The organism is Arcobacter rhizosphaerae (assembly GCF_049472155.1).
Taxonomy (GTDB): domain Bacteria; phylum Campylobacterota; class Campylobacteria; order Campylobacterales; family Arcobacteraceae; genus Arcobacter_B.
In genome coordinates this window covers 1-115,343 of the sequence record NZ_JBMOVW010000002.1, presented here as the reverse complement: position 1 = coordinate 115,343, position 115,343 = coordinate 1, and the positions used below count along the sequence as shown (strand labels likewise).

Genomic DNA, 115,343 nt, shown 5'->3' with positions numbered 1-115,343 from the left:
ATACTTACAACTTTTAAAGCTGATGAAAAAGAGATATTCAAGATATTTACAGACTTTAGATTGTATGATGATAAAGAAATATTAAATAGAATAGATTGTTCAATAAAGGTATATAAAAACAATGTTAAGAAGTTATAATCAATCAAATTTTACAGTAACAAATATAGTAATAGCAATAACAATCTTGATGTATATAATTCAAGAAAGTATAAATGATGGAAGTTTATTATTTGGTTTAAATATGTATTTTAGAGTTTATGATTTTTGGTGGCAACCTTTAAGCACAATGTTTGCACATGGAGGTATTTTTCATCTTGCTATGAATATGTTTGTACTTTATCAGTTTGGAAGTCTAATCGAGCGTTCAAGGGGAGCTAAAGAGTTTTTACTTTTATATTTTATTTGTGGTATTACTACATCTTTAATCTCTTTTGCGTATATTTATTATTTAGATAATTATGTAAATTTAGTAGGAGCTTCAGGTGCTATTAGTGCAGTATTGGGTTATGTTGCTTATTGGGATAAAACTCAAAGAAGTGGTATTATAACTTGGATTTTACTAATCTCAGTTGCACCACTACTGATAGGTCTTCCTATTGCTTGGTATGCTCATTTTATTGGATTAGCAGTTGGATTTTTATATGCTATGATTAAAAAATAGAAAAAAAGCAATAAAAAAATACTATTTAATTTCTTTTTAAATTATTTTAAAGTAACATAAGCCAAAAAATAAATAGGTTTATTATGTCAAATGAATATAATGTAGTAGAAGAAGGAGTAATAACCTGCGCTTGTGGAGGTAAAGTAACACTAAAATCAAGTGTAGAAAATTATACAATAGGTGGAAAGAAACCACTATATTTGGAAGATTTACTAAATGCCCCAGTAGCCTGCCCAAGAAGTCCTTTATCAAACCCTTGTACAAAAGTAGTTGCCATCTCAACAGCAGGAACACAAACAAATGTATCAGCATCAGGAAAAACATACCTCCTTGATACAATAGGATTTAAAACAGATAAAGGAAGAGCAGTAATCCTAAATAACCCAGGACAAACACAATCTAAAATATCAACTCCCCCCTCTTTAGAAAATCAAGTAATCCAAAAAGAAGAAATAAGCCCAATAAAGCAAAAAGAAGCAAAAAAATTAATAGAAAAAGAAAAATATGCTTTATATTTTTTAAGACAAAGCCAAAATGAATATAAACCTTTAAGACCAACAAGAGCCTTTAGAAAAACAGATGAGAAATATATTACAAAAAATGAACCTTTAGATATAAAAGATAATATTTATGTTCATACCTTTGCATACCTATATGTAAAACAAAATAATAAAATCAAAGAATATAAAATACTAAGTAAAGGCTCTTTTTATAATGAGAGCTTAAAAGATATCTACTTTGAAGATAGTAAAAGCAAAGTAAAATATGATTATATACCAATATATGAAGATACAAAAATAGATATATCATATAGTAATGTTAAATTAGAAGAAGAAAAAGATATAAAAAAACTTCAAAAATTAAGTATAAACCCAAAAGAAGGAAATAAAGAAAAAGCTTTTTATATAAAAGATATAAAAGGAATAGATCAAAGAAGTATAAGTAAAAAAGAGTTAGAAATACAAAAGAAGTTTGTACCAAATAAAGAAGGGAAATTAAAAAGAATAAATGTACTTTGTATAATAGAAGATATCTTAGCAGAAATAGAAGATATGTATGAAGAGTATTATAAGAACTATAAATTAGCTTATGCACATAATCATTCAATAATAGAAGATGTGAAAAAACAAAACTTATATACATATACAATATCAAATATGGTTGATTATTTTTATTTTTCAAAAGATGAAGCACAAAGCTATAAAATGTCAATAAAAAAATTAAAAGATATATATAATAAAATGATATCTTTATTGCTGAGTGATAAAGAACTATTAGATATTTTACTAAAAGATATAGATATTTCAAAAATACTTGAAAAAGATAAAGATAAAGTAGCTCAATCATATTTTCAACAAATTCAATTTTTAAAAAAAGATTTTTTTAATGATAGTTATATGAATAACAATAGTATTTTCTATAGTAAATTAAACTTTAGAACAGCAAATAAATATATGTATCTATCTAATAGTGAAGCAAAAAAAAATAAAAGACATATTTTAAATATGTCAAGAATGGGAATAAAATTATTAGAGTTTAATAGCTCAAATGATGATTATACTCAAATAAAAACTAATGCCTCTTATGTTTTAGCTCATATTTTATTCTCACTAGTTTATAGTGAAGCCTTTGAAGAAGAATTAAAAAGTATAAGTATATATGAAAGATTAAATAGCTTAAGAAATGATTTTCTTATGAAGTTAAGAGGAGTTTCACCTAAACCAAATATTAGTGATGCTTCTATAAAGGATATACGAGAAACAGTTGAAGATCAAACTATATATCATGATATGATAGTAAAAGCTGAAAATTTAAGAGATAAATTTTTAGAAGAGTATGAAAATTTAGATTATATAAAAAGTATAAAATCCTTTGAACAAAAAGGAGAGAAAGTAAGCTTTAAATCAAAGTATATCTATTGTAAAAATCTAAATTATTATAAAAGTAGTATCAAAAAACCAAGTAATTTAATAAAAGAAATTGGTGAAAAGTTAAAAGCATCAGAACTAAAAAAGCTTTTAAAAATATATGAAAATATTGAAAAAACAGATAAATTAAATTATGTAATATCAGCTAAAAATATTATATACTTATTAAGTGCTCCTAGAGTATACCTAGATCAAGAAAGTGATATAAACTCATTTTTTAATGATGAGTTATCACATATATATGAGTTTGTAGTAGATATGACAAAAAAGAAAATAGCTTTAGATGAAAAAGAAAAAGAGACTTTAAGATTTGAATATAAAATATCAGAAGTTTATTCTTCAATGCAAATAAAGTTAATACTAAATGATATAATATTTTCTAACTCAAAGAAAAAAGCACTTAAATTTATAGAAGAGTTTAAAATATCAAAAAATACAGAGATAAGAGAAGATATAAGTTATAAATATATTCATGATCAAGATCAAAATATAAAAACACAACAAAGACAATACTATGAGAGTTTAAAAAATATAGAAGGAATTACTTCTAATATTGATAAAATTTTGGAAAAAATCGAAAATAAATTACCTGAAAGAAGGACTATTTCCCAAAACTCCTTAGTTTATTTAAGTTCAGGATTAAAAACCTATGGAAACTTAATAGCAATAGCAAAAGTAACAGACTATTTATTCTTTGATGATAGTAAAAAGAATATAAAGACTCATATAGGCTTTGTAAATGACTTAACAGCAGTAACAATAAGCTTAGGAAGCTTAGTTAAAAAATATCCAAAAGTCCCAATGAAGGTTTTAGAGAGCTTCTTAAAAACAAATAGTGTAAAACAAATAAGCCTATCAAGTAAAAGACTACTTACTTTTATACAACAAAAAGTAGTAGCAAAAGTAGCAGTAATAACTATAATAATAACAACAGCCTTTGATATAGTAAAACTTTATAAAAGAGAAGATTATGATGCTTTAGTAGTAACAACAGCATTAGCAGGAGTAGGATTAGCACTTCTATTAACAATGCCATTAGTACCAGCAGTAATTTTAGGAGCAATAATATCAATAATAGGTGGATTGATATTAAATGAGATTATAGATAGTGATTTAGATATTTATTTGAAGAAATCTTTATTGTATAAAACAATAGAATTTTCTATTTGGAAAAACTTTAGAGGAATAGAGCAAGAAAAAAAATATCAAGCCCCATATTTATTTGAAATAACAAATGAAAAAAAAGAGCTAAAAGCAATATCAAGTGATGGGTTTAATAATCCAAAAAGATTAGTACAGTTTATAGGAGAGAACTATAAAGGAAATGAGAAATACTTTGATACAAGTTTAAAAAATGAGTTAAGTTTTTTTAAATCTTCATTGTTTGGATATAAGCTAGAAGAAACAGAGTTTAATTCACATCAAAGAGTAAGAACAGTAAGTGGAATGGAAATAAGCTTTTATGTTCAAAGGGCTTTAAAAATTCCAAAAATATTAGCAGATGATAAAGAGTTTAAACTATTCTTTTCTCCTTATGGGGATGAGTATTTGGAAATAAGTAAAACTTTATTAGCACTAACTGATAATATTTTTGACTTCTTCCCAAAAGAAATACCATATATCCACTTAAATCAATTTAGCCATAATATAAAAAAACAAAACCATAAATCATATATAGTAGTAATATCTTCACAAATAGAGTTTAAGTATGAAGTAGAGTTTAAAGACATAGATAAAATAACACCAAATTGTAGAATAGATATAGAAGAACTAAAACAGATAAGTTTTTCTATAAAAGATGAAGAATTATTAAAAGGAAAAATATAATGATAAGAAATATAGTAAAAATAGTTTTAGTAAGTATAAGTGTCTTTATATTTACAGCTTGTGAGCCTATTCAAAAAAAAGAGGAAGTAAAATATAAAGCTTCTTTACCTATGCCAGAAGTAAAAGATGAACATATAAATGAATATTTTAAACTTAGTGAGTTGTCTTCTGCAAAAAAAGACCCAATCCCAGCCACAAAAATAGGGTATGCCTATAGTGAAGAGTTAAAAGATTATGATAAAGCTATAGAATGGTTTAAATACTCAAACTCAATGAAACCAATGGGTGAAAACTCAAACTATATGTGTTATGCCTATCAGATGAAAAAAGAGTATAAAGAAGCTATTAAATGGTGTGAAAATGCTATTGAGCTTGGTAGTGATGAGGCGTTGATAGGTTTAGGGTTTAGTTATTCAAAATTAAAAGATTATGAAAATGCTTTGAAATGGTACTTAAAAGCTTCCGAAAAAAATCATCCTGATTCAATGATTAATTTAGGGACTATTTATACTAAGATAAAAGATAATAAAAATGCAGAAAAATGGTATAAAAAAGCTATAGAAAAAGAAGATTTAGATGCATATCAAGGTATCTCAAAATTTTATTATGATAATCTAAAAGATTATACAAAAGCAAGTGCTTATGCAATAGCTTTAATCAATACAAAATATACAAAAGGTTCAGTATTAAAACTGCTTCAAAAAACTTGGAGAATCCCAAACGAAACAATAAAAAAAGGCTATGAACTACAACTAAACTCACCTGATTTTCCAATAAAATATAGAGGTGATTTAAATTTAGAGTAAAATAGTATTACTTATAATAACTTAAACTTTAGAAGATAATTTATATATTTTTAGCTAGAATTATTCAAATATTAATAAAAGAGTTATTATGAATATAGATATATCTGTTGATAATAGTATTGCTTTTGAGTCTACACAAGTAGAATCAAAAGATAGAAATGAAAAAGAGTTAGAAGAACAAGCATTAAATTTTGCTGATCTTTTAAATAATGGAAAGAAGAGTGAAAATATATCTTATCAAGCTATTGATAACGATGAAAATAATACAGTTACTACTTTTGAAAATCCTGTTGATGGTAAAATGGTAGCTGTATCTTTAGATAATGATATTATTTCTAAGTTAGAAGATTATTTTGGTAAAGATGATATTTATAGAAGTACAGATGGAATTGTAACATTAGATAATAAAGCAGAAAGTTATGTTGCTAGTTGGTTTGAAGATATTGCATATAAGAGAAACTTTTTTGAAGCAGATAAAAATAATGATGGTTTATTGTCTTTAGATGAATACAATCAAACAAAAAATAACTTTGAAGTAAATCTAAGAATTGCTGTAAATAATAGTAGTGATTTATCAGTAGATGTTGATGAAACTATAAGTAAAACATATTTAAACACTAAAGAAGATGATGAGTATACAAGTATGTACAGAAGTGGTAATCGTGCACATTCTATCGCAGATGAATTAAATATGACTTTATCAATCAATAAAGATTTTGATTCAAAAATTGATTTAAATGAAGCATATAGTACAAATGAGAATATAACAAAAGAAGAGCTTCTTTTAGCTCATGTAAACTCTTTGAAAATTGAAGATGTTGTTAGAAACAAAGCTTTAAGTGAAGAAAAAAGTTCTTTGGATTTAGATGATTTATCTTCGCAACTAAATGATGTTTTTTCTTTGATTGTAGCTTTCCTTTTAAATGAAGATGATGAAAAAACAAAGAAAATATTAGAAAAATTAAAAGAGAATAATGGCGATATTTCTACTTTGAGTGATTATGAAAAAGATATAGTTAAAAATGTGCTAAATTTAAAAGAACCAGTTGATAACAAATATGATATTGAAGAACTTGAAAGAGTTATGGATATATTTAAATTTTATGAACTTAAAAGGGATTCTTTAGAAAATTCAATTGAATCAGATATTAATAAAATAGCGAAGTAGTTATTTCATAAAGAATGTAACTACTGTCATTACTGCTAAAACTAAAGCTAATGCTATAAATATATCTTTTAAAGTTACAGTTGGATTTAATATACCACAATAGGGACATTGTCTTTTTTTTGCTTCAATTTCTCTCTTACAGTTTTTACAAGTAGCTATGATATATCCTTTTTTATTGTGATATTATCATAAAGAGTTTTAAAAGAAAGCTTCTATTCAATTATTCTATAAAATTAAAATAAACTTAATTATACAAATAGTTTTTATAAATAATAAAAAATATATTTATTTTATTGTTATAATAAAAATAGTTTTTACTTAATTAAAAAAGGACTATTTATGTTAAATACAACTTTAAAAGTAATATTTATTACTGGTATAACGCTACTGTTTTCAGCATGTGCTCCTAAAAATCCAATCATCGAATCATCATTTGATGTTAACAATGAGTTTGAAGTCTCATCTTTATTTACAAATAGCTCTCAAATAAAATCTATGGCAGTAAATGGTTTATCTCCTATTACAAAAGCAGGGGAGGTTTATTTTTTACATCCTTCAAGAGGTGCTCAAAGTTCTATTCTTATTGACATGAGTAAAGAATGGTTAGGAAAAGAAGATTTTAGAATACAAAAAATTGTATATGAAAATAATGCAACTTTTGATGAGTTACTTACTATCAAGTCTTCTTTATTAAAATTAGAAGTTTTAGCAAATTATATTTTAGATAAAACTGTAGATTTTTATAATAAAAGCTCTTTGGAAAAAAATGAAAAAAATGAAGAAAAAAAAGCCATTTACAAAGAAGAACTTAAACTATTAAATACTCAATTAACAGCACTAAAAAAAGAATATAATGATAATTCTACTAATCTTATAAATCTAATGAAGAAAAAAGATATATTTATTTTCAAATGGAACACAAATAAGGATAACTCTTCAAGTGCAAAAGTTAGCTCTTTAGCTGAGGGAAAATATAAAAATAGTGAATCTAAAAATGGTTATGTCATTTCAACAGGAGTAGAAGTTGAAAAATTAGTACCAAGTCTTTCTTATTTAGATGCTTTTGAATGTAATATTAATACAGATTCAAGAACATCTTGGCATTTTGGAAGAGCTGGTGTAGTAAGTTATTTACTAAAAGTTAAAAAACTAATTTCATTTTCTTCTAAAGAGAATGAGAGGTTAGCAAAACTTGAAGTTAATATTAGTAATATAAATAAGTTTTCAAAAGAGCTTAGAGAAATAGCAAAAATTGATTTAAATTTATCTTCATTAAAACAGTCTTTATTATCTAGTAATAGTCAGTTTAGTAAAGCTACAATTACTACATCTAAACCTATGAAATACAAAGACTTATTAGATGAAAAATCAGAAGGGATAAGCTTGTTTTCTATCATAACAGAAGGTTTTAATATTAGAAAGAATTTTTATCCATTTGGAAAAGATTGTAAAAAGAATGCAAAAAATAAATAGTATTTTTAAAGTAACATTGATATATATCATCAATGTTACTTTATCTTGATTTTTGATAAATGTAAAAATATTTCAATTTGTAATAAAATTAATATAAGTTTTTTATATTAGTTATAATTCTTTTATGTTTATTCACCTAGATTTAGATTGTTTCTTTGTATCAGCTCATAGGACTATTGATAGTAGTTTAGAGCATATTCCAGTTGCAGTTGGGGGACGTAGTAATCTTAATATTTTTTCATCTAAAAAAGAAGTTAGAAAAATCTCATCAAATTCAGGAGCCTTTGTAAGTACAATTCTTACAAATGAAGGGCAAAAAACCTTTAAAGATTATTTTGTTGATGAAAATGGAAAAATAAGAGGTATCATAACTACATCTTCTTATGAAGCAAGAGCTTATGGAGTTAAAACTGCAATGAGTGTAAATGAAGCTCTAAAATTATGCCCCCATTTAAAAATGCTTCCTCCAAACTATCCTTTATATCACGACTTATCTGAAAAGTTAAAAAAACTTCTTATAAAAGAGATACCTTTAGTAGAACAGTTTTCAATAGATGAATTTTTTGGCGATCTTACTGGTTATATAGATTCTAACGAAATTGTTGAGTTTGCATATAATTTAAAAAAGAAAATATATAATGAACTTAAACTTCCCATATCTATAGGAATAGCAAATACTAAGTTTTTATCAAAGCTAATAACTGAATATGCAAAGCCTGATGGCGTTAAATTTGTAGGTGTTGATCATATTTCAAACTTTACTAGAAATATTCCTATTGAAAAGTTTCCAGGAATAGGAAAAGCTTTTCAAAAAAGGCTTAAAGGCTATGGAATAAAAACTCTTGGAGATATTAGAAAAAAAAGAGAATTATTTTACTCTTGGAAAAAACCAGGAATAGATTTATACAATCGTATATGTGGTATACGAGATACAAAGTTAACCCTAGAGAGAGAAAAGAAATCAATAGGAATAGGAAGAAGTTTCGATCCTATTTTTGATAGAATTGAACTTAGAAGAAGAGTTATGATACTTAGTAGGTATTTGTGTTTTTTAGTAAAAAAAGCAAATGTAAATCCCTTGACATATTCAATAAAAATAAAATATGAGTATAAAGTAAAATCGAAAAACTATATTAATGTAAATAGAATATTTAATGAAACAGATTTTAAAGAAGCAATGGCAAATCTATTTTTAGAAAGTGATATACACCCAAAACATGGTGTAATACAGTTAAATATAACTGTATCAAACTTTGCTAAAGTTAATGAATATACATATAATCTTTTTGAATATGAAGGGGATTTAAAAAAAAGAGAACTTACAAATCAAATGCAAAAATTAAGAGCAAAGTTTGGTGTAGATATTATCAAAAGTGCAAGTGAATTAAAAAAAGAATTTTGAGTAAAATAATATTTTTCATTAATATTCAAATGTTATAATAATAAAGAAATAAATAAAAGAGAATTTAATATGGGAATAAAAGAAAAATTAAAAGAGAAATCAAGTAGATTATTAAATATAGCTTCTGAAAACACAACAAAAGCTTTTGATTATCCAAAGATAAAAAGCCAACAAGTTAAAGAAGCTATAAAATTAAAAGTAAGGGAAAAAGCTATTTTAGCTACAAAAGCTAGACTAGTTGAAAATCATAAAAGCTTTGATGACTTTAGTGATGATGAATTAGAAATAATTATTGCAGATGAAGAACGAAAAATTATGGATGACTTAAAAACTAAATCTTTAGTAGTAGCTTTAGCTGCACTTGGATTAAATTTTTTTATATAGGATTATAAATGTTTAAGCAAGTTAAATCTGCATTGTTTTGGTACTATTTGTATAAGTTTAGAAAAAGAGTACTTTTAATCTCTCTTCTTTTAATAGTAGCATTATTCGCAAATGCAATTTATAGCGATATAATTGAATATTTAAAATTGAAAAATAGATTAGAGTTTTTAGAATTAGCACTTTTTGTAAAATGGTTTATAATTCTTTTTAATTTAGTTTTTTCTATTTATTTAATTCTTACTCTTTTTAAAAAACAAGAAAAGCAAAAAGAAGAAATAAAGAAAAAAACAACTAAAAAAAATGAATCAAAAAAGCAAAAAGAAACACTTAGTGAAAGAGAAAAAAGTTTTCTAAAGAGAAAAAAGTTAAAATCAAAAGCAGATTATCTTTTAGAAAAATAATTCATTGTTACTTTTAAATATTTTTGTAGTATGATTGTTAAATAATAAAAAAGTATTACAAGGCACTAGTTTGAATTCTATATTTGATATAACTCTTTTATATGTTGAAGATGAAGAAAGTATAAGAGAAGAGTTATCTTATTTTTTAGAAAAAAGGGTTAAAAAACTTTATGTAGCAAGTGACGGACTTGAAGGTTTACAGTTATATAAAGAAGTTAATCCTGATATAATAATCTCTGATATACGAATGCCAAATTTAAATGGTATTGAAATGTGTGAAGAGATAAAAAAAATAAATGAAAATGCTAGAATTATAATACTTACTGCTTTTAATGATAGTGAAAACTTAACAAATGCTATAAATCTTAATATAGATAGATATCTAATTAAACCTACAAATCTAAAAACTTTACATGATTCTATAAATAAAATATATAGAACAATACTTTTAGAAAGAGAAAATAAAGAAGTTATAAATCTTTTAGAACAATATAAAAAGGTTGTTGATTTAAGTTCTATTGTTTCTAAAACTGATTTAAAAGGTGTTATAACATATACAAATAAAAAGTTTGAAGAAATATCAGGATATTCAAAAGAAGAATTAATTGGAAATAATCATAGTATCGTAAGACATGAAGATGTATCTTCTGAATTATATGAAAATCTTTGGCATACTATTCGTGATAAAAAGCAAACTTGGTTTGGAAAAATAAAAAATAAAAATAAAAATGGTGAAGTTTATTATGTTGATTCGGTTATTGATCCTATATTAAATTCAAAAGGTGAAATAATAGAATATATTGGTATTAGACATGATATTACAGATATTATGAATCCTAAAAAACAATTACTTGATGATATTGAAAATATGAATGAACCCATGCTTATTTTATCAAAAATTGATAACTATAATATATTAAAAGAGTTTTATACTGAAAAAGAAAGAAGTGATTTTGAAGAAGAATTCTCTAAAATATTATTAGTTTCTTTTCCTTCTCATTTAAAGGTAAATAAAGTTTATATTTTAGGTAGTGGACTTTTTGCTTTTTTAAAAAATGAACAGTTTAATAGTGAGCACATGGGAATATATTTAAATAAGCTGCTTAGTAATTTAGCTAAAACAGATGTATTTTTTAAGGGTAATAAATACGAAATAGATTTATTGTTAAGTTTTTCAAGTGAAAAAGAAAACTTATTTGATGATGCTATTACTGGTGTAAGAGAGCTTATAGAAAAAAGAAAAGATAAGTTGATTTTTTCAAATGGTTTACATGAAAAAAAACAAATTGAAGCTAAAGATAAATTAAAAGTTTTAAATTTAATCAAATATGCTCTAAGTAATGAAGAAAATGTATTATCTTTTTATCAACCTATTGTTTGTAATAAAAGTCATAAAATTATTAAATATGAATCTTTATTAAGAATAGTAAATGAAAGAGATGAAATAATATCTCCTTTCTTTTTTATGGAAGAAGCAAAAAAGTCTGGTTATTATCATGATTTAACAAAAAAAGTAATAAAGAATGCTAAAAAAGTTTTGTCTTTAAATAAACAAGTTGAAATTTCTATAAATTTATCTTCTTTTGATATTGAAGATTTAGAAATAAGAGATTTACTTTTTGAGTTAGTTAGTCAGAAATCAAATAAAGGTAGAATTACCTTTGAACTTCTTGAAGATGAGAAGGTAAGAGATTTAAAAACTACTAAAATATTTATTGAACTGATAAAAGCAGTTGGTCATGTAAAGATATCAATTGATGATTTTGGTAGTGGATATTCAAATTATGAAAGATTAAATATCTTTCAACCTGATTTTATAAAAATTGATGGAAGCTTAATAAAAGATATTTTGATTAGTAAATACAATGAGAGTATTGTAAAATCAATTATAATTTTTGCTAGAGAAAACAATATAAAAACTATTGCTGAGTTTGTATCTGATGAGAATATATCAAAAAAAGTGAAAGAATTAGGTGTAGACTTTTCTCAAGGTTATTATTTTGGAAAGCCTGAACCTATTATTTTATAAATTAGAACATTTTTTTATATAATTTTTTAATTTCTTCTATTTTTTGTCTTTCAGGTTTTCTTCTACATGACATATAGCATTGTTCCCCAGCTTCATTTTCGTATGGATAAACTGTAGCAATAACCCAATAATAGTCATTTTCTTTAGTTTTATTTTTTACATATCCTTGCCAGACATTACCTTTTTTTACTGTTTCCCATAGCTCTTTAAATGCATTTTTTGGCATATCAGGATGTCTTACTATATTATGAGATTGTCCTACTAACTCATCAAAATCATATTGGGCTACTTTACAAAATTGTTCATTTGCATAAGTGATAAAGCCTTTTGAATCAGTTTCACTTACCAAAAAAACATTATCATTAAGTACTATTTCTTTTGACATTATTATTTTCCTTTTGATTTCCAATACTTTTCTTTTACTTGATTCAAGGAGTTTATTATTTAATATAATATAACTCCTAATATAACAAATAATTATATACAAATAAGGCTTATATTTAAGTTAATATATAATTATTTTATTATATATTTGAGTTTATTTTAGATTTTCACTTTGGTTATTTTTTTAACCAAAGTGATTGTGTAGGATAAGCAAATTCACAATTATTTTTCTTTGTTAGTTCAGATATTTTTACAATAACATCTTCTTTTACAGTAAGCCATTCTTCCCAATCTGGACTTTTTGAGAAACAATAAACTAATATATTTACAGAAGAAGGTCCAAACTCATCAATATAAACTAAAAGTGTTCTTTTTACTCCTTGTAAATCTTCTCTTTTGATTACTTCAAACTTTCTTGAACTTACAAGTGCATTTTTACTTGTAGCAATACCTGGATGATTACTTAACATTTCAAAAATATCATCTTTTAAGTTTATTATATCTTCCATTTTTGATTCATAAGTTATTCCTATACTCATATTAATTCTTCTACCAATTCTTCTTTTTGACCAGTTTAAAATATGTGTATTCGCAAGTTGTGAGTTTGGAATAGTAATCATGGCATTGTCAAATGTTCTTATTCTTGTTGTTCTCATTCTAATATCAATTACAGTTCCTTCAACATCTCCTGATTTTATCCAATCCCCTTGAGAAAAAGAGTTATCAGTCATGATACTAAGTGAACCAAAGAAGTTTGTAAGTGTATCTTTAGATGCTAATGCAATAGCAATACCCCCGACACCAAGTGAAGCTGCTATTGCTTTTATATCAATACCAAGTTGAGAAAATAAAAATAAAATTACTAAAAGAATTAAAATAACTTTTATAATTCTTAGAATAAAAACAATCATTTCTTTTCTTACATTAGGATACTTTTCTAATAAGTTTTGAGCATAATAGTTAATACTATTATTTAATATTGCATATAGTCCCCAAGTTAATAGTGCCATATAAATAGTATTTATCCAAGGAATTATTTTTTGTATAATTATTGGATCTTTAACTAAAATATAAATAGATATCTGAACAGATAAAATATATAAGGCATAAATTAATGGAGTATTGATTGATTTTTTTAAATAATCTCTAATCTCTTCTGTATCTTCATCATCAATATTCTTTCTTTGTACAAATATTTTTGCTATAAAACTTGCGATTAATGAAATGATTTTTAGATTTAGAAGTCTTATTAGGGCAAATATAAATAATACAACTATAAGTTCACCAATTGAAAATTTGAAATGATATGAAGTCAAGTTTGAGATAAATGATATTCCTTGTATAGAATCAATTTTTTTAACAAAATATTGTAGATTAAATTCATCTACAAAAAAGTTTGTTTTTCTAAAAGTTGAAATATTTTCAAGTAAATATTGAAGTACAAACTCTTGTGTATGTCTTTGATTATAGGCATTTATGTAGTTTTGAGTTAATTGTTCTGAAATATAATTTGAATAATCTTTATGTTCTTCGTAAATAGCCTCATATTTTTCAAGAGATGTTTTTTTCATTTTAGCAATACTGTCTTGTAAAAGTTTTACAAAATATTGTTTCTCTCTAAACTCTCTTTTCCCTTTAATAATATTTTTTAAAGTCTCTTCATAAAGCTTTTTTTCTCTTATATATATCATTTTCAATTCATCTCTAATAACGGCAACATCATTATTTGCTTTTTTATTAATAGCAATCTTATTAGATAGTAAATTTAATTCTTTTTTATATTTTTTGTCATTATCTAATGTTTCTAGGAATGACTCATTATTTATATTTCTAATGATAGAATCAAGAAGTTCATTTTGAAGTTTTATTTGTTTTTGTTCTTCTGATAATGGCTTTTTCTCTTTTTGTGTTTTTTTATCTTTTTTTTCTTCATTTTCAGCAATTTCTTTTTCAATTGTTTTTAATGAGTTGTTATTTATTATTACTTCTGACTTTTTATTTTCTTCTGCGGGGGGTTTAATGAGTTTTACTGGTTCTTGTGTGCTAGTTTGTGCAAACAAAAGCAAAGGAAGTAAAAAGAATAAAAATATATGTTTTTGCATATTGGTCTCCATAGATACTTTTTTAAATTATTATTTTTTGTAAAATGTTAAAATTTATTATAACTAAAACAGTTTTTAAATATATAAACAAGTTTTTAACATATTAGATTGAAATAGAACTTAAACTTATTTAATTATTTATGTTAATTATAAGAATAAAAAAAGAATAATTGTGTAATTTTAAACAGTAATCAAATAAATACTAATTTATTATAACTTTGTTTCGTCCTTGTTTTTTTGCTTGATATAGAGCAATATCAGCATTATCAATAACTTTTGAGATGTTTTCATCACATTTTAAATTCATTTGACAAACACCAAGACTAATAGTTAGTTTTATTTCTTTTGTATTTTCTAGTATGATGATATGTTCTTCTATAATATTTCTTAGTTTTTCTGCAATTTCTTTTGCATCTTTTTTATTTGTATTTGGAAGTAGTATAGCAAACTCTTCTCCTCCAAACCTAGAAACTATATCACTTTTTCTTGTGTTTTTTATTAATAAAGAAGCAATATTCTTGATAACTTCATCACCTACGATATGTCCATAAGTGTCATTTATATTTTTGAAAAAATCAATATCTATCATAATAACACTAATAGGAGAGTTTTGTCTTTTTGCTATTTCTATTAAGTTATGGGAAACTTCATCAAAATATCTTTTGTTATAAAGGTTTGTTAGATAGTCTTTGTTTGCTTCTTCTTTTAATTTTTTATGTACCTCTTCTAACTCTTCGATTACTTTATTTGATAAATTTGTTAATGCATCTAAAACTAAATAGTGTTTGTTCGAAATTATATTTTTTTCAAGCTTTTCATCAATAATTTTCTTTTTACTTTTAGTGTTTATTTTATTTGTTTTTTCTGAAAATGCTAAAATTGTTAAACTTACATTTAGCAAAGAGTTTTTATTATTTTTATGAAAAACTTCCCCATAAGTAAAAAAACCATAAGTTGGAGCTATTGTATTTAAAGGATTTAGTTCTATATCTATTTGAGATTGAAGAAAAGCTTTTCTTGCAGTACAACTATAAGTATAAATAACTTCAGGTTCAAAGTTTTCATATTCTAAAATATTTTTTTTAGTATTATTTAAAATTAAATCTACATTTCCAAAGGCAAATCGAACTTTATCTCCTTCTTCTAAATTTCCTATAGTTATTAATGAACCATCATCAAATTTATTTATAAAAGTTCTACAAACTTGGAAATCACTTTCATCATGTAATTTTAAAAGAGGAAATTCTGTAGCAGAAAAAGGAAGATTATTCCCTATTTTTTCTCCTAAGTATTTTTTGTAAACTTCACTTGCTGGTGTATGGTTTAGTTCATATAAATGATTCTTTTTTGCTTTTGTTACAGTCATTGTATGGCCAATTGGTTGCCAGTTTAATTGATAGTCAGTAAATACATTTAATTTGTCACTATTTAAAGCTACTGCAACAACACCTTTTTTATAGATATTATTTTTGTCAAAAACAAATGTTTCTTTAAAATCACCATTGTCTCCTGCAAGTCCGCCAGCTATTGGAATATTAGAGTTTACAGAGCTAATTCCATCTATGATATCATTTCCATTTGAATCTAAACCATCAATAAACAAAATCATGGCTTTAGTGTTTTCTTTAAAAAGTGTATTTGCTAAACATACTCCTGTTTGAAAATCACTTTCTTCTTTAGCATAAAAGTATTGTGTTGTAGTATGTTCAAAATTTAAAATTGAAATAATAATTTCATTTTCAGTAGTAACACCTTCATAAATTTCTCCTGAAGTTGTTGAGCCTATGTAGTTTAAAGAAGGATATCTTTCTTTCAAAATATTTTGAATCTGAACTATTTCTTTTCTTTTGCAAAGCCCACTAAAAATTTGAACCAAAGATTTGTTTGCATCAATTTGAGATAAATCTAGATTTTTATACATGTCTCCAAGGTTTTTAAATTTAAAGGTAATATTTTTCACACAAAGCCTATACTAATTTATTTATGTTCTCATTATAAGATATTTAATATATAAAATAGCTTTTAATTTATAACTTCTAAAATCACAATCCTTCTTTTTTCCTACAAAAAATAACTATAATTTTATTTATTAAAAAGGAGAAAATATGAACAACACAGCTTTAATAATAGTTGACTTACAAAATGATTATTTTAGTAGTTTTGAAAATGCTAAATATCCATTATTTAAAACAGAAGAGGCTTTAGCTAATGCTTTAAAAATATTAAATAAATTTAGAGAAAAGAATATGAAAATAATTCATATAAGACATGAATCAGTTGGAAAAAATGCTTTGTTTTTTCAAGAGAACACGCAAGGTGCTCAAATTCATTCAGTTTTAAATCCACAAAAGAATGAAGAACAAGTTCTAAAACATAATATAAATTCATTTAAAAGTACAGATTTAAAACAGATATTAGATACATCTAATATCGAAAATGTAATAATCCTAGGAGCAATGTCTCATATATGTATAGATGCAATAACAAGAGCTGCAAGTGACTATGGCTATAATTGTAGTGTTATTCACGATGCTTGTGCTTCAAAAGCAGTTGAGTTTAATGGCATAAAAGTAGAAGCTACATTAGTTCATGCTTCTTTTATGGCTGCACTTGAATTTGGTTATGCAAAGGTAAAAAGTACAAATGAGATATTAGAAGAAATTTAAGGTTTTTAATGGAACTAAACGATTTATCCGTTCTGTATATAATGCATAAACAAAAAAAAGAAGAGAATTTATATTCTCTTCTTTGTGATACAGTAAAAAAAGTATTTTGTGCAAATACAATAATAGAGGCAAAACAAGAATATAAAAAAGAGTCACCTTGTCTAATCATAATAGACAGTAATTTTGATGATTACTCAATAATAGATTTTATGAAAGAAGTTAGAGAAGATGATATAAAAACAGCATTTATAATACTAAGTAAAAGTACTGAAAATAAATATTTTGTAGAACTTATCGAATTGTATATTACAAAATATATATTAAAACCCTATGATAAAAATACAATATTAAAAGCACTAAATAAATGTATGGAAATAATAGAAAGAAGACTTTATAGTAACTTCAAACTAGCAGATAATATCTTCTTTAACTTTCAAACTCAAAGTATTATAAAAGATAATAAATCTTATGTATTAAATAAAAAAGAGAGTTTACTTTTAGACTTATTTATTCAAAATCAAGGAAGAGTTGTAAGCTATGAAGAAATAGAATATCATATTTGGGATAACGAATGTACACAAGCAGCTTTAAAGTCTCTAATTAGAGATCTAAGAAAAAAAACACATAAAAATATGATAAAAAACTATTCAGGAATAGGCTATAAGTTAGAACTTAAAAAAGCATTTAATAAATAAAGTTATAAAAATGGTGCGGTTGGGGGGACTTGAACCCCCACGGCTTGCGCCATACGCCCCTCAAGCGTACGTGTCTACCATTCCACCACAACCGCATTTAGGACGAAATAATACATATTTCTACCATAAATTACACTTAAATTGTACAAGTATTACTTGGTATTGATATTGTAAAAGTTGCTCCATCATTTGTATTTTTTACTTCAAGTGAGCCATTTAGGTAGTTCTCTATTATTTCTTCTTTTATTTAAAAGGTAATGTTAGCAAAAAATAATTTAAAACTAGGATTTTTTCCTAGTTTTATTTTTCTCTAAATTGTTTTTGATGAACAGCTTCAAGTATAGTTTGAGCTAAATCCGATGTATTTTTAGCGATATTGTGTGTTTGTGTAGCCACTGAGGCATTATTTTGTGTTTGTTGATCAAGTTTATTAATTACATCATTGATTTGTTCTATACTAGTTTTTTGCTCTTTTGATGACTCTGAAATATCTACAATAGCTTCTGTTGTTTTATAGATATTTTCATTTAATTTTTGATAACCATTTATCATTTCATCAGCTATTGTTTTACCATTATTTGTTTTCTCAGTTGCTTTTTCTACAATATCTTTGATTTCTTTTGCAGCTTCTGCACTTCTACTTGCCAAGTTTCTTACTTCTTGTGCAACTACTGCAAAGCCTTTTCCAGCTTCACCTGCTGTTGCTGCTTCTACTGCTGCATTTAATGATAATATATTTGTTTGAAAAGCAATTTGATCAATTACTGTAATTGCATCTGCTATAGCTTGTGTTTGTTCATTTATTTGATCCATCGAAACTACTGTTGAGTTAGCTAAATCTTGACCTTTTTTAATTGATTGTGTCAATTCTTCTGAATGTGAAGACATCTGAGTAATTCTTTCAGTATTATTTGCTACTGTACTAGTTATTTCTTCAAGAGCTGCTGCTGTTTCTTCTAGGGAAACAGCTGTTTCATTTGATGATTTATTTAAGATATCTACATTTGTTAAGAGTTTATTTGAACTCTCTTTTAATTGTAATCCATTGTGCTTATTTTCTTGAAGCATTTCATTAATAATCCTACATAGGTTATTTAATCCTTTTGCTACATTACCATTTGCATTTTGTACATCATTTGTAAAGTTTAATTTTGAATACTCTTTTAGTTGTTCTAAAATTAAGTTTATATCACTATTAACATTGTTTTTAATAGTTTCAATCATTTCATTTAATATATCTTTTAGTTCATTTAATGATTTATTATTCGTTGTTACTTCTACTTTTTTATTTAACTTTCCATCTTGTACTAAAGAAACTACTTTTTTTACATTTTCTATTAGTTCTCTATCTTTGTCTAAGTTTTTAGCAACTTCTTGCATTTCTGAGTCGATTAATTTAGCCATATTTCCAAACTCATCATTTGTTTGTATATTTAATTTTGAGATATTTGATTCTTCTGCTTTTAAATATCTAAAGAAAAATTTCAATCCATTTTCTAGTTGTTTTAAAGGAGAAAGGATTTTGATTAATACAAAATATAATATTGCTAGAATTAATACAAGTAATACTAAATATAGAATAATTTCTTTTATCATTCCACTTTCAATTTCTTCAAAAATTGTATTTTTATCAAGTTCAATTACAAAAGTCCAGTCTGTTCGTTTTATTGAATTATAGGCTATTAATTTTTCTGTATTATTCTCATCTTTAATTTCTAAAAATTTTGCATTTTTAGATGGTTTTAATAAAGAGTTAATAGAACTTTTTTTATTTAAGAGTTTTTTATTTTTATGGATTAATATCGTTCCGGTTTTATCTAATAAATAAGCAAAGCCTTCACCTTCTATTGATACATCAAGGATACTTTTTACGATTGTATCTATAAAAATATCAGAACCTACTACACCTATAGTTTTACCATTTTGTACAAGAGGAGTATAAATGGAAATTACTAATTTTTTTGTAGTTATGTCAATATAAGGTTTAGAAACACCAGACTTTTTACTTTTTATAGCATCTTTATACCAAGGTCTTGTTCTTGAGTCAAAATTGTCTTTTTCAATATTTAAAACCTTAGCATTTGATAATACTAATTCTCCTGTATTTTCAAAGCCTAAATATACATCTACAAATTTACCTGCATTTTTAGAAAGATATAATTTTTCTGCAAGCTTTTTTCTTTCAGATTCAGCGTCTATTTTTTCTAACTCTTTAGATAAAGCTTCAATTATATTAATTTTTGATTCTATATAGGTATTAATAAACCTAGAACTATTTTTTGATAAAGCTAGTTCTTCACTTTTTATACTTGAGTAGTGTGTTTTATAGTTATTTATAGTATTGTAAAATCCTAAAATAAAAAAAGATATTACAATACTAAATGACACAACGACTAATATTTTTGTTTTTATGCTAGTTGCTTTCATGATTTGTCCTTTAACCTTTATTTATTATAGTCTTTAAAAGTGTCATTTTAGAGGTATAAAACAAACAATATAACATAAAATTTTAAAAATAATTAGAGATAAATAAATATAATAATTAAAAAGAGTAGATGTTTATATTAGGCATAAAAAAAGGCCAAGAGCAAAAACTCTTGACCTTTCTTAGATATCAGTTCTGTAGTAGACTGATTACCCTAAGAATGGGTTAGCATATAATGCGATCATCGCAATTACTAATGCATAAATAACTTGTGCTTCGATCATCGCTAATGCAATGAACATAGTAGTCATTAATTTTCCACCTAAACCTGGGTTTCTAGCAGTACCAGCGATTGTTGCAGCAGCAGTGTTACCCATACCAATAGCACCACCAAGTGCAGCTAATCCAAGACCAATACCTGCAGCAACTACAGAGTAAGCTTTTAAAGTTTCGTTTGCAACTGCACCATCAGCAGCGAATGCAGCACCAGCGATAGCTAGCATTAAAAGAACGATTTTTTTCATTCTAGATTCCTTAATATTTTTTTGTTTTACAAAGTCCGTTCGGCTTGCGTATCCCTACTTATCACTTTGATTGGCGATATTATATCTTTTGGTATATTAAATAATTATTAAACAAAAAGCTTTAAAATTGAAAGTAAAGTTAAAATTAAGTTATTTAAAAAACTTTTTCAAAGTTAAATATTTGTATATTAGTTTATATAGTTATTTTTAGACAATTAAAAAGGATATATTATGAAAAAGTTTTTTATAGCATTAACCTTAATTCTTTTAGTGATGATAGGTTCTGTTTATGGTATTTTATTTACTAAACCTGGAAATAGTATCATTGCTTCATACATTGAAGATACAGTAAACTCTCAAAATAAAGAAGCAAAATTAAAAGTTAGAGATTTTAGTTTGAGTTTCAATAGTATTGATTTAGATATAACAATTGCAGATAGTTCTTATATCAATATAAATGGAGATTTAGACATCTTTGGGAAGAAAGTAGATTTAAAATATGATATTGATATCAAAGATTTATCTACTTTACAAGCTTTAATAAATCAAAAACTAAATGGTCCGCTACAAATAAAAGGTACATTTAAAGGTGATCAAAAGTTTGCTTTAGTTGATGGAGTATCTACAATAGCAAGTAGTAATACTTCATATAAATTAGAATTAAAAGACTTTGAACCTTCAAATATTAATGTTTTAGTAAAAGACGCAAAGATTGAAGAACTTTTATATTTAGTAAACCAACCCAAATATACAAATGGATTATTAAATATCACTGCAAATATAAAAAATGCAAAACCTGAAAGTTTGGATGGAAATATTGTATCTAGTATAACAAATGCAAAAATCAATAACTCAATTGTAAATAAAAGTTTTGGTCTAAAATTAAAAGATACAATTTCACTAAAGTCAAGAACAAATGCAATTTTAACACCAAACAAAGTAACGGCAAAAGCAACACTTATTAGTTCTTTAGCTACTATTTCTTCAAAAGAGACTATTATTTTATTAGATAAACAAACTGTAAACTCAAAATACAAAGTTGATATTACAAATTTAAATAAATTGGAAGATATCATCGGTATAAAGTTAAACGGAAAGTTTAATACAACAGGTACAGTTTTAGTAGAAAATGAAAATATAAAAATTGATGGACAATCAGATATTTTAGATAGTTTTACTACTTATCTTGCTTCTATAAAAAATTCTAAGGTAGATTTTATAAATGCTGATATAAAAGATGCCAAAATTGATAAATTACTTTATTTTTTAAATCAACCAAAATATGCAACAGGAATTTTAAACTTAAATGCAGAAATAAAAAATGCTGATATAAATAATCTTGATGGCTTAGTAACTACAAAAATTACAAAAGCAAAACTTGTAAACAAAGTAATAAATAAGCAGTTTAATCAAAAACTAAAACAAACAGTAAATTTTAAAGCTGATACAAAAACAAATTTAGAAAAAACAAAAGCAATTACAAATGGTTTAGTAACTTCATCTTTAGCAAACTTAGATATTAAAAATGCAATATTTAATATCAAAGAAGCTTCATTAAATAGTGATTATGTATTAAACATACCAAATTTATCAAATCTTTATGATGTAACACAAACAAAAATGAGAGGAAAAGTTGATTTATCAGGAAAACTTGAATCTAAAAAAGAAAACTTATTAGTTACAGGTACATCAAAACTTTTAGGAGGAGATTTAGACTTTAAATTAGATAACAATGTCTTTAATGCAAATGTAAAGAGTATAGAAATCAAAGAGTTAACTCATTTATTATATTATCCAGAAGTTTTTGATTCGTCTTCTGATTTAGCATTAAACTATAATCTTTTATCAAAAAAAGGAAAGTTAAAAGGAAATCTTATAAAAGGACATTTCTTACCAAATGATTTTTCAAGTTTGATAAATCAATTTGCCAAATTTGATTTAACAAGAGAAATTTATGAAAGTGTTGTAATAAATAGTGATATAAATGATATGGTTTTAAAAACAGTTATCAATATGAAAAGTAAAAATACTCAAATTGATGTAACAAAATCATTGCTTGATTTAAATAAATCTTATGTTAATGCAGACATAAATGCAAAAATTAGAAAATTAGATTTAGACTTCAATGTAAAAGGAAATATGAAAAGTCCAAAAGTAAGACTAAACACAAAAGACTTACTTAAAAACAAAATTGAAGAGAAAATAAATGATAAAGTAGGAGATAAGTTAAAAGAAAAGTTAGGAGATGAGGGTGCAAAAGATCTTCTAAATAATTTTAAAAAGTTATTTTAGATAAAAAAAGAGTAAGAAAATTTACTCTTTTTGTTTTAATTTTTTTGTTAAAGGAAGTGATACCATACTCCAAGCATGGACTCCTCCTCTATACCAAAGAAGTTTTTCTTTGGGATAGCCAATACTCATAAGATGTAAAATACTTTTTGATGATAAAGGACACCAAGCTCCATTACAAAAAAACACAGCAGTTTTTGCATTTGTAAAGTCAAATTTATCATCATCTATTACTTTCACTCCTAAAAGTTTGTAAGCTCTATAAAAATCCTCTTCAAAATCAAAATCATATTTTAAGTCATCATAGTAAATATTTACAGCACTAGGAATAGTAGCAAAATCAAACCAAGCTTTATTTCTTGCATCAACTAAGATATATTTTTCAGGATTTTTACTTGATTTAGAGTAAATAAAGTGCATTAGTTCATTTTCTCCTACATTTTTTATATCTTTATGAATTTGATTATTTTGTATAACACCAGTTGTTGTTATAAATACTTTTTTACAATTTTCATCAATATCTTCTTTTATATATGATTCATTAAAAAAATATGGACTAACACCAATATTTACACAGCTTTCATCAACTTTTCTTTCAATAGTATATTTTTCACTAGTATTGTTTGAGTATTTGTGAGTTACTTCAAAACCACTAAACTGAAGTGCAGTTGGATTTATAGCAAAGGCACTTAAACAAAAAATATTTAATATCAAAAATAGTTTATACATAAGAAATCCTTTTATAATTTATTTAAGTATAGATTTATTAACTTGAATAAATTCTTAATTAAATCTACATTGTTCTGATAATTATTATCATTTTAAGTTTAATAAAAGCTAGTTTTTGTTTTAATTACATTAATGATAATTGATATTAAAATTAAAAAAAGGAACATAATGTTTAAAAGAACGAAATTATTTGCAGCTTCATTATCTGTTGCGGCAGCATTAGCTTTAACAGGTTGTGCAACATCATCATCACAAAGTGCTACACCTACAGAAATGACAAAGGCAAACACAATTTTAGGTGCTTATTCTAATATTGCATTAGCTAACTATAGTGATGCATTAGATGATGCAATAAAATTAAAGTTTAGAATTGATGCTTTTGCAGCAAAACCAAACAAGTATACTTTTGAGCAAGCTAAGAAGGCTTGGTTACTTTCAAGAGAATCTTATGGACAAACTGAAATTTTTAGACTTTCAAATGGTCCAATTGATGCAGAAGAAGGTTGGGTTGCTGACACTTATGGTGCATTAGAAGGACAATTAAACGCTTGGCCTTTAGATGAAAATATGATTGATTATACTATTGATGCAAATGGTAAAAGAACTTCAGGAAATATCATTGATACTGCTGGTGTATTTAATCCAGGTGGAGAAGACGCACAAGCTGTAAATGTTAAGAAAATTACTGTTGATGCTTTAACTGCATTAAATGAAAATGGAGGAGAAGCAAACGTTTCTACTGGATACCATGCAATTGAGTTCTTATTATGGGGACAAGATCAAGATTACTCTAACTTTATCAAAGATTCAGTTACTAAGGGTCCTTTAACTGCTGGTCAAAGAAGTTTAACAGATTTTACAGTTGATAAAAATGCTGATAGAAGAATTGCTTATTTACAAGCAGCTGCAGATAAAATTGTAGCTGATTTAAAAATGGTTAAATCTGCTTGGGAAAAAGAAGTAAATGGTACAGCTGGATTATATCAAGCAGCTTTACAAGGTAAACTTTCAGGTGATAATGCTTCTAAAAATATCTCAAAAGAAGAAGCTTTAAAACAAATTATTGCTGGTATGGGTGTATTTATCAAATCTGAATTAGCAAATGAAAGAATTGCAGTTGCAGTATTAACTCCATCAGAAGAAGATGAACATTCTTGTTTCTCAGATAATACACATAGAGATATTGCTATGAATTACTTAGGATTTAGAAACGCTTTAACTTCTACATACAATGGTAAAAAATTTGGGCCTTCTTTATTAGATGCAGTTGACGCTGATACTAAACAAAGAATTTTAAATAAAATGGCATCAATTGAAGCTAAGATTAACTTAGTAGATGAAATGGCAAAAACTAAACAACATTTTGATTACCAAATTCAACCAGGTAACCCTCAAGCAAAAGTTATTGTAAAACTTAAAAATGAGATGAGAAAACTAGGTGATGAAATGGTAAATGTAGCAAAAGCAAATGGAATTAGCTTAACAACAGATGATGTTACAGATGCAGAAGAGACAAAAATTTAATTTTTCACTTTTACAAAAAGCTATTTTAACAAAAAGCCTTGTAGCAATCTTTGCTACAGGGCTTTTTGCCGTTAATAACGAGGGCAAATATTTCTCAACAGAAAAAAATAAGTCTTTACTTCAAAAACCTATTCAAGGTTTAAGTGATGAGGAATATGATCAATTTATTTTAGGAAGAAGCTTTTTTGTTATACCATGGGTTGAAGCACCAAGTGCTACAACTGCAAGGGATGGTTTAGGACCACTTTTTAATGCAAATACTTGTGTTTCCTGTCATCCAAGAAATGGTAGGGGTAGTTTATACAATAAAAGTATGAAGCCATCAAGATCACTAGTTGCTAGATTATCGATACCTTCAAATAATTCAAAAGAGCATAAAGAGTTTTTAGAAAAACAAGGATTTGTTCCTGAGCCAACTTATGGTTCTCAAATATCAGTTAATGGAATCCACGGAGTGCCTTTTGAAGCTAGAGTTGATATAAAGTTTGAAGAAGTAAAAGTAAAGTTTCCTGATGGGGAAGTAGATACTCTTTTAAAACCTAAATATAAACTTATTGATAAAAATTATGGGAAATTAGCAAAAAATACAGCTGTAACTTATAGAATGGCACCATCTTTAAATGGTTTGGGTTTACTAGAAAAAGTATCAGATGAAGAAATCTTATCAAATGAAGATGAGTTTGATAAAAATGGTGATGGTATTTCTGGTCGTGCAAATATAGTTTATTCTCCACTTACAAAAAAACAAGAGCTTGGAAGATATACTTGGAAAGCAAGTGCTGCTACACTTATTGAGCAAATAGCAGGTGCAGCAAATAATGATATGGGTTTAACAACTTTTTTACATCCAAATGAAAACTGTACTTCTTCTCAAAAACTTTGTAATGAAGCTCCCAAACCAAGAGATAAAGAAGATATCACTGATATGAGATTAGGTGCACTTGATTTTTATATAAAAAATATAAAAGTGTATAAACCTAAAGTTGATGAAGAGTATAATCACGGCTTAAAACTTTTCAAAGCCTTAGATTGTGCTAAATGTCATAAGCCAAGTTTAAAAACAAGAGATGGATTCGCTATTTCGCCTTTTACAGATATGCTTTTACATGATATGGGTGAAGAATTAAGTGATGGTAGAGTTGAGTTTAAAGCTAGCAAAAGAGAGTTTAGAACAGCACCTTTATGGGGATTAGCTCTTCATGAAAAGATAAATAAAAAAACACCAAGACTTTTACATGATGGAAGAGCAAGAAACTTCCAAGAAGCAATACTTTGGCATGGTGGAGAAGCTAATACTTCTAAAAAGAAATATATGAATGCTTCAAAACAAGATAGAGAAAAGTTAATTAAATTTTTAGAGAGGTTATAATGAAAAAACTATTAGTAGGAACAGCACTTTTAGTTTCTAGTGTATTTGCACAAACAAGTTTACACTCGATTTTAGAAAATGTTTCAGTACCAAATGTAAATAAATCTATTGAAGCTGCAAAAAGTTTAAAAAAAGATATGAATAAAGAAAACTTTAAAACTTTAGTAACAAACTGGAAAAAAGTTGAGTCTTTATATTTTGCAGGTGATATTGATGAAAACTATATAGATACACCAAGATATATAGATGTATATCATAATTTAAAAGAAGATTTAAGTGTTCAAATGAAAAGAGCAATTGCATCAGATGATGAACCTAAAGTTGCACTTTTTAAAAACTCATTTAGAACTATAAATGCTTTAGAATATGTACTTTTTAATGATGATACTATCACAAAAAGAGAAAAGCTTTTAGCTGTAAATATCCTAGATACTATTATTTCAAATTTAAATGATATAAAAGATGTATATAAAGAGTATTTAAATGGTAATGCAAAAAGCGAAAAATGGGAAAATTCACTTGTAATAAATACACTTATTTCAAGTTCTTATAAACTAAGAGAGTGGAGAATAGGTGAACCATCAGGTTTTGCTGCAAAATATAAAAATGATCCTAAAAATGAGAGATCAGAGTATTACTTAAGTAAAAACTCATTAAATGCGATAAAAGCAATACTAGTAGCACATGATGAAATCATAGGAGATAAATCTTATGAAAACTTCGCAACAATGGCTAAAAATGCTGGTGCAAAAAAAGCAATACTTGAAGCACAAGAAGCTTTAAATAAGTCATTAAAAGTATTAAAAAACTATAAAAATGATGACTTCACAAATGCAAAAGCTTTATATGAAGCAACAAAAGAACTTCATAATGCTTACTATTTATCTTTAGTGGAAGATTTAGCTGTAACTGCAAAAATTCTTGATGCTGATGGAGATTAAAAGTTGAGCGATTTTTTTGCACTAGAGTATTTTATAAACCCAAATAAAAGAGTTTTTTGGGTTTATATTTTATCTTCTATTTTAATAGCAGGGATATATTTTTATTTTAATAAAAAACAATTAAAAGTAAATCTATCTTCAAAGCTTTGGTTACATCCTAGTGCTAAGCTTGATTATTATTACTTTTTTATTGGTTATTTTATAAAGGTATTTATGTTATTTCCTATAGTAATAAGTGCAAAAACTATCGCTTTATTTATAAACAAACAGCTTTATTTATCATTTGATTTTTATGAAAACACTTTCTTTTCTTATGAGGCTGTTTTACTTATGTATACTATTTGTTTGTTTGTTGTGAGTGATTTCACTAGATATTGGACTCACAGATTTTTACATACTATTCCTTTCTTGTGGGAATTTCACAAGATTCATCACAGCGCAAAGGTATTAACACCTATTACTTTTTATAGGGTTCATCCTATTGAAAATCTACTTTTTGGACTTAGATATTCACTTAGTATTGGATTTGTAACAGGGGTGTTTATATACTTTTTTGGTGCGATGATTGATGTATATGCTATTTTAGGGGTAAATGTATTTGTATTTGCTTTTTCTTTAATAGGTTCTAACTTAAGACATTCTCACGTGGCTTTTTCTTATTCTAAATTTTTGGAGAGATTTTTTATCTCACCTAAACAACACCAAATACACCATAGTAAAAAATATTTTGATAAAAACTATGGAGGATATTTAGCTATTTGGGATTGGGCTTTTGGCACTCTGAGATTTTCTAAAGATGTAAAAGTTTTAAAATTTGGACTTAGACGTGAACAAATGAATCAGTACAATTCAATAGCAAATTTAATAATAGCACCATTTAAAAATTTAGTAGGAGGTAAGAGGTAATGAAATATTTAAAATCATTTGCCTTAACAGCGAGTGTTGCTTTATTGTTTACAGCTTGTGTAAATAATGCTGAGGTTTCAAAAGCTCAAAAGTTAGCAAACTTAAAAGTAAAAGAGGATTTAGGAAGATCACTGTTTTTTGATGTAAATTTATCAAAAAATAGAACTCAATCATGTTCAACTTGTCACAATCCCCAAAAAGGATTTGCAGATGACAGAGACAACACAATAGGTGCAATGGCTTCTCTTGGAGATGATGGAAAGTCATTAGGTGATAGACACGCTCCAAGTGCAGCTTATGCTAAGTTTTCACCAAAATTTCATTTTAATGAAAAGAAGAAAAAATATATAGGTGGTCAGTTTTGGGACGGTAGAGAAGCAACTTTAGCTGGTCAAGCAGGTGGTCCTCCAACAAATCCTATTGAAATGGGAATGCCAAGTAAAAAAGCTGTAGTTGATAGAATCAAAGAAAATCCTTATTATGTTAAAACTTTTAAAGAACTTTATGGAAAAGATATTTTTGCTTCAAATGAAGAAGCATATAAAGCAATGGCAGATGCAATAGAAAAGTTTGAAATGACAGATGAATTTTCACCTTTTGATTCAAAATATGATAGATATTTAAGAGGAGAATATGACTTAACTGTACTAGAAGATTTAGGAAGATCAATCTTCTTCTCAAACAATAACAATTCTTGTGCAACTTGTCACGTACTAAAAGGTGAGGATAAAGCTGGTGAGACGTTTACAAACTATGAATATCATAACATAGGTGTTCCAGTAAATCATAAACTAAGAGCAAGAAATGGTGTAACAGCTATAGATAATGGACTATTAAATAATCCAGCAGTAAATGATGAAAAAGAAAAAGGAAAATATAAAGTTCCAACTTTAAGAAACGTAGCAGTAACAGCTCCATATATGCACAACGGAGTATTTAAAGAGCTTAAAACTGTAGTTGAATTCTATGATAAGTACAATAACCCAAGTAGAAAACTAAACCCAGAAACTGGTAAACCATGGGGTGAACCTGAGGTTAAAGAGACTATCTCACTTGAAGAGCTAAAAGCTAAAAAACAAAGTGATAGAAAAGTAGAAGCTTTAGTTGCTTTTATGAAATTACTTACAGATAAAAAATACGAACACTTACTAGAAAAGTAAAATAAAGCGCGAAATTATTCGCGTTTTATATAAAAATAAAAATATCTCAACAAAAATTATTTTTTCTTTAAAAAATTTTATTTTTTAGAAATAAAACTGCAATTTTTACTAAAAAAAACAATAAAAATATGGTATTATAAACAAAAAGGAAATACTATTTTACGATTTATACTATTATTTTCAATTACTACTTTTTTATTTGCTGAAAATAAGTCTGATTATAAAGCTCAGTTTCTAAAATTAAAAGAAGAAAAAGCAGGTTTAATAAATAGATATAAAATCAGAATAGAAGTTGCACGACTTGATAAACTTCATCAAAGAGCAAAACTACTTTCAAAAACTCTTATTTGCTTAAAAAACTCTAGAAGTAAAAGAGAAATCGTTTTATGCAAGAACGCAGAGCGAAAAAGAATCATGAGCATTATTAGAGGTTAAAACTCTCTTTATTCTTTTATAATAAATTTTAAATACTTACTTAAACTTTTAAGAAATATAAAACCAAAGCCATTATATACTCAATACATAGAAAAATTATGGAGAGATAATATGACTAAAAAAAGAGCATTAATCACAGGTGGAAATAAAGGTATAGGTTTAGCTGTATCAGCTGCACTTCTTGAACTTGATTATGAGATTATAGTTGTTGCTAGAAACTTTGATGATTTTCAGTTAGGTGGTCTACCCAATGTAACTGAAATACAATATGATTTATCAGATATTGAAAATCTACCAGCTTTAGCAAAAGAGGTTGGTGAAATAGATGTTCTTATAAACAATGCTGGTTATATGCAACCAAAATATACTTATGACAATTACCCAAAGGAAGCCAAAGAGCATTTAATGAATGTAGACTTACACGCTCCTGTTGAGCTTATGAATCTTTTTAGTGAGGGTATGAAAAAAAGAAAATTTGGAAGAATAGTAAATACTGCTTCTATTGCAGGACAAATAGGTCACCCTGATGTATGGTATGGTATCGCAAAAGCTGGGCTTATAAATGCTACAAAAATCTATGCAAAACTTCTTGGAAGTGATGGTATTACTGTAAATTGTGTTGCTCCAAGTGCTGCTGAGACTGATATGCAAAATGATAATGATGAAAAAAGAAAAGCAGCTTTTAAAGCAGCTGTTGTTACAAATAGATTTGCCGAACCAGAAGAAGTTGCTAAAGCTATTGTTTGGCTTGCTACTGATTGTCCTGAATATATAAATGGTATTACAATAGATATCAATAACACTTTTTATGCTAGATAATAAACTAGAGATTTCTCTAGTTTATTAAATTTTCACTACTTTTAAAAATTATTTATTTCACTTTATATATGATATTATAGTATTTTCTTTAATTACTTTATTAGAACATTTGTTCTATAATTAGAACAAATGTTCTAAGGAGATTTTTTTGTCATTAAGAAAAAATTTAATAATTCAAGAATCAATTAATCTTTTCAATGAAAAAGGTTGTATAGATACTACTACAAGGCATATTGCATCTAGGCTGGGTATTAGTGTTGGGAGTCTTTATTATTATTTTAAGAACAAAGAAGAGATTATTATTGAGATTTATGAAGAGTTTATGAAAGCTATTTCTTCACAGCTTACTAGTGTAAAAGATGGAGAGGATAAAGCTTTTGATTATTATGCTTTTTTACAACAACAAATGAAAAATGAATTAAGATATAGGTTCTTTAGACTTGAACTAAACAATATATATCAAAAGTATCCAAATGTTAGAGAAGTTTTCAAAGAAAATCATCTAAAAAACAAAGTACAAATAAGAAAAGTTTATGAACATCAAATCAAGTATGGATACTTAAAAACTTTAGATAAAAATGAGTTGGATTTTTTAGTATCGAATACATGGATTATAGTAAGTCAATGGGAAATTTATTGGCTTATAGATGAGTCACAAACTGAGCTTCAAAGAAGAAAAAAGGGAATACTAAATATTTTATATTTTATAAAACCTTATATGACAAAAAAGGGAATAGAACATACAAATTTAGTACATTCAATAGATTATTTAAATAGTGAGGTATAAGGTGAAAAAATTATTTATATTAATGTTTATAGCTTTTAGTACATTTGCTTATTCTAAAGATTATAAATTAAATTTAATACTTGATAGCAAGTCTAAAACCTATCTTGAAGCTATAAAAAAAGAAGCTTCAAAACTCTTTGATAGTGCAGATAGTATCAACTACAATACAAAGATTTGTTTAAAAAATTGTGATAAATATTTCTTTCAAGCAAATACACTTTTTTTGATTAATAGTTTTGATTCAATTTCAAAAGCAAATAGTTCTTATGCTATTACTTACAATTTAATTTCTTCTGTTTATGATGAAAATAGGATTATAAGAACTGCTGCTTTAGGAATATTTGAGTTTTTAAAAGAGAATAAAAGAAAAGTGGTTCATATAAAAAATAAACCTTTACTTTTAGACACGAAAAAAGATAAAAAACTAAAAAGTTTAAATCTTGAAGAGGTGTTACATCTAGCAAGTAACAATAACTTAAAAATAAAAAGAAATGAAAATAGTATTAAACTTAGAGAAATAGGTGTATATGAAACAAAAACACTTTATAGACCTAAGATAGATATTTTTTCAAATTATATTCAAATTGATGAAGATAGAGCAAAAGCAAGTAGAGGCTTAAATGCACAAAAAACTCTTGAAGCTGGAGTCAAACTATCACAGCTTATTTATTCTGATAAGGCTTTAAAAAATATTGAAATAAATCAACTTCTTTATAAATCAACAAAGCAAGAATCAAAAGCTTTAAATGATGAGATTTTATATAAAGCTACTTTAATTTATCTAAATATTATAAAAGCCAAAAAATATAATGAGATCATTAGAATAAAACATGATTTTATAAAAAGAAATCTTATGTTTGCTAAGCAAAGACTGGAGATTGGTGTAAAAGATAGAAGTGATGTTTATAGATGGCAAAGTGAATTAGCAAATGCAAATATAGATTTAGCTAGTTCTAAAAAGCAGTTGGAAAAACTTAAAATAGAGTTAGCAAATCTTCTAAGAGTTAAAAATGAATATGATTTTATAGAGTATGGTTTAAATTCAAAACTATTTAAACTTTTAAATAGTGATGCAATTAAATATCTAAAAGATAAGAGAATCCAAAATACCTTTACAAAAGAGATTGTACATACTCATCCAAGACTAAAACAAATAAAAGAGCTAGTAAGTGCAAAATCTAAACAGCTTAAAATGAATAAAGACTCTTATTTTTTACCTACTTTAGCCTTTGAAGGAACAGCAAAAAAAATAATAGATAGAAATGGTGAAAGTTCAACTTTACCGCAAGGTCTTGATGATGAAGAGTATCAAGCTGTTTTAAATTTAAAGCTTCCTTTATATGAGGGTGGGTTAAAGAAATCTAAAATTCAAAAAAATGAAGTTGAGCTTATTGATTTAAAACTTCAATACAATGAAATAAAAAATCTTATCATAGAAAATGTAAGAAAAAACTATGAGTCTTTAGAGCAATCTTATGAAAAAATAGCTTATTCAAAAGACTCTTTAATTTCATCAAAAAAGAACTTTGAGTTAATAGAAGATAAGTATCAAAAAGGAAAAGAAAATATTATCTCTTTACTTGATGCTCAAAACTCTTATATTGTGTCAAAATTGAATCTAAATATTTCAAATATTGAGTATTTAGTTGATTTAAGTTCTATTTATTTTTTTAGTGGGAAGATTGATATTTTATTAGATGAATTAAAAAAAGAAGAAGTTGAAAGAAAAATACAAATGATTATAAAGGATAAAGGTTGAAAAATCTATTTTTAGCAGTATTTATAATATTAGCTTTTACAGCTTGTGAAGAAAAAGAAACTAAAAGTGAACAAACAGATGTAAAAACAGTATTTGCTACAATCCCAAAAGCAAAGGATTCAAATGAAAACAGAGTTTTAAATGGACTTGCAATATCAAATAATGAAACAAAATTAAGCTTTAAAGTTCAAGGTAATATCTCTTATTTAAAAGTAAAAATTGGAGATGAAGTAAAACAAGGACAATTAATAGCAAAATTAGATTCAAAACCTTATGAGTTAAAAGTATCACAAATAAAGTATGCTTTAAGTGAGGCAAAAGCCAGTTTGATAAATGCAAAAAGTAGTTATGAAAGAGTTAAAAAACTTTATATAAATCAAAATGCAAGTGTAAGTGATATTGATAATGCAAAAGCTGCCTATGATGCAATAAGTGCAAAAGTGAAAAATATTACAAAAGAGTTAGAATATGCAAAACTAAAATTATCTTATACTAAACTATACTCTCCAATGAATGGTTATATTTCACTAAAATATGTACATGAAAATGAAAATGTGGCTATTGGTACTCCTGTTGTTTTAATAGGAGATAAATTAATAGATGAGGTATCTTTACAAGTTCCAGAATCAATAATAAACAAAATAGATCAAAACCATTTAGTAAAAGTAATCTTCCCTTCAATTGATAAAACAAGAGTTTTTACAGCAAAAGTAAAAGAGCTATCAAAATATTCTTCATCAAAAACAAAAACTTATAAAGTAGTAGTAAAACTAAACAATAGTTCAACTTTGATTAAATCAGGAATGTCAGCAGATGTATATTTTGATCTTTCAAATAAAGATGAAAAAAATATATTTTATGTACCCTCAGCTAGTGTGTTAAATGATAAAAATGGATACTACTTATATATCTTAAAAAAACAAGATGATTTTTATGTGGTAAAAAAAGCAGAAGTAAAAGTAGGAGAGTTGAGTTCTGATGGGTTTGAGATAACTAGTGGAATAACAAACAAAGATATAGTTCTAAAAGCTGGTATGAGTGAAGTTTATGAAGATATGAAAGTTAAAATTGCTAATTTAAAAGAGTTAGGACAATAAAATGTCAATTACAAAATTTGCTTTAGAAAAAAGTACTGTAACAATTGTTTTTTCTTTTATGTTATTAGTTTATGGTGTTATTTCATTTTTTGATTTACCAAGAGCTAAAGATCCTGGTTTTATAGTAAGAACAGCTACTGTGGTTACTTATTTTCCTGGTGCAAGTGCAAAAAGAGTTGAACAGTTAGTAACTGATAAACTAGAAAAAACAATTCAAGAAATGCCTGAAATTGATTATATTAGATCAACATCTAAAAATGGTGTATCTATTATATTTGTAAATGTTCTTGAAAAATATAAAAACATGAGAGAAATATGGGATTCTCTTAGAAGAAAAGTTCAAAAAGGTTCACGAGAGTTACCTGAGGGGACAAGTGAACCTATTGTAAATGATGAGTTTGGTGATGTATATGGAAACTTAATATCCGTTACAAGTGATGGTTTAGAGTATAAAGAACTAGAAGATATAGCAAACGACACAAAAGATATGATTTTAAGAATTAGTGAAGTTGCTAAAGTAGAGCTTTTGGGTGAACAACCTCAAAGAGTTTATGTGGAGTTTGATAACACAAAATTAGCAAAACTAAATTTAAGTGCTTCATATTTAAAAAATATTTTAGAACAAAAAAACATAGTTTTATCAGGTGGTAGTATTAAAGTTGATAGTTCAAGAATGCTAATAGAACCTACAGGAAACTATGAAAATATAAAACAAATAGAAAACACAATAATTGTATTGCCAACAAAAGAATATATATATCTAAAAGATATAGCAAATATCAAGTATGAGTATAAAGATCCAAGTAGTTTTATAGTAAGAAAAGGTGGAAAAGAAAGTATTGTTTTAGCTATTTCTATGAAAGATGATGGAGATATTATTAAACTTGGTGAAAAACTTGATGCTTTAATAGTTGATGTTCAAAAGAAACTTCCTTTAGGAGTAAAGCTTGATAAGCTTTTTGATGAACCAAAAATAGTTGAGGGGATTGTAGGGGATTTTGTTGATAATTTACTACAAGCTATGGGACTTGTAATTTTAGTAATGCTTTTTTCTCTTGGTTTAAGAACTGGACTTATAGTTGCAGTTTTAATTCCAATGTCTGTTTTAACATCATTTATTATCATGGGGATTTTTGATATTTGGTTAGATCAGGTATCTTTAGCTGCACTTATTATTTCTCTTGGACTTTTAGTTGATAGTGCTATTGTTATGAGTGAATCTATTATGGTTTTAATGCAAAGAGGAAAAAGTGTATTTGAAGCCTCACTTCAAAGTGCAAATGAGTTAAAAATACCTCTTTTAACTTCTGCATTAACAACATCAGCAGCCTTTTTACCAATATTTTTAGCAAAATCTATGACGGGAGAATATACAAACTCTATTTTTAAAGTAGTAACAATTACCTTACTTTCTTCTTGGGTTTTAGCTCTTACTTTAACACCTGTTTTAAGTAAATATTTTATGAAGAAAAAAGATGTTGAAGAAAAAGAGAGTAGATTTTACTACTATTATAGAAAGTTTTTAAAAGCTATTTTAAAATACAGATATGCAACTATTTTAGTTGTAATACTAGTTTTTGTAGCTTCTTTAAAATTATTAGATATTGTACCTAAGAAATTTTTCCCACCATCAAGTGAACCTAGTTTTACCTTAGAACTTAGACTCCCTGTAGGAACTAATATAGATACTACAAAAGAGGCTGTGGCTAAGATAGAGGAATATATAAACAAAAACTATATTGAAAATAAACAAGTGAAAAGTTTTGTATCTTTTATAGGACAGAGTGCCCCTAGGTTTTGGTTAGCTTATGATCAAGAGTTAGCAAGTGTTGAATACAGTACTATTTTAGTAAATGTAAGAGAGTATAAAAATCTTTATAGTGTAAAAAAAGATGTGGAAGACTTCACAAAAAATAGCTTCCCTGATATGCAAGTTACAGCTAAAGTCTTAGCAAATGGACCTCCTGTTAAAAAACCTATTGAAATTAGGGTAAGTGGAAAAGATATGAATAAACTTTTCAACTTAAGTGCAAAGATAAAACAAGAATTATCACAATATGATGAGGTTAAGACTATTGTTGATGATTGGGGTATTCGAAATAAAAAATTTGTGGTAGATATAGATGAAGCAAAGGCTTTAAAAGAAGGTATTTCAAATCTTGATATTGCTGTTTCTTTACAAAGTGCTTTAAGTGGATTTGAGGTGACAACTTTTAGAAAAAATGACAAATTAATCCCTATAGTTTTAAGATCAAATGAAAATACAAAAGATGATTTAGATAGGCTTCAATCAATTAGTGTTTATTCTCAAAGTAGTGGAAAAAATATTCCTTTATCTCAAGTGGCAAGTTTAAAAGTTGTATTTGAAGAATCAAAAATAATAAGAAGAGATAGATTAAAAACAGTAACAATTGGGGCAAATATAAAACAAGATGCAAACGCACTTGCAGTGTTTGAAAAAATACAACCCTTTATGGACAAAATAGAAAAAGAGTTTCCTTTAGGTTACTATTATGAATTTGGTGGAGAGTATGAAGCTTCTGGAAAAGCAAATAAATCTATTGTAGTAAATCTTCCAATTGCTTTAATGGCAATAATTTTATTAATGGTTGCACAGTTCAATTCTATTAGAAAACCTATAATTATACTTTTAACTATTCCTTTTGGAATAATAGGTGTTTCAATAGGACTTTATATAACAGGTTCATATTTTGGGTTTATGACACTTCTTGGAATCATATCTTTAAGTGGGATAGTTATTAATAATGCCATTGTTTTACTTGAAAGAATTAAACTTGAATATGAAAATGGTTTAGAACTTTATGATGCAATTATAGAAGCAGGAGTTAGTAGATTTAGACCAATTATTCTAACAACAATAACCACAATCTTTGGGCTTGTACCTTTATGGTACAGTGGTGGTGAGATGTGGCAGCCTATGGCTATATCAATTATTTTTGGTTTAATGTTCTCAACTGTATTAACTTTAGGTTTAGTTCCAGTTTTATACTCAATTTTTTATAAAGTAAAAAGGCAAAAAAATGCTAAATAAACTTTGGTTTAAAGTTCTTGTAGGCATGGTTTTAGGTGTCATTGTAGGTTTACTTTTATCTCCTAATGCCTTTGCTTTAGTTCCTAGTAATGTAGCATTTATAATAGCTCCATGGGTAGCATTAGCAGGAAATATTTTCCTAGCTTTAATTAAAATGGTTGTTATTCCACTTGTAATGAGTTCTATTATTTTAGGAATAACAAGTGCAAATAATACTGACACCCTAAAAAGTTTAGGTTTAAAAATTGCTCCTTATTTTGTATTTACAACTATTGTTGCTGTAAGTTTAGGTTTATTTGTAGCTTTATATATAAATCCAGGGCAGTATGTATCAAAAGATATTTTAAATACGATTAATACAAGTACGGTTGTTATAAAAGAAGTAAATCCTATTTCAAACACATCTATTCCTGATATGATTGTAGGCTTAATTCCTATAAATGTAAGTCAAGCTGAACTTGATGGAAATATTTTATTTTTTGTGATATTAGCTATTTTCGTAGGTGTTGCTTTGATGAATATGGAAGATGAAGACTCAAAACCTTTAAAGGATTTAGCAAAGTCTTTTCAGTCTTTTTCTATGACAGTTGTTAGTTGGGCTATGAAACTTGCTCCTTATGCTGTATTTGGCCTTTTATGTAGTATTACAATCAAGATTGGATTTGATGCAATCTCTTCAATGTCAATGTATGTATTGACAGTTTTAGTGGGATTATTTACTTTACTTTGTTTTTATATACTAGTCGTCTTTATTGCTGCAAAAATAAAACCTTTGGAGTTTTTAAGTAAAATACGTGAAGTTCAACTTCTTGCTTTTTCAACTTCATCATCTGCTGCTGTTATGCCTTTATCAATGAAAACAGCAGAAGAAAAACTAAATATACCAACTCCTATTTCAAAGTTTGTAATACCTTTAGGTGCAACAATAAATATGGATGGTACAGCTATTTATCAAGTAATAGCAGCTATTTTTTTAACTCAATTATTTGGAATAGAGTTAAGTATAATAGAAATGGCTGTATTAGCTCTAACAACAGTAGCAGCTTCTATTGGAGCTCCAAGTACGCCAGGTGTTGGAATTGTTATTTTAGCTTCAATTCTTCAAAGTTTAGGAGTTCCTGTTGAGGGAGTTGCCCTTATTTTAGGAGTTGATAGAATTCTTGATATGTGTAGAACGACTATAAATGTAACAGGGGATTTAACAGCTTCAATTGTTATGAAAAAGCTAGTAAATATTACTAGTTCAAAAGCAGAAATCGCAAAAGAAATAAATGCTTTAAAATAGGCATTGATTTAAGAAGTAAAGTTTTTACTTCTTAAAATAAGTTCTGATAAAGTAAAAGTATTAAGCTTTTTAGTTTCGTGTTTGAATGTCTTGTCTTTTTTTAAATATCTTTATATTATTTAAAATTTTAACAGCAATTAGTGTTAAAATTGTTCCTATTAAAAGAGAGATACTTAAATGTTCTTTTAGAAAAATAACACTAAATAAAATAGCAAAAAGTGGTACTAAAAAGATGAAAGAACTAACTTCATTTGTTCCTAATTTTTCAATTCCTATAAAATATACTGTTGTAGAAAATGTTGTAGAAATAACAGCAAGTCCTAAAATATTTAACCAAAAAATCTCATCATAACTACTATAGTTTAACTCTAAAGAATCTGTAAAAAATATCACTACCATTATTGATGTAATGATATACATATATAAAGTAAAAACCATAGGTGAGGTTTTTGTGATTTTTGAACTAGTAATAGTTAAAGCAGGCCATAAAATAGATGCCCCTAAAAAATACATATTTTGAATAGTAAATATTTGCTCACTTGAAAATGACCATACATTAAGCATTGTCATAACCCCAATTGCACCTATGGCTAAAGCAAAATAGTCTTTTTTTATTATCTTTTTTTTAAAAAATAAAGCCATAATAATAAAAGTATTAATAGGTATTAAAGTAGTAACTAAAGCACCACCAAGTGATGCAGTACCAAATTTTGTTCCAAGAAAATAGCATTTCATATATGCAATCATAATTATTGAGGCTAAAACTGCTAATGCTAAGCTTCTTTTGTTTATATAAAAGTATTTTCTTGTAAAAACAAGAATAGGAATTAAAGTAACTATTGTAAAAAAATTTCTTAAAAAAATAAGTTCGTATTCATTTATATAAGAGCTTAATACTTTTGCATTTACCCACGAAGCTCCCCATCCTGCCATAGCAAGAAACATCAAAAAGTAGAATAAGTTTTTGTTTGTTGTTGTCATAGTATAATCTTTAAAAATAAATTTTTAAAAGTATAATTGAAAATAATATCTTTTTATAGAATAAAATTGCTATTTTGCTTTAATGCCTTTGGTGTATAACCAAAGTATTTTTTAAAATTTCTAGTAAAATGTGATTGGTCATTGAATCCAACTTCAATACTAGCTTGGCTAATAGGAATCCCTTTTTGTATTAAATTATTAGCTTTATTAAGTCTTTGATTGATTATAAAAGCATGAGGTGTTAAGCCAAACTCTTTTTTAAATAGTCTTAGAAAATGAAACTTACTAAGATTTACATTTGTGGCAAGATTATCAAGAGTAAATTCACTATCTATACTATCTTTTATATACTCATAAGTATTTTTTACTATTTTTTTATCTTCAAAAATTTTATCATACTCTTTTGTATAAATAGTGTTTGAAAGTATTAATTCACTCAAAGCTTCAATAAGTAAGGACTCAATTAATATCTCATCTTCTTTTGAAAAATAAGCTGTAAAAAAATCATGAAGTTTCATAAATAAAAGTCTATTTTCAACTATATGTCTTTCAAAAAAAGGAGTTCTTTTTTCATCAAATATTTGGGCATATAAATTTGAAATAAGCTCTATTGTTGGATAAAAGTTTGCATGGCTCCATTGTTTTGATGTTCCTGAATGAACTTCTCCGGGGTTATTTATTCTTATTGAATATTCATAAGAATCATAAGATTGATTGGCATTAAAAGATTTTAAAACACCTTTATATGTAAGTCCAATTGTATAAGTATCATGGTAGTGTTTTGTAAAATTATCATTTGATTTTTTAACATTTTCAAAAAGTATATTGTTTAGTAAATTAGACATTTTGTATTATATTATAATTTTTTATTTAAAAATTAAAAAAATTGTCATAATTTATACAAAAGAGAAAAGCTTAAGCTTTTTCTCTTTTGATAGTAAGAAGTAATACTACTCCAATTACAGCAGCAACAAATGAAGCAGCAAATACTCCAAGTTTAACAGCAGCAATTGTTCCTTCATCTAAGTAAGCTAGGTGAGTAATAAAAATTGACATTGTAAATCCAATACCGGCTATAAATCCTACTGCTAGAATTTCTTTCCATAAAATAGTATCAGGTTTTTTAACAATTTTAAGTTTATGAGCTAAATAAGTAAGACCTAAAATACCTACAGGTTTACCAATAACTAAACCACAAACTACACCTAATACAATCATTAAGTTTGCACTTACTGTACTAAAGTCAATTAAAACACCTGCATTAGAAAATGCAAATAAAGGCATAATAAAAAATGCCGAAAGACCATGTAAGTTATGCTCTAATCTTACAAGTGGGTTTTGAACTTTATCATATCCAAATGCAATATTTTCTAAAGAATCAATTTGATGATGATTTAAAACAGGTACAGGATCCATGTGCTTTTCAAACTCATCTACAGAGTGTCTTGTTTCATTAATAAATTTTTTTTCATCAATTTTAGATCTAATAGGAATAGCAAAGGCTAATAATACACCTGCAATTGTAGCGTGAATACCAATAGCATGAATATAAACCCAAAGACCAATACCTAAAATTAAATAAGGAACTAAACTTGTAACACCTCTTTTATTTAAAATCCAAATAATTGCATAAATAATACCAGCATGTAGAAAGTATTGACTTTGAATATCACTTGTATAAACTGTTGCTACTACTAAAACAGCACCTAAGTCATCTACAACAGCAAGAGCAACTAAAAATAGTTTAAGCGCAGGATTAACTCTTGTTCCTAAAAGCATTAAAATACCAAGTGCAAAAGCAATATCCGTAGCCATCGGTACTCCAAATCCTAAAGGATTGTCTGGATTAAATCCTACATAAATTAATGCAGGTATTACCATACCACCAATAGCAGCAACTATTGGAAATGAAGCCTTACTAACACTTGATAGTTCACCTATTAACATTTCTCTTTTTATTTCTAGTCCAACCATAAGAAAGAATAATGCCATTAAACCATCATCAATCCAATAAGTAAGTGTCATCGAGATAGATAAATCTCCTAGGTTAATACCAAGAGGTAAATGCCATAAGTCGTAATATTCTTGTCCCCAACTTGAGTTTGCTACAATAACTGCTGCTACTGTTGCTATGAAAAGTATAATACCACTTAGAGCTTCTTTATTTATAAATCTCTCAATAGTAATTAATTGTTTAATCATATAGTTTCCTTTTTTATTTTAAGCAATTTGGACAAATGCCTTTGATTATTATATTATCAACTTGATAACCTTCTAAATTAAAATTTAGTTTTTCATGAATACATTGTATTTTAGAGCAATTATTACATATAAAGTGAGAGTGTTTAGTTTTTGATATTTCAAAGTATCTTTTTTTATCATTTGATTCAAAAGAATTCAAAATATTCTCTTCTTCAAACTTTGTAATATTTCTGTAAAATGTTGCCTTATCCATTGAAAGTTTATCCTTGATATCCTCATAAGACAAAGGTTTGTCTGCATTTACTAAGATTTCTAAAATAGCCTTTCTAGCTGTTGTCAGTTTAATGTTTTTTTCATCTGTTAATTTTTCTATGTTCATAAAAATATTATAGCAATATTAATTTAAAAGTAGTTTACTAAAATAATACTTTACGACTAAGTTGCATTAAAGTTTTACTATATTATTATTCCAATAATGCAACCCAATTGCAAAAGAAAGAAAAAATTATTAAGGAATTTTTATGAAGAAAATACTAGCTTTTTTATTAGTTATTAGTTTTAGTTTATATGCAAAAGAGCTTACAGTAAGTATTTTACCTCAAAAATACTTTGTAGAAAAAATCGCAAAAGATAAGTTTGAAGTAAATGTTATGGTTAAGCCAGGTTTTTCTCCTGCTACTTATGAACCTAAAACTTCACAAATGAGAAGTTTATCAGCTTCAAAAGCATATTTTTCTATTGGTGTACCTTTTGAAAAAATATGGCTAGAAAAGTTTGAAAGTGCAAATAAAAATATGCTTTTAGTTGATACTTCAAAAGGAATTAAAAAGATTGAAATGCAAGCTCATGAACATCATGATGAAGATGAACATGAAGGGCACGCAAAACATGAAGATGAACATGATGAACATAAAAACCATGAACACCACGATCATGATCATGCAAAACATGATGAACATGACCATGAAGAACATAATCATGCAAAACATGATGAGCATGATGATCATGAAGAACACGGACATAAACATACAGGCTTAGATCCTCATGTTTGGTTAGACCCTATGTTAGTGAAAGTTCAAGCAAAAAATATTTATGAAGCATTAGTAAAAATTGATGCAAAAAATAAAGATTTTTACTTAGCAAATTATAAAGCTTTTGTAAAAGAGCTTGAAGCTTTAAATACTAAACTTGAAAATATTCTTAAACCTTATGAAGATAAAGCATTTATGGTATTTCACCCATCTTGGGGATATTTTGCTAAAAGATATGATTTAGAACAAATATCAATAGAAGTTCAAGGTAAAGAACCAAAGCCAGCTCAATTAGTAGAACTTGTAGATGAAGCAAAAAAACATAATATTAAAATTGTTTTTGTAGCTCCTCAATTTTCTCAAAAAGGTGCGAAAGTTATTTCTCAAAGTATTAATGGAAATACAAGTGTAATAGATCCTTTATCTTATGAATGGGATAAAAATCTTTTAAAAGTGGCAAATGAAATAGCAAAAACATATAAATGATACGTTATTTAATATTATTATTTTTACTTAAGAGCATCCTCTTTGGATGTTCTTTGTGTTCCGTTTATTCTCCTAAAACTCATGTAAGTACAAGTGTAAAAGCTGACAAAAAATATATCAAAAGTGCTAAAGTTAAATGGGTATTTGCAAAAGAGTTTACAAAAGAACTCTTAAACCTCTATGATACAAATTTAGATGCCTCTTTTGATAAAAAAGAGCTTGAAGTTATTCAAGATGCTCTTTTAGCTTATATTGAACCTAAAAACTACTTAACTCATCTAACTTACAGTACAAAAATTGAAGAAGTTTCAAGACCTTTAAATGTAAAAAAATACAAATTTGATTTTAAAAGAGGCATTTTAAGTTTTGAGTATGAGTTTGATTTAAATTATGAAATTAAACATAATCATAAACTATATATTGAAGTTTATGATGATGCAAGCTATTTTATCATGTTGATAGATGAAAAAAGACAGTTGTTTAGTATCCCTTATAAAATCAAAAAAGATTTAGATTATAATAGTGTGACGTATACTATAAATGCACCATCTTTAGCTAAAAATGATGAGAAAACACAAACACACGAAGAGCCTTTAAAAAGTGCAAGTGAAGTAAGAAAAAAAGAAAAGAACTTAATTGAGCAATCTTTAGAAGAAAACAAGGTACAAAAAGAAGAGACTATTTTAGAAAACTTTGTAAAAAAAGTGAAGTATTATTTAGTTGAAATAGAAAAGGGCGAGGATAAATGGGCTTTAGTCTTTTTACTTTTTGTTTCATTTGTTTATGGAGTTATTCATGCTATGGGACCAGGACATGGTAAAGCATTAGCTTTTTCTTATTTTAGTGCTCAAAAAAGTTCATATTTTCAAGCTTTTTTAATTTCTTTAGCAACAGCATTTATTCATATAGTAGGAGCTTTGGTTTTAGTAGTAATCTCAATTTTTATACTTCAAAGTGTTTTAAATAGTTTCCTAGATGATTCTATTAAGTATATTACACAAACAAGTGCTGTTTTGATTATGCTATTATCTATTTATATTCTATACAGAAAATTAAAGAAAAAATCTTGTGCTTGTAGTGCTTGTTGTAGTGTTGAGGAAAATAAACCTATTTTCTCAACAACAGGAAATGTAAATTTTGTTGAAAAAAATGAGAATAAAATACATTTTGATAGTTCAAGAAAAAAAGAAGATTTAATCTTTGTCTTAACAGCAGGGCTTATTCCTTGCCCTGGTACAGTTGTACTTTTTGTATATGCCTTTATTTTAAAAACATATTTTTCAGTAATACTTGCTAGTATTGCTATTTCTTTAGGAATGGGACTTGTGATATTTGCTTCATCATTTTTAGGGGTGTCTTTAAATAAAGTATCAGCTAAATCTACTAAAATAGTAAATATTGTTGAGGTTTTAGCTCCTATTATAATGTTTGTTTTAGGACTTTTACTTCTTTTAAATGCAGATATTTTATAAGGAAATAAAATGGATATTATCTCAAGTTTGAGAAAATATCTTCCAAGATTTAAAAAAGTTTTAGAACTTGGAAGTAAAAAAGGTGATGACTTGGGACTACTTCATTCGTACTATGAAGTAGTAGCAAGTGAAGATGAAAAAGTAAAAACTAGATTCTTAAAAGATGAATTTATTGATATAAGAGTTATTTTAATAGATAAAGTTACAGTTGATACACACAAGAAGTTCGATGCTATTTTTTCAAGAAATACTTTAGATAATCTATCTCTTGTTCAACTCAATGATTCTTTAAAAAATCAAAAAAATATTTTAAATAAAGAAGGTCTAATCTTTCATATTTTAGACAAAAATAAGATTGAAAAAAATGAAGTTTTAACTTTATTAAATGAGAACTATGAGCTTTTAGAAGAGGGTAGTTTTGATAATAACTTCTTTTTTATAGCAAAACTTTCTTGATTATAATCAATGTATTGTTTCTTTTCTCAAGATAAAATTATGATATTAAATTAAAAGGTTTTATTATGGAAAAAGTAAATATTTATGATGATATTGTATACGGTGAAGAGAAAGTAAAAGTATCTCCTATTTTAGAAACAGAATTTTCAAAAGAGATACGAATAGTTTTTAAAAAAGATCAAATTATGAAAGATCATAAAACAGCTTATCCTATTACAGTTGAAATTTTTGAGGGTTCAATTGATTTTGGAGTTGGTGAAAAGGTTTATAATCTTGTAAAAGGCGATATCGTAAGTTTAGAAGCCAGTATTGTACATAATCTTAAAGCAAATGAAGACTCAATAGTAAGACTTACTTTGTCAAAAAGTGATTCAATAAATAGAGTAAAAGGTGTTTTAAAGCTATAAACTAGAGTTAAAACTCTAGTTTTTTAAACTCATTTATAATCTCATCTATTGGCTCAATTCCAACAGATATTCTTAATAAATCTATAGGAAGTCCTATCTCATCTAAGAACTTATTTCCTTCTTTTGATTGGATTAAATCCCAATGAGCTAAATAAGTATAAGGCATAAGAAGTGTAAACTCAGTACCCAAGCTAGGTCCTTTGGCAAAGTTTAGTTTGTCATATACTTCTTTAAATGCTCTATTAAAAGTAACAGAGATAATACCTGTAAGGCTATTATCATCTCTCATTGTTTGAGAATAGTTATCTTTGTTTTCTTCATTTAAACAGTAAAAAACTTTATCTATGTAAGAACACTCTTCAAAGTAAGAAGCTAAGGCTTTTGTGTTTGCACTTACTTTTTTTACTCTGCTTTTATAATCTTTTATTTGTAGTGCTAATCTTTGTTTGTCTTTTATGTAAACTGGGTCACAATGTTTGAAGAATTCTGTTGTCATCTGTGATAGATTATTTCTTTTATTTAAAATAATTGCACCCATTAAAACATCAGCATTTCCACATGCAAACTTAGTAAGTGATTCTACAAAAATATCTGCATAATCTTCTAAGTTTAGATTATAAGGTGTTGCAAAAGTTGTATCTATAACTAAAGGAATATTATACTCATCACATATCTTTCTTAATCTTTTAATATCTACTGTTTTTAAAAGAGGGTTTGTCGGAACTTCTGTAATAATAGCACTTACTTTAAAACCTTCTGTTTTTAAATACTCTTCAAGTAAATCAAGATTTAAAATATCTGGAAATACTTTTGATTCTTGATAGTGATGATTTACAATATTCATAGTATCTAAATAAAGCCAACCAAACTGTACTAAAACAGTTCGTCCATTGTGAGCTTGAATAGAGTTGATACCTCTTACTACTGAATAAATAGCATTCATTCCAGATGGTGCTAAGCATACTTTATCTTTTGGTTGATTATAAGCATTAGCTAGAGTATCTATGATAATGTCATGGGCTTTTGATTCTTCTTCAAGCTCTTCTTCATGAATACTATCTATTAATCCTAAATCAAAAAGATATTTTTCCGCAAGTCTTGAAGAAAGGTTGCAACCCACATGTTGAATATAACTTAAAACTCTTTGTAGTTGACAAGTGTTTTTTTGAACTAAGATAACACCAAAAGCTTCATCAACTTCAAGTTTATTGTTTATATAGTATTTATCACTTACTAACTTCACTGCTTTTTGTGAACTAAGTACTACTACTTCATAGTCATCACTTACTTTATATTTTTCTTTGATATAAAGTCCAAGCTGTTTTAGGTAAGGGTGAAGTACAAATCTTGGATAACCACTTTTTATAGTTTCAATAATTTCAGGAGTTTGTAGCTCATAATCAATCACATCTTGTAAGTATGGCATCGATACTGATACTGCATGTACATTTTTTACAGGAAGTGTTTCTCCTGTTGGGATGTGATTAAAATAGTTTTTGCTCATTTATTACCTTCTTACTTTACTGCCTGTTTTATATCTTCGATTAAATCTTCTACATTTTCTAAACCAATAGAAAATCTTACTGTTCCCTCAGCTATTCCAATAGCCTCTAACTCTTCTTTAGAAAAAGATGCATGAGAAATCTTAGCAGGAATTTCTACTCTTGAATCTGGGCTTCCAAATGAACACTTTTCACCATAAATCTTAGTGTTTTCTATAAACTTTTCAGCTAGTTCAAGTGACTCAAAGTCTGCACAGAATAGTCCTGGAATATAATCCATTTGCTCTTTTGCTAGCTTGTGTTGTGGATGTGATTCTAATGCTGGGTGAGTAACTTTAGTGATATACTCTTGCTCTTCTAAGAACTTAGCAATAATTATAGAGTTTTTCTCATGCTCTTTCATTCTAACTTTTAGCGTTGGAATACCAAGTGTGATTAGATAAACATCCATTGGGTTTTGAGATCTTCCACCTGCATTTGCATAATAGTGAACTTCATCGCTTAACTCTTTTGTTGCTGCAACAATAGCACCTGCAACTACTGCTCCATGACCTGAGATATATTTAGTTGTTGAGAAAAGAGAAAAATCAGCTCCAAGCTCAATAGGTCTCTGAGAGATAAATGTAGCAAGTGAGTTATCAACTGCAAATAAAGCATTGTACTTGTGTGCTAAGTTAGCAACTTCTTTTAAATCAATGATTTTAAGACCTGGGTTTGTAGGACTCTCACATAAAACTAAATCAATAGGGTTGTTTTTTAGAATCTCTTCCATACTATCTAACTCTAAAAAGTTCGCAAAGTGAACTGTAACATTGTACTTTTCTTTAAATACTTTAAGAAGTCTAAATGTTCCGCCATAACAGTCAGCTTCTACTAAAATATGTGAGTTTGCTTTTAGAGTTGTTTCAAATAAAAGTGCAACAGAAGCAATACCTGTGTGTGTACATACACATCCAGCACCACCTTCTACGTGGACGAAAAGATTTTCTAACATCTCTCTTGTTGGGTTGTCACTTCTTGTATAGTCATAAATTTTATCACCATCTTGCTTTTTTAAATCAAATGTTCCTGTGTTATAAATAGGAAAGTGAGAAGCACCAGCTTGTTCAGCAAATGGTGCAAATTTTGCGATATGGCTTAATGATGTTTCAACATGTTTCTTCATAAAAATCCTAATACTTTTTAGGGATTATATCGAAGTTTTACTAAGAGAAAAAATTAAGTAATTTTTATTATAAAAAATACTTATATTATAAAAGAGGCAAAGCCTCTTTTATTTATTCAAAGTATTCTTTTACAGTTTCTTCAAGTTCTTTTACACTTAAAACACCTGATTGTCTCCCAACTTCCATACCATCTTCGAGATATACAAGTGTAGGAACTCCAAAGGCTTTAAATCTTTTTGTTAGTTCTTTTTGTTTTGAAACGTCTACTTTATAGATGTAGATATCTTTTGGTTTAGTACTTGTAGCATATTTTGTCATGTTCTTCTCTAGAACCTTACAAGAACCTCACCAGATTGCGTGAAAATCAACTATTACGTTTTTACCAGCTATTTTCTCATCAAAATTTTCATTTGTTAGTTCTTCAAATGCAAATAAAGATGTAGTTAGAAAAAACAGCATAACTAGTACTATCTTTTTCATAAGTTACCTTTTTTTTATTTTTTTTAGTATATTTTTTTTTCGTTTAGTTTATGTTAAGTAAAATAGGATAAATTTTATCTTGTTTTATAGTTTCTTTTGATAGTGTGAATAAAATAAATATAAACAATTATGAAAGAGAATAATATGAAATTAGATGAATTAAAAGTAAATATTGATTATTTTGAATTTGATGAAAGCTTATATCAAAAACTAAATGCAACACCTGTTTTAAAACCTAAGCTTGTATCTTACAACAAACAAGCCTGTGATTTAATAGGTTTAGATTATGAAGAGTGTGAGAGGCAAGAGTTTTTAGATTTTATGAATGGGAAAAAAATTTTAAAAGGCTCAATTCCTTACTCTATGGTTTATGCCGGTCATCAGTTTGGCTACTTTGTGCCACAACTAGGTGATGGAAGAGCTATAAATCTTGGAAGTATAAATAACTGGCATTTACAAACAAAAGGTTCAGGTCTTACAAAATACTCAAGACATGCAGATGGAAGAGCAGTACTTAGATCATCAATAAGAGAGTATATTATGAGTGAAGCTATGCATGCTTTAGGAATACCTACTACAAGAGCTTTAGCTATCATAGATTCAGAATCTTTTGCACATAGAGAGTGGGAGAGTGAGTCTTGCTCTATTGTTATGAGGCTTTCTCCTTCTTGGATAAGAATAGGAACTTTTGAGTTTTTTGCAAGGACAAATGATGCTAAAGCAAATGTAACTCAACTTGCTGATTATGTGATAAATCAGTCATATCCTCATCTGAAAAATGAAGAGAATAAATATCAAAAAATGTTTTATGAATTAGTTGATAGAAGTAGTGAACTTCTTGCTTATTGGCAGGCTTATGGCTTTATGCATGGAGTTATGAACACTGACAATTTTTCAATGGCAGGTCTTACAATTGATTATGGGCCTTTTGCTTTTATGGATTATTTTGAAAAAAACTGTATTTGTAATCACACAGATAGTGAAGGGCGATACTCTTATGACAATCAACCTTATGTAGCAAGATGGAATTTGATGGTTTTAGCAAATGCAATGGGCTCTATTATAGATGAAGAAAAAGCAGTAGAGTATTTACACTCTTTTTTACCACAACATGAAAATGTATATTTAAATCTTATGAACAAAAGATTAGGATTAGATGGTTCTAAAACTAGTGATAATAATGCTTCTTTAGTAAAAGAGTTATTAGGAAGTTTAGAAAGCTCACAAATGGATTACAATGTCTTCTTTTATAGATTAAGTAAGCTTGATAATTTTGATAATTTAAGTAGTATTACGGATATATCTATTTTTAGAGAACCTTTATTAAATTGGTTTGAGTCTTATAAAAAAGTATGTGAAAATGAAAATAGTAGTTTTGAGAAAAGACAAAATATTATGAAAAAAGTAAATCCAAAATATATTATCAAAAACTATATGCTTCAAGAAGCTATAGAAAAAGCCCATGAGGAAGACTATAGTTTAGTAAATGATTTACTAAAAATTGCTCAAAATCCTTTTGATGAACATAAAGAGTTTGAACGATATTCAAATCCTACACCTATTGAGTATGGAAATTTACAACTTAGTTGTTCTTCTTAGTGTAAAAGAAAGCATAAGCTTTCTTTTATTTATATGGTAGAGTAAATTCAATATTTACATCAGAAAAAGATTTATTTTGATGAAATCCTGCACATTTTTTAGCAAACTGCATAAATGAATCTTTCATTTTATAATCTAAAATTTCAATAGTTCCTTTTGCGATAATAGAGTTATCTTTTATTTCATATTTCATAGGTACTTTGTTTGTTACTTCATTCATAGTTAAATTTAATGTTAACATTTGTTTTTGTGTATCAACATCAGAAATTGAACCCTCAATAGTTTGTGCTGTAGCTAATGAAAATAAAGTACTTGTGATATTTTTATCTCTAAAAGGGTTTTTAGAGTCAAAAGAAGCTGTTTTAATTTTAACGTTTGCACTTTTTAAAAAAGATGATAATTCATCTGCTTTTTTAATATTTAAAGAAATATCTTTAAAAGAACCAGATACAGGGGCTTTTTTCTCTGTTTTAAAACCTGTCCATTTTACTTGTAAATCTCCATTTTGTTCATAAGCATAAGAGCTTGTAAGTAAACCAATACTAAGTAAACTTGAAATAACAAATTTTTTCATCTAAAATCCTTTATTGTTTAATAATCATAGTTTATTATATGGGATTTATGTTTAAAGTATTTATATTTTTAGAGTTAAATAATTTTAATTTTTATATAAGTAAAAAGATAGTGTTGAGTAACACTATCTTTTAGTAATAGTTAGTTTAAATTTTATCTTCAGCTTTGTCCACTACGTCTTCTGCTTTATCTGCTACATCTTCTGCTTTATCTTTTACTTCTTCTGTCACATCTTCAATTTTATCTTCTGTTGTATCATTTTGCATACAACCTTGTAATGTGAAAACTGTCAGTCCTAGAACTAGTAATAAATTTATAATTTTTTTCATTTTAGATACTCCTTTAGATTTTATTATTTAATTTTAATTAGGGTTTTTTCCCTCTTAATGCGTTAGAAACTGCTGAAACAACTAATAATATTATAAAAATAAAGAATAATATTTTAGCAATTTCTGCTGCAGCACCTGCTATACCTGTAAATCCTAAAACCCCAGCAATAAGCGCTAGAATTAAAAATGTTAAAGACCATGATAACATGAATACTCCTTTTATGATTTATAGATAAAACAATTATATAAAAATAAAATATGAGTTAGCTGTATTAAATTATTAAATTTATAAATTTTTTATAAATCTAATAATTTTATATTTTTATCTTGAGTGATATTTTAATCAATAATGATATTTCTTCCTAGTGATTTAGCTTGATAAAGTTTTTTATCTGCTTGTTGCATGATTGATTCAATAGTATCATATTGCGTAGGTTTTATAGATATTACTCCTGCTGAAATGGTTAGATATGCTGATACTTCACTATTTATATTATCAATTTTTAATGCTTTGATTTCCTTACTTATAAGCTGTGCTAAATTTGTTGCAGTGTGAGCATCTTCATTTGTAATTATGATAGTAAACTCTTCTCCTCCAATTCTAAATACAAAGTCATTTGGACGCTTACATACCTTTTTAAGACATTGTGCTACTTTTATAAGAGCTTCGTCTCCTTTTCCATGTCCATAAGTATCATTTAACTTTTTAAAGTAATCTATATCAAAAAGTATTACACTAAAAATATTTTTATTTCTTTTTGATTTTTGTAACTCTCTTTGAAATAGCTCTTCAAAAAATCTTCTATTATAAAGATTTGTTAATTGATCAGTAATTGACAATCTCTCTAACTCTTTATTTATTTTTTGAAGTTCTCTTTGGGCTTCAATTCTAGCTTTTCTTTCTCTTATTAGTTTTATTGCTTTTGAAGAGATATTGTCATACATTGATAATATTGCATCAATTAATACTCTCATAGAACCACCCATTTGATTATCAGAAATTAATTGAGCTTCATCGATTTGTTTTCCATCTTTAATAGAATGAATAATATAAGCAAGTCTTTTATCTTCATCAATTATATGAAATGCTAACCATCTAATTAAAAACATAAGTATTTCTTCTATTGTTTCATGTAAAGTTTTGTCTTTATTTTTTTCTCTTATTTCTAGGACTTTTGGAAGAAACGAGTTATGACTTTTTTTATGAAAGTTAATAAGAACATTGTCTTTTAAATGTTTTTCCCAAACTGCTTCTTCACTTTTAAAGTGATAGTCTGCATATTTAGCTAATTCATTAAAAGTCTCTTCAATTTCAAAAGTTTTATCTTGTGTTAAACTATTAGCAAGTTTATTTAGTAGTTTAATTAATGTTTTATGTTCTTCATCAACTTGTTTTATACCTGTTTCAAAATTTTTATTCCAAGGAAATATAACTATCGCTTCAAATTTATTTTCTTCTTTCAATCTCAATTACCTTCAATATTGTTACTTATATTATAACACACTATTATTATTTATCTAATAAAAAAATAGTTTTTATTAACTGACCAAGGGTCAATGATTAAAAAGTTTTTAAGTTTTCTTCTAATATACTACAAAAAACATTGACTGACGGTCGGTCAATGATAAAGGAGTAAAGTGAGTCCAAGAAAAGTAAATAAAGAAGAAAAAAGAAGAGAAGTTGCTCTTGCTTGTTCTGATTTAATACATGATGTTGGCATGAAAAGTATTACAGTAGCCCAAGTTGCAAAAACAGCAGGAATTGGAAAAGGTACTGTTTATGAATATTTTGAAAATAAAGATGACATCATTTTTGAGATTATAAATATTCATATTGAACAGTATCATAATGAATTTAAAGAAAGTATCAAGACTGTTAAAAATACTAGAGATAAAATTGCACATTTTTTTAAGTTTGCTTTAGATGATAGTGAAGAAAATATGAAACATTTCAATGGATATAAAGAGTTTCTATCTATTGTTTTATCAGATGATAATAGTTCTATGAAAGAGTTTAATTGTGATACTCATGATTTTTTTAAAAAACAATTAGTACAAATTTTAGAAGATGGTGTGAAAATAGGTGATTTAAAACCAGAAGCTATTGATTTAGCAGAAAGTTTACTTATTTTTGAAAAAGGTTTAGTATTGATGAAAATGAGTCAAAATAACCATGATGTAAAAAGAAAATTTGAAAACTTTTTAGACATTATATTTAAATTGATAGAAATTAAAAAATAAGTAAAAAAATAAGGAAAAATAATGATAAAAAAGATATTAGTTACAGCTTTTTTAGGTATGGGTCTTTTATTTGCTAAAGGACCATCATTAGTTGAGACAACAACTTTAGAAAAAGGTGAAGTAAATCCTTTACAAGAGTTTGTTGGTACTCTAAAATTTGATAATGAATCTATGCTAGCTGCACAAAACTCAGGACTTGTAAAAAAAGTAAATTTTGAGGTTGGAGATAAAGTATCAAAAGGAAAGGTTTTAGTTCAAATTGATGATGATTTATTAACAGCACAAATTAATGCAGCAAAAGCAAATTTAAATATTGCTAAAAATGAACAAAAAAATTCATCAAAAGATTATAATAGATATAAGAAACTTTTAGAGTCAAAATCAATTACTCAAAAAGAGTATGATGATTCTCTTTTAAAATCAAATTCTTCAAAAAGTAACGTAAAAGCTTTAGAATCAAAACTAAAAGAACTTACTATTCAAAGCCAAAAGAAAAGAATTAAAGCACCATTTTCAGGTGTTGTAGTTGAAAAAAGTGTAAATTTAGGTGAATGGGTATCAGCAGGAAGTAAAATTGCTAAAATAGTTGATACTTCTAAGGCTGAAATTACATTTAATATTCCATTAGAAATTGTAGATGGTCTTAGAATGGGTGATATGTATGATATTAAAATTGGGAAAAAAGTTGTAAAAGCAAAGCTTTCATCTGTTATTCCAAATGGAGATAAATTAACTAGAACATTCCCTGTTAAATTTAAAGCAAATGTTGAAAATATTTTTGTTTTTGATGGACAAGAAGCAAAAGTTAGTCTTTCTAAAGATGCAATAAAACAAGCACTTGTTTTACCAAGAGATGCTGTAATTAAAAGATTTGGTCAAAATGTAGTATTTGCAGTAGATGAAAAAAATATAGCTATGATGATTCCTGTAAAAGTAGTAGGTTTTTTATCTAGTAAAGTAGCTATTGAAGGACAAGGACTAAAAGAAGGAATGCAAATTGTGGTAAAAGGAAATGAAAGAGTTTTCCCTAAATCACCAGTAAAAATTATAAACAAAGATAAATAGGAATAATCAATGGATTTAATCAAATTTTCCATAAAAAACCCAGTTACTATAATAGTATCAGTACTTATTGTAGTAATTTTTGGTTTTTTATCACTTAGTAAACTTCCTTATCAATTAACACCAACAGTTACTAAACCTGAAATTAAAGTAACTACTAGTTGGGGTGGAGCTACTCCTTATGAGATTGAGCGAGAAATAATTGAAGAGCAAGAAGAAGCATTAAAAAGTTTAAATAACTTAATAGAGTATGAATCATCTTCAAAAGATAATTATGGTGAAATTACTTTAACTTTTAAACTTGGAACAGATATTAGAGCAGCATTACAAGATGTATCAAATAAATTAAATGAAGTAAGTTCATATCCAAGTGCAGCAGATGAACCTGTAATTGAAACTGCAAGTGCTAGTCCAGTTATTTGGATGATGTTACAAACACTTGAAGGTAATGATAGACATGTAGATGAATATAAAACGTTCTTTGATAATGAAATAGAACCAGCTATAAAAAGAGTTGAGGGTGTTTCAGGAACTATGGGCGGTGGTGGCCGTGAGCAAGAAATGCAAATTGAGTTTGATGTAAACAAATTAGCTTCTTATGGTCTTACTATGCAACAAGTTATTAATACTATAGAAAATGAAAATGTTGATGTTTCAGCAGGTATTCAAAATTTAGATAGAAGATCATATAGAATTAGAACAGTACATAAATTCTCAACACCTGAAGATATAGAAAATGTAATTCTTATTTCAAATAGAGAACAAAGAGTAAGAGTTGCTGATGTAGCAAAGGTAAACTTTGGTTATGAAACTGCTAGTACTGTTGCTATGTTCTTAGGTAAAGATGGTATTTTCTTAGGTGTTCAACCAAATAGTGAAGCAAATATTGTAAAACTAACAAATGATGTTGAAAAAGTTGTAAATGAATTAAATGCAGGTGTTTTAAAAGAAAAACAGTTAAAAATTCATTGGTTATATGATCAAAGACCTTATATTGTAGGTTCTGTTGATTTAGTACAACAAAATATTATGATAGGTGCAATACTTGCAGTTATTATTTTAATTACATTCTTAAGAAGTGTATCTCCAACAGCTGTTGTAGCAGTAGCAATTCCAATATCAGTTATTGGTACATTTATTATACTTCAAGCAATGGGAAGAAGTTTAAATACTATTTCTTTAGCAGGTATTTCTTTTGCTGTTGGTATGTTAGTAGATGCTGCTATTGTTGTTTTAGAAAATATTGATAGACATAGAAAAAATGGTGCAAGTATTAGTGAAGCAGCATATAAGGGTGCTAGTGAAGTTTGGGGTGCATTAATTGCCTCAGCATCTACAACTATTGCTGTATTCTTACCTATTATTTTCTTAGAAGATGAAGCAGGTCAATTATTTAAAGATATTGCTATTGCTGTTACATCAGCTGTATCATTCTCATTATTTGTTTCAATTGCAGTAATTCCAATGTTATGGAAAAAGTTTGCAGCAATTTCTAAAAAAGAACCAAAAAATGCAGGTGCAGTAGCAAAATTTGGAGAAAAGCTAGTTGATTTTATTATGTCAATTGTAAATATTTCTTTAAAAAATTTATTTACAAAAATAGTTACTATTTTATCATTAGCTACTTTCTCAGTTGGGGCTATATATGTTTTATTTCCTAAATTGGATTATTTACCACAAGGTAATAAAAACTTGATTTTCAATATTTTGATTGCACCTCCTGGCTTATCATATCAAGAAAGATATGATATGGGAGCATATTTAATGAAAAGAATTGAACCTCATGTAAACCAAGAAGTAGATGGAGTACCTGGATTAAATAGAGCCTTTTTTGTATCTTTTGGTGATTTCAATTTATTTGGTGGAACATCAATGGTTGAGGATAGAGCAAAAGATTTAATACCAATGTTTAGACCAATTGTAAACTCAATGCCATCAGTATTTGGTGTATCTTTACAATCAGGAGTATTTGAAAATGGTATTGGTGAGGGTAATACGGTAAACATTGATATTAGTGGTGAAAGTATTGAAGATATTGCTACAGTTGGAGGACAATTATTTGGTGCTACTATGCAAGCTATTGAAGGTAGTCAAGTAAGACCAGTTCCATCAGTTGAGCTTTTATATCCAGAAGTTAGAATCAAACCTAACCAAGATGCCCTAAAAGCTTTAGGTATGAGTTCTCGTGATTTAGGTGTAGCTGTTGATGTACTTATGAGTGGTAGACAAGTAGGTGATTTTGAACAAGATGGTAAAAAGAAAATTGATTTAGTTTTAAAAGCTGATGATAAGTTTATTCAAACACCACAAGATATTATGGGTTCTCAAATAGCTTTACCAAATGGATCTTTAGTTCCTATTTCTTCTCTTGCTTCTTATGAGTCTACAACTGGTATTTCAGAAATTAGACACTTAGATGGGAAAAGAACAATTACACTACAAGTTACACCACCTCCTGGTATGACTATTGATGAAGCTATGAAAAGTATTGGTGGAATGTTAGCTGGTATGAAAGAAAAAGGAATGATTTCATCAGATGTAGAAATAAATCTTTCAGGTACAGCAGATAAATTAACTGAAACAATTGGTTTATTACTTGGTAACTTTTTATTAGCATTAGTTATTGTATACTTATTAATGTCAGCATTATTTGGTAACTTTATATATCCAATAGTAATTATGTTTACAGTTCCTTTAGCAACAGCTGGTGGTTTTATTGGGCTTGCCTTAACAAATGCTTTTATTGCACCACAGCCACTTGATATTTTAACTATGCTAGGATTTATTATTTTAGTTGGTATTGTTGTTAATAATGCAATTTTAATTGTTCACCAAAGTATTAATTATATTAATAATCATGGAATGGAACATAAAAAAGCAGTTATTGAAGCTACAAGAACAAGGGTAAGACCTATTTATATGAGTTCATTAACTTCTATTTTTGGTATGTTACCATTGGTTTTAGTTCCAGGTCCTGGTTCAGAATTTTATAGAGGTTTAGGATCTGTTATTACAGGTGGTTTAGCATTCTCTACAATTTTTACGATTTTTGTAACTCCTGCACTTTTAATGTTCTTCATTAAATTAGAGCAAGTAGTAAGAAGTAAAAATAAACCAGTTGATGTAAGTAAAGCATAAAGGATAAGTATATGAAAAATATTAAAAACAAGTTATTAAAATTATCTTTAGTAGCATCTATTTTTGTAGGTGAAGCATTTGCTTTAAATTTAGATGAGGCTGTAAATCTTGCCCTTAAAAATAATCATGAGCTAAAAGCAAAAGCTTATGATTATAAACAAAGTATTCAAAATATACAGCTTTCAAATGCAAACTATTTACCAAAACTTGATTTATCTTATGATTATAATAAAAGAAATGAAGTAATAGGTTCTCAAAATAAAGAAGATGCTACATTTAGTGCAGCTATTTCTTATAATCTATTTAATGGTTTAAAAGATATATCAAATAAACAAGCTTCAAAATTTTTATCAAAATCTTCAAGTTATTCACTAAATGCTTTGAAGCATGATATTATATTAGAAACTAAAAAAGCATATATTAATTATCTTGATAAATTGAATGCTTTAAAAACTTATGAAAGTGAATATAAACTTTTTAACAATCAGTTTAATGATGCAAAAAATAAATATGACCAAGGATTATTGGCAAGAAATGACTTTTTACAAGTTCAAGTAAATATGTCAGGTGCAAAGCAAAATGTAGTAAAAGCAAAATCAGATCTTAGAGTTGCGAAACTTCAATTATCAAATATTTTGGGAGGAGTTGATTTATCAAATGAGTTTATAGAAAACTTAGAACCTAAAACAATCTCTTCTTCTATACATAAAGAAGAATTATTAGAAAAAAGAAGTGAAATTGAAGCTTTAAAAATGAGTCTTGAAGCCTTAAAAAAACAAAAAAAATCTCAAAAAGGCTCTTATCTTCCAAAACTAGATGCAAAGCTATCACATAATAGATTTTATGAAGATTTAGGTTTTAATGAAATTGATGGAAATGATAATCAAAATGTAGCAACATTAAGTGCCACTTGGAATTTATATGAAGGTGGTTCTACACAAACGCAATTAGCTATTTTTAATACACAAATATCAAAGTTAAAAACACAAATACAAAAAACACAGCTTGATATAAATTTGCAGTATGAAAATGCAAAATCAGCCTTAGAAGTTGCTAGTGAAAACTTTGAGACAGCAACTTTAGCATTAAAACAGGCAAAAGAAAACTATTCAATTGTAAACAATAGATTTAAAGAAGGTGTTTCAACTTCTACAGATTTAACAGATGCGAACTTTTTATTAACTTCTGCAAAACAAAAATATAATAGAGCGTATTTTGATAAGTATCTATCAATAGCAACGCTTGATAGAATTTTTGAAGTAAAATAGTTCTATGCAAAACTTAGTAAAAAAAGAGTTTCAATTATTTATTTTGATAACTCTTTCTTTACTATTTTTAAGTCTAAACTCTATTTTATGTAAAATAGCTTTAGTAAATAGTTTTATTGATCCTTATTCTTTTACTTTTTTCCGAGTTCTTTCTGCTTTTTTAACACTTCTTTTTTTGATTAAATTTAATCAAAATAAAAAACTAAAACAAAACAAAATAGATTTTAAGAGTAATTGGTTGAGTGCTTTTATGCTTTTTTTATATGCAATTGGTTTTTCTTATTCATATTTGAGTTTAGAAGCAGGATTTGGAACATTACTTTTATTTACAGTTGTACAGATAACTATGCTATTTAGCTCTATTTTTTTTAAAGAAAAGATAAGTTTAAATAAAATCTTAGGTTTAGTGCTTGCATTTATAGGTTTGATTTATCTTTTATATCCTTCACAAGATTTTAAAATATCGTATTTTCATTTATTTTTGATGTGTCTTTCTGGTTTTGCTTGGGGAGTTTATTCTGTTTTTGGAAAAAAATCTAAAAATGCCTTATTTAGTACTTATGACAATTTCTTTAAAGCTTTTATTTTTACGTTTATTTTTTTTATATTTGTTAGTGTTCATAGTTTGAATATTTCTTTAAATGGCCTTTTATTAAGTTTTATTTCTGGAAGTATTACTTCTGCAATTGGTTATGTTCTTTGGTATAAAGTTTTACCTAAAATTACTATTATTACAGCTAGTATACTACAACTTTTAGTACCTATTTTAGCTATATTGATTAGTGTAATATTTTTAGATGAAATATTTACTACAAATCTTTTAGTTGCGACAATATTAGTATCTTTAGGAGTAATTATTTCTATTGTTAAAAGAAAAACTAATCAAAATATCTAAAATCTTTGTCTTCACTTCCATCTTTTTTTCTGTTTTTAAATTTCCACATTGTTTTAAAATATTTAAAGCTTTGAAAAGAAAGAAATAAAGCTAATATAAACATAAGTATATAAAAAATAATAAATAATAATTCCATTTTTAATCCTTATCTTTCTTCATTGGAAATACCTTTGAAAGAATCAGTCCATTTAAGTTCAGATGGTACACTTTTAGAAGGTCTTGAATCTGTTTTTGAACTAGGTTCTCTTAATTTATTTTGAGAAAAAGAAAAACTACCACTAGGTTGTTTTAGAATAACTAGAAAAAAAACTAATATTACTAGTGCTACAAGTATTTTAAATATTTTTCCTGATAAATCATCTTCTTTTTCTTTTTTTTCTGACATTTTTATTCCTACTATTTTTATATTTTTATTTTTGCATATAATTAGTTAAGATTATATTATTATATATGTAAATAAACTGTCAAGATATATTACATTTTAAAATTTACAGTTTTTTTGTATACTTTTTTTAATCACAAGTAGCATGGACTTTCCTAAGAAAAGAGTGCAATTTCAACATTATTTAATGTGATTAAAATATTCTCCAATATTTTAAGATGAGATATATTAGAGTTTTAAAGCAATTAATATTCAAACCCAAGTCAATTATTGAATAATTAAGCTTTTAAAATCCCTTTAAACACAGTTTATTTAACTAAATCAAAAACCTAAATATCTCATCTTTATTTCTTTTATTTTTGTTATTGTCAAGAAAATGTCAATAAATCTTATGTAAGTATCTTTACATTTTAACACTATAATTTGACAATCTATAAATATAAATAAATATTAGGAGTTTAGATGAAATTATATGCACCATGGGAAAAGGCTTTTAAAAAAGTATCAACTCCCTTTGAAGAGTTTTTACATGCTCAAACTACTACAGGTTTAATTTTAATCGTAATGACAATATTAGCTTTAGTTTTAGCAAATAGTCCACTTTCTGAAATGTATTCTCATTTTTTTCATACATATATTGATTTCAATGTTGGTTCATGGAAACTTTCTCATTCTCTTCATCATTGGATAAATGATGGACTTATGGCAATATTCTTTTTTTTAATTGGTTTAGAAATAAAAAGAGAGATCACAGCAGGAGAGTTATCAAATATTAAAGTAGCTCTTTTACCTATTTTAGCTGCAATAGGTGGTATGCTTTTCCCTGCACTTATTTATATTAGTTTAAATTACGGAACAGTAGGAGCATCAGGTTGGGGGATTCCTATGGCAACTGATATTGCTTTTGCTATTAGTGCTTTAGTTTTATTAGGAAAAAGAGTTCCAACAGCACTGGTGACTTTTTTAGTAGCACTTGCTATAGTAGATGATTTGGGAGCTGTTTTAGTTATAGCTATATTTTATACAGAAACAATCAATATGCTTCCTCTTAGTTTAGCAGGAACAATGTTTTTAATAATGATATTATTTAATAGATTTGGTATTCATGCTATATTACCTTACTTTGTTATTGGTTTATTTATGTGGTTTTTTATGCTAGAGTCAGGAGTTCATGCAACAATTGCAGGAGTTCTTGCAGCACTTGCTATTCCATCTACTCCTAAAAGAGCTCCTAAAAGTTTTACTTTAGATACAAAACATTTATTAGATAAATATGATGAATACTCAGTTAAAGAAAATCATACTATGCATGAAGAACAGAAAAAAATACTTACTAATATAAAAGATAAGATTGATGAGGTTGGAACTCCAGCTGCTCGTTTAGAGCATTCACTTCATTTACCTGTTGCTTTATTGATTATTCCAATATTTGCTTTAGCAAATGCTGGTATAAAAATTGATTTTGCATCAATTGGAACTACTATTTTAGAACCTGTATCCCTTGGAATTATATTAGGATTAGTTTTAGGAAAAGTCATTGGAATATTTGGTGTTTCATGGATAGCTATCAAATTAAAAATAGCACAACTTCCTAAAGATAGCTCAATGAGTCAAGTATTTGGAGTATCTTTTTTAGCTGGTATTGGTTTTACAATGTCTATATTTGTAGCTGATTTAGCTTTTATTGGAAATCCTGAACTTATATTTCAAGCAAAAATTGGAATTTTAAGTGCTTCTTTATTTTCAGGTTTATTTGGATATTTTTGGTTAAAATCAATATCAAAAAAGAGTAAATATTAAAATAGTGTAATAAATGACAAAGGCATAAAATGAAAAATAAAAATGTTCTTTTGATTGAAGATAATCTTGAACTACAAAAACTTATAAGTGATTTTTTAAAGGATTATAAGTATATGTGTAGTGTTTATTCTCAACCCTTAGAAGCCTTAGAAGAGTTTGAAAAGAATCATTTTAATTATTCTATAATTATTTTAGATTTAGGTCTTCCAAGAATGGATGGTTTTGACCTTTTTAAAAAACTAAAAGCTATTAAAAATATCCCTATTATTATCTCAACTGCAAGAGATGATATAGGAAATAAAATTTATGGGTTTGAGTTAGGAGCTGATGATTATTTATCAAAACCTTATGAACCAAGAGAGTTGGTTTTACGAATAGATGCAACACTTAAAAGATACAATGATAGTGATGAATTAAAGATTAATGATTTATTTATTGATTTAGATAAAAAAAGTGTGTTTTTACAAAATCATCAAATTGAGTTTACTAAAATAGAAACAGAAATATTCTTTATGTTTATAAATAATTTAAATAAAGTAGTTTCAAGGGAAGATATTATAAATCAAACTTCTTTAAAAGAAGATACTAAAAATAGAACTATTGATATGCACATAAGTAATATACGTTTTAAAATAAATGATGATTCAAAAGAAGCTAGATATATAAAATCAGTATGGGGAATAGGGTACAAGTTTTGTGATGACAATTAGACAAAGACTTTTTATTTCATTTTCATTAATTTTACTAATTATTATATCTATTATAGGAGTATTTTTTTACACTACTTTTAATTTGAGTGAAATACATAAAACTCAAATACATAGATATGATCAAATAAGAAGAGTAGAAAAATTAAAAGAATACAATAACTCTTTTTCATGGGTTGTTTTAGATATTATTACTGATTATGAAAAAAAAGATGTAGTTCAAGAACGTCTAAATAAATCAAATAAACTTTTTGAAGCTTTGCTTTCACAAAAAAAAGAGATTATAAATAATGCAGAAATAAAAAAAGAAAAAGAAAATCTTCAACAATTATTTGAATACTTTAAAAAAATACAAATACTTATAAATCATGATTTATACAAAATAGTACAAAAAAGTAAAAGTCAAAATGATTTTATGCTGTTTAATAAAAACTTTGAAAATATAAATTTAAAAATTCATAAGCTTTTGGAAGAGGAAATTGCTTATCTTCAAACAAAACTTGATGAAACAGAAGAAAATACAAATCAGTTTATTGATACTATAAAACTTGAATTAGTAATACTTCTTTTAATAGCTTTTCTTTTATCTTTTGTTATTTCATCAAAGATAACAAAAGAGATAAAAGATATGCTTGATAAATTAAATAAAGGAGTTTTACAGCTTTTTAAAGATGATGAGAATAGTATAAAAGTTGATATTGGTAAAGATAATGAATTAAGTGAAATAACAAATAATTTAAATTCATATCTTGAAAAACAAGCAGATATAATACATTCAAGAGAAGAACTGTTAAGAAATATAAGCCATGAATTAAAAACTCCCATTGCCAAAGCAAAGTTTTTACTTGAGAACTTAAAACACGATAAAGATAATATACAAATTGAAAATATAAATAATGTTTTCATAGATATGGAAGAACTTATAAGTAAACTTTTACAAAGAGAAAAACTTAACTTCGCAAAAATAAATCCCTCAAAGTTTAAAATTAGTTCTTTAATTTTAGAGGCTTTATCAAAACTTTCAATTGATGATGAATCAAAGATTTTTCTTGATATAAAAGATGATTTTGATATAGAAGGTGATAAATACTATTTAACTATAGCACTTAAAAATTTAATAGATAATGCAATGAAATATGCAAATACTTACCCCATAAAGATTAAATCTTTTGATAATAAAATTCAAATTCAAAATACTGCTGATAAACTTTCAAGTAGTCTTATTTATTATATTCAACCCTTTACAAGAGAACTTAATCAACAAGTAGGACATGGTCTTGGCTTAAATATTGTAAATAAAATCATTGAAATACATGATTTTACTTTAGGTTATAAGTATGAAAATTCACAAAATGTTTTTTTTATAGATTTTAAAAGCAAATAATATGTCAAGAAAATGTAAAGAAATACTACATTTTATACTTGACACATATTTTATATAATTTTATTAACAGCAGAAAAAAAGATTTTAAAAGGATATAAAATGGAATTTCTAAGAAACTTAATACTATTAGTTATAGTGTCATTTGCGGCTATAGGTTTAATTAGCGCAAGCTTTTAGGAAAAGGTAAATTAAAAACTACCTAAGTGTCATAGGTAGTTTTACTTTGTGCTTAAATATTTAACGGTCTCAATAATAAACTCCCTAAGCTTACTATTAAAAATCCACCTATTATTTCAAGTATAAAACTTTTATTTTCAAAAAAATTATTTGCTTTTTTATTTAAGATAATAGATAAAATACCAACTATTGAAATAGTAAGACCCATTCCAATACTCATAGCAATAGCAGCTAAAATACCTAATAAATATTTTTTTAATACAATACAAAATAAAACTATAGTCATAACTCCAGGACAAGGAACAATTCCTGTACTAATGGCAATACTATACTTGTTTTTATTTTTTTCTATATTTTTTTCTTTTTGTTTTCTTGAAAAATATGAAGATAAAATTATATAAAAACCTATACTTATTATCATAAATGCACTTATTTTCATTGTGATTTTTGAGTAGTAATCAAAGTTTTGTTTAAACATTGACTCTAAAATAAAATATATTCCAAAAGTTAAAACTAATGCAGAAATTGCATGAACTATTGATATTAAATATCCTAAAATAAAAGCTTGACTATATTTATTTTTTGTAGTCGAAAAGTAAAATGCAACTAATGTTTTTCCATGACCTGGTCCTGCTGCGTGTATTAATCCATATAAAAAAGCAATACTTAAAACTATAATTGAGCTTGTTAAGGTATTTTCATCATTTATGTTTCTTATTGTTTCTGAAATAAAGCTATTTATTTTATATTGATATTGTATTAATTCTTTTAAAAAGCTATCATAAAGTTGCATTTAATCCACTCCAAATACAGATTTTTTTATTTTTTCACTTTTATTTTTATTTAAACCTATTGTTTTTATATACTTTTTTTCTATAATCATTCCTACAAATAAATCTTTATCAAAAAATTCAATCTTTAAATTTTTAAGTGTTTTAATATTTTCAATATTAAAGCTATAAATTAAACGATTTTTTTCTATTGAAGCTTTAAAGTTTTTTGGTTTTATATTTATATTCTTTTTTTCTAAGTAAATACTCATATAATAATTTTGTTTTTCTAATGAACTAAAATAGTTTTCGAAAATATATTTATTTTCATTTTTATCAAATTTACCATTTGCATCTTTATCTAGCTCCATAATCAACATCATCGATGTCATTTCATCAATAATCCATTTTATATTAAAGTTATCTATAGTTTCTTTTTTTATATTTATTGTTGGTTTAACTTCGATAAATGTATGAGGATGACTAAAAGCTTCATTTGTAAGAAATATAAAAAAGCATATTCTAAGTATCAAGTTCATAGGATCTAAAAAAACATGACTTAGCACCTGTATGACAAGCAGATTTTCCAACTTGTTCTACAATAGCTAATATAGTATCATAATCACAGTCAACTTTTAAATCTATAAGTTTTTGGATATGCCCGCTACTTTCACCTTTTTTCCATATTCTATTTTTACTTCTTGAAAAATAATGAACTATCTTTGTTTGATTTGTTAAATCTAAAGCTTCTTGATTCATATATCCAAGCATAAGAACTTCATTTGTTCCAAACTCTTGAGTTATAACTGGAACAAGACCATTTGATTTTTTAAAATCTATTTTCATAAAATTCCTTTTGCGACTAAGTTGCATTTTGGTATAGTATCAAAGTAATTTTAAATGCAACTTAGTTGCATAAAATAAAAGGATTAATTTCTATGGAAAAATTTATAATAAATCAAGCTTTAGATATGCATTTGCATTTAAGAGATGATGATATGTTAAAACTGGTGGCACCTATGACTTCAAATAGTTTTTGTGGAGCACTTATAATGCCAAATATTTTACCTCCTATTACTACAAAAAAAGATTTACTATCTTATAAAAAAAGAATCAAAGAAGCCTGTAAAGATGATAAATTTGAACCTTTTATGACTGTTTTTTTTCAAGTAGATTATTCTTATGAGTTTTTAGAAGATATAAAAGATGAAATAATTGCAGTTAAGTTATACCCTTTTGGAGTAACTACAAATTCACAAACAGGTGTGTCTTCAATGGATGTTGAGGTTTTAAGACCTACTTTGGAATCAATGTCTAAACTAGGTATTCCTTTATGTGTTCATGGAGAAACAAAAGGTTTTGTTATGGATAGGGAAAAAGAGTTTTTACCTATTTATGAGTCATTGGCTATTAATTTCCCTAAATTAAAAATTATAATGGAACATATTTCCTCAAAAGAGTCTATATCTTTGCTTGAAAAATATGATAATTTATATGCAACAATCACAGTACATCATTTAATGCTTACTTTAGATGATGTAGCAGGTGGAATGTTAAACCCTCATATTTTTTGTAAACCAATTGTAAAAAGACCAGAAGATAGAGAAGCCTTATTGAAATTAGCTCTTAATGCACATCCAAAAGTAATGTTTGGTTCAGATTCAGCTCCTCATCAAAAAAACACAAAAGAGTGCCATCATGGAGCTGCAGGGATTTTTAGTTCACCAATTTTGCTTCAAGTTTTAACACAGCTTTTTGAAAAAAATGGAAAAATTGATAATTTAAATGCTTTTATAAGTTTAAATGCACAAAAAATTTATGATTTAAAGCCCCTTGGTAAAGAAGTGGTATTGGTAAAAAAAGATTTTACAGTTCCTAAGGAATATTCTTACAGAAATGAAAAAGTAGTGCCTTTATTTGAAGGGCAAACCTTATCTTGGAGTATTGATAAAATTATTCAAGAAAAAACTGAATAAAAGGAGAAAAAGATGATAAAAAATTCTAAGGTTATACTTGAGCAATGGATTCAAGCTGTAAATGAAAAAAGTGTTAAAAATTTAGAAAACTTATATGATAAAAATGCTGTTTTAATTCCTACATTTTCAAATAGAGTATTAGATACAGAAGAAAAAATTCAAGACTATTTTATGAAGCTTGGAAGTAGAGAGGGTTTAAGTGTTACTTTACATGAAAAAACACTAAGAGTTCAAGAAGTAAGTGATTTTATCTCAATAATAAGTGGTATTTACAATTGGCGTTTTATTATTGATGATGAACTACTTAATTTTGAAGCAAGGTTTTCTTATGTTATTGATATTTCTAAAGAGAATCCAATTTTACATCATCATTCATCACAAATCCCTCGAATGTTGTAATAGTAAGTATTGATTTATTTTCTTGGAGTATAATACTTTTATTAATATTCAGGAGTAGAAATGGATTATAAAAAGTTTGCAGATTTTTCCCCTTGTGATTATGCAGGGCCTTTAAAAAGGGAGAGTTTTATGGATTCTGGAATGAAGGAATTATGGGTAGGTATTCCAAGAGTTTCAGGGCCTGCTTTTACAGTAGAAATGGTAGCAGGTGAAAATCTAGCTTTACATAGAGCAATATATGAAGCACCAGTTGGAGCTATCATTGTAGCTCAATCAAATACAGTTGATTATTCAGTAATAGGTGGAAATGTTACAGCCATTGCACAAAAAAGAGGAATCGCAGGTTTTGTAATTGATGGTACAGTAAGAGATATTGGTGAAATAAAAGAACTTAAAATGCCAATGTTTGGAAGAGGTGTACTACCAATGCCTGGAGGTAAAAAAAATGCAGTACCTGTAAATGTTCCTATTACTGCTGGTGGTATTGCTGTTAATCCTGGAGATGTTATTGTCGCTGATGAAGAGGGTATTGCTGTAATTCCTAAAGATAAAGCAGAAGAAATTTATGCTCAAACAAAGTTAAATGTTGAAAAAGAAAGAGCTATGAGTTTTGAACAGTGGGCTGCTAATCATAAAGAGAAAATAGACTCTTTTTATAAATAATACAAAAAACTACCTCAAAAAAGGTAGTTTTTCTCTTTTCTTCTAAGTCTCTTAAAATACTATTTTATGAAATATTTACATAAGTTTAAGTAAACTTTTAACTTTGTTTGTGAAACAATCACTAAATGTAGTTAAAAAGGAAACAGATGAATTCTGTAGTTATTGCCGTTATGGTCATGGTTTTACTCTCGCTTGTTAGAGTAAATATTGTTATTGCTTTAATTATTGGAGCAATTGTTGGAGGTTTAAGTGCTGGCTTAGACTTAAATGAAACTATAAAAGCTTTTAATGCTGGTCTTGGTGATGGAGCTACTATTGCACTTAGCTATACTATGTTAGGTACTTTTGCTGTAGCTATTTCTAAATCAGGTATTACAGATTTATTATCAAATATGATTATAAAAAAAGTAGGTAATAGCACTTCTTCAATGCAGTTTATTTATATAAAATATTTAATGCTTACATTGATTTTATTAGCAGCTATTTCTTCTCAAAATCTTATCCCTGTACATATCGCATTTATTCCTATTTTAATACCACCATTACTTCATTCTATGTCTAAGTTAGAGTTAGATAGAAGAATTGTTGCTTGTGTTATAACTTTTGGTTTAGTAGGAACTTACATGTTATTGCCTGTAGGTTTTGGTGGGATATTTTTAAATGAAATTTTATTAAAAAACTTACTTGATAGTGGTATAGAAGCTTCAAGGGCTCAACTTCCTATTGCTATGTCTATTCCTGTATTTGGTATGTTTATAGGACTTCTTGTAGCCATATTTTTTTCATACAGAAAAAAAAGAGTTTATGATGTGAGTAAAATATTAGAAACTGAATCACAGAAAAAAGAAGTAAATAATTTTTATGTATTAATAGCTCTTGTTTCTGTAGTTTTAGCTTTGGGTTTACAGTTATATACAAACTCTATTATTTTAGGTTCATTAGCAGGTTTTATCATCTTTATCGTTGCTGGTGTAATCAAAGCAAATCAAACACAAAACTTTTTTGAAAAAGGTTTAAAAATGATGGGTATGATAGGTTTTATTATGATAGCTGCAAATGGTTTTGCTAATGTAATGAATGAAACAGGTGGTGTTCAAACTTTAGTTTCATCTATTTCAAGTTTAATTGGAGATAATAAATCTTTAGCTGTATTCTTAATGTTAATTGTTGGTTTATTTATTACTATGGGAATTGGTTCATCCTTTTCAACGATTCCAATTATTGCTACTATTTATGCACCTTTATGTATGCAACTTGATTTATCTGTAATGGCAACAATAACTATTATAGGTACAGCAGCAGCTTTAGGAGATGCAGGAAGCCCAGCTTCTGATAGTACCCTTGGCCCTACCTCTGGATTAAATGTAGATGGTCAACATGATCATATATGGGATTCAGTTGTTCCAACTTTTATTCACTATAATATACCATTGGTTTTATTTGGATGGTTTGCGGCTGTTTATGTTTTTTAAAAAGCTAAATTAGTCTATTTTTTCGCAAGGTTTACTAAATAAGTAACCTTGTGAATAGTCTATTCCTAAACTATTTATAACTTCTTGAATTTCGCGTGTGTAGACATATTCTGCAATACAAGAGATATTTCCACCTTTAGCAAAACTAGATAAGGCTTTTGTGATTTCATAGCTTTTTTTATTTGTATCAATGTCTTTTATATATTTAGCATCAATTTTAATAGAATCTATATCTAAATCAATAAGTCTTTCAAAATTAGAATACTCTCTTCCAAAATCGTCAATTGCTAATTTTATTCCTAATTCTTTAATTGCTTTTAATTGTTTTATATGATTTTTTTTACCTGTTGAACTTACTCCTTCAAGTATTTCTAATGTTAATCTATATGGTTTAATATTATGAATTAATAAAGCGCTTTTTAAATAGCTAATAAGATAGTTTTTACTTAAATCTTCTTCTGTAATATTGATTGAGAACATATAACTATTTTTACTCATATATTCAAAGCTTTTATCTATGATTATTTTTGTTATGTCAGGAAGTAACCCCGATAGTTTTGCTGCTTCTAAAAATTCACTAGGGCTTATTATTTTACTCTCTTTTTTTATTCTTACTAGGACTTCATATTTTGTAATAACATTTTTTTTATTGTCATGTATTCCTTGATAAAATGGAATTATACTATTTTTATCTATTGCCTCTCTTATTAAGTTTGTAGCATTAATGAAACTTTGTGTTGTTTCATAGTTAATTTGAGTGTTTTTTTCTAAAATATAAGATCTATTTTTACCTAATTCTTTTGCTTTTCTAAGAGATAATGATGAATTTCTTAAAAGATTTTTATTATCATAGACTGCACCAATGCAAAAAGTTAAATTGATTTTTATTTCTTTTATATTGATTGAATTAGAGAAAAAATACTCTTTGATTTCTTTAATTTTTTCTTTTATATCTATTTTTTCTTCATATAATAATGCAAACTCATCAGAATTAAATCTAAATGTATTATCAGAAGCAAATTTTTCTTTGAGAATTTTAGCTAATTTTTTTAGAAGTTTATCTCCTATAGTAAAACCATAAGCAGTGTTTATATAGTTGAAGTTATTTATATTTAATAAAAGTAGTGTTCTAAATTTTTTATCATAAATTAATTTTTCAAAATAAGACTTATTTTTTAGTGAAGTTAGATTGTCATAGTAAGCTAAATATTTAGATTTTTCTTCATTTTCTTGATTTTTTAAAATAATACTTACAATAGAAGAACTTATTTCTAGTAGTTTTTTATGAAAAATACTTGGAGCTCTTTTTTCAAAAGATGTTAAAGCAAAAGAACCAATAGCTTTTCTATTTTCATTTCTTATTGGCATAGACCAACAAGAACATAAAGAAAAATTTGATACTAACTCTTTTAAATCTTCCCATCTTTTATCTGTTTTTACATCTTTTACAAATACTGCTTCATTTGTAAAAACAGCTGTTCCACAAGAACCTGCATTAGGCCCTGGTTTTAGAAAATTTAGCTCTTTTTGTGCTTCTTTAGGAATTGAAGGGGCTGCTAAAACATTCATATATTCTTTATTCTCATCTATCATCATAATTGAAGCTACAGAATTTGGTAAAAGTGTTTCAGCTAAAATACAAAGCATATCTAAGATTGTTTGTGTCTCTTTTTGTTCAGCAATCATATTTAATATTTCATGTTGTATTGTTAAAATATTATCATATTCTTTTGGACTAATTATTACTTCATTTTCTAAAAAAGTTGAATTTATATTTTTATTTTTCATATATATGCTTTTTATTATTTTATAAGATTAATATTATATAGATAAAATTATTAAAAAAAGGTTTTAGTTAGCAAAATATCGTAAAATAGGTAGTTGAAAACTAAAAAAGAAAAATAAAATTAATATTTAAATATTATTAATAATTTTTCTCTTTTAAGTTAAATTATTATTTAATCCCTCAAAAATAGTTTTTGAACTTTTATATTACAGCTCCTGAAGCTTCCATTATTTCTCTTCCTTCTTCACTCATCAAATCTTTAGACCAAGGAGGGTTAAATGTAAGATTAACTTTAACTTCATCAACTTCATCAACTGCAAGTGTTACATATTTTGTTTGTTCTACTAAACTCTCAGCTACTGGACAAGCTGGACTTGTAAGAGTCATAAGGACGTTACAGTATAAATAATTTCCTTTCATCTCAAAACCGATATCATATATTAATCCTAAATCATAAATATTTACAGGAATTTCAGGATCAAATACACTTTTTAGATTATTTATAATTTTCTTTTCTATTTCTTCTTTATTGTCTAATAATGACATGATTTTTCCTTCATGCGTTTTGCGCAAACTCTTTTATTTTTTTTATCATTCCTATTACTCCACTTTGTCTATTTGGGGTAATAACTTCAGCTAATTTTAGTTCATGTACAATATCCATATCAACTTCTTTTAATTCTTCAACAGTAGAATTTGAAAAAATTTGTAAAATCATATAAACTAAACCTTTTACTATTATTGCATCACTTGTTCCATAAAAATATAGCTTTCCATCTTTTTGTTCACAAATAAGCCAAACTTGTGATGTACAGCCATGTACTAAATTTGCTGGAACTTTGTGTTTTTCATCTAAGGGTTCTAGCTTTTTTCCTAAATCAATAATATATTCATATTTTTGTAATTCATCTTCAAAAAAGTCTAAATCTTCTTTTATTTCTTCAACTCTAGCTTCTATATTACTCATTTTATATCCTCTTATTTCAACATACTTATAGCTTTTTTAAGAGCAGTTATTAAGGCATCTACATCCTTATAATCATTGTAAAATGCAAGTGAAACCCTAATAGTTCCTTTTATTCCTAGTTGCTTCATAATCGGTTGAGCACAATGATGTCCAACTCTTAATGCTATTTTCATTTTATCTACTAAAATACCAATATCATCATGAATTAAACCTTTAATATTAAAGCTTCTACTTCCAATAGAGTCTTTTATATCATTATAAAATTCAATATCTGGAATTTTTCTAAGTTCTTCATCTAAGTAGTGATATACATCTTTTTCAATTGCTTCAATATTTTCATATCCAACATGATTTAGATATTCAAGTGCTTCTGCAAAACCTATAATTCCCGCAATATTTTGTGTTCCTGCCTCAAATTTATAAGGAGAGTCAAGTAGTGTTGATTTTTCAAAGTCAACTTGATCAATAGTTGCACCACCTGTTTGATAAGGTTTTAAATCCTTTAGATATTTCTCTTTTACATAAATAGCTCCAACACCTGTTGGTCCAAAAGTTTTATGGGCAGAAATAGCAAAAAAATCAGCATCTATATCTTGTAAATCTATTTTAGTATGAGCTAAACTTTGAGCTCCATCTATCATAACAACAGCTTCATATTTGTGTGCTAATTCACAAATAGCTTTTATATTATGGATTTTTCCAAAGGCATTTGAAATATGAGTAACTGACACAAAAGCATTTGGATTGTTTTTAAGTAACTCTTCAAAATGAGCAAAATCAAAACTAAGATTTTCATCACATCTTACAACTTCTAAACCATTTCCTAAAGTTCTTCCTTGTATATGCCAAGGTACTATATTTGAGTGGTGTTCTAGTGAAGAGATTATTACAGTTTTAAAATCTTTCGCAAAAGACTCTGCAATAAAGTTTATTGATTCACTTACACCTTTTGTAAAAATAAGCTCTTCATTTTTAGAAGCATTTATAAACTCTTTTAGAACTTTTCTTGCATTTTCAAATTTTTGTGTTGCTTTATTTGCATGACCAAAATTACTTCTATGAGTATTTGAACAGTAATGTTCATAATACTCAATTTGAGAGTTTACAACTTCTTTTGGTTTTTGAGTTGTAGCTGCATTATCTAAATATATAATATCTGAGTTTTTAAAATATGGAAAATCTTTTTTAAACATATTTAGTCCTTTCATAAGAATCGATAAACTCTTTTATTAGTTCATCGCTGATATTATCATATATTTGACCCTCAAAAGCGTTTAAAAGCATATCATAAGCTTTTTCTTTTTTTATACCTCTTGACTGTAAATATAAAAGCTGCTCTTTATCAAGTGTACCTGTTGTTGCTCCATGACTTGCTTCAAGTTCATCTATTAAAATTTCAAGATGAGGCTGAGCAAAAATCGTTGCATCATTTGATAATAAAATAGTATTTGAATTTTGGAAAGCTTTAGAGTATAAAGCCTCTTTATTTACTATTGATTTTGCTTTAAATACAGCTTTTGCTTTATCTTTTAGTGAATGTTTATAGTTTATATCACTAGTTGAACTCTCATTATTATGAATAGTTTTGATCAGGTTTGCTGTATTTGAACTATCTTTTGATTTTACTAAACCATTTAAGTTATACTCAATATTTTTATTGTCAATACTGTTTTCATAACTATTTACTATTAAGCCAGTTCCAAGTTCAAAATTTGATACTTTGCATTTTGAGTTTTCTTCTTGTTTAAATATTGCATTAAATAAAAAGCTATTTTGTTCATTTATATCTTGAATTTTGGCGTATTCAAAATCAGTATTTTCTTCTATATTAAATTCTCTATTTACACTATAAGCACTATTTTGAGAACTATTTGTAAATACTTCAATAAGAGAAGCTTTTGCACCTTTTTTTACTTCTATTTTTATAGAATTTGTATAAAAAGTTTCATCCTCTTTTATCTTATGAACTAAACAAATAGGTTCTGGTATATTTGAGTTTATAGTTAAAATTATTTGCTTTTTCTCAAAGTTTTTTGTGATTTCAAATAGTGGATTCTCATAATTGTTTGTATCTTCTTTTAATTCTAATCCAACTATATCCAATTCATAACTTTTTATATTTTTAAAATCATAAGAAAAAAGAGCTTGTAAGTCTACTTTTCTAAACTCTTCATCATATTTTGAAGGAAGATTAATATTTTCTAAATCACTTATTCTCATCTTTTATTCCTATTCCCTCAAAACCTTTTTCATCAAGTTCTAAGGCTAGATTATAATCTCCAGTTTTTACAATTTTCCCATCATTTAAAATATGTACATAATCAGGTTTGATTAACTCTAAAAGTCTATCATAATGAGTAATCATAAGAACTGATTTTTTACCATCTAACATACCGTTTATTACATTTGCTACTGTTTTTATAGCATCTACATCTAATCCTGAATCTATTTCATCAAGCATAATTAAATCAGGGTTTAGTAATAATAGTTGAATTAATTCATTTCTTTTTTTCTCACCACCACTAAATCCATCATTTAAATCTCTTTGAAGAAGTTTTCTATCAAGATTATATTTTGCAGTTTCTTTTTTCACGTGTTTTAGAAATTCCATAGCATCGATTTCATCTTGACCTTCATAAGCTCTTTTTTCATTGATTGCTGTTTTTAAAAAGTAGCTATTATTTACTCCTGGAACTTCAACTGGGTTTTGAAAACTCATAAAAATACCTTCATTAGCTCGTTCACTAACATCTAAATCAAGTAGGTCTTTTTTCTTATAAGTTATTGTCCCACCTGTTACCTCACAGTCATAGTGAGCACTTAAAGTTTTCACAAGTGTTGATTTTCCTGCACCATTTACACCCATAAGTGCGTGAATCTCTCCCTCTTTGATTTCTAAATCAAGACCTTTTAAAATCTCTTTTTCATTAATATTTACTTTTAAATCTTTTATACTTAACATTATATATTTCCTTAAAAATGTTTTTTCTTTTATTCTTAGGTCTTGGATATATTATCCAACACTTCCCTCAAGTGATATATTTAACAGCTCTTTTGCTTCAGCTGCAAACTCCATAGGTAGCTCTTTTAAGACTTCTTTACAGAAACCATTAACTATCATAGATACTGCATTTTCAGGATTAATTCCTCTTTGTTCTATGTAGAATAGTTGCTCATCTGAAATTTTTGAAGTTGTTGCTTCATGCTCAATTTTTGCAGTCATGTTTTTAACTTCATGATATGGATATGTATGTGCATTACAGGCATTTCCAATAAGAAGTGAATCACACTCTGAAATATTTCTTGCATTGTGGGCATTTTTACCAACTCTAACTAGTCCTCTATAGGCATTTATTCCTTGCATTGCTGAGATACCTTTTGAGATAATAGTTGATTTAGTGTTTTTACCTAAATGTATCATCTTTGTACCAGTGTCAGCTTGTTGGGCTTTTGATGAAATAGCTACTGAGTAAAACTCACCAACACTATTATCACCTTTTAAAACACATGAAGGGTATTTCCATGTTAAACTTGAACCTGTTTCAACTTGTGTCCAAGAGATTTTTGAGTTTTCACCTTTACATAAACCTCTTTTTGTTACAAAATTTAAAATACCACCTTTACCTTGCTCATCACCTGGGTACCAGTTTTGAATAGTCGAATATTTTATTTGTGCATTATCTAAAGTAACTAATTCAACAACTGCAGCATGAAGTTGTCTTTCATCTCTTGTAGGAGCTGAACATCCTTCATTATATGATACATAACTTCCTTCATCACAGATGATTAAAGTTCTCTCAAATTGTCCTGTATCTAAGGCATTTATTCTAAAGTATGTTGATAATTCCATAGGACATCTTGTATTTGGTGGAATATAAACAAAACTTCCATCTGTAAATACAGCAGAGTTTAAACAGGCAAAATAGTTATCACCAACTGGAACAACAGAAGCTAAGTATTTTTCTAAAAGTTCTGGATATTTATTTGCAGCTTCTGAGATTGAACAGAAAATGATTCCTAATTTTTCTAACTCTTCTTGATAAGTTGTTTTAACTGATACTGAATCAAATACAGCATCAACTGCAACACCTGCAAGTTGCTTTTGCTCTTCTAGGGGAATACCTAGTTTCTCATAAGTTTTTAAAATTTCAGGATCAACTTCATCTAGTGAACCTAAAGGTTTTTTGGGTGCAGAATAATATGCAATGTCTTGATAATCTATTGTAGGATATTTTAAATTTGCCCAATTAGGCTCTTCCATATTTTTCCACTTTTCATAGGCTTTTAATCTAAAATCTAAAAGCCATTGGGGCTCATCTTTTTTTGCTGAAATGGCTTTAATAACATTTTCATTTAAGCCCTTAGGAAATGTATCACTTTCTACTAAAGTTTCAAATCCTAGTTTATAATCACTATTAATAACATCATGTATCTGTTGATTTTGACTCATAACAGACTCCAATTTTTAAGATTTTTATATAGGACAAAATTTGTCTTAATTAGAATATAACAGTAAAATAATTAAAGTGAACTTAAATAGGACAAATAAAGTCCTATTTAAAATATTTGATACTTTTTTACTATTTATTTTGTAGTTAAAATTGAATTTATAATAACTTAAAGTTTCATCGTGAACTAATCAATTTTATTAAAAAGGGAGTTAGATAATTATCACTTAAAAAAGAAATTAACATCTCTTTTTTTGAACCAGTATTTAAATAGATCATTGTATTTGAAATATCAAAACCTGGATCATTTAGTCTAAGACGCATTTTTGCACTCTTAAGAGAGGGTTTTCTTCTTAACTTTTTTTCTTGACCTTCTAATAATAAAATTAAATTTTCTAATTTTTCTATCTTTTGTTTTTGATTTTCCATGCTGAAACTTTCAATATGATTAAACCTATTATCATCGTAATTAAAGCTGTTAAAAAATAAGCAGGTATTTCACCCCAATAAATTGCTATACTTGCTTTAATTCCTAATAATAAGAAGATTATTGTAGTGAAAAATATTAAAACAGCTAAAAAAAATAAGATTAAACCTTTTAGTGTTTCACTAAAAGATAATTTTATTTCCTCAACTTGTGCTTCAATTAGCTCTACTACAGATATTATAAATTCTGAAATTGTTACTTTTGACATTATCTCTTAAGTAACCAAGCAGCTATAAATCCAACTCCAAATGTAATAGCAACACTTTTTAGTGGATCTTTTTTAATTCTTTTTTCAACTTCATCAACTTCTTCAAGTCCTTTAGTTTTTAAGCTCTCAACTTTTTTAGTTAATTCTTCTATTGATAATTCATCTAGTAGTTTTGATTTTTCTCTATCAATATTTGAACTAGCTATTTCTTTCATTGTTTCAGTTAAACTTTTTAAGTCTGACTTTAAGTCATTTATTTCTTCTTTTAGTTTTGTAACTTCTTGTGCTGTTGCCATATCTAATCCTTTTCTTTAAAATTATTTTTTAGAGATTAACAATCTACTAGTGTTTATTATAACCGAAAAATATATTAAATAAAAATAAAACTAGAGATTGTTGTTAAGATTTAAACTATTTGATTTTATTTTCTAAAGTTTTAGTATAAAAAGAAATAGGATAAGTTAAAATTAGATAACCAATTGCCAAAGGTATGTAACTTTCTAAAGTAGAATAGGTTATAGCATCAACTTCTTGAGCATTCATAGTAAATTCAGATATTGCTATTATTGATAATAATGATGAATCTTTTATGATAGAAGCAAATTGTCCTGTTAGTGCAGGAAGCATTCTTTTAAAAGCTTGTGGGAAAATTATATATCTATACATTTGATAGTTTGTCATTCCTAAACTTAGGCTTGTTTCAAATTGTTCTTTTTCAATAGATTGTAAGGCAGCTCTAATTATTTCACATACATAAGCACCTGAAAAAATAGCAAGTATAAATGTTCCTACAATATACCTATTTTCAAAACCTAAATTATTAGCAAATACATAAAAGAAAATTAGTATCTGAACTAAAAGAGGAGTACCTCTAATAATTTCAATATAAAACCTTGCGAAAAATCTTAAAATAATTATTTTTGAGTTTTGAGCATAAGCAAAAAATAATCCAATCACAAAACTTAATAGTAATGCAAAAAATGAAATTATAATTGTCATTATAAAACCATTTATAAATTTTTGCTTGTATTCATATACATGAGGCCAATTAAAATCATAAGAGATATTTGAAAACATCAAATAAACAGGTGTGATAATCAATAATGCTAAAAAAGTTAAGTTAAAAAGATAAACCAATTTTGAAAGTGGTTTATCTTTTTTATAACTTAATTCATTAATAAATAAGTCTTTTAATTTGATAGGACAGTCCTAAAAGAAAAATGGAATATTAAGTTCATCAAAAGTAGCTTTTGCTTCTTTTAAGTGTTTGTTTGCAAATTTATCAAAAGTACCATCTTCTTTTGCTTTTTTAATAAACTCATTAACTTTTTCTTTTAAAGGATCATTTTGTCTTAAAGCAACACCCCAGTATTCAAAGTTTTTTTGGAAAGGTTTTAATAATGCTACAGTTGTATCTTTATGTTGTACATGATTTTTATAAATAGTTAACTGATCATATAAAAAACCATCAGCTTTTCCTTGTACTACTTCAAGTACACAAGCATTTTCTTTATCAAAAACTAAAATCTCTGCATTTTTAAGATTTTTAGAAGCATAAACATGACCTGTTGAACCTTTTTTTACAGCTATTTTTTTACCTTCAATATTTAGTTCATCAATTGAACTTACCCCTGATTCTTTATTTGCTAAAATAGCTAAAGATGATTGTGCATAAGGAATTGAAAAGTCAATTGATTTTTTTCTTTCATCTGTGATAGTCATTGAAGAAATAATTAAATCAATTTTACCTGTTTTAAGTGATGGGATTAATCCAGCCCATGCTGTATTTTCAATAACTACTTCTTTTCCTAAGTATTCACCTAATTTTTTAGCAAAATCTACAGATACACCTTTTGGGTTTCCATCAATATCACTCATTTCAAAAGGTGGATATGCTAGTTCCATACCAACTTTTAATACTTCTTTTTTATTCTCATTAGTCATTTCATTTTGATTTTTATCATCACAAGCTGTAAATAACACAGCAACAAATAGCGTAATTATTAGTAATAATTTATTTTTCATATTTTTCCTTGGATAATTTTTTTTTAATTATCTCTACTCTTTACTTAACATTTCTTTATTTGTAGTTGTAGAATTTATTAAGATTACAATATAATATACGCGATTTTTTTAGAAAAGAAACTAATAATATAGTATTTATTACAGTTTTTTGTTACAAAATGGAATAAAATTTCTCATAATCTTTTAATTAAGACAAATTTTATCCGATTTAGATTAGAATACAAAAAATTAATTACAAATATAAAAAATAATTATAATTAACAATGATAATTGTTATCATAAAGAATAGGAAAATTAAATATGATGGAAGTTTATTTAGACAATAATGCAACAACAATGGTTGACCCAAAAGTTTTTGAAGAAATGAAACCATTTTTTTGTGAAAAGTATGGGAATCCAAACTCATTACATAGATTTGGAGCGGGAACTCATCCTAAGATGGTTGAAGCATTAAATTATTTATATGAAGGTATTAATGCAGCAGATGAAGATGATATTGTTATTATGTCAAATGCAACTGAAAGTATAAATACTGTTATTAAAGGTATCTGGGTAGATAAAATTTTAAATGGTGATAAAAAACATATAATTACTTCAGAAGTAGAACACCCAGCAGTTACTGCTACATGTAAATTTTTAGAGTCTCAAGGCGTAGCTGTTACTTATTTACCTGTAAATGAACAAGGTATATTAGAAGCAAATTCTGTAAAAGATTATATTAAAGATGATACTGCATTAGTTTCTATTATGTGGGCAAATAATGAAACAGGTAAAATTTTCCCTATAAAAGAGATTGGTGAAATATGTAAAGAAGCAGGTGTTCCTTTCCATACAGATGCAACTCAAGCAATAGGAAAAGTGAAAGTTGATGTTCAAGATGCAAATGTTGATTATTTAACTTTTTCTGCACATAAATTCCATGGACCAAAAGGTGTTGGTGGTTTATATGTTAAAAAAGGTTATGCTTTAACTCCTTTATTACATGGAGGAGAACAAATGGGTGGTTATAGAGCTGGTACTGTTGATGTTGCATCAATGGTAGGTATGGGACTTGCTATGCATTTAGCAACTAATCCAATGGCTTTAGCTTATGAAGAAAATCATGTAAGAAAATTAAGAGATAAATTAGAAGATGCAATTTTAGAAATTCCTGAAACTATTGTAATTGGTGGAAAAGATAATAGAACTCCAAATACAACACTTATTTCAATCAGAGGTGTTGAGGGTGAATCAATGTTATGGGATTTAAATCAAAATGGTGTTGGTGCCTCTACAGGAAGTGCTTGTGCAAGTGAAGACTTAGAAGCAAACCCAGTTATGAATGCTTTTGGTAGTGATAGTGAATTAGCTCATACAGGTGTTAGATTATCTTTAAGTAGATTTAATACAGAAGAGCAAATAGATTATGCAATAAATGTTATTAAAAATGCAGTTGAGAGATTAAGAGGATTATCTAGTTCTTATGCTTATGCACCAGAATCTCATAACTCAGGTTTATAATAGATACAAACAAATATAAAAAAGAATTTAAAAAGGATAATAAATGGCTAAAAATGATTTAATTAGCGGTTCAATTTGGGACGAGTACTCAAATGAAGTAGTAAATAGAATGAATAATCCACAACATCAAGGTGAGATTACAGAAGAGAGAGCAAAAGAATTAGGTGCAAAATTAATTATTGCTGATTTTGGTGCTGAATCATGTGGTGACGCAGTAAGATTATATTGGGCAGTTGATGAATCAAATGATAAAATTTTAGAATCTAAATTTAAATCTTTTGGTTGTGGTACTGCAATTGCATCTTCTGATGTTATGGCTGAATTATGTGTTGGAAAGACTGTAGATGAAGCTGTAAAAATTACTAATATTGATGTTGAGCATGCACTAAGAGATAATCCAGATACACCTGCTGTTCCACCTCAAAAAATGCACTGTTCTGTAATGGCTTATGATGTTATCAAAAAAGCTGCTGGAGAGTACAAAGGTGTTGATATGGAATCTTTTGAGGAAGAGGAAATTGTATGTGAATGTGCTAGAGTTACTTTAGCTACAATCAAAGAAGTTATTAGATTAAATGATTTAAAAACTGTTGAAGAAATCACTGATTATACAAAAGCAGGAGCTTTCTGTAAATCATGTATTAAGCCTGGTGGGCATGAAGAAAAAGATGTATATTTAGTTGATATCTTAAAAGACACTAGAGCTGCGATGGAAGAAGAAAAATTAAAATCTGCTGCTGATGCAAGTGCATCTGGTTCTTTATCATTTGATAAAATGACTTTAGTTCAAAGAATTAAAGCAATTGATTCATTATTAGATGAAGAGATTAGACCTATGCTTGCTATGGATGGTGGAAATATGGAAATTATTGATATTAAAGAAAATTTACCTCATTATGATTTATATATCAGATACTTAGGTGCTTGTTCTGGATGTGCTTCTGGAAGTACTGGAACATTATATGCAATTGAATCTGTATTACAACAAAAAATTGATGAAAACTTAAGAGTTTTACCAATTTAATTTTATATAAATACAAACAACTATTTAAAAGGTCTATGTTTTTACATAGGCCTTTTTTTATTTACTTAACCTTATAATGTTATAATATATTTAAATAAATAAGGAGTATATAATGACAGCACAAGATAAAGAATTAGAACAATTACATGATACAATAGTTGATGATGTACAATCACTTGTTTCAAAATATATGTCTATTGTTGGATGGGATGTTCCTGAAAATGATGAAGATGAAGCACAAAGAAAAATATTAAATATTGTAAAAGAAGCAATTAAAGATATAGAAAATAAAAACTCATAATATCACTTATGTTATAATACGCCAAAACAAGCTTATTATAATATAGGGATATAAATGTCAAATCAAAATAATCAAATATTAAAAAACACAAATGCACAAATTTTAGATGAGTTTAATGCATCTATTATGTTCGATAAAGAACTATATTCACAAGATATAAGAGGAAGTATTGCTCATTCACAAATGCTTTTTGAGCAAGGGGTTCTTACAAAAGAAGAGCAAGAAGCTATTGAAAATGGTTTGCTTCAAGTAAAAGAAGAAATAGAATCAGGAAAGTTTGAATTTACATTAGCTACTGAAGATATTCACATGGCAGTTGAATCAAGACTTACTGAAATTATTGGTGAACCTGGGAAGAAACTTCATACTGCAAGAAGTAGAAATGACCAAGTAGCAACTGATTTTAGACTTTATGTACAAGAAAAATCATTAAGTATTAAAGAACAGTTAAAAACTTTAGTTGAAGTTTTTGTAGATGTTGCTTCAAAACATACTGAAACTTTAATTCCTGGTATGACTCACTTACAACATGCTCAACCTCTTAACTTTGCTTATCATTTATTAGCTTATGCAAATATGTTTAAAAGAGATTTACAAAGATTTGAAAGTTCTTATGAAAGAAATAACTATTCTCCTCTTGGAAGTGCAGCATTAGCTGGAACGCCACATAATATAGATAGAAATTCAACTAGTACAAAACTTGGATTTACTGCGCCAACTACTCATGCTATGGATACTGTATCAGATAGAGATTTTGCTTTAGAGATTTTATTTAATATTTCAACTTCAATGATGCATATTTCAAGAATTTCAGAAGAGCTAATTACTTGGTCTTCTTATGAGTTCCAATTTGTAAGAATGTCTGATGAGTATGCTACTACTTCATCTATTATGCCTCAAAAGAAAAATCCAGATGTACCTGAGTTATTAAGAGGTAAAACAGGTAGAGTATATGGAAACTTAATATCACTTCTTACAGTAATGAAAGGTTTACCTTTAGCTTATAACAAAGACACACAAGAAGATAAAGAGGGTGTATTTGATTCTGTTAAGACTATAGAAATCTCACTAAAGATTTTAACAGAAGTTATTAAAACTATGATAGTAAATGTGGATAAAATGGAAAATGCTTGTAAAGTAGGGCACTTAAGTGCAACTGATTTAGCTGATTATTTAGTACAAAAACAAAATATGCCATTTAGAACAGCTTATTATATTACAAAAGATGTTGTGGCAAAAGCTAATTCTTTAAATAAAGATATTAGTGAATTAACTATTGATGAAATTAGACAAGCAAATGAAGAGTTAAAAAATATAGATGAAGAAATAATTATGTTTCTTGATTTAAGAAACTCAATGAATGCAAGAACATCATTAGGTGGAACATCAACACATCAAACAAAATATCAAATTGATGAGTTTAAAAAGTGGTTAGCTTCTAAATAGAAGCTAATTTAAATTTAGTAAAAGATGAGTTAAAAACTCATCTTTTCTTATAAGAATTTTTTAGTCATTTCATATAGAGATTGGATATCAGTTTTACCAACGAAACCATCAACACCAATTCTACTCATTTTACCTTTTACAGCATCTGTTGTCATTGATGAATTTACAATAACAGGAATATGCTCATATTTACTATTATTTTTTATAAATGAAGCAACTTGATATCCATCAGTTCCTGGCATTTCAATATCAGTAATTACCATACCAATTTTATCAGGAGTTAACTCTTCTATTCTTTTAAGAAGTTGAGTCCCATCAGTATAAACTTCAAATCTAACACCAGTTCTTTTAAAGAATTTATTTAAAACTTCTCTAGCAACACCTGAATCCTCAGCTGCTAAGATAAGTTTTTGACTATCAAGCTTATCTTCTACATATTTTTTAACATCATCTTCACCATCATCAGTCCAACCTACATCTCTTAATAATTGTTCTGCATTAAAGACTGTACAAAGTTCATCTTTGTCATCAACTTTTACATAAGTTGTATATGTTATTCTTGCATTAGTTTCTTCTGAGTGTCTTAGTTGATCTGTAGTCTTTTCTACAATGTCAAGCATATCTTTTACTAAGAAACCAATTTTTTTATGATTAAACTCACAATAAATAATAAGTTTATATTCACTCATATCTAAAGGTTTTAATCCTAACCATACATCAAGATTGATTAATGTTACAGGTTCTCCTCTAATTGTTGCAATACCTGCTATTACATCACTTTCTTTTGGTGTATCATTAATAGTAACTTCATCTTTAATAATGAAGGCTTTTACTTTTGCTATGTTTATTGCATAAATATTATTATGACCAGTGTAAAAAACAGCTAATTGTTGAACATTTCTTAAATGACCTTGAGTCATTTGTTCAACACTACCACTAATACCACTCATGAGAATCCTTTTTTTGTTATACTACTTTATTATATATCTTTTATTCTTTAAGTAACTTTAAGTTATTTTTTCATTTTTCTAAGTATCTTTTGAACTGCTACAGAAGCCATCATTAGACCAAATGAACCCGTAACTGCTTCAAAACTTCCCTTTTCAATACAATTTGGGTTTTCTGATGAAAAAATTACTTTAAACTTTCTTTTAAAGCCTTCTTTTTTCAACTGTGTTCTAATTTTTTTTATAAATGGATCATTAAATGTATCCCAAATTGATTTATATTCAATTTTACTTGGATCAAGTCTTTTTGCACTACCACTTGTTGTAATTACTTTTGTATAATATCGTTTGATTAGATGAACTTTTGGAGTTACATCATCGATTGCATCTAATATGTAATCATACGATGAAAAATCAAAGTTGTCAATCCATTCAGGTGTTATTTTTGCATGAATTGCTGTAACTTCTGGATATTTTTCTTTTAAAGCTTCCACTTTAACTCTTCCAATATTTCCATGACTACCCATCTGTCTATTCATATTTGATTCTTCATAAGTATCAAAATCAACAATTGTAATATTTTTTATTCCTGTATTATATAAGGCATCTAAAGCAAAACTACCTACTCCACCAACACCTAATAAGATTAGTTTTACATCTTTAAATTTGTCAAATTTGTCTTGACCAAAAAGTTTTATGGTTCTATCATACTGCATATAATCTACTCTTTTAAAATTTTTTGCTATTATATCATAAATTAATTTATGGAGATGTTGATGGAAAAAGAACCTATGACAAATGCAGGATATGAAAAAATTACTGGGGAATTAGATTTCTTAAAATCTAAAGAAAGACCTCATACTGTAATTGAACTAGATGAAGCTAGACAATTAGGGGATTTAAAAGAGAATGCAGAATACCATGCAGCAAAAGATAAATTAGCATTAATAGATGCTCAAATTGCAGAATTAGGTGCAGTAATTTCTAAAGCAGTGATTATTGATCCTTCAACACTTCCTCATGATAAGGTAAGTTTTGGTTCAACTGTTAAGTTAGTTGATGTTGATACAGATGAAGAGTTTACTTATGCAATTGTAGGTGGAGTTGAGTCAAGTGCAGAAAAAGGTTTAATTTCTTTTAATTCGCCTTTAGCAAAACAACTTTTAGGAAAAGAAGAGGGTGATGAAGTTGTTGCTACTTTACCAGGGGCTACAAGAACTTTTGAAATATTAGATGTATATTATAAGGAGTTTAATTTATAATGAATGTAGCAGTTATTGGAGCTAGTGGTTATACAGGTTTAGAATTAGTAAAAATTTTAATAAACCATCCAAAATTTAATATAACATATATAGCAAATTCTACAGGTGAAGAAAATATTCAAGAATTACATCCTTGTTTAAAAGATGTAATTGATATTGAAGTAAGTAAAGCTAATGCAAAAGAAGTATCAAGAGTAGCTGATTTAGCATTTTTGGCATTACCTCATAAAACATCAATGTTTTTTGCAAAAGAGTTATTAGACCTAGGTGTAAAAGTTGTAGATTTATCAGCTGATTATAGACTTGACTTAGAAACTTATGAAAAACATTATTGTCCTCATGAGGATAAAGAACATATAAAAGATTCAGTATATGGCTTACCAGAATATTATGCAAAAGAATTAAAAGATTCAAACTTAGTAGCTAATCCTGGATGTTATCCAACTGCATCTCTTTTAGCACTTTTACCTTTTGTGGATTATATAGAAGAGGGAACTCCTATTTTTATTGATGCAAAATCAGGAGTAAGTGGGGCTGGTAAGAAACTTAGTGAAATCGCACATTTTGCTAATTTAAATGAAAATCATCATGCTTACAATCCTTTTAAGCATAGACACATGCCAGAAATTGAAGAAAAAGTTAAAAAAGTAAAAGGAAAAGATTTTCAAATTAACTTTGTACCTCATTTAATCCCTGTAACAAGAGGTATGTTAGTTTCTGTTTACGCAACACTAAAAGAAGAAGTTGATGTAAAAGAGATTTTAAATCAAGCATATAAAAATAGTGAATTTGTAAGAGTAAGAAATAATCCTGTTGATTTAAAATCTACAGCAGGAACAAACTTTTGTGATATTTTTGTAGAGAGTAATAAAAGAGCTTTATTTATAAACTCTTCAATAGATAATTTACTTAGAGGTGCTTCATCTCAAGCTGTAGTAAATGCAAATATTATGTGTGGCTTTGAAGAAGGTGAGGGTATTCCAAAAATCGCTTATGTACCATAATATACAATTAGAAGAATCAGCTATTTTTGTAGCTGATTCTCATTATAATAAAAAAAATACTCAATTTCTTTTATTTTTAAAAAAACTAGAAAAACAAGAAATACAAACAAAACAACTTTTTTTAATGGGTGATAATTTTGATTTTATTTCAGGTGAAAGTAAATATTTCATTAGACAAAATCAAGAATTGATTGATATTTTAAATAAACTATCAAATAAAATACAAATAGTATATTTAGAAGGGAATCATGACTATAATCTTTCAAAACTTTTTCCAAATATTTTAGTTGTAAAAAGAGAAGAACAACCTTTGATAATAAATTATAAAGAACAAAGTGTTGCTTTATCTCATGGTGATAACTTTATAAATTGGCAGTATGATTTATATTGTAAAATAATAAGAAATACTTTTTTATTGAAATTTTTAAACTTAATTGATTTTAATAATTTTATATCAAAAAAAATAGATGAAGCACTTCTTGAAAAAAATATATGCCATAAAATTAATGATTTTAAAACTTTGGTGAAGAAAAGAGTAGACAATTATAATGCTAATATAGTTATTGAAGGACATTATCATCAGGGTAAAACTTATAAGTTAGATAATAAATTTTATGTAAATATACCTTCTTTGTGTTGTGATAATATGTATACAGTTTTTTCAAAAGAAGAGTTTAATGGAGTAACTTTATGAAATTAATATTTTTTGTTTTTTTATGTTTCATTTTACTTTTAATTATTATTGTTTTATATTTGATTTTCTCTAGGAAAACAAATACAGTAAAAAAAGAAGAAATAATTAATGTAGAAAAAAAACAAAAAGAAAAAATAAAAATATCAGAGTTGCCAATCCCTTCTAAAATAGAGAGTTTTAGTAGTGCAACTTTACTTAAAGCTTCAACAAAAATATTTGATATTTTTAAAGCTATTGATTATGCAAATAGATCAGAACATAGTTTAAATAAAATTGAGTGGCACTCTTGGCAAGTATCTATACTTCTGCAATTGTTAAAAACAAATTACAATTTAAATGTTGAAGTTTCAAAAAACAACTTTCATCCTTTTTTGTATCGAATGAATAAAGAAGAGTTTTTGAGGCAAGTAGATGAAATACTTGAAAAATATGTATGTGAAGTAAATATAAAAAGAACTAAAGACGAACTTTGTAAAGATATGCTTCTTTCAGGTAGGGAAGTATCTATACTTTTTTTTCTTATCTTAAATAAAAAGAGTTTATTAAAATAGTTAAAAAAGCTTCAATTCGATATAATCGCCTATGGCAAAATTTAAAGTTCAATCAGAATACTCTCCAGCAGGAGATCAACCAAAAGCAATAGAGGCCTTAAGTAAAAGTATCCAAGATGGAAACCAATATAACACACTATTAGGTGTAACAGGTAGTGGTAAAACTTATACTATGGCAAAGGTAATTGAGAAGACTCAAAAACCAACTCTTATTATGACTCATAATAAAACTTTAGCAGCACAGTTATACTCTGAATTTAAGCAGTTTTTCCCAAACAATCATGTTGAATATTTTATCTCTTACTATGATTATTATCAACCAGAAGCATATATTCCTAGAACTGATTTATTTATTGAGAAAGACAGTTCGATTAATGCAGAGTTAGAAAGACTAAGACTTAGTGCAACAGCTTCACTTTTATCTTTTGATGATGTTATTGTAATCGCGTCTGTATCAGCAAACTATGGTCTTGGTAATCCAGAAGAGTATAAATCTATGGTTCAAAGAATTGAAGTAGGTTTTGAATATTCTCAACGAGAGTTTCTACTAAAACTTGTGGAAATGGGTTATAAAAGAAATGATAAGTTTTTTGATAGAGCGGATTTTAGAGTAAATGGAGATGTTATTGATATTTTCCCTGCTTACTTTGAAGATGAGTTTATTAGAGTTGAGTTTTTTGGTGATGAAGTAGAATCAATTACAAAACATGAATATTTAACAAATAATAAAACAAAAGAGTTAAATGAAGCAATAATTTATTCTGTAAATCCATTTGTTGTATCAAATGATAAATTAGCAACAGCAGTTAAACAAATAGAAGAAGAGTTAGATGAAAGACTAACTAACCTAAAAGCAAATGATAAATTAGTTGAATATCAAAGATTAAAACAAAGAGTTGAGTTTGATTTAGAGATGATTGAAGGTACTGGTATGTGTAAGGGAATTGAAAACTATGCAAGACATCTTACAGGTCAAAAGCCAGGAGAAACACCATACTCACTTATGAACTATTTTGAATCTATGCACGAAGAATTTTTACTTATAGTTGATGAGTCACATGTATCACTTCCACAGTTTAGAGGAATGCATGCAGCAGATAGAAGTAGAAAAGAAGTATTAGTTGAATATGGATTTAGACTTCCAAGTGCACTTGATAATAGACCTTTAAAATTTGATGAGTTTATTAATAGAAAAGCTTCATATCTTTTTGTATCAGCAACTCCAAATGAGTTAGAAATAGAAAAAAGTGCTGTAGTAGCAGAACAGATTATTAGACCTACAGGACTTCTTGATCCAAAAATTGAGATTATGGATAGTGAACATCAAGTTGAAAAACTTTACGATGAGGTTAAAAGAGTAATTGAAAAAGATGAAAGAGTTCTTATTACAGTTTTAACTAAAAAAATGGCAGAAGAGTTAGCCTCTTATTATTCTGACTTAGGAATCAAAGTAAAATATATGCACTCTGAGATTGATGCAATTGAGAGAAATCAGATTATTAGAGAGTTAAGACTAGGTGAATTTGATGTGTTAATTGGTATTAACTTACTTAGAGAAGGGCTTGATATTCCTGAAACTTCTTTAGTAGCTATTTTAGATGCAGATAAAGAAGGTTTCTTAAGAAGTAGAACCTCTCTTATTCAAACAATAGGAAGAGCTGCAAGAAATCAAAACGGTAGAGTAATATTATTTGCTAAAAAAATTACAGATTCTATGCAATATGCAATTGATGAAACAGCTAGAAGAAGAGAACTTCAAGAAGCACATAATAAAAAACATGGTATCACTCCAAAATCAACTAAAAGAAGATTAGATGAAAATTTAAAACTTGAAGAGTACGATGACTTGGCATGGAAAAAAGAAAAAATGGAAAAAATGCCAGCAGCTGAGAGAAAGAAAATCTTAATTGAGCTAAATAAACAAATGAAAAAAGCTGCAAAAGATTTAAACTTTGAAGAAGCTATTAGATTAAGAGATGAAATTGATAAGGTTAAGAAGATATAGATATAATTAGCTAAACAATAAATAGAGATTAAAATGAAAAAAGATTATCCTACAAATGAAAAACAATGGTTAAAATATTTGACTATTGATAATTATTATACAGTTTTTCAAATTGAACATAGAAAGAAAATTATTACTGAAACGGGATGTGATTTTGACTCTATATTAGAATCAGTAAATAAATATAGGCAAAGAAATAAATTGCCTATATTTAATTTTGAAGAAAAGAACTTTTTTATTACAGACACATTTAAACTTAGAAAAAATATTGATATTATTAAAGAATTTTGGAAAAGTCTTGAGTATAATTTTCAGAGTAAATTTTCCCTTGAACTTTTAAAAGAAACACTAGTTGAAGAAGGATATTATTCTTCAACAATTGAAGGTGCTCACAGTACAATTAAAAGAGCAAAAACTTTAGCAAAAGGGAAATCAGAACCAAAAGATAAAAGTGAGTTTATGGTTTTTAATAATTTTAAAGCTTTAATTGAACTTGAAGATATCAAAGATGAAATCACAAATGAATTAATTTTCAAAGTTCATAAAACAACTGTTGAAAATACATTAGATGATGATTATAATATTGGAGAATATCGAACTGAACCAAATGAAATAATTAATCAAAGTGGGAAAGTAATATTTCAACCAATTGCTGATATAAAAAAAATGAATCTAATGATAGAGGAATTACTTGAGTTTTTAAAAGATGATGAATTTTCAAGACCTATTGAAAAAATATACAAATCTATTGCATTTCATTTTCTTTTTGCATATATTCATCCTTTTGATGATGGAAATGGAAGAACTGTAAGAATTCTATTTACATATTTACTTAAGTATTATGGTTATGATATGTTTTATTATATCTCTCTATCTGAAATAATAAATAGAAGAAAAGCAAAAGATTATTATCAAGCATTTATTGATGTTGAAAGAAGTAACATGTTAGATAAAAATTCATTTGATATGACTTATTTTTTTTATTATTTAACTGAGGTAATGATTGAGGGATTAAGAATTTTAAAACATAGAATTAATACCCATTTAAGAGAAGATATTGTTAAGAATTTAGCAAAAACAAATAATATTGATTTAACACCAAGACAACAGAAGATAATAAAGATTTTGTCAAATAAAGATAATACATTTATTATCACAACAAAAGAATTGTCAGAAAAACTCAAAGTAGCACAAAGAACGATTCAAAGAGATTTAAAACTTCTAATTGATTTTGATTTAATAGAAAGAGTTAAAGCTCCCAAAAATAAGAAACAAAACTATTTTAGAATAAATGTTGATTTATAGAAGGAAAATATGAAAAAAGCAACAAAAAAAGATATAGAGATTATAAAAGAAGCATTTGTTGAGAAATACTCAGATGCAGTTACAGAGTTAAATTACAGAAATGATTACGAGTTATTGATAGCTATTATTTTATCAGCTCAATGTACTGATAAAAGAGTAAATATTATAACACCAGCACTTTTTGAAAAGTATCCAAGTGTAAAAGAGCTTGCCGTAGCAAATTTAGAGGATGTAAAAGAGTTATTAAAGTCATGTTCATTTTTTAATAATAAATCGAAAAATATTATCAAAATGGCTCAAAGTGTACTAGAGGATTTTGATGGAGAAATTCCACATAATCAAAGGGAACTTATGAAACTTGCAGGTGTTGGAAATAAAACTGCAAATGTATTTATGATTGAGTTTGAAGGAGCTAACCTTATGGCTGTTGATACTCATGTATTTAGAGTTTCTCATAGATTAGGTCTATCTGATGCTAAAAATGTTGATCAAACAGAAGCTGATTTAGTAAAAAGATTAAAAGGGGATGATTTACATATTTTCCATCAAGCTATGGTTCTATTTGGAAGATATATTTGTAAAGCAGTAAAGCCAGACTGTGATAACTGTCTTTTCCCTCATGTATGTAAGACAAAGTCATCTTTTAAACCACAATAACTTTAAAATAGGTAGATAGTCTTATCTACCTATTTTAATCTACATTCTTCTTTGAAATTTTTAAAGACATATTCATCTTCAATTAATTGAGCTTCAACATTTTTTGCTTCACAAACTAAATCTTTTCCATTTTTGTTTATTATATAAATAAAATCATAAATTTGTTTACTACTACTTAAAACTTCTAAACTAGTTTGATTAATAGAAAGTTTTTCTATTTTTATACCTTTTTCATCTAAGTAGTTTGCTTTAAAGGCATTTGGGAGTTTATTTTCTTCTAAGTGATTTAAATACACTGCACCTGTTATAAGTAAAATAACTATACTTGTAAAACTAATTAATTCTTTTTTTGTAAATGTTTTTTTTATCTTATAAACTACATAAATTATTAATGCAATAATAAGTAATGAAAATATTAAAATTTGCATTTTTATCCTTTTTTTGAATGAAGCTTATTTTTAAAAGCATCTCTTGATAAATATTTTGAATTTGTAGGTTTTTGTATAAACTCATCTTCTAAAACTGCTTGTTGTTTTATAGCTTTTTTTTCTTGTATTTTATTTAAAATATTTTTTTCGTCTATACTAATATTTTTTATTAGACCACTTTTTAGATTTTTCAGTATTACTAAAAGTGTTTCGACATTTTGCTTATCAACATCAAGTGTAATTTTACTCAATACCTATCCTTTTTTCTTTGGATTATAACAAAGTTTCACCAAACTTAACATTTATTTAACTAATAATTAATATTAAATTAACACCTATATAGGATAATTTTCGAAAATATTTATCAAGGAAAAATATGAAAAAGATTACTACAATTTCACTTTTATGCGCTGCGAGCATTTTAAGTGCAAATGATATTATAAAACTTGAAAAAATTGAAGTTCAAGAAAAAGTAAATACTAAAATAGTAAAAGATGTAAGTAATAATCAAATTAAAAGTGCTGACTTAGCTGAATCGCTGATGAAAAATGTTCCTTCAATTTCAATTGTTAGAAGAAGTGGTATAGCAAATGATATCATTTTAAGAGGTCAAAAAAAAGATAATATTAATATTTTAATTGATAATGCGAAAATATATGGTGCATGTCCAAATAGAATGGACCCACCAACTTCTCATGTATTATCAAACAATATAGAAAGTGTAGAAGTAATTGAAGGCCCTTATGATGTGGAAAATTTTGGTACTTTAAGTGGAAAGGTAAAAGTAAATACAAAACAACCAACAAAAGAATTTAAAGGTGAAATCAATGCAGGTTTAGGAAGTTTTGGATATCAAAAACTAAGTGCTAGTGTAAGTGGAGGAAATGATAAGTTTAAAGTATTAGTATCAGCCTCAACAGAAAAGAGTGATCAATATGAAGATGGAAATGGAAATGACTTTTTAGAACAGCAAAAAGCTCATGGTGTGCCAATGTCTAATCAATACTCAAAAAGTGATTTAGAAGCTTATGAAAAAAAGACAATTTTAACAAAACTTATTTTTAATATAGATGATAGTAGTGAGATAAAACTATCTTATAATGCAAACAGAAGTGATAATGTTTTATATCCGAATACACCAATGGATGCAGATTATGATGACTCAAATATTTATACTTTAGAGTATACAAAAAGAGATTTAGGAAAATATTCAAAAGAGCTAAATTTTGATTATTATTACTCAAATGTTGATCATCCTATGAGTGTAAGAGAAAGAAATAATGCTATGATGATGAAAAATATTACAAATCACATGAAAAGCTCAATTAAGGGACTTAAACTTAAAAACAATATGATGTTTTCTAATACTTTATATACTTTTGGTTTAGATGCAAGTCAAAGAAACTGGAAAGGTAGAAAATTTAAAAGTGATTTATCTATGGATACAGTTAGTTTAGCTTCAACTGATACTACAAATAAAGCTTTTTTTGTAAAAGTTGAAAAAACTTATGGTAAATTTGATTTAGAGTTTGGTTCAAGATATGACTATACAGATATTGATAATATTTCAATAGACAATGATAAAAAATATACTTCTTTAAATGCAAATATATTTACTACATATACAGCAGATGAAAATACAAAATATTTTGCAGGAGTAGGGAAGGCTTCAAGAGTTCCTGATTCAAGGGAATTATATTATTCAGGTAGTGGAAACAAAGATTTAGAACAAACAAAAAACTATGAAATTGATCTAGGTTTTGAAAAAACAATAGGAAGCTTTAATATTAGAACAAAAGCTTTTTATTCAAAACTTGAAGATTATATCTATAATACTGGAACTTTTACAAATATAGATGCCAAAATATATGGTTTAGATATAAGTGGTTTTTACTATCTAAATGATGAATTCTCATTTGACTATGGAATTGCATATCAAAAGGGGAAAAAAGATGGAGATTATGCTGATAAAGATTTAGCTGAAATTGCACCTTTAAAAGGAAATTTTGCTATTAACTATGAAAAAGGTGATGCAAAATTTACTACTGAAATTATAGCTGTTGATAGTTGGGATAGTTTTGATTCAGATAATGGAGAGCAAGAGTTAGGTGGATATACTGTAGTAAATACAAAATATAGTAATAAGATTACTAAAAATATTGGATTTACACTTGGAATTGATAATATTTTTGATAAAACTTATACATCAACAAATACTTATAATGATATTAAATATATAGGAAATGGAAATACTGAATTATTAAATGACCCAGGAAGATATTTCTACGCAAATTTAAAATATAGCTTTTAATAGCTATATTTTAATCAAAATCAATTCTAACTTGAGTTTGGCCAGTTGTTCCAAACTCATGATCTATTTTTTTAGCTATTTCCTTAAAGTCTATACCTTGTACAGTTTTTAAACTCTTAAATATTTGTTTTTTTCCATTTATAAGCTCTTTGGATTTTATTCCATGTGAGATTGATAAACTAGCTTCTATAAAAGCTGAAAGTTTATCACATTGTTTTAAAGCTATTCCATCAATAGTATTATATTTATCACTATTATATTTTGAGGTATCTTCTACAATCTCAATTTTGTCTATATATATTTTATTTAAAAACTCTTCTTTCTGTCCATCATAAAGTCCTAGGATATAAGAAAATTCATCATGTAAAGTTGCAGGTATGAAAGGAAGAATATCATCTTCGATTTTTTGTATTTCATATTCAGCAATAATATCAGATAGATTATCAACTGAGTATTTAACAGGTGTGATAATATCTCTTGTTAGAGCTTCTGGTAAGTCGTGAAACAGTGAAGTGAAGAAATTATTTTGAAGTCTTTTATCACAGGCATTTATATCTATTGAGAAAAAGTAACTAAAAACTGCAACTGTTAACATGTGTCCTAGTACTGATGTTTCAGGAACTCTTGGGGTTTGAGCCCATCTTTTTTGAAATCTTAATCTACCACTTAAATCAACTATTTTTGCTAATTTTTTATTTAAAGCAATTTTTCTAACACCTATTAGTTCATAATAATCCTCAATCTCTTCTTCTACACTTTTTTTAACATCTTCAATATCAGATAAGAAAGCTGAGGTTTGATAAACAATAGAAAATTCCCATTTTGTTGCTAGATAAGAAGCTGCTTTTAGTATAAACCTTTCTTTTTTATACATATTTGGAGTTTTTAAATACTCTTCAAATTTTTGAAGAAAATTTCCATTATCTATATCTTTTAAAGAAGGGCTTAACTTTGAGATTACCCATTTATTGATTTCATCAGCTTTTTTTTGTAAAGCTTTTCTAAATACATCAGGTCTAATATCAGTTACAACAACTCTTCTTAGAAATTCAAATATACCAGCTTCTATTAAATGTGTAAAGTTTACATCTTTTTCTAATTTTGCTATGAAGTAAGCAATGATGAACTTATGAGCTTGTTTGTCAAGCTCTACAAGTTCAACCATTCTTGGATAGTCATTCCATCTTTGGATTGAAGCAGATGAAAATATATCATCAATAATTTTTGGATTTATCACTTTTTATCCTTTGGGTCTTTTTTATCATCTCCAAAAAACATCATTTTTTTCCCTAGTAGCATTAAGGCTACAACAGCAAACATCATTAAATATACTTGCCAAGGCTCTCTCATGAAAAATCCTTTTTTATTTTAGTTTTATACTCTACAAGAACCCATTTTCCCTAAAGCATTTATTTTTGCAACTCTTCCTTCGTGTCTTCCACCTTCAAAAGAAGAATTATTCCAAGCATCAACTATAGCTTCAACCATTCCATATCCAGAAACTCGCTCACCCAAACAAATTACATTTGCATCATTATGTTCTCTAGCCATTTGAGCTGAATATTCATTGTGACAAAGTGCAGCTCTAATACCATCAAATTTATTTGCAGCCATACTCATACCAATACCAGAACCACAGATTAAAATACCTTTGCTTCCTTCATTATCTAATACATTTTCACATACTTTTGCCGCAAAATCAGGATAATCAACTCTATCTTTACTATTTGGTCCTAAGTCAACTACTTCATGGCCTCTTTTTTCAAATAACTCTTTTACGTAAGCTTTAATATCAATACCTGCATGATCAGCCCCAATAAAATATTTCATTAATAAATTCCTTCTTTATGTTCTATTTTAAAATTTTTCTTGTCCATTTCTTCTTCTAATGTTTCTACAGACTTAAACATTCTATCCCATCTAATTTTATAATCATCATCCCATGAGAAGTAAATAAACCATGGTTTCCCCACTATATATTTATAAGGAACTGTTCCCCAAAATCTTGAATCATTAGAATGATCTCTATTATCTCCCATCATAAATGTTTCATCTTCTGGAATTTTTACAGGCATCATATTAAATAGTTTACTTGGATGTAAACCATTATTTACAACATTTGGATCATTATGAATTCCTGGATGCTCTTTTTTGTATGGATTTATAACCCAAAGTTTATTATCATACTCTATAATATTTTCTTTTGGATAATTTGCTTTTACGTACTCATCCCCTTCTTTAGGATGAAGGTAAAGGTTTTTATTTTTAATAAAAATAATATCTCCACCAGTAGCAACTGCTCTTTTTACATAATGTATCTTTTCATTTTTTGGATATCTAAATACTACAATATCACCTCTTTTGGGTCTATCTCCTTCTATTAAATGCCCATTGTCATTAAAATCAGGAAGTACTTTTACTTCAAGCCAAGGAATCCTTGGTGTTGCTATCCCATAAGAAAATTTCTTTACAAAAAGCATATCCCCGATTAATAAAGTATTTTTCATAGAACCACTTGGAATTACAAAAGCTTGTGCCACGAAAAAAATAATTGTTAGTACTATTACAATAGTACCAGTCCATGAAGAGGACCAGTCATATAATTTTCTAAACATTTTTACCTTCTCTTTTATCTCTTAATTTTGCAGCTTTAAGAGTATTTTTAAGTAGCATACCAATTGTCATAGGTCCAACTCCTCCTGGAACAGGTGTAATAAATGAACATTTATCTTTACAATCTTCAAAATCAGCATCCCCAGTTAATTTACCTGTATCAAGTCTGTTAATCCCAACATCAATTACAACAGCACCATCTTTTAACATATTACCTTTAAGTAAGTGTGGAACACCAACTGCTATGATTACTATGTCAGCAGCTTTTGTATGAGCACTCAAGTCTTTTGTTCTTGAGTTACAAACAGTTACAGTTGCTTTTGCATTTGTAAGTAATGATGCCATTGGTTTACCAACAATATCAGATGAACCAATAACAACACAATTTTTACCACTTAATTCAATATTATGTTCCTCAAACATTCTCATCACACCAAAAGGAGTTGCTGGTAAAAATGAATCTAAATTAGAAACCATTCTTCCTACATTGTATGGGTGAAAACCATCTACGTCTTTTAGTGGATTAATAGCTTCTAAAACTGTAGTAGTATCAATATGTTTAGGTAATGGTAATTGAACTAAAATACCATCAAGTTTTGGATCATTATTCATTTTTTCGATTAATTCTAATAACTCTTCTTGAGTTGTAGTCGATGGTTTTGTATGTACCTCTGAGTAAATTCCAGCAGCTTCACAAGCTTTGTGTTTGCTATTTACATAAGTTGCACTTGCAGCATCATCTCCTACTAAAACTACTGCTAATCCTGGAGTAATTGATTCTTTATTTTTAAGTTCTTCAACTTCAACTCTTACTTCTTCTTTTATTTTTGCAGATAACGCTTTCCCGTCTATTAATGTCATGGAGCTTAACCCTTATTTATATTGTTAATTTAAACAGATATATTATCTAAAAATCGATTACAAAAAGTTAAACTTAAAATAGAGTAAAACTTAAACAAACTTAAAGTTACTTTCAGGTAAAATCGCGCTTCAAAATTAAAAAAAAGGATAGTTATGTTAGAGGGTATCGTAAGAGATAGTATGACAAAACAAGCAACAAAAACTTTAAGAAGAGATGGTTTCTTAATTGCAAACATTTACGGAAAAGGTTTAGAGAATATTTCAGCTGCATTCAAAAGAAATGATTTTATTAGATTTATGAAAAATAAAGATAGTTTAGCATTTGATGTAAAAGTTGGAGATAAAGAATTAAAAGTAGTAGTTCAAGAGTACCAAAGATGTCCAATCACTTCTGATTTATTACACGTTGATTTAATGGTAGCACAAGCAGGTGTAAGAGCATCTTACAAAGTTCCTGTAGTAGCAACTGGTCTTGCAAAAGGTATCAAAAATAAAGGTCTTTTAATGGTTCACACTAAAAGAGTTCCTGTTAAATGTGCATTTGAAAACTTACCAGAAAACTTCACTCTAGATGTAACTGACTTAGATGTTGGGAACAACATCTTAATTAGAGATTTAGAAATGCCAGAAAATGTTGATTGTTACTTAGATCCAAGAGTTCCAGTTGTTGGTGTAATTAAAGCTAAGTAATTTTAGACTTATGAACTTAATAGTTGGTCTTGGAAATATTGGTGAAAAATACCAATTAACACGACATAATGTAGGATTTTTAGTTATCGATGAGATAACTAAAAACCTTACAACTGCAAATATAAATAAAGCAAACTTTCACTCAACACTTTTAAAATCAGGCTACAGCCTATATTCAAAACCTACAACTTATATGAACAACTCAGGATTAGCAGTTCATGCCATAAAAGAGTATTATAAAATTGAATTAGAAGATATAATTGTTATTCATGATGATTTAGATTTACCATTTGGAGCTGTAAAGTTCAAAATTGGTGGAGGTCATGGGGGACATAATGGTCTAAGATCACTTGATTCTCATATTGGAAAAGATTATATAAGAATAAGAATAGGTATTGGAAAGCCTGCAAATAAAAGCGAAGTTGTAAATTATGTATTAGATAACTTTTCAAAAGAAGAATTAAATAAACTACAAGATATAATACCTCATACTATTAAAGCGATTGAAGCACTTAAAAGTGGGGAAGACATCGCTCAAGTAAAATCTAAATTTACATTGAAATAAAATGAGCATATTAACTAAATATATTTTAAAAAAATACTTACTAAATTTTATTATTGTTTTAATCTCCCTAGAACTTTTTTTCGTAGGAATAGATTTTTTACAAAATTTTAAAAGTTTACCTAATTCAGCAAACTTACAACTTTTATATCTTTTATATAATGCTTTTTTTACTTTAACATTAGCATTACCTTTATCTATTATTTTTGGATGGATAATTACCTTGGTTTTATTTATAAAAAATAATGAACTTGTTGCTTTTAATGCTGTAGGAAGTACTAGAAGTAAAATATATATGCCTGTAGTAATAATATCGATTTCATTGATATCATTATTAGTTTTGCTTCAAGCAACACCTTTAGCATACTCTTATGATCAAAAAAGAAAAATCTCTAATGGAGATTATTTCACTAATACAAAAGCAGATATTTTTTTAAAATATAATGATAATTATGTATATTTCAAAAAATTATTACCTTTGGAAAAAAAAGCTGAAAATATCCATATTTATAAAGTAAAAGACAATGATATTACTCAAACAATTATTGCTAAAAATGCTTATTTTCAAAATGATAGATGGTATATAGTAGATGCAAAAGTAATAACAAAACCTTCAAATTTGGAAAAAGCCAATGCAAAGCTAGAAGTAAAATACGAAAAGTTTTTACACACTCTTGATGGATTTAGACCAAAAATTTTGGATAATGTATATGAATCAAAATCTAATTTTTCTATTTTCGATGCAGCTTCAGCTTTAATATTATTAACAAATCAAGGAATTAATACGGATAAAATTAGAGGAGCTTTATATAATCAAATAGTTGTACCATTTTTTGTTATTCCTTTGATTCTGTTGACATTTGCTTTTGCTTCTTTAAATAGTAGATTTTTTAATATGGGAAAATTTGTTTCTTTTAGTGTTTTTGGAACACTTATAGTTTGGGGTATATTTTTTATGCTTTATAAGTTTACAAATGGTGGTATTTTAATTCCAGAAGTGTCTATTTTACTTCCAATGGTAATTTGGGTACTATTATCACTTTATATTTATAATAGAAAAATAAATTCCTAAAGGTAATACTTAAATGAAATCACATGCAAAAGCTTATGGTGTAGTTCCTTATCTAGTTGAAAATAATGATATTAAGATTTTATTATGTAAATCAGTAATGAGTAGAGATAAATGGGGTTGCCTAAAGGGAATGAAGTTAAAAGATGAAACTGCTTTTTCTTGTGCCAAAAGAGAGTTTTTAGAAGAGAGTTCTATTGATATTGAAATAGGCTTATTTGAAGATTATTTTGAACAAATTAATCTAGAAAAAGATATAGGAATTTGGTTAGTAAATGCTAATAATATAGAAGATTTAGATGAGAAATTTAATGATTATGTTTTAAAAAGTAATTATTTATCTTGGGAGAATTCAAAAGTAAAGTTTTTTTCATTGGATGATTTACCTCCTATAAAGAAAAAACAATCAAAACTTATAAATGAGATTAAGGATTTTTTAGAAAATAAGAATCTATTCCATTAGCAATACCTTTTGCTAATAACTTTTGGTATTGAGTACTATATAATCTTTTACTTTCAATAGGATGAGACATATATCCTAACTCTATTAAAATAGAAGGCATTTGAGCTCCTACAAGAACCCAAAATGGTCCTTCTCTTACTCCTGAGTCATTTACACCTTTATATTTTGTTTTAACTGATTGTAAAAGCCCTGCTTGTACATCAATAGCTAGTTTATGTGAAGCTGTAATTCTTGGTCTGTTTAATGATTCTAAAAATGCAGCTTTTGTTGAGTTACTCATTTTTCTTACATCAACACTATTTTCTTTTGCAGCAACTCTTTTTGCTCTTTCATTTCTAGCAGGGCTTAAGAAAAATGTTTCAATTCCAGATATTCTATGGGCTTTACTTTTTGGAACTGAGTTTGCATGAATTGAGATAAAAATATCTGCATTTTTTTTATTTGCTAAAATTGTTCTATTTCTTACTTTTATAAAACTATCATTATGCCTTGTTAAATAAACTTTATAACCTCTTTTTTTTAGCATATAGTATAATTGTTTTGAAACTTTTAACGTAACAACTTTTTCATACCTTTTATTTGGTCCTACAGCTCCTACATCTTGTTTTCCATGTCCAGGGTCTATTACTACTACTTTATCTTTGAAAATGTTATATAGACTGTTTTGTGAAGTTTTTGATGTAGTAGGTAGATTAAGTATTTTTATTACTAATTCTTTTTTATTAACTATGTAAATAAGTTTTAAATCTTTTTTATTGCTAAGTCTAAGTCTTAGGTTATTTGAACTAGTTTGGCCTACTGCAATTTTATCTATACCATTTATTTTAAGTTTTATTGGTTTTGCATATTTAAATTTACCTTTGATATCAAAGACTTCTTGAACTAATCCATTACTTTTATATGTCACATATTTAACATCTTTTTTTGATATATTTTTATTAAATTCAACAATTATTTTATTTTCTTGAGTATACAAAGTTCTTATGTTATTCTTTTTATCAATAAACTTATTATCAATTATAGGTGAAGGTTTACTTATAGAAATTGTTTTTTTCTTTTGTATTTTTAAATCATCAATAGTTATAATGATTTGTTTTTTATCTACTAAATATGAAGTTTTAAGATTTTTTTTATTTGCTATTACTATTCTTAAGGTATATGGTTTAAACTGTCCTACTACAATTTTATCAACACCTTTTATAGAGATTTTGGTCTCTTTTGCAAAAGGAAAATTGCCTTTTAAATCATATACATCTTTAGTTAAATCTTTGCTTTTTAACTCAAAAAATCTTAAAACATCATCTTTACTTACATTATTTGAGTAGTTAATTACTATATTGTTTTCTAATGTATATATAGACTCAATTTTATTTTTTGTTGATGTTTGAAAGAAATTTGTTTTTTTTGTTTCTGTAATTTTTTTCCCAAGAGATTTATCTTGTCTTTTTAATAAAATCTCAAGTTTTTTCTTATCAGGAGTTGTATCTTTATTTAATTTTTTCCCTAAAATAATAAGTTTTCTTAAGGAATTTATTTTTTGTTCATTGTCTTTTTTTAGAACTGCTTTTAGGTAGCTCATTTTAGATGAATGATATTCATCTTTTAAGCTATCACTAAAAGCATTTAAAGAAAATGTTATTAGTAAAAGGTTAAGAATAAAAAATTTTTTAAAAATTTTTATTCTCCTTTTGTTAATTTTTCCATTAGTTCTTTAACACTAATAATTTTGTTGATTCTATAACCATTTGCACCAGTGAAAAATAAACCTGTATCAGTATCTCCATTGTATGCTGCACTAAGTCTATCTGCAATACAATATCCTACTGCTTTAGCTTCAACTCCTCTATTACAAGGAGCTACACAGTTTGAAATACATTGTACTTTTGGTGCAGTGTTATTTTCCATAGAAAATTGTAAATTAGTTCTAACTGATCTTGCTGGTAATCCAACAGGTGACTTACCTAATTTAATATCTTCTTCTTTTGCATTTAAAAGAACATTTTTAAGATTTGCATGTGCATCACATTCATAAGTTCCAATAAATCTTGTGGCCATTTGTACACCTGTACAACCTAAAGCTTGGAATTTTTCAATATCTTTTTTATCCCAAATTCCACCAGCTGCAATAATTGGAATATCTTTACCCCAGTTTTTTGATTCTTCAATAACAGGTCCAACTATATTTTCTAATTGAAATTCTTCTTTAAAACAATCTTCATATTTAAATCCTTGATGACCTCCACTAAGTGGACCCTCAACGATTATTGCATCTGGAACTCTATTATATTTTTGCCATTTTTTACAAATTAGTTTTAATGCTCTTGCACTAGATACAATTGGTACCAATGCTACATCTGGATAATCTTGAGTAAATTGAGGCATGTTTGTAGGAAGCCCCGCTCCTGTAATTATGATGTTAATACCTGCTTCACAAGCATCTTTTACCATTCTTCCATAATCATTACAAGCATGTAAAATATTACATGCTAAAGGTGCGTCTCCACAGATTTTTCTTGCATTTTCTACAATTTCAAAAAATGCATCTCTTGAATAAAAATTTGCAGCATCTTTAGGCTTATCTTTTCTCATTACTACTTGTACATTTTCACTTTTATGTCTATAGTATCCTGTACCTACAGAAGAGATAACTCCTAATCCGCCTTCTTTACTTACATTTCCAGCTAATTGATCCCAACTTATTCCTACACCCATTCCTCCTTGGATGATTGGATGTTTTATTTCATATTTTCCTATTTTCAAAATTAGCCCTTATTTATTTTATTAATATCTTAGCGAAATTCTTTTTACCTTTTTGTAAAATATACTCACCTTTTTCTAAATTTAGTTTATCATCTGTTACTTTTTGTTGGTCAATTTTAACTGCACCAGCTTTAATATCTCTTCTTGCTTGAGAAGTAGAATTTACAAGATTAGCATCAACTAGGACTTGACAAATCCAAGAATTTTCTTCAAATGTGTATTCTTCTATTTCAGTTGGGATGTCTTTTTTGGCAAATACTTTTTTGAATTCTTCTTTTGCTTGCTCACCTGAACCAATTCCATGGTATCTATCAACAATTTCAACTGCAAGCATATCTTTTGCATCTTTTGGATGAACAGTTTTTTCATCAACTGCTTTTTTTAATTCTTCAATTTCTTTTAATGATTTAGAAGATAATAATTCAAAATATCTCCACATTAACTCATCTGAAATTGATAAAACTTTTCCAAACATATCAAATGCTTCATCTGTAACACCAATATAGTTACCTAAAGATTTAGACATTTTTTGAACCCCATCTAAACCTTCTAAAATTGGCATCATAAGTACAGCTTGTTGTTTTTTACAGTTATAAGCTTTTTGTAAAGTTCTTCCCATTAATAAGTTAAATTTCTGATCAGTTCCACCCATTTCAATATCAGTATCCATAGCAACTGAGTCATATCCTTGTAATAATGGGTATGTAAATTCACTTACAGCAATTGGAGTTTTTGCAGCATATCTGTTTGCAAAATCATCTCTTTCAAGCATTCTTGCTACTGTTAAGTTAGAAGCTAAACCTATAAGTCCTGCTGTTCCTAGTTCATTTAACCATTTTGAATTAAACATTACTTTTGTTTTTTTTGGATCTAAAATTTTAAATACTTGTTCTTTATATGTTTCTGCATTTTTAAGTACTTGTTCATTACTTAAAACTTTTCTAGTTTCACTTTTTCCTGTTGGATCACCAATACTAGCAGTGAAATCTCCAATTAAAAATTGAATAATTCCACCAAATTTTTGGAAAGTTGCCATTTTTTGAATTAAAACTGTATGCCCTAAATGTAAATCAGGTGCTGTTGGATCAAATCCAGCCTTTACATTAAAGTTTTCACCTGTTTCAAAATATCTTCTAATAAGTTTTTCAATTCTTTCTAAATCTATTATTTCAGCAGTTCCTCTTTTGATTTCTGCTAATGCTTCTTTAATTTTTTGTTCCATTAACTTATTTCCTTCACTTAATTTTTATATGCATCTTTTTTTGAAAAAAATTCTATTACTTTTACTTTTTTTTCTATAATTTTTTTAACTTCGTCTATATTTGATTTATTAATTTCAAATTCAATATCACAATATTGTCTATATGAGTGTTTTTGTCTACCATAATCTACAGATAATATATAACCTTCATATTGACTCATATATGTTAACAATCTAGCTAATTCACCTTTAGTATTTGGAAGACTTACTAGCATTTTATATTGATATAGTGTATCTCTTGTCCATTTACAAAATAACATTTGGTGTTTTTGTTTGATTTTTTCGTATGCTTTATCACACATTTTATGGTGAAGTATTGCTTCATTACCATTTCTAAAGGCTACTATGTCATCACCAAATTTTGGATGACAACAGTGGTCAAATGATACAGAATTAATACTAAAATTTGAATATACTAAGACATTATCAAATTTAAATTCTTTTACTTTACTAGTTAAAATCTTAAATCTAGTTACTAAACCTTTATCTTTTACTATGCTTTTTTCAACTGTTTGTTTTACATATTTAAAGTACTCAGGAATTTCTGGAACTTTATATGGGGCTTCAAAAGGGTATTTTTTCGAAACTTCATTGTGATATCTTGAAAAAATAGTATCAATTATATTTTTACCTGACATTTCATCAATTTCTCTTTTTCTATGTGCACATAAAAATTTGATTTGTTTTTTTGCTCTTGATGTTTTAACCATATCATACCAAGTACATCTAGGAATCTCTTTATCTCCTATTTCTATTGTTACAATATCTGTACTTTTTAACTCTGTAAGAAGAGGCTTTTTAATTTTATTTATATAACAAGCAATAGCTTTTTTACCAATATCACTGTGAATAGCAAAAGCAAAGTCATAAGCAGTTGAACCAATTGGTAGATTAAATGTCTCACCTTTTGGAGAGTAAACTACCATATCTTCATCATGAAGATCATTTTTTGTATCTTGATAAAACTCTTCAATATTATCATTTGAAAATTCTAAAGATTTTAGCCAGTTTAAATTTGTAGTATTCTTTTCACCTGATTTATATTTCCAGTGTGCTGCAATACCAAATTCTGCAATTTTATTCATTTCAAATGATCTTATTTGAATCTCATAAATTTTTGAATTTGAAAACACTGTTGTATGTATAGTTTGGTAACCATTCTCTTTTGGTGTTGCTACATAGTCTTTAAATCTTGAAATTAAAGGCTTAAATTCTAAATGAATAAAACCTAAGGCTTTATAACATGCAATATCATCTTCTACTAAAATTCTAATAGCAAATAAATCAAGTACTTCATCTATTGAAATACCTTTTCTTTGCATTTTTAAATAAATAGAATAATGATGTTTAACTCTACTATAAATTTTAAATTTTTCTGGATCAAAGCCATTTTTTTCTAAAAGCTTAGTTGTTGTAGCAATAAAATTATTAAAATTTAATTGCATTGCATGTTGTTGTTCTTGTAAAAACTTATCAATTTGTTTATATTCATTTGGATAAATATAATAAAAAGCTAAATCTTCAAGAGTATTTTTTAAAGTAGAAATACCAAGCCTATTAGCAATAGGTACATAAACAACTAAAGTCTCTTCTGCGATTCTTTTTTGTTTATTCGCTGGAAGTGCTGATAGAGTTAGCATATTATGTAATCTATCACAAAGTTTTACAACTAAAACTCTAACATCATCAATAGATGCAATAAGCATTTTTCTAAATGTTAGTGCAGAAGAGATTAATTTAGAGTCATTTTTACTATTTGAAGATATAAATTCACTTTCTCTAATTTCAACAATTTTTGTTAAACCATCAACCATGTGGGCAATATCACTACCCCATTGTTCTGTAACATAATCTAATGAAAAATTTGTATCTTCTACTACATCATGAAGTAGGGCTGTTGCTATAATAGCTTCATCTTGGGAAAAGTGAGCAGTAATACAAGCAACAAGAATTGGATGCACACAATAAGGTTCACCGCTTTTTCTAAACTGACCTTCATGAGCTTCTATGATAAAATTGATTAAATCGTGTAGTTTAGGGGAAAGATTTGTTTGGTTATTAAGTTCTGCTAAAGCATCTTCAACAGTATTAATATTTTGAATTTTTGTAATAAATGGATCCATGATCACCAACTAAAGTTATAAAAGCTTTAAGCTTTTATAACTATGCTTCTTCTACAAAACCATCAATTTTTAATAAACCATTTGCAATTTCATCAATTGCAATATCAGTATATTTCATATTTTGAGTATTTTGTTCTAATAGTGGTTTTGCACCTTTACTTAATTCATCAGCTCTTTGCCCAACAGCAATAGCTAAGATATATCTATCATTATTTACTTGCTTTAAGGCTTTTGTCATTCTTTCTTCTAATCTCATCATTAAAAATCCTTTTTTATTTCTATTTTACAATTGAGCATTTACTATAATCACCTTTGATGATATTTAGTAAATTACTTTTTTCATTCATATTTGCTACAACAATTGGAAGGTTGTTATCTTTAGCAAGTGCAATTGCTGTATCGTCCATAACTTTAATATGATCTTCTAATGCTTTGTCATAACTGATTGTATCAAGTTTTACTGCGTCATCATATTTCATAGGGTCTTTATTATATACTCCATCAACTTTAGTAGCTTTGATTAGCATAGATGCACCAATCTCAGTAGCTCTTAAAGTTGCAGCTGTATCAGTTGTAAAATATGGATTTCCAGTTCCAGCACTAAAAATTACAACTCTTCCTTTTTCTAAATGTCTCATTGCTTTTCTTACAATAAATGGTTCTGCTATTTGTTCCATTTTAATTGCTGTTTGTAATCTTGCACTTAAACCTTTATATTCTAAAGCTTCTTGCATCGCAACGCCATTAATTACTGTTCCCATCATACCCATATAATCAGCACTAGTTCTTTTAATAACACCATCAGCAGCAGCTGTTACACCTCTAATGATATTACCACCACCAATAACAATACCAACTTCAATACCATTATCAACTAGTTCTTTGATTTCATTTGCAATATAGTCTAAAATCTTAGTATCTATACCGTAACCTTCATCTCCTGCTAATGCTTCTCCAGAAAATTTTACAAGTACTCTTTTATTCATCTATGTTCCTTTACAATTTTGCGATTATATCTAAGTTTTAATTAATATTTGATTAACATTGCTTTTAACTTAAAGCCCATTCATAAAAAGGAAGTACATTTATCTTAAATTTTTTATGTTTAATTATCTCTGTATTTGAAATAGTTATAATAAAAAGTTCTTTTATATTATTTTCACTCATATTTTTATAAATTTTTTTTAAAGTGGCATTCATTAAAAATGTATTAAAAAATGGAATAGCAACAATTGCATGACTCTTATTTTTTAAATAAAAGTCTATAGAATCTAAGTAATAGATTTCTTTGTTTTTATGTATTAGTTCCAAAAAAATCATATTTGTAAACTCATTTTTAAACTTTTTTGTATGACTTATAACATTTAAAAAACTATGATTATAAGAGTATATTTTCTTAGTAGCTTTTTCTTGGTTATATTTAGATAGAAAATAAACTATATTTTCACTCTCTAGTTTTTTACAAGTATCATAAAATTTATCTTTAGAGATTTTTATTTTTGATTTAAGGGTAGTAAATAGTTGATATAAAGATTTCTTTTCATCAATGTTTTCAAATAAAATATTTAATATTCTAAAATGTGTATCATCTTTTGCTTGTAGTTTTATAATTTCTTGAAGTCTTTGGGCTTTTCTATGTTCTTCAAAGTTTGATATTTCTGGTAAATTTCCATATTTTAAGAAATTGTTAAAACTTTGAGTAGTATTTTGATATTTTTTATCATGGAGCAAATACTCTTCAAAATCTAAAGGGAATACAGTAATATATCTAAAACCTTTAAGTTTTTTATCTATATTAGAACTTATTATTATACTTTCACAATAAGGAATATCAAAGCTAAAGTCAAAATTTTCAATTACTAAGACTTTAATCTTTTTCTCTCTTAAAAATTCATCTAAAAATATTTTTATTTCTTCTTTATCATTTCTTGGATCATAAAAGTCTATATAAATATATTCTTGTGTTTTAAAGTTGGATAAATAGTCATATATTAAAAAACTTTTTCCTACTTTAGGAGCACCTTTTATTATAGTTTTAGGGTGTGTAACTCTGATTTTTCTCTCTATGAAATTAATTTTTGAAAAATTAATCTCATAGCAAGCTTCTAATGTTTTCATTTATTTTTTATTAGATTTATAGCTTCTTTAATTGCATTTATATAACTTTTTGTATTTAGTTTTTGGTTTTTATATGCAATATTAAAAGCTGTTCCATGATCAACAGAAGTTCTAATAATCGGAAGATTTAGGCTTACGTTTATACTTTCATCAAAATATAAAGCTTTAAGAGGTGCTAAGCCTTGATCATGATACATTGCTACATAATAAGTATAGTTTTTTCTTGACATTGGTGAAAATGCTGTGTCTGGAACTAAAGGACCTTTAAAGATGTTTTCTTTTAATTCTTTATTTGCAGTTTTAATAGCCTTAAAAATTTGAACTTCTTCTTCCCCTAAAACACCATTGTCACTTGCGTGGGGATTTAATCCTAAAACACCAATATTTTTAGCTTTTGTATTTTTGTGGAAGTCTAGTAGAAATTTTAATAAATCTTTTTCTTCTACTTTTTTAGCAACTTTTCTTAAAGGAATATGTTCTGTAAAAAGTCCTACAAACATTTTTTTACATCCAAGCATCATTATTGCATTTTTTCCAAAATAGTCTCTTAGAACTTCTGTATGACCTTTATATTTTATATCTGCTTTATTCCATGATTCTTTATTAATAGGTAAGGTACAAACTGCATCTACTTTTTTCTCATCAGCTAATTTAATAGCTTGCATAAATGAATCAAAAGAGTATTTCCCTGCTTTTCTTGTAACTACCCCTGGTCTAATTTCATGTTCGCCTTTTACTTTAATAGTAGTAAAATCATTAGGAATATTAAGTTTTAATTCTTTTGTAGCACTTTTTAGCATTTTTTCACTAATACAATATATTGGTTTACAAAGTTTTGAAATTTTTTCATGACTTCTTAATGCAATTTCGATCCCAATACCGTTTAAATCACCAATACTTACAGCTATTTTAGGTTTCATAATTATCCCTATTTAATTAAGTTTTTCATTTCTATTATTGCGTCTTTTAAACCTGTAAAAACAGATCTGGCAATAATACTTTGGCCAATATTTAACTCTTTAATACCTTTTATTTCAGAAATTAAAGTTACATTTTGATAATTTAAGCCATGACCTGCTGCTACTTTTAAGTCATTTTTTTCTGCAAATTTTACAGCTTTTTTAATTTCTTTTATTGATAAAGAAAGTTTTTGTTTTAGTTCTTCTTTACTAAGTTCTAATTGTTTTATACTATGGTGTGTTGTTGATAAGTTAGTATTTAACATTGCATAGATATTGGCAAACGAACCTGTGTGCAGTTCTATCCATTCTACTTCAAGTTTTTTTGATAATTCAATGGCTTCTTTTGTTGGATCAATAAAAAGTGAAACTTCTATTTCATTTTTATGAAGTTTTTTTATTGCTCTTTCAAGTTTTTTATATGAACCTTTTAAATCAAGCCCACCCTCAGTTGTAACTTCTTCTCTTTTTTCTGGAACTAGTGTTGCACGTGCAGGTTTTAACTTGCATATAATATCAATAATATCTTCATCAATTGCACACTCTAAGTTTACAGGTAAGGCTGATTGTTCACAAATTACTTTTGCATCATTATCATGAATATGTCTTCTATCTTCTCTTAGATGAATTGTGATTTGATCTGCACCACTTAGTTTACATATACTTACAGCATCTAATGGGTTTGGGTCGTTGATTTTTCTAGCTTCTCTTAAAACAGCAATATGATCTATATTTACACCAAGTAACAAAATAGGTCCTTTAATAATGGATTAATTTCAATGATGAAATCATATCCAATATTAAATAAAGAAGAGAATAAAAATTAGTTTTTTAAGATAAGTCTTTTAACGTAGCAATATTTGCAGCAAGTTTATTATGAACTTCTAAATATTCATCTTCTGGTTTACTATCTGCAACTACACCTGCACCTGCTTGAAAAATTACTTTATCATCTGTAATCATAGTTGTTCTAATAGTAATACAACTATCCATATTTCCATTGAAACCAAAATAACCAATACTTCCTGAATAGAAGTTTCTTTTAATTCCTTCAAATTGTGCTATTAATTCCATAGCTCTAATTTTAGGCGCTCCTGTCATAGTTCCAGCAGTAAAAGTTGCCATAAATAAATCAAACATATCATATTTATCATCTATTATTGCTTCTACATCTGATACTATATGCATTACATGTGAGTATTTTTCAATTCTCATTAAATCAGTAACTTTAACAGTTCCAGCTTTTGCCACTCTTCCCACATCATTTCTTCCTAAGTCAACAAGCATTAGATGTTCTGCATTTTCTTTTACATCATTTTTAAGCTCATTTTCCATTTCAATGTCTTTTTCTAAAGTTTTACCTCTTTTTCTTGTACCAGCAATTGGTCTTAACAATAAATGACCATCTACTAATTTTACCATTACTTCTGGTGAACTTCCTGCTATACAAAAGTTTTCATATTCTAAAAAAACTAAATATGGACTAGGGTTTTTACTTCTAAGAGATCTATAGAAACTTAGATTGTCTACTTTTGCTTTTTGAATAAATCTATTTGACATAAGAATTTGAAATACATCACCTGATCTAATCATTTCTTTTGATTTTGCTACCATTTCAAAAAACTGTTCTTTAGTGAAATTAAATTTTCCTTCATCTAAAATTTCAGCTTTCTTTGGTGCTTCATAATTATATGGAGTATAAAGCTCTTGTTCAATTTTATCAAGTTCACTTTTTTGAGAGTCAATAGAAGTTAACATTATTAGTTTAGATGTTTTATGGGAAAAACCTAGAATTATATTTGGTCGTATTAAGTCTAAATCGGGAATATTTAGTTGATCTTCTAAAGAATTCATAGAGTTTTTAAGAGTAGGTTCAAACTCTTTGCCTATATCATATCCAATATTTCCAATAAATCCATCTACAAAACCAATACCAAGTTCTAGTGCTTTTTGTTTATAAAACTCTTTATCAAAGTTTTTATAATAGTTTTGTAAAAATTTTAAAGGATTAGAATCAACTTCTTTGATATTTCCTTCTTCATTTTTAAAATAGCAAATTCCATTTTCATACCAAACACGTTCTCTTGCTCCTATTACTATGAAAGAATAGTTCCCATCACTAGAGTTGATAGTACTTTCAAAAAGAAATGTAACTTCTTTTTGATATAGGGCTTTTACCTTTTCATATATTGAAACAGGTGTAAATTGGTCTAAAAATAGTTCTTTACTATAAAAATTCATTAATTGTCCAGTTTAAAATTTAAGAACATAAGCACCGCTTAGGTTCAGTTTTTTCTTAATATCTTCTACATTTTGTTTTGCCGTTGCTCTTGATGAATAAGGTCCAATAAGTACTTTGTTATACATTTTTCCTTTTACATCAACTTTATATATTTTATATTTTAGATTTGCACTTCTAATTTTATTTATATAATTAGCACTTGGTGTTTTACTAAATGCTCCAATTTGCACAAAGTAACCTTTTGGTGCTGCATTTGATGAACTTTGGATTAAGTCTTTAACGCTTTTTTTAGGTTTTACTTCTACTTTTGGTTCTTCTTTTTTTACAACTTTTTTAACAACTTCTTTTTTTTGTTCTACTTCTTTTTTCTTTTGCTCTTTAATTTTAGCAATTGTTGCATCTAAGTCACTCTCAGCTATTGAAGGTTTATTTTTAGGTTTTTCTTCTTCAATTACGCTTTGTTTTATTTCATTTAACTTCTCTTCTGAAATAATTTCTTCGTCTTCATTGCTTTTTTTAACTCTATCATTCATTATTTTTTGAAAATTTTCTTCTATGTTTTCTTCTTCATTTGATTGTGAAAACTCAGTTTCATTTTGATTTGAAGTAAAAGGATCCTCTTTTGGACTATCTGTTAAAAGGCGAATTACAATGATAGTTAATAAAAATACTACAACTAAAACTAATCCTAAAATTAGATATTTTTTCTTGTTCTCTTCATTTGTTCTTGAAGATTGAAGCATGATATTATCCAATTCTTGTTCTGTTGGGTCTTCATTATTTCTTTGAGCTTTTGGAGGAACATTATTATTTAAATTAGTAGAAGCTCCTATATGACTTTCTACTTCTTCTAATTCATTTAATTTCTGTTCTAACTCTTCTCTTTCTTGATGTACTTGGATTTTTTTTAAAAAATCATCGCCTTTAATTTCCATAATTGATCCTTATTTATCAAAATTTAGTAAGTAGACTGATTATAAATAACAAACTTGTTAGCTAAATCTTTTAATTCAGCTTTAACAGTAGCTTGAAGATCAGTATTTTCAATATCATCTAATACATCAGCAATTTTATTTGCTATATATTCAAACTCTTGCTCTTTCATTCCTCTTGCTGTTAATGCTGGTGATCCAATTCTAACCCCTGATGTTACAAATGGTGATCTTGTCTCACCTGGTACTGTATTTTTATTTACAGTGATACCTGCATTTTGTAATGCTGCATCTGCATCTTTACCTGAAAAGTCTTTATTTAAAAATGATACTAATACTAAGTGATTATCTGTTCCACCTGATACAATATCATATCCTCTTGAAACTAATACTTCTCCAAGCTTAGCTGCATTTGCTTTTACTTGCTTAGCATAGTCTTTCCACTCTGGAGCTAAAATCTCTTTAAATGCTACTGCTTTTGCAGCCATTACATGAACTAAAGGTCCACCTTGTAATCCTGGGAAGATTGCTGAATTAATTTTCTTAGCAATATCTTCATCATTTGTCATAATCATACCACCTCTTGGACCTCTTAAAGTCTTGTGAGTTGTAGTAGTAACTACATCTGCATAAGGGAATGGTGATTGATGTTCATTTGCTGCAACAAGTCCTGCAATGTGAGCAATATCAGCAAATAAAATAGCTCCAACTGCATCTGCAATTTCTCTAAACTTAGCAAAATCAATCTCTCTTGCGTAAGCTGATGCTCCACAAACAATGATTTTTGGTTGAGTAATCTTAGCAATTTCCATTACTTTATCATAGTTAATTCTTCCATCTAATTCTACTCCGTAGTAGAATGCTTGGTAGTTTTTACCAGAGAATGAAGGTTTAGAACCATGAGTTAAGTGCCCACCATGAGATAAGTCCATACCTAAGATTTTATCACCTGCTTTTAATAATGCTGCATATACTGCACCATTTGCTTGTGAACCTGAGTGAGGTTGAACATTTGCATAGTTACATCCAAAAATTTCACAAGCTCTATCAATAGCTAATTGTTCAGCTTTATCTGCGAATTCACATCCACCATAATATCTTTTGTATGGATAACCTTCTGCATATTTATTAGTAAATACAGAACCCATTGCTTCCATAACTGCTGGTGAAGTAAAGTTTTCACTAGCAATCATTTCTAAGTGTGTTGTTTGTCTTTCTAACTCTTGCTCAACGATATCAAATATCTCTTTATCTGCTGTCTCTAAGTTTGCGCTTGATATGTAGCTCAT

110 protein-coding genes, 1 tRNA gene and 1 pseudogene (1 of these 112 running past the window's edge) are annotated in these 115,343 nt (G+C 27.0%); 57 read left to right on the top strand and 55 right to left on the bottom strand.

Annotated elements, in window-relative coordinates:
• From ACH5BH_RS03610 to ACH5BH_RS03565, 10 genes are all read left to right on the top strand, one after another.
• Nucleotides 1-138, top strand: the final stretch of a protein-coding gene (locus ACH5BH_RS03610) for a hypothetical protein (protein WP_423297487.1). The gene continues 435 nt to the left of window position 1, outside the view; the window shows 138 of its 573 coding nt (coding positions 436-573); the start codon falls outside the window, past its left edge; it ends in the stop codon at nucleotides 136-138.
• Entirely contained in the window at nucleotides 122-661 is a 540-nt protein-coding gene (locus ACH5BH_RS03605; protein WP_423297486.1) for a rhomboid family intramembrane serine protease, read from the top strand. The genes ACH5BH_RS03610 and ACH5BH_RS03605 overlap by 17 nt, the downstream gene beginning before the upstream one ends.
• 83 nt (nucleotides 662-744) lie before the next feature.
• Nucleotides 745-4,416, top strand: coding sequence for a hypothetical protein (locus ACH5BH_RS03600; protein ID WP_423297485.1), 3,672 nt, complete (start codon nucleotides 745-747; stop codon nucleotides 4,414-4,416).
• Nucleotides 4,416-5,222 carry a tetratricopeptide repeat protein gene (locus ACH5BH_RS03595; protein ID WP_423297484.1) on the top strand — a complete coding sequence of 269 codons (807 nt, stop codon included), beginning with the start codon at nucleotides 4,416-4,418 and terminating at the stop codon, nucleotides 5,220-5,222. Before ACH5BH_RS03600 ends, ACH5BH_RS03595 begins: the two co-directional genes overlap by 1 nt.
• Nucleotides 5,223-5,310: 88 nt before the next feature.
• Nucleotides 5,311-6,390 (top strand): hypothetical protein, encoded by a 1,080-nt coding sequence (locus ACH5BH_RS03590; RefSeq protein WP_423297483.1) that lies wholly within the window; start codon nucleotides 5,311-5,313, stop codon nucleotides 6,388-6,390.
• 339 nt (nucleotides 6,391-6,729) lie between these two features.
• Nucleotides 6,730-7,863 carry a hypothetical protein gene (locus ACH5BH_RS03585; RefSeq protein ID WP_404306462.1) on the top strand — a complete coding sequence of 378 codons (1,134 nt, stop codon included), beginning with the start codon at nucleotides 6,730-6,732 and terminating at the stop codon, nucleotides 7,861-7,863.
• 124 nt (nucleotides 7,864-7,987) lie between these two features.
• The gene (locus ACH5BH_RS03580) at nucleotides 7,988-9,265 is read left to right on the top strand and encodes a Y-family DNA polymerase (protein WP_404306460.1); all 1,278 of its coding nucleotides are present in this window, start codon (nucleotides 7,988-7,990) and stop codon (nucleotides 9,263-9,265) included.
• Nucleotides 9,266-9,334: 69 nt separating this feature from the next.
• Entirely contained in the window at nucleotides 9,335-9,649 is a 315-nt protein-coding gene (locus ACH5BH_RS03575) for a hypothetical protein (protein WP_423297482.1), read from the top strand.
• Between the two features lie 8 nt (nucleotides 9,650-9,657).
• Entirely contained in the window at nucleotides 9,658-10,050 is a 393-nt protein-coding gene (locus tag ACH5BH_RS03570; RefSeq protein ID WP_423297481.1) for a hypothetical protein, read from the top strand.
• Nucleotides 10,051-10,120: 70 nt separating this feature from the next.
• The gene (locus ACH5BH_RS03565; RefSeq protein WP_423297480.1) at nucleotides 10,121-12,079 is read left to right on the top strand and encodes an EAL domain-containing protein; all 1,959 of its coding nucleotides are present in this window, start codon (nucleotides 10,121-10,123) and stop codon (nucleotides 12,077-12,079) included.
• Nucleotide 12,080: 1 nt separating this feature from the next.
• Here ACH5BH_RS03565 and ACH5BH_RS03560 read toward each other — a convergent pair whose 3' ends face one another.
• From ACH5BH_RS03560 to ACH5BH_RS03550, 3 genes are all read right to left on the bottom strand, one after another.
• Complete coding sequence (locus tag ACH5BH_RS03560) at nucleotides 12,081-12,464, bottom strand: PAS domain-containing protein (RefSeq protein WP_423297479.1); 384 nt, start codon at nucleotides 12,462-12,464, stop codon at nucleotides 12,081-12,083.
• A 175-nt stretch (nucleotides 12,465-12,639) separates the two neighbouring features.
• The gene (locus tag ACH5BH_RS03555; RefSeq protein ID WP_423297478.1) at nucleotides 12,640-14,565 is read right to left on the bottom strand and encodes a mechanosensitive ion channel family protein; all 1,926 of its coding nucleotides are present in this window, start codon (nucleotides 14,563-14,565) and stop codon (nucleotides 12,640-12,642) included.
• 202 nt (nucleotides 14,566-14,767) lie between these two features.
• On the bottom strand, nucleotides 14,768-16,525 hold the full coding sequence (locus tag ACH5BH_RS03550; protein WP_423297477.1) for a sensor domain-containing diguanylate cyclase: 1,758 nt from the start codon (nucleotides 16,523-16,525) through the stop codon (nucleotides 14,768-14,770).
• Between the two features lie 145 nt (nucleotides 16,526-16,670).
• On the opposite strand from ACH5BH_RS03550, the gene ACH5BH_RS03545 reads away from it, so the two are divergent.
• Together ACH5BH_RS03545 and ACH5BH_RS03540 are read left to right on the top strand one after the other, a co-directional pair.
• Nucleotides 16,671-17,231, top strand: coding sequence for a cysteine hydrolase family protein (locus ACH5BH_RS03545; protein WP_423297476.1), 561 nt, complete (start codon nucleotides 16,671-16,673; stop codon nucleotides 17,229-17,231).
• 8 nt (nucleotides 17,232-17,239) lie between these two features.
• A complete protein-coding gene (locus ACH5BH_RS03540; protein WP_423297475.1) occupies nucleotides 17,240-17,926 on the top strand; it encodes a response regulator transcription factor in 687 nt (228 codons plus the stop codon).
• An 11-nt stretch (nucleotides 17,927-17,937) separates the two neighbouring features.
• Here the strand turns inward: ACH5BH_RS03540 and ACH5BH_RS03535 are convergent.
• The 3 genes from ACH5BH_RS03535 to ACH5BH_RS03525 all read right to left on the bottom strand — a co-directional run bounded on the left by ACH5BH_RS03535 (nucleotide 17,938) and on the right by ACH5BH_RS03525 (nucleotide 20,875).
• Nucleotides 17,938-18,021: transfer RNA gene (locus ACH5BH_RS03535), tRNA-Leu, on the bottom strand.
• 205 nt (nucleotides 18,022-18,226) lie between these two features.
• Nucleotides 18,227-20,353, bottom strand: a complete 2,127-nt coding sequence (locus tag ACH5BH_RS03530; RefSeq protein WP_423297474.1) for a methyl-accepting chemotaxis protein — start codon at nucleotides 20,351-20,353, stop codon at nucleotides 18,227-18,229.
• Nucleotides 20,354-20,560: 207 nt separating this feature from the next.
• Nucleotides 20,561-20,875: a F0F1 ATP synthase subunit C gene (locus ACH5BH_RS03525; RefSeq protein ID WP_079579822.1), complete on the bottom strand. Its 315-nt coding sequence runs from the start codon at nucleotides 20,873-20,875 to the stop codon at nucleotides 20,561-20,563.
• 231 nt (nucleotides 20,876-21,106) lie between these two features.
• Here ACH5BH_RS03525 and ACH5BH_RS03520 point away from each other — a divergent pair, with 231 nt between their 5' ends.
• Nucleotides 21,107-23,167 carry a hypothetical protein gene (locus tag ACH5BH_RS03520; RefSeq protein ID WP_423297473.1) on the top strand — a complete coding sequence of 687 codons (2,061 nt, stop codon included), beginning with the start codon at nucleotides 21,107-21,109 and terminating at the stop codon, nucleotides 23,165-23,167.
• Between the two features lie 21 nt (nucleotides 23,168-23,188).
• Here ACH5BH_RS03520 and ACH5BH_RS03515 read toward each other — a convergent pair whose 3' ends face one another.
• On the bottom strand, nucleotides 23,189-23,893 hold the full coding sequence (locus tag ACH5BH_RS03515; RefSeq protein ID WP_404306435.1) for a rhodanese-like domain-containing protein: 705 nt from the start codon (nucleotides 23,891-23,893) through the stop codon (nucleotides 23,189-23,191).
• Nucleotides 23,894-24,061: 168 nt separating this feature from the next.
• On the opposite strand from ACH5BH_RS03515, the gene ACH5BH_RS03510 reads away from it, so the two are divergent.
• The 11 genes from ACH5BH_RS03510 to ACH5BH_RS03460 all read left to right on the top strand — a co-directional run bounded on the left by ACH5BH_RS03510 (nucleotide 24,062) and on the right by ACH5BH_RS03460 (nucleotide 39,027).
• Nucleotides 24,062-25,417 carry an imelysin family protein gene (locus tag ACH5BH_RS03510; RefSeq protein WP_404306433.1) on the top strand — a complete coding sequence of 452 codons (1,356 nt, stop codon included), beginning with the start codon at nucleotides 24,062-24,064 and terminating at the stop codon, nucleotides 25,415-25,417.
• Nucleotides 25,395-26,786 (top strand): di-heme oxidoreductase family protein, encoded by a 1,392-nt coding sequence (locus ACH5BH_RS03505; protein WP_423297472.1) that lies wholly within the window; start codon nucleotides 25,395-25,397, stop codon nucleotides 26,784-26,786. The genes ACH5BH_RS03510 and ACH5BH_RS03505 overlap by 23 nt, the downstream gene beginning before the upstream one ends.
• The gene (locus ACH5BH_RS03500; protein WP_423297471.1) at nucleotides 26,786-27,727 is read left to right on the top strand and encodes an imelysin family protein; all 942 of its coding nucleotides are present in this window, start codon (nucleotides 26,786-26,788) and stop codon (nucleotides 27,725-27,727) included. Before ACH5BH_RS03505 ends, ACH5BH_RS03500 begins: the two co-directional genes overlap by 1 nt.
• Before the next feature lie 3 nt (nucleotides 27,728-27,730).
• Nucleotides 27,731-28,633: a sterol desaturase family protein gene (locus tag ACH5BH_RS03495; RefSeq protein WP_423297470.1), complete on the top strand. Its 903-nt coding sequence runs from the start codon at nucleotides 27,731-27,733 to the stop codon at nucleotides 28,631-28,633.
• Nucleotides 28,633-29,793 (top strand): cytochrome-c peroxidase, encoded by a 1,161-nt coding sequence (locus ACH5BH_RS03490; protein WP_423297469.1) that lies wholly within the window; start codon nucleotides 28,633-28,635, stop codon nucleotides 29,791-29,793. The genes ACH5BH_RS03495 and ACH5BH_RS03490 overlap by 1 nt, the downstream gene beginning before the upstream one ends.
• Before the next feature lie 546 nt (nucleotides 29,794-30,339).
• Nucleotides 30,340-31,047, top strand: coding sequence for an SDR family NAD(P)-dependent oxidoreductase (locus ACH5BH_RS03485; RefSeq protein WP_404306423.1), 708 nt, complete (start codon nucleotides 30,340-30,342; stop codon nucleotides 31,045-31,047).
• A 148-nt stretch (nucleotides 31,048-31,195) separates the two neighbouring features.
• Nucleotides 31,196-31,834 (top strand): TetR/AcrR family transcriptional regulator, encoded by a 639-nt coding sequence (locus ACH5BH_RS03480; protein WP_423297468.1) that lies wholly within the window; start codon nucleotides 31,196-31,198, stop codon nucleotides 31,832-31,834.
• 1 nt (nucleotide 31,835) lies between these two features.
• On the top strand, nucleotides 31,836-33,593 hold the full coding sequence (locus tag ACH5BH_RS03475; protein WP_423297467.1) for a TolC family protein: 1,758 nt from the start codon (nucleotides 31,836-31,838) through the stop codon (nucleotides 33,591-33,593).
• Entirely contained in the window at nucleotides 33,590-34,690 is a 1,101-nt protein-coding gene (locus ACH5BH_RS03470; protein WP_404306417.1) for an efflux RND transporter periplasmic adaptor subunit, read from the top strand. Before ACH5BH_RS03475 ends, ACH5BH_RS03470 begins: the two co-directional genes overlap by 4 nt.
• A 1-nt stretch (nucleotide 34,691) precedes the next feature.
• Nucleotides 34,692-37,742 carry an efflux RND transporter permease subunit gene (locus tag ACH5BH_RS03465; protein ID WP_423297466.1) on the top strand — a complete coding sequence of 1,017 codons (3,051 nt, stop codon included), beginning with the start codon at nucleotides 34,692-34,694 and terminating at the stop codon, nucleotides 37,740-37,742.
• Nucleotides 37,732-39,027 carry a dicarboxylate/amino acid:cation symporter gene (locus ACH5BH_RS03460; RefSeq protein ID WP_404306414.1) on the top strand — a complete coding sequence of 432 codons (1,296 nt, stop codon included), beginning with the start codon at nucleotides 37,732-37,734 and terminating at the stop codon, nucleotides 39,025-39,027. The genes ACH5BH_RS03465 and ACH5BH_RS03460 overlap by 11 nt, the downstream gene beginning before the upstream one ends.
• 69 nt (nucleotides 39,028-39,096) lie before the next feature.
• Here the strand turns inward: ACH5BH_RS03460 and ACH5BH_RS03455 are convergent, their stop codons facing one another.
• The 4 genes from ACH5BH_RS03455 to ACH5BH_RS03440 all read right to left on the bottom strand — a co-directional run bounded on the left by ACH5BH_RS03455 (nucleotide 39,097) and on the right by ACH5BH_RS03440 (nucleotide 42,589).
• Nucleotides 39,097-40,008, bottom strand: coding sequence for a DMT family transporter (locus ACH5BH_RS03455; protein ID WP_423297465.1), 912 nt, complete (start codon nucleotides 40,006-40,008; stop codon nucleotides 39,097-39,099).
• 53 nt (nucleotides 40,009-40,061) lie between these two features.
• Nucleotides 40,062-40,853: an AraC family transcriptional regulator gene (locus ACH5BH_RS03450; protein WP_423297464.1), complete on the bottom strand. Its 792-nt coding sequence runs from the start codon at nucleotides 40,851-40,853 to the stop codon at nucleotides 40,062-40,064.
• Nucleotides 40,854-40,923: 70 nt separating this feature from the next.
• Nucleotides 40,924-42,210 carry a Na+/H+ antiporter NhaA gene (gene nhaA, locus ACH5BH_RS03445; protein WP_423297463.1) on the bottom strand — a complete coding sequence of 429 codons (1,287 nt, stop codon included), beginning with the start codon at nucleotides 42,208-42,210 and terminating at the stop codon, nucleotides 40,924-40,926.
• A 13-nt stretch (nucleotides 42,211-42,223) separates the two neighbouring features.
• Nucleotides 42,224-42,589: a Fur family transcriptional regulator gene (locus ACH5BH_RS03440; RefSeq protein WP_423297462.1), complete on the bottom strand. Its 366-nt coding sequence runs from the start codon at nucleotides 42,587-42,589 to the stop codon at nucleotides 42,224-42,226.
• 142 nt (nucleotides 42,590-42,731) lie between these two features.
• Between ACH5BH_RS03440 and ACH5BH_RS03435 the strand changes: the two genes are divergently transcribed.
• The 4 genes from ACH5BH_RS03435 to ACH5BH_RS03420 all read left to right on the top strand — a co-directional run bounded on the left by ACH5BH_RS03435 (nucleotide 42,732) and on the right by ACH5BH_RS03420 (nucleotide 46,062).
• On the top strand, nucleotides 42,732-43,727 hold the full coding sequence (locus ACH5BH_RS03435; protein ID WP_423297461.1) for a metal ABC transporter solute-binding protein, Zn/Mn family: 996 nt from the start codon (nucleotides 42,732-42,734) through the stop codon (nucleotides 43,725-43,727).
• Between the two features lie 53 nt (nucleotides 43,728-43,780).
• Entirely contained in the window at nucleotides 43,781-45,199 is a 1,419-nt protein-coding gene (locus tag ACH5BH_RS03430; RefSeq protein WP_423297460.1) for a HoxN/HupN/NixA family nickel/cobalt transporter, read from the top strand.
• A 9-nt stretch (nucleotides 45,200-45,208) separates the two neighbouring features.
• Nucleotides 45,209-45,655, top strand: coding sequence for a hypothetical protein (locus ACH5BH_RS03425; RefSeq protein WP_423297459.1), 447 nt, complete (start codon nucleotides 45,209-45,211; stop codon nucleotides 45,653-45,655).
• A 65-nt stretch (nucleotides 45,656-45,720) separates the two neighbouring features.
• Nucleotides 45,721-46,062, top strand: coding sequence for a cupin domain-containing protein (locus ACH5BH_RS03420; protein ID WP_423297457.1), 342 nt, complete (start codon nucleotides 45,721-45,723; stop codon nucleotides 46,060-46,062).
• A gap of 7 nt (nucleotides 46,063-46,069) precedes the next feature.
• On the opposite strand, the gene ACH5BH_RS03415 is transcribed toward ACH5BH_RS03420, so the two are convergent.
• From ACH5BH_RS03415 to ACH5BH_RS03400, 4 genes and pseudogenes are all read right to left on the bottom strand, one after another.
• Nucleotides 46,070-47,566, bottom strand: coding sequence for a PLP-dependent transferase (locus ACH5BH_RS03415; RefSeq protein WP_423297456.1), 1,497 nt, complete (start codon nucleotides 47,564-47,566; stop codon nucleotides 46,070-46,072).
• Between the two features lie 11 nt (nucleotides 47,567-47,577).
• Nucleotides 47,578-48,729 (bottom strand): trans-sulfuration enzyme family protein, encoded by a 1,152-nt coding sequence (locus ACH5BH_RS03410; RefSeq protein ID WP_423297455.1) that lies wholly within the window; start codon nucleotides 48,727-48,729, stop codon nucleotides 47,578-47,580.
• Nucleotides 48,730-48,841: 112 nt separating this feature from the next.
• Nucleotides 48,842-49,063: pseudogene (locus ACH5BH_RS03405) on the bottom strand (thioredoxin family protein); the annotation flags it as partial.
• 12 nt (nucleotides 49,064-49,075) lie between these two features.
• Complete coding sequence (locus ACH5BH_RS03400; protein ID WP_404306378.1) at nucleotides 49,076-49,210, bottom strand: thioredoxin domain-containing protein; 135 nt, start codon at nucleotides 49,208-49,210, stop codon at nucleotides 49,076-49,078.
• A 144-nt stretch (nucleotides 49,211-49,354) separates the two neighbouring features.
• Between ACH5BH_RS03400 and ACH5BH_RS03395 the strand changes: the two genes are divergently transcribed.
• Nucleotides 49,355-50,809, top strand: a complete 1,455-nt coding sequence (locus tag ACH5BH_RS03395) for a protein adenylyltransferase SelO (RefSeq protein ID WP_423297454.1) — start codon at nucleotides 49,355-49,357, stop codon at nucleotides 50,807-50,809.
• A gap of 25 nt (nucleotides 50,810-50,834) precedes the next feature.
• Here ACH5BH_RS03395 and ACH5BH_RS03390 read toward each other — a convergent pair whose 3' ends face one another.
• The 3 genes from ACH5BH_RS03390 to ACH5BH_RS03380 form a co-directional block, all read right to left on the bottom strand.
• Nucleotides 50,835-51,383 carry a YceI family protein gene (locus ACH5BH_RS03390; protein WP_423297453.1) on the bottom strand — a complete coding sequence of 183 codons (549 nt, stop codon included), beginning with the start codon at nucleotides 51,381-51,383 and terminating at the stop codon, nucleotides 50,835-50,837.
• A gap of 365 nt (nucleotides 51,384-51,748) precedes the next feature.
• On the bottom strand, nucleotides 51,749-51,919 hold the full coding sequence (locus ACH5BH_RS03385) for a DUF1328 domain-containing protein (protein ID WP_404306373.1): 171 nt from the start codon (nucleotides 51,917-51,919) through the stop codon (nucleotides 51,749-51,751).
• A gap of 131 nt (nucleotides 51,920-52,050) precedes the next feature.
• On the bottom strand, nucleotides 52,051-53,175 hold the full coding sequence (locus ACH5BH_RS03380) for a GGDEF domain-containing protein (RefSeq protein WP_423297452.1): 1,125 nt from the start codon (nucleotides 53,173-53,175) through the stop codon (nucleotides 52,051-52,053).
• Between the two features lie 174 nt (nucleotides 53,176-53,349).
• Here ACH5BH_RS03380 and ACH5BH_RS03375 point away from each other — a divergent pair, with 174 nt between their 5' ends.
• From ACH5BH_RS03375 to ACH5BH_RS03355, 5 genes are read left to right on the top strand one after another with little or no spacing between them, the layout of a single operon-like run.
• On the top strand, nucleotides 53,350-53,952 hold the full coding sequence (locus tag ACH5BH_RS03375; protein ID WP_404306369.1) for a TetR/AcrR family transcriptional regulator: 603 nt from the start codon (nucleotides 53,350-53,352) through the stop codon (nucleotides 53,950-53,952).
• Between the two features lie 21 nt (nucleotides 53,953-53,973).
• The gene (locus tag ACH5BH_RS03370) at nucleotides 53,974-55,017 is read left to right on the top strand and encodes an efflux RND transporter periplasmic adaptor subunit (protein WP_423297451.1); all 1,044 of its coding nucleotides are present in this window, start codon (nucleotides 53,974-53,976) and stop codon (nucleotides 55,015-55,017) included.
• A 9-nt stretch (nucleotides 55,018-55,026) separates the two neighbouring features.
• Complete coding sequence (locus tag ACH5BH_RS03365; RefSeq protein ID WP_423297450.1) at nucleotides 55,027-58,152, top strand: efflux RND transporter permease subunit; 3,126 nt, start codon at nucleotides 55,027-55,029, stop codon at nucleotides 58,150-58,152.
• 11 nt (nucleotides 58,153-58,163) lie between these two features.
• Entirely contained in the window at nucleotides 58,164-59,420 is a 1,257-nt protein-coding gene (locus ACH5BH_RS03360; RefSeq protein ID WP_404306363.1) for a TolC family protein, read from the top strand.
• A 4-nt stretch (nucleotides 59,421-59,424) separates the two neighbouring features.
• Entirely contained in the window at nucleotides 59,425-60,315 is an 891-nt protein-coding gene (locus tag ACH5BH_RS03355; protein WP_423297449.1) for a DMT family transporter, read from the top strand.
• Here the strand turns inward: ACH5BH_RS03355 and ACH5BH_RS03350 are convergent.
• Nucleotides 60,299-60,451 (bottom strand): hypothetical protein, encoded by a 153-nt coding sequence (locus tag ACH5BH_RS03350; protein ID WP_404306359.1) that lies wholly within the window; start codon nucleotides 60,449-60,451, stop codon nucleotides 60,299-60,301. The genes ACH5BH_RS03355 and ACH5BH_RS03350 overlap by 17 nt on opposite strands.
• A gap of 9 nt (nucleotides 60,452-60,460) precedes the next feature.
• Nucleotides 60,461-60,700: a hypothetical protein gene (locus tag ACH5BH_RS03345; RefSeq protein WP_423297448.1), complete on the bottom strand. Its 240-nt coding sequence runs from the start codon at nucleotides 60,698-60,700 to the stop codon at nucleotides 60,461-60,463.
• A gap of 459 nt (nucleotides 60,701-61,159) precedes the next feature.
• Between ACH5BH_RS03345 and nhaA (ACH5BH_RS03340) the strand changes: the two genes are divergently transcribed.
• The 3 genes from nhaA (ACH5BH_RS03340) to ACH5BH_RS03330 are packed head-to-tail and all read left to right on the top strand — an operon-like array spanning nucleotide 61,160 to nucleotide 64,588.
• Complete coding sequence (nhaA, locus tag ACH5BH_RS03340; protein ID WP_423297447.1) at nucleotides 61,160-62,497, top strand: Na+/H+ antiporter NhaA; 1,338 nt, start codon at nucleotides 61,160-61,162, stop codon at nucleotides 62,495-62,497.
• Between the two features lie 29 nt (nucleotides 62,498-62,526).
• A complete protein-coding gene (locus ACH5BH_RS03335; protein ID WP_423297446.1) occupies nucleotides 62,527-63,207 on the top strand; it encodes a response regulator transcription factor in 681 nt (226 codons plus the stop codon).
• Nucleotides 63,197-64,588 carry an ATP-binding protein gene (locus tag ACH5BH_RS03330; RefSeq protein WP_423297445.1) on the top strand — a complete coding sequence of 464 codons (1,392 nt, stop codon included), beginning with the start codon at nucleotides 63,197-63,199 and terminating at the stop codon, nucleotides 64,586-64,588. The genes ACH5BH_RS03335 and ACH5BH_RS03330 overlap by 11 nt, the downstream gene beginning before the upstream one ends.
• Before the next feature lie 229 nt (nucleotides 64,589-64,817).
• On the opposite strand, the gene ACH5BH_RS03325 is transcribed toward ACH5BH_RS03330, so the two are convergent.
• From ACH5BH_RS03325 to hisI, 3 genes are read right to left on the bottom strand one after another with little or no spacing between them, the layout of a single operon-like run.
• Entirely contained in the window at nucleotides 64,818-65,558 is a 741-nt protein-coding gene (locus ACH5BH_RS03325) for a nickel/cobalt transporter (RefSeq protein ID WP_423297444.1), read from the bottom strand.
• Nucleotides 65,559-66,074 (bottom strand): DUF1007 family protein, encoded by a 516-nt coding sequence (locus ACH5BH_RS03320; protein WP_423297443.1) that lies wholly within the window; start codon nucleotides 66,072-66,074, stop codon nucleotides 65,559-65,561.
• Nucleotides 66,058-66,381, bottom strand: a complete 324-nt coding sequence (gene hisI, locus ACH5BH_RS03315; RefSeq protein ID WP_423297442.1) for a phosphoribosyl-AMP cyclohydrolase — start codon at nucleotides 66,379-66,381, stop codon at nucleotides 66,058-66,060. The genes ACH5BH_RS03320 and hisI overlap by 17 nt, the downstream gene beginning before the upstream one ends.
• Before the next feature lie 92 nt (nucleotides 66,382-66,473).
• Here hisI and pyrC point away from each other — a divergent pair, with 92 nt between their 5' ends.
• The 4 genes from pyrC (at nucleotide 66,474) to ACH5BH_RS03295 (ending at nucleotide 70,045) form a co-directional block, all read left to right on the top strand.
• Nucleotides 66,474-67,511 (top strand): dihydroorotase, encoded by a 1,038-nt coding sequence (gene pyrC / locus ACH5BH_RS03310; protein ID WP_423297441.1) that lies wholly within the window; start codon nucleotides 66,474-66,476, stop codon nucleotides 67,509-67,511.
• Between the two features lie 12 nt (nucleotides 67,512-67,523).
• Nucleotides 67,524-67,910 carry a nuclear transport factor 2 family protein gene (locus ACH5BH_RS03305; RefSeq protein ID WP_423297440.1) on the top strand — a complete coding sequence of 129 codons (387 nt, stop codon included), beginning with the start codon at nucleotides 67,524-67,526 and terminating at the stop codon, nucleotides 67,908-67,910.
• 60 nt (nucleotides 67,911-67,970) lie between these two features.
• Entirely contained in the window at nucleotides 67,971-68,573 is a 603-nt protein-coding gene (locus ACH5BH_RS03300; protein WP_423297439.1) for an RraA family protein, read from the top strand.
• Between the two features lie 146 nt (nucleotides 68,574-68,719).
• A complete protein-coding gene (locus ACH5BH_RS03295; protein ID WP_423297438.1) occupies nucleotides 68,720-70,045 on the top strand; it encodes a Na+/H+ antiporter family protein in 1,326 nt (441 codons plus the stop codon).
• Nucleotides 70,046-70,054: 9 nt separating this feature from the next.
• On the opposite strand, the gene ACH5BH_RS03290 is transcribed toward ACH5BH_RS03295, so the two are convergent.
• From ACH5BH_RS03290 to ACH5BH_RS03235, 12 genes are all read right to left on the bottom strand, one after another.
• Nucleotides 70,055-71,833, bottom strand: a complete 1,779-nt coding sequence (locus tag ACH5BH_RS03290) for an EAL domain-containing protein (protein ID WP_423297437.1) — start codon at nucleotides 71,831-71,833, stop codon at nucleotides 70,055-70,057.
• 199 nt (nucleotides 71,834-72,032) lie between these two features.
• Complete coding sequence (locus ACH5BH_RS03285; protein ID WP_404306333.1) at nucleotides 72,033-72,377, bottom strand: metal-sulfur cluster assembly factor; 345 nt, start codon at nucleotides 72,375-72,377, stop codon at nucleotides 72,033-72,035.
• A 10-nt stretch (nucleotides 72,378-72,387) separates the two neighbouring features.
• Entirely contained in the window at nucleotides 72,388-72,798 is a 411-nt protein-coding gene (locus ACH5BH_RS03280; protein ID WP_404306331.1) for a SufE family protein, read from the bottom strand.
• An 11-nt stretch (nucleotides 72,799-72,809) separates the two neighbouring features.
• Nucleotides 72,810-73,991, bottom strand: a complete 1,182-nt coding sequence (locus ACH5BH_RS03275) for an aminotransferase class V-fold PLP-dependent enzyme (protein ID WP_423297436.1) — start codon at nucleotides 73,989-73,991, stop codon at nucleotides 72,810-72,812.
• Nucleotides 73,984-75,018 (bottom strand): SufD family Fe-S cluster assembly protein, encoded by a 1,035-nt coding sequence (locus ACH5BH_RS03270; RefSeq protein WP_423297435.1) that lies wholly within the window; start codon nucleotides 75,016-75,018, stop codon nucleotides 73,984-73,986. The genes ACH5BH_RS03275 and ACH5BH_RS03270 overlap by 8 nt, the downstream gene beginning before the upstream one ends.
• The gene (sufC, locus tag ACH5BH_RS03265) at nucleotides 75,005-75,760 is read right to left on the bottom strand and encodes a Fe-S cluster assembly ATPase SufC (RefSeq protein WP_404306325.1); all 756 of its coding nucleotides are present in this window, start codon (nucleotides 75,758-75,760) and stop codon (nucleotides 75,005-75,007) included. The genes ACH5BH_RS03270 and sufC overlap by 14 nt, the downstream gene beginning before the upstream one ends.
• A gap of 51 nt (nucleotides 75,761-75,811) precedes the next feature.
• Nucleotides 75,812-77,248 carry a Fe-S cluster assembly protein SufB gene (gene sufB / locus ACH5BH_RS03260; protein WP_423297434.1) on the bottom strand — a complete coding sequence of 479 codons (1,437 nt, stop codon included), beginning with the start codon at nucleotides 77,246-77,248 and terminating at the stop codon, nucleotides 75,812-75,814.
• Between the two features lie 175 nt (nucleotides 77,249-77,423).
• Nucleotides 77,424-77,675 (bottom strand): hypothetical protein, encoded by a 252-nt coding sequence (locus tag ACH5BH_RS03255; RefSeq protein WP_423297433.1) that lies wholly within the window; start codon nucleotides 77,673-77,675, stop codon nucleotides 77,424-77,426.
• A complete protein-coding gene (locus tag ACH5BH_RS03250) occupies nucleotides 77,651-77,941 on the bottom strand; it encodes a hypothetical protein (RefSeq protein ID WP_404306319.1) in 291 nt (96 codons plus the stop codon). Before ACH5BH_RS03250 ends, ACH5BH_RS03255 begins: the two co-directional genes overlap by 25 nt.
• A complete protein-coding gene (locus ACH5BH_RS03245) occupies nucleotides 77,941-78,237 on the bottom strand; it encodes an ElaB/YgaM/YqjD family protein (protein WP_404306317.1) in 297 nt (98 codons plus the stop codon). The genes ACH5BH_RS03250 and ACH5BH_RS03245 overlap by 1 nt, the downstream gene beginning before the upstream one ends.
• Before the next feature lie 115 nt (nucleotides 78,238-78,352).
• Nucleotides 78,353-79,018 carry an amino acid ABC transporter permease gene (locus ACH5BH_RS03240; RefSeq protein WP_404306577.1) on the bottom strand — a complete coding sequence of 222 codons (666 nt, stop codon included), beginning with the start codon at nucleotides 79,016-79,018 and terminating at the stop codon, nucleotides 78,353-78,355.
• Nucleotides 79,019-79,150: 132 nt separating this feature from the next.
• A complete protein-coding gene (locus ACH5BH_RS03235) occupies nucleotides 79,151-79,966 on the bottom strand; it encodes a transporter substrate-binding domain-containing protein (RefSeq protein WP_404306316.1) in 816 nt (271 codons plus the stop codon).
• 303 nt (nucleotides 79,967-80,269) lie between these two features.
• Between ACH5BH_RS03235 and ACH5BH_RS03230 the strand changes: the two genes are divergently transcribed.
• The 4 genes from ACH5BH_RS03230 to argH all read left to right on the top strand — a co-directional run bounded on the left by ACH5BH_RS03230 (nucleotide 80,270) and on the right by argH (nucleotide 84,237).
• On the top strand, nucleotides 80,270-81,466 hold the full coding sequence (locus ACH5BH_RS03230) for a NifS family cysteine desulfurase (RefSeq protein WP_404306314.1): 1,197 nt from the start codon (nucleotides 80,270-80,272) through the stop codon (nucleotides 81,464-81,466).
• Between the two features lie 43 nt (nucleotides 81,467-81,509).
• The gene (locus tag ACH5BH_RS03225; protein ID WP_404306313.1) at nucleotides 81,510-82,490 is read left to right on the top strand and encodes an iron-sulfur cluster assembly scaffold protein; all 981 of its coding nucleotides are present in this window, start codon (nucleotides 81,510-81,512) and stop codon (nucleotides 82,488-82,490) included.
• Between the two features lie 112 nt (nucleotides 82,491-82,602).
• Nucleotides 82,603-82,791, top strand: coding sequence for a hypothetical protein (locus ACH5BH_RS03220; protein ID WP_404306311.1), 189 nt, complete (start codon nucleotides 82,603-82,605; stop codon nucleotides 82,789-82,791).
• A 54-nt stretch (nucleotides 82,792-82,845) separates the two neighbouring features.
• Complete coding sequence (gene argH / locus ACH5BH_RS03215; RefSeq protein WP_423297432.1) at nucleotides 82,846-84,237, top strand: argininosuccinate lyase; 1,392 nt, start codon at nucleotides 82,846-82,848, stop codon at nucleotides 84,235-84,237.
• Nucleotides 84,238-84,284: 47 nt separating this feature from the next.
• Here argH and ACH5BH_RS03210 read toward each other — a convergent pair whose 3' ends face one another.
• Together ACH5BH_RS03210 and ACH5BH_RS03205 are read right to left on the bottom strand one after the other, a co-directional pair.
• On the bottom strand, nucleotides 84,285-85,187 hold the full coding sequence (locus tag ACH5BH_RS03210) for a chemotaxis protein CheV (RefSeq protein WP_404306308.1): 903 nt from the start codon (nucleotides 85,185-85,187) through the stop codon (nucleotides 84,285-84,287).
• A gap of 62 nt (nucleotides 85,188-85,249) precedes the next feature.
• On the bottom strand, nucleotides 85,250-85,900 hold the full coding sequence (locus ACH5BH_RS03205; RefSeq protein WP_404306306.1) for a tRNA threonylcarbamoyladenosine dehydratase: 651 nt from the start codon (nucleotides 85,898-85,900) through the stop codon (nucleotides 85,250-85,252).
• A 60-nt stretch (nucleotides 85,901-85,960) separates the two neighbouring features.
• Between ACH5BH_RS03205 and greA the strand changes: the two genes are divergently transcribed.
• The 7 genes from greA to nth are packed head-to-tail and all read left to right on the top strand — an operon-like array spanning nucleotide 85,961 to nucleotide 92,662.
• Nucleotides 85,961-86,446 (top strand): transcription elongation factor GreA, encoded by a 486-nt coding sequence (gene greA / locus ACH5BH_RS03200; RefSeq protein ID WP_404306305.1) that lies wholly within the window; start codon nucleotides 85,961-85,963, stop codon nucleotides 86,444-86,446.
• Nucleotides 86,446-87,450 (top strand): N-acetyl-gamma-glutamyl-phosphate reductase, encoded by a 1,005-nt coding sequence (gene argC, locus ACH5BH_RS03195; protein ID WP_423297431.1) that lies wholly within the window; start codon nucleotides 86,446-86,448, stop codon nucleotides 87,448-87,450. Before greA ends, argC begins: the two co-directional genes overlap by 1 nt.
• Complete coding sequence (locus tag ACH5BH_RS03190) at nucleotides 87,440-88,144, top strand: UDP-2,3-diacylglucosamine diphosphatase (RefSeq protein WP_423297430.1); 705 nt, start codon at nucleotides 87,440-87,442, stop codon at nucleotides 88,142-88,144. Before argC ends, ACH5BH_RS03190 begins: the two co-directional genes overlap by 11 nt.
• Nucleotides 88,141-88,695, top strand: a complete 555-nt coding sequence (locus tag ACH5BH_RS03185; protein WP_423297429.1) for a hypothetical protein — start codon at nucleotides 88,141-88,143, stop codon at nucleotides 88,693-88,695. Before ACH5BH_RS03190 ends, ACH5BH_RS03185 begins: the two co-directional genes overlap by 4 nt.
• Before the next feature lie 31 nt (nucleotides 88,696-88,726).
• On the top strand, nucleotides 88,727-90,700 hold the full coding sequence (uvrB, locus tag ACH5BH_RS03180) for an excinuclease ABC subunit UvrB (protein WP_423297428.1): 1,974 nt from the start codon (nucleotides 88,727-88,729) through the stop codon (nucleotides 90,698-90,700).
• A gap of 33 nt (nucleotides 90,701-90,733) precedes the next feature.
• A complete protein-coding gene (locus tag ACH5BH_RS03175; protein WP_423297427.1) occupies nucleotides 90,734-92,005 on the top strand; it encodes a Fic family protein in 1,272 nt (423 codons plus the stop codon).
• A 9-nt stretch (nucleotides 92,006-92,014) separates the two neighbouring features.
• Nucleotides 92,015-92,662 carry an endonuclease III gene (gene nth / locus ACH5BH_RS03170; protein ID WP_423297426.1) on the top strand — a complete coding sequence of 216 codons (648 nt, stop codon included), beginning with the start codon at nucleotides 92,015-92,017 and terminating at the stop codon, nucleotides 92,660-92,662.
• 29 nt (nucleotides 92,663-92,691) lie between these two features.
• Here the strand turns inward: nth and ACH5BH_RS03165 are convergent, their stop codons facing one another.
• Both ACH5BH_RS03165 and ACH5BH_RS03160 read right to left on the bottom strand, forming a co-directional pair.
• On the bottom strand, nucleotides 92,692-93,090 hold the full coding sequence (locus tag ACH5BH_RS03165) for a hypothetical protein (protein ID WP_423297425.1): 399 nt from the start codon (nucleotides 93,088-93,090) through the stop codon (nucleotides 92,692-92,694).
• Between the two features lie 2 nt (nucleotides 93,091-93,092).
• Nucleotides 93,093-93,341, bottom strand: coding sequence for a hypothetical protein (locus ACH5BH_RS03160; RefSeq protein WP_423297424.1), 249 nt, complete (start codon nucleotides 93,339-93,341; stop codon nucleotides 93,093-93,095).
• Nucleotides 93,342-93,466: 125 nt separating this feature from the next.
• On the opposite strand from ACH5BH_RS03160, the gene ACH5BH_RS03155 reads away from it, so the two are divergent.
• Nucleotides 93,467-95,401 carry a TonB-dependent receptor plug domain-containing protein gene (locus ACH5BH_RS03155; RefSeq protein ID WP_423297423.1) on the top strand — a complete coding sequence of 645 codons (1,935 nt, stop codon included), beginning with the start codon at nucleotides 93,467-93,469 and terminating at the stop codon, nucleotides 95,399-95,401.
• Between the two features lie 10 nt (nucleotides 95,402-95,411).
• Here ACH5BH_RS03155 and ACH5BH_RS03150 read toward each other — a convergent pair whose 3' ends face one another.
• The 4 genes from ACH5BH_RS03150 to folD all read right to left on the bottom strand — a co-directional run bounded on the left by ACH5BH_RS03150 (nucleotide 95,412) and on the right by folD (nucleotide 98,875).
• Nucleotides 95,412-96,638: an HD domain-containing protein gene (locus ACH5BH_RS03150; protein WP_423297422.1), complete on the bottom strand. Its 1,227-nt coding sequence runs from the start codon at nucleotides 96,636-96,638 to the stop codon at nucleotides 95,412-95,414.
• Between the two features lie 137 nt (nucleotides 96,639-96,775).
• Complete coding sequence (gene rpiB / locus ACH5BH_RS03145; protein WP_423297421.1) at nucleotides 96,776-97,231, bottom strand: ribose 5-phosphate isomerase B; 456 nt, start codon at nucleotides 97,229-97,231, stop codon at nucleotides 96,776-96,778.
• A complete protein-coding gene (lepB, locus tag ACH5BH_RS03140) occupies nucleotides 97,231-98,016 on the bottom strand; it encodes a signal peptidase I (RefSeq protein WP_423297420.1) in 786 nt (261 codons plus the stop codon). The genes rpiB and lepB overlap by 1 nt, the downstream gene beginning before the upstream one ends.
• The gene (folD, locus tag ACH5BH_RS03135) at nucleotides 98,009-98,875 is read right to left on the bottom strand and encodes a bifunctional methylenetetrahydrofolate dehydrogenase/methenyltetrahydrofolate cyclohydrolase FolD (RefSeq protein WP_423297419.1); all 867 of its coding nucleotides are present in this window, start codon (nucleotides 98,873-98,875) and stop codon (nucleotides 98,009-98,011) included. The genes lepB and folD overlap by 8 nt, the downstream gene beginning before the upstream one ends.
• Nucleotides 98,876-99,028: 153 nt before the next feature.
• Here folD and ACH5BH_RS03130 point away from each other — a divergent pair, with 153 nt between their 5' ends.
• From ACH5BH_RS03130 to ACH5BH_RS03115, 4 genes are read left to right on the top strand one after another with little or no spacing between them, the layout of a single operon-like run.
• Nucleotides 99,029-99,565 (top strand): 50S ribosomal protein L25/general stress protein Ctc, encoded by a 537-nt coding sequence (locus ACH5BH_RS03130; RefSeq protein WP_423297418.1) that lies wholly within the window; start codon nucleotides 99,029-99,031, stop codon nucleotides 99,563-99,565.
• A gap of 10 nt (nucleotides 99,566-99,575) precedes the next feature.
• Entirely contained in the window at nucleotides 99,576-100,130 is a 555-nt protein-coding gene (pth, locus tag ACH5BH_RS03125) for an aminoacyl-tRNA hydrolase (protein ID WP_404306277.1), read from the top strand.
• A gap of 1 nt (nucleotide 100,131) precedes the next feature.
• Nucleotides 100,132-101,199 (top strand): LptF/LptG family permease, encoded by a 1,068-nt coding sequence (locus tag ACH5BH_RS03120; RefSeq protein WP_404306275.1) that lies wholly within the window; start codon nucleotides 100,132-100,134, stop codon nucleotides 101,197-101,199.
• Between the two features lie 13 nt (nucleotides 101,200-101,212).
• On the top strand, nucleotides 101,213-101,659 hold the full coding sequence (locus tag ACH5BH_RS03115; protein WP_404306273.1) for an NUDIX domain-containing protein: 447 nt from the start codon (nucleotides 101,213-101,215) through the stop codon (nucleotides 101,657-101,659).
• Here the strand turns inward: ACH5BH_RS03115 and ACH5BH_RS03110 are convergent.
• The 12 genes from ACH5BH_RS03110 to ACH5BH_RS03055 form a co-directional block, all read right to left on the bottom strand.
• Entirely contained in the window at nucleotides 101,622-103,238 is a 1,617-nt protein-coding gene (locus ACH5BH_RS03110) for an N-acetylmuramoyl-L-alanine amidase family protein (RefSeq protein WP_423297417.1), read from the bottom strand. The two genes, ACH5BH_RS03115 and ACH5BH_RS03110, sit on opposite strands and share 38 nt — an antisense overlap.
• A 98-nt stretch (nucleotides 103,239-103,336) precedes the next feature.
• On the bottom strand, nucleotides 103,337-104,419 hold the full coding sequence (locus tag ACH5BH_RS03105; protein WP_404306269.1) for a nitronate monooxygenase: 1,083 nt from the start codon (nucleotides 104,417-104,419) through the stop codon (nucleotides 103,337-103,339).
• 13 nt (nucleotides 104,420-104,432) lie between these two features.
• Entirely contained in the window at nucleotides 104,433-105,641 is a 1,209-nt protein-coding gene (gene tyrS, locus ACH5BH_RS03100; protein WP_404306267.1) for a tyrosine--tRNA ligase, read from the bottom strand.
• Nucleotides 105,642-105,658: 17 nt separating this feature from the next.
• A complete protein-coding gene (locus ACH5BH_RS03095; protein WP_404306266.1) occupies nucleotides 105,659-107,803 on the bottom strand; it encodes a RelA/SpoT family protein in 2,145 nt (714 codons plus the stop codon).
• A gap of 40 nt (nucleotides 107,804-107,843) precedes the next feature.
• Nucleotides 107,844-108,062 (bottom strand): DNA-directed RNA polymerase subunit omega, encoded by a 219-nt coding sequence (locus tag ACH5BH_RS03090; protein ID WP_404306264.1) that lies wholly within the window; start codon nucleotides 108,060-108,062, stop codon nucleotides 107,844-107,846.
• A 19-nt stretch (nucleotides 108,063-108,081) separates the two neighbouring features.
• The gene (gene pyrH / locus ACH5BH_RS03085) at nucleotides 108,082-108,789 is read right to left on the bottom strand and encodes a UMP kinase (RefSeq protein ID WP_404306262.1); all 708 of its coding nucleotides are present in this window, start codon (nucleotides 108,787-108,789) and stop codon (nucleotides 108,082-108,084) included.
• 64 nt (nucleotides 108,790-108,853) lie between these two features.
• The gene (locus tag ACH5BH_RS03080; protein WP_404306261.1) at nucleotides 108,854-109,921 is read right to left on the bottom strand and encodes an ATP-binding protein; all 1,068 of its coding nucleotides are present in this window, start codon (nucleotides 109,919-109,921) and stop codon (nucleotides 108,854-108,856) included.
• The gene (gene pdxA, locus ACH5BH_RS03075; RefSeq protein ID WP_423297746.1) at nucleotides 109,918-110,844 is read right to left on the bottom strand and encodes a 4-hydroxythreonine-4-phosphate dehydrogenase; all 927 of its coding nucleotides are present in this window, start codon (nucleotides 110,842-110,844) and stop codon (nucleotides 109,918-109,920) included. Before pdxA ends, ACH5BH_RS03080 begins: the two co-directional genes overlap by 4 nt.
• 5 nt (nucleotides 110,845-110,849) lie before the next feature.
• Nucleotides 110,850-111,629, bottom strand: coding sequence for a pyridoxine 5'-phosphate synthase (locus ACH5BH_RS03070; RefSeq protein ID WP_423297416.1), 780 nt, complete (start codon nucleotides 111,627-111,629; stop codon nucleotides 110,850-110,852).
• Between the two features lie 82 nt (nucleotides 111,630-111,711).
• The gene (locus ACH5BH_RS03065; protein WP_423297415.1) at nucleotides 111,712-113,121 is read right to left on the bottom strand and encodes an anthranilate synthase component I family protein; all 1,410 of its coding nucleotides are present in this window, start codon (nucleotides 113,119-113,121) and stop codon (nucleotides 111,712-111,714) included.
• 12 nt (nucleotides 113,122-113,133) lie between these two features.
• A complete protein-coding gene (locus ACH5BH_RS03060) occupies nucleotides 113,134-114,057 on the bottom strand; it encodes an SPOR domain-containing protein (protein ID WP_404306255.1) in 924 nt (307 codons plus the stop codon).
• A 23-nt stretch (nucleotides 114,058-114,080) separates the two neighbouring features.
• A complete protein-coding gene (locus ACH5BH_RS03055; RefSeq protein WP_423297414.1) occupies nucleotides 114,081-115,343 on the bottom strand; it encodes a serine hydroxymethyltransferase in 1,263 nt (420 codons plus the stop codon).

Bases quoted from the DNA above. Each gene is read 5' to 3' on its own strand.
- pth (WP_404306277.1), top strand. From the start codon at position 99,576: ATGAACTTAATAGTTGGTCTTGGAAATATTGGTGAAAAATACCAATTA.
- ACH5BH_RS03205 (WP_404306306.1), bottom strand. From the start codon at position 85,900: ATGCAGTATGATAGAACCATAAAACTTTTTGGTCAAGACAAATTTGAC.
- ACH5BH_RS03285 (WP_404306333.1), bottom strand. From the start codon at position 72,377: ATGTCATTATTAGACAATAAAGAAGAAATAGAAAAGAAAATTATAAAT.
- ACH5BH_RS03415 (WP_423297456.1), bottom strand. From the start codon at position 47,566: ATGAGCAAAAACTATTTTAATCACATCCCAACAGGAGAAACACTTCCT.
- ACH5BH_RS03580 (WP_404306460.1), top strand. From the start codon at position 7,988: ATGTTTATTCACCTAGATTTAGATTGTTTCTTTGTATCAGCTCATAGG.
- ACH5BH_RS03250 (WP_404306319.1), bottom strand. From the start codon at position 77,941: ATGTCAAAAGTAACAATTTCAGAATTTATAATATCTGTAGTAGAGCTA.
- pyrC (WP_423297441.1), top strand. From the start codon at position 66,474: ATGGAAAAATTTATAATAAATCAAGCTTTAGATATGCATTTGCATTTA.
- ACH5BH_RS03155 (WP_423297423.1), top strand. From the start codon at position 93,467: ATGAAAAAGATTACTACAATTTCACTTTTATGCGCTGCGAGCATTTTA.
- ACH5BH_RS03095 (WP_404306266.1), bottom strand. From the start codon at position 107,803: ATGGATCCATTTATTACAAAAATTCAAAATATTAATACTGTTGAAGAT.
- ACH5BH_RS03230 (WP_404306314.1), top strand. From the start codon at position 80,270: ATGGAAGTTTATTTAGACAATAATGCAACAACAATGGTTGACCCAAAA.
- argC (WP_423297431.1), top strand. From the start codon at position 86,446: ATGAATGTAGCAGTTATTGGAGCTAGTGGTTATACAGGTTTAGAATTA.
- ACH5BH_RS03485 (WP_404306423.1), top strand. From the start codon at position 30,340: ATGACTAAAAAAAGAGCATTAATCACAGGTGGAAATAAAGGTATAGGT.
- ACH5BH_RS03465 (WP_423297466.1), top strand. From the start codon at position 34,692: ATGTCAATTACAAAATTTGCTTTAGAAAAAAGTACTGTAACAATTGTT.
- ACH5BH_RS03225 (WP_404306313.1), top strand. From the start codon at position 81,510: ATGGCTAAAAATGATTTAATTAGCGGTTCAATTTGGGACGAGTACTCA.
- argH (WP_423297432.1), top strand. From the start codon at position 82,846: ATGTCAAATCAAAATAATCAAATATTAAAAAACACAAATGCACAAATT.
- ACH5BH_RS03420 (WP_423297457.1), top strand. From the start codon at position 45,721: ATGGAAAAAGTAAATATTTATGATGATATTGTATACGGTGAAGAGAAA.
- ACH5BH_RS03360 (WP_404306363.1), top strand. From the start codon at position 58,164: ATGAAAAATATTAAAAACAAGTTATTAAAATTATCTTTAGTAGCATCT.
- folD (WP_423297419.1), bottom strand. From the start codon at position 98,875: ATGACATTAATAGACGGGAAAGCGTTATCTGCAAAAATAAAAGAAGAA.
- ACH5BH_RS03450 (WP_423297464.1), bottom strand. From the start codon at position 40,853: ATGTCTAATTTACTAAACAATATACTTTTTGAAAATGTTAAAAAATCA.
- ACH5BH_RS03305 (WP_423297440.1), top strand. From the start codon at position 67,524: ATGATAAAAAATTCTAAGGTTATACTTGAGCAATGGATTCAAGCTGTA.
- ACH5BH_RS03425 (WP_423297459.1), top strand. From the start codon at position 45,209: ATGGATATTATCTCAAGTTTGAGAAAATATCTTCCAAGATTTAAAAAA.
- ACH5BH_RS03080 (WP_404306261.1), bottom strand. From the start codon at position 109,921: ATGAAAACATTAGAAGCTTGCTATGAGATTAATTTTTCAAAAATTAAT.
- ACH5BH_RS03395 (WP_423297454.1), top strand. From the start codon at position 49,355: ATGAAATTAGATGAATTAAAAGTAAATATTGATTATTTTGAATTTGAT.
- hisI (WP_423297442.1), bottom strand. From the start codon at position 66,381: ATGAAAATAGATTTTAAAAAATCAAATGGTCTTGTTCCAGTTATAACT.
- ACH5BH_RS03090 (WP_404306264.1), bottom strand. From the start codon at position 108,062: ATGATGAGATTAGAAGAAAGAATGACAAAAGCCTTAAAGCAAGTAAAT.
- ACH5BH_RS03320 (WP_423297443.1), bottom strand. From the start codon at position 66,074: ATGAACTTGATACTTAGAATATGCTTTTTTATATTTCTTACAAATGAA.
- greA (WP_404306305.1), top strand. From the start codon at position 85,961: ATGGAAAAAGAACCTATGACAAATGCAGGATATGAAAAAATTACTGGG.
- nhaA (WP_423297447.1), top strand. From the start codon at position 61,160: ATGAAATTATATGCACCATGGGAAAAGGCTTTTAAAAAAGTATCAACT.
- ACH5BH_RS03540 (WP_423297475.1), top strand. From the start codon at position 17,240: ATGGAACTAAACGATTTATCCGTTCTGTATATAATGCATAAACAAAAA.
- pyrH (WP_404306262.1), bottom strand. From the start codon at position 108,789: ATGAATAAAAGAGTACTTGTAAAATTTTCTGGAGAAGCATTAGCAGGA.
- ACH5BH_RS03365 (WP_423297450.1), top strand. From the start codon at position 55,027: ATGGATTTAATCAAATTTTCCATAAAAAACCCAGTTACTATAATAGTA.
- ACH5BH_RS03300 (WP_423297439.1), top strand. From the start codon at position 67,971: ATGGATTATAAAAAGTTTGCAGATTTTTCCCCTTGTGATTATGCAGGG.
- ACH5BH_RS03175 (WP_423297427.1), top strand. From the start codon at position 90,734: ATGAAAAAAGATTATCCTACAAATGAAAAACAATGGTTAAAATATTTG.
- ACH5BH_RS03545 (WP_423297476.1), top strand. From the start codon at position 16,671: ATGAACAACACAGCTTTAATAATAGTTGACTTACAAAATGATTATTTT.
- ACH5BH_RS03440 (WP_423297462.1), bottom strand. From the start codon at position 42,589: ATGAACATAGAAAAATTAACAGATGAAAAAAACATTAAACTGACAACA.
- nth (WP_423297426.1), top strand. From the start codon at position 92,015: ATGAAAAAAGCAACAAAAAAAGATATAGAGATTATAAAAGAAGCATTT.
- ACH5BH_RS03385 (WP_404306373.1), bottom strand. From the start codon at position 51,919: ATGTTATCATGGTCTTTAACATTTTTAATTCTAGCGCTTATTGCTGGG.
- ACH5BH_RS03500 (WP_423297471.1), top strand. From the start codon at position 26,786: ATGAAAAAACTATTAGTAGGAACAGCACTTTTAGTTTCTAGTGTATTT.
- ACH5BH_RS03065 (WP_423297415.1), bottom strand. From the start codon at position 113,121: ATGAATTTTTATAGTAAAGAACTATTTTTAGACCAATTTACACCTGTT.
- ACH5BH_RS03490 (WP_423297469.1), top strand. From the start codon at position 28,633: ATGAAATATTTAAAATCATTTGCCTTAACAGCGAGTGTTGCTTTATTG.
- lepB (WP_423297420.1), bottom strand. From the start codon at position 98,016: ATGTTTAGAAAATTATATGACTGGTCCTCTTCATGGACTGGTACTATT.
- ACH5BH_RS03555 (WP_423297478.1), bottom strand. From the start codon at position 14,565: ATGCAAAAACATATATTTTTATTCTTTTTACTTCCTTTGCTTTTGTTT.
- ACH5BH_RS03185 (WP_423297429.1), top strand. From the start codon at position 88,141: ATGAAATTAATATTTTTTGTTTTTTTATGTTTCATTTTACTTTTAATT.
- ACH5BH_RS03410 (WP_423297455.1), bottom strand. From the start codon at position 48,729: ATGAAGAAACATGTTGAAACATCATTAAGCCATATCGCAAAATTTGCA.
- ACH5BH_RS03510 (WP_404306433.1), top strand. From the start codon at position 24,062: ATGTTTAAAAGAACGAAATTATTTGCAGCTTCATTATCTGTTGCGGCA.
- ACH5BH_RS03435 (WP_423297461.1), top strand. From the start codon at position 42,732: ATGAAGAAAATACTAGCTTTTTTATTAGTTATTAGTTTTAGTTTATAT.
- sufC (WP_404306325.1), bottom strand. From the start codon at position 75,760: ATGTTAAGTATAAAAGATTTAAAAGTAAATATTAATGAAAAAGAGATT.
- ACH5BH_RS03110 (WP_423297417.1), bottom strand. From the start codon at position 103,238: ATGAGCTACCTAAAAGCAGTTCTAAAAAAAGACAATGAACAAAAAATA.
- ACH5BH_RS03530 (WP_423297474.1), bottom strand. From the start codon at position 20,353: ATGAAAGCAACTAGCATAAAAACAAAAATATTAGTCGTTGTGTCATTT.
- ACH5BH_RS03325 (WP_423297444.1), bottom strand. From the start codon at position 65,558: ATGCAACTTTATGATAGCTTTTTAAAAGAATTAATACAATATCAATAT.
- ACH5BH_RS03350 (WP_404306359.1), bottom strand. From the start codon at position 60,451: ATGGAATTATTATTTATTATTTTTTATATACTTATGTTTATATTAGCT.
- ACH5BH_RS03060 (WP_404306255.1), bottom strand. From the start codon at position 114,057: ATGGAAATTAAAGGCGATGATTTTTTAAAAAAAATCCAAGTACATCAA.
- ACH5BH_RS03165 (WP_423297425.1), bottom strand. From the start codon at position 93,090: ATGCAAATTTTAATATTTTCATTACTTATTATTGCATTAATAATTTAT.
- ACH5BH_RS03330 (WP_423297445.1), top strand. From the start codon at position 63,197: ATGACAATTAGACAAAGACTTTTTATTTCATTTTCATTAATTTTACTA.
- ACH5BH_RS03255 (WP_423297433.1), bottom strand. From the start codon at position 77,675: ATGGAAAATCAAAAACAAAAGATAGAAAAATTAGAAAATTTAATTTTA.
- ACH5BH_RS03295 (WP_423297438.1), top strand. From the start codon at position 68,720: ATGAATTCTGTAGTTATTGCCGTTATGGTCATGGTTTTACTCTCGCTT.
- sufB (WP_423297434.1), bottom strand. From the start codon at position 77,248: ATGAGTCAAAATCAACAGATACATGATGTTATTAATAGTGATTATAAA.
- ACH5BH_RS03400 (WP_404306378.1), bottom strand. From the start codon at position 49,210: ATGAAAAAGATAGTACTAGTTATGCTGTTTTTTCTAACTACATCTTTA.
- ACH5BH_RS03575 (WP_423297482.1), top strand. From the start codon at position 9,335: ATGGGAATAAAAGAAAAATTAAAAGAGAAATCAAGTAGATTATTAAAT.
- ACH5BH_RS03595 (WP_423297484.1), top strand. From the start codon at position 4,416: ATGATAAGAAATATAGTAAAAATAGTTTTAGTAAGTATAAGTGTCTTT.
- ACH5BH_RS03220 (WP_404306311.1), top strand. From the start codon at position 82,603: ATGACAGCACAAGATAAAGAATTAGAACAATTACATGATACAATAGTT.
- ACH5BH_RS03605 (WP_423297486.1), top strand. From the start codon at position 122: ATGTTAAGAAGTTATAATCAATCAAATTTTACAGTAACAAATATAGTA.
- ACH5BH_RS03290 (WP_423297437.1), bottom strand. From the start codon at position 71,833: ATGAAAAATAAAAATATAAATTCAACTTTTTTAGAAAATGAAGTAATA.
- ACH5BH_RS03520 (WP_423297473.1), top strand. From the start codon at position 21,107: ATGAAAAAGTTTTTTATAGCATTAACCTTAATTCTTTTAGTGATGATA.
- ACH5BH_RS03210 (WP_404306308.1), bottom strand. From the start codon at position 85,187: ATGAGTGGTATTAGTGGTAGTGTTGAACAAATGACTCAAGGTCATTTA.
- ACH5BH_RS03240 (WP_404306577.1), bottom strand. From the start codon at position 79,018: ATGTTTTCAAATATCTCTTATGATTTTAATTGGCCTCATGTATATGAA.
- ACH5BH_RS03055 (WP_423297414.1), bottom strand. From the start codon at position 115,343: ATGAGCTACATATCAAGCGCAAACTTAGAGACAGCAGATAAAGAGATA.
- ACH5BH_RS03270 (WP_423297435.1), bottom strand. From the start codon at position 75,018: ATGAGAATAAGTGATTTAGAAAATATTAATCTTCCTTCAAAATATGAT.
- ACH5BH_RS03460 (WP_404306414.1), top strand. From the start codon at position 37,732: ATGCTAAATAAACTTTGGTTTAAAGTTCTTGTAGGCATGGTTTTAGGT.
- ACH5BH_RS03525 (WP_079579822.1), bottom strand. From the start codon at position 20,875: ATGAAAAAAATCGTTCTTTTAATGCTAGCTATCGCTGGTGCTGCATTC.
- ACH5BH_RS03570 (WP_423297481.1), top strand. From the start codon at position 9,658: ATGTTTAAGCAAGTTAAATCTGCATTGTTTTGGTACTATTTGTATAAG.
- ACH5BH_RS03505 (WP_423297472.1), top strand. From the start codon at position 25,395: ATGCAGAAGAGACAAAAATTTAATTTTTCACTTTTACAAAAAGCTATT.
- ACH5BH_RS03245 (WP_404306317.1), bottom strand. From the start codon at position 78,237: ATGGCAACAGCACAAGAAGTTACAAAACTAAAAGAAGAAATAAATGAC.
- ACH5BH_RS03455 (WP_423297465.1), bottom strand. From the start codon at position 40,008: ATGACAACAACAAACAAAAACTTATTCTACTTTTTGATGTTTCTTGCT.
- ACH5BH_RS03585 (WP_404306462.1), top strand. From the start codon at position 6,730: ATGTTAAATACAACTTTAAAAGTAATATTTATTACTGGTATAACGCTA.
- ACH5BH_RS03280 (WP_404306331.1), bottom strand. From the start codon at position 72,798: ATGAGTAATATAGAAGCTAGAGTTGAAGAAATAAAAGAAGATTTAGAC.
- ACH5BH_RS03590 (WP_423297483.1), top strand. From the start codon at position 5,311: ATGAATATAGATATATCTGTTGATAATAGTATTGCTTTTGAGTCTACA.
- nhaA (WP_423297463.1), bottom strand. From the start codon at position 42,210: ATGATTAAACAATTAATTACTATTGAGAGATTTATAAATAAAGAAGCT.
- tyrS (WP_404306267.1), bottom strand. From the start codon at position 105,641: ATGGAACAAAAAATTAAAGAAGCATTAGCAGAAATCAAAAGAGGAACT.
- ACH5BH_RS03515 (WP_404306435.1), bottom strand. From the start codon at position 23,893: ATGTATAAACTATTTTTGATATTAAATATTTTTTGTTTAAGTGCCTTT.
- rpiB (WP_423297421.1), bottom strand. From the start codon at position 97,231: ATGAAATATTTTATTGGGGCTGATCATGCAGGTATTGATATTAAAGCT.
- ACH5BH_RS03345 (WP_423297448.1), bottom strand. From the start codon at position 60,700: ATGTCAGAAAAAAAAGAAAAAGAAGATGATTTATCAGGAAAAATATTT.
- ACH5BH_RS03235 (WP_404306316.1), bottom strand. From the start codon at position 79,966: ATGAAAAATAAATTATTACTAATAATTACGCTATTTGTTGCTGTGTTA.
- ACH5BH_RS03115 (WP_404306273.1), top strand. From the start codon at position 101,213: ATGAAATCACATGCAAAAGCTTATGGTGTAGTTCCTTATCTAGTTGAA.
- ACH5BH_RS03275 (WP_423297436.1), bottom strand. From the start codon at position 73,991: ATGTTTAAAAAAGATTTTCCATATTTTAAAAACTCAGATATTATATAT.
- ACH5BH_RS03120 (WP_404306275.1), top strand. From the start codon at position 100,132: ATGAGCATATTAACTAAATATATTTTAAAAAAATACTTACTAAATTTT.
- ACH5BH_RS03370 (WP_423297451.1), top strand. From the start codon at position 53,974: ATGATAAAAAAGATATTAGTTACAGCTTTTTTAGGTATGGGTCTTTTA.
- ACH5BH_RS03390 (WP_423297453.1), bottom strand. From the start codon at position 51,383: ATGAAAAAATTTGTTATTTCAAGTTTACTTAGTATTGGTTTACTTACA.
- ACH5BH_RS03130 (WP_423297418.1), top strand. From the start codon at position 99,029: ATGTTAGAGGGTATCGTAAGAGATAGTATGACAAAACAAGCAACAAAA.
- ACH5BH_RS03560 (WP_423297479.1), bottom strand. From the start codon at position 12,464: ATGTCAAAAGAAATAGTACTTAATGATAATGTTTTTTTGGTAAGTGAA.
- ACH5BH_RS03335 (WP_423297446.1), top strand. From the start codon at position 62,527: ATGAAAAATAAAAATGTTCTTTTGATTGAAGATAATCTTGAACTACAA.
- ACH5BH_RS03355 (WP_423297449.1), top strand. From the start codon at position 59,425: ATGCAAAACTTAGTAAAAAAAGAGTTTCAATTATTTATTTTGATAACT.
- ACH5BH_RS03190 (WP_423297430.1), top strand. From the start codon at position 87,440: ATGTACCATAATATACAATTAGAAGAATCAGCTATTTTTGTAGCTGAT.
- uvrB (WP_423297428.1), top strand. From the start codon at position 88,727: ATGGCAAAATTTAAAGTTCAATCAGAATACTCTCCAGCAGGAGATCAA.
- ACH5BH_RS03600 (WP_423297485.1), top strand. From the start codon at position 745: ATGTCAAATGAATATAATGTAGTAGAAGAAGGAGTAATAACCTGCGCT.